The organism is Chryseobacterium turcicum (assembly GCF_021010565.1).
GTDB classification, from domain to species: Bacteria; Bacteroidota; Bacteroidia; order Flavobacteriales; family Weeksellaceae; genus Chryseobacterium; species Chryseobacterium turcicum.
In genome coordinates, this window is record NZ_JAJNAY010000001.1 from 3,101,521 (window position 1) to 3,216,863 (window position 115,343).

Annotated in this window: 82 protein-coding genes and 1 pseudogene (2 of these 83 only partly in view); 31 read left to right on the forward strand and 52 right to left on the reverse strand. The window is 33.8% G+C overall.

Annotated features, from left to right (window positions below; all coding sequences use genetic code 11):
• The 3 genes from LO744_RS14145 to priA form a co-directional block, all read right to left on the reverse strand.
• Positions 1-1,558: the 5' portion of a M1 family aminopeptidase gene (locus LO744_RS14145; RefSeq protein ID WP_230670239.1), read on the reverse strand. Its footprint begins 365 nt before the window's first position; 1,558 of the gene's 1,923 nt are visible here — the first part of the coding sequence; its start codon is at positions 1,556-1,558; the stop codon falls past the left edge of the window.
• Between the two features lie 79 nt (positions 1,559-1,637).
• On the reverse strand, positions 1,638-3,104 hold the full coding sequence (dacB, locus tag LO744_RS14150) for a D-alanyl-D-alanine carboxypeptidase/D-alanyl-D-alanine endopeptidase (protein ID WP_230670240.1): 1,467 nt from the start codon (positions 3,102-3,104) through the stop codon (positions 1,638-1,640).
• A 160-nt stretch (positions 3,105-3,264) separates the two neighbouring features.
• Positions 3,265-5,712 carry a replication restart helicase PriA gene (gene priA / locus LO744_RS14155; RefSeq protein ID WP_230670241.1) on the reverse strand — a complete coding sequence of 816 codons (2,448 nt, stop codon included), beginning with the start codon at positions 5,710-5,712 and terminating at the stop codon, positions 3,265-3,267.
• A gap of 149 nt (positions 5,713-5,861) precedes the next feature.
• Here priA and lptB point away from each other — a divergent pair.
• The 4 genes and pseudogenes from lptB to LO744_RS14175 form a co-directional block, all read left to right on the forward strand.
• Positions 5,862-6,587 (forward strand): annotated as a pseudogene (gene lptB / locus LO744_RS14160) (LPS export ABC transporter ATP-binding protein); the annotation flags it as partial.
• A gap of 638 nt (positions 6,588-7,225) precedes the next feature.
• Positions 7,226-8,950 (forward strand): ABC transporter ATP-binding protein, encoded by a 1,725-nt coding sequence (locus tag LO744_RS14165; protein WP_230670595.1) that lies wholly within the window; start codon positions 7,226-7,228, stop codon positions 8,948-8,950.
• Between the two features lie 282 nt (positions 8,951-9,232).
• On the forward strand, positions 9,233-9,661 hold the full coding sequence (locus LO744_RS14170; RefSeq protein ID WP_230670243.1) for a peptidoglycan DD-metalloendopeptidase family protein: 429 nt from the start codon (positions 9,233-9,235) through the stop codon (positions 9,659-9,661).
• Positions 9,662-10,615 (forward strand): helix-turn-helix transcriptional regulator, encoded by a 954-nt coding sequence (locus tag LO744_RS14175; RefSeq protein ID WP_230670244.1) that lies wholly within the window; start codon positions 9,662-9,664, stop codon positions 10,613-10,615.
• A 204-nt stretch (positions 10,616-10,819) separates the two neighbouring features.
• Here the strand turns inward: LO744_RS14175 and LO744_RS14180 are convergent, their stop codons facing one another.
• The 12 genes from LO744_RS14180 to LO744_RS14235 all read right to left on the reverse strand — a co-directional run bounded on the left by LO744_RS14180 (position 10,820) and on the right by LO744_RS14235 (position 23,879).
• Positions 10,820-11,311: a DinB family protein gene (locus tag LO744_RS14180; RefSeq protein ID WP_230670245.1), complete on the reverse strand. Its 492-nt coding sequence runs from the start codon at positions 11,309-11,311 to the stop codon at positions 10,820-10,822.
• Between the two features lie 216 nt (positions 11,312-11,527).
• The gene (locus LO744_RS14185; RefSeq protein WP_230670246.1) at positions 11,528-14,023 is read right to left on the reverse strand and encodes a beta-mannosidase; all 2,496 of its coding nucleotides are present in this window, start codon (positions 14,021-14,023) and stop codon (positions 11,528-11,530) included.
• 200 nt (positions 14,024-14,223) lie between these two features.
• A complete protein-coding gene (locus LO744_RS14190; RefSeq protein WP_230670247.1) occupies positions 14,224-14,886 on the reverse strand; it encodes a copper homeostasis protein CutC in 663 nt (220 codons plus the stop codon).
• A gap of 18 nt (positions 14,887-14,904) precedes the next feature.
• On the reverse strand, positions 14,905-15,447 hold the full coding sequence (locus LO744_RS14195) for a hypothetical protein (RefSeq protein WP_230670248.1): 543 nt from the start codon (positions 15,445-15,447) through the stop codon (positions 14,905-14,907).
• Between the two features lie 110 nt (positions 15,448-15,557).
• A complete protein-coding gene (locus LO744_RS14200; RefSeq protein ID WP_230670249.1) occupies positions 15,558-16,550 on the reverse strand; it encodes an isoaspartyl peptidase/L-asparaginase family protein in 993 nt (330 codons plus the stop codon).
• Positions 16,551-16,833: 283 nt separating this feature from the next.
• On the reverse strand, positions 16,834-17,316 hold the full coding sequence (locus LO744_RS14205) for a DUF6691 family protein (protein ID WP_230670250.1): 483 nt from the start codon (positions 17,314-17,316) through the stop codon (positions 16,834-16,836).
• Between the two features lie 14 nt (positions 17,317-17,330).
• Positions 17,331-17,894 (reverse strand): YeeE/YedE family protein, encoded by a 564-nt coding sequence (locus LO744_RS14210; RefSeq protein ID WP_230670251.1) that lies wholly within the window; start codon positions 17,892-17,894, stop codon positions 17,331-17,333.
• A 15-nt stretch (positions 17,895-17,909) separates the two neighbouring features.
• A complete protein-coding gene (locus LO744_RS14215) occupies positions 17,910-18,533 on the reverse strand; it encodes a class I SAM-dependent methyltransferase (RefSeq protein ID WP_230670252.1) in 624 nt (207 codons plus the stop codon).
• A 47-nt stretch (positions 18,534-18,580) separates the two neighbouring features.
• A complete protein-coding gene (locus LO744_RS14220; protein ID WP_230670253.1) occupies positions 18,581-20,002 on the reverse strand; it encodes an MBL fold metallo-hydrolase in 1,422 nt (473 codons plus the stop codon).
• A 90-nt stretch (positions 20,003-20,092) separates the two neighbouring features.
• A complete protein-coding gene (locus LO744_RS14225) occupies positions 20,093-20,887 on the reverse strand; it encodes a sulfite exporter TauE/SafE family protein (RefSeq protein ID WP_230670254.1) in 795 nt (264 codons plus the stop codon).
• 108 nt (positions 20,888-20,995) lie between these two features.
• Positions 20,996-21,619, reverse strand: coding sequence for a Crp/Fnr family transcriptional regulator (locus LO744_RS14230; RefSeq protein ID WP_230670255.1), 624 nt, complete (start codon positions 21,617-21,619; stop codon positions 20,996-20,998).
• 16 nt (positions 21,620-21,635) lie between these two features.
• Positions 21,636-23,879: a glycoside hydrolase family 20 protein gene (locus LO744_RS14235; RefSeq protein ID WP_230670256.1), complete on the reverse strand. Its 2,244-nt coding sequence runs from the start codon at positions 23,877-23,879 to the stop codon at positions 21,636-21,638.
• Positions 23,880-24,177: 298 nt separating this feature from the next.
• On the opposite strand from LO744_RS14235, the gene LO744_RS14240 reads away from it, so the two are divergent.
• Entirely contained in the window at positions 24,178-24,981 is an 804-nt protein-coding gene (locus tag LO744_RS14240; protein ID WP_230670257.1) for a DUF4197 domain-containing protein, read from the forward strand.
• 83 nt (positions 24,982-25,064) lie between these two features.
• Here LO744_RS14240 and LO744_RS14245 read toward each other — a convergent pair whose 3' ends face one another.
• Both LO744_RS14245 and LO744_RS14250 read right to left on the reverse strand, forming a co-directional pair.
• Entirely contained in the window at positions 25,065-26,198 is a 1,134-nt protein-coding gene (locus LO744_RS14245) for a hypothetical protein (RefSeq protein ID WP_230670258.1), read from the reverse strand.
• Positions 26,195-27,847, reverse strand: coding sequence for a helix-turn-helix domain-containing protein (locus LO744_RS14250; RefSeq protein ID WP_230670259.1), 1,653 nt, complete (start codon positions 27,845-27,847; stop codon positions 26,195-26,197). The genes LO744_RS14245 and LO744_RS14250 overlap by 4 nt, the downstream gene beginning before the upstream one ends.
• A gap of 266 nt (positions 27,848-28,113) precedes the next feature.
• Between LO744_RS14250 and LO744_RS14255 the strand changes: the two genes are divergently transcribed.
• The 3 genes from LO744_RS14255 (at position 28,114) to LO744_RS14265 (ending at position 35,865) form a co-directional block, all read left to right on the forward strand.
• Positions 28,114-30,759, forward strand: coding sequence for a T9SS type B sorting domain-containing protein (locus tag LO744_RS14255; protein ID WP_230670260.1), 2,646 nt, complete (start codon positions 28,114-28,116; stop codon positions 30,757-30,759).
• Positions 30,760-31,177: 418 nt separating this feature from the next.
• Positions 31,178-32,740: a T9SS type A sorting domain-containing protein gene (locus LO744_RS14260; protein WP_230670261.1), complete on the forward strand. Its 1,563-nt coding sequence runs from the start codon at positions 31,178-31,180 to the stop codon at positions 32,738-32,740.
• A 314-nt stretch (positions 32,741-33,054) separates the two neighbouring features.
• Positions 33,055-35,865, forward strand: coding sequence for a T9SS type B sorting domain-containing protein (locus tag LO744_RS14265; RefSeq protein ID WP_230670262.1), 2,811 nt, complete (start codon positions 33,055-33,057; stop codon positions 35,863-35,865).
• A 184-nt stretch (positions 35,866-36,049) separates the two neighbouring features.
• Here the strand turns inward: LO744_RS14265 and LO744_RS14270 are convergent, their stop codons facing one another.
• Positions 36,050-36,703, reverse strand: coding sequence for a CoA transferase subunit B (locus LO744_RS14270; protein WP_123885577.1), 654 nt, complete (start codon positions 36,701-36,703; stop codon positions 36,050-36,052).
• A gap of 434 nt (positions 36,704-37,137) precedes the next feature.
• On the opposite strand from LO744_RS14270, the gene LO744_RS14275 reads away from it, so the two are divergent.
• Complete coding sequence (locus LO744_RS14275) at positions 37,138-38,937, forward strand: ABC transporter ATP-binding protein (protein ID WP_230670263.1); 1,800 nt, start codon at positions 37,138-37,140, stop codon at positions 38,935-38,937.
• A gap of 151 nt (positions 38,938-39,088) precedes the next feature.
• Here LO744_RS14275 and LO744_RS14280 read toward each other — a convergent pair whose 3' ends face one another.
• Together LO744_RS14280 and LO744_RS14285 are read right to left on the reverse strand one after the other, a co-directional pair.
• Positions 39,089-39,790 carry a CoA transferase subunit A gene (locus LO744_RS14280; protein WP_230670264.1) on the reverse strand — a complete coding sequence of 234 codons (702 nt, stop codon included), beginning with the start codon at positions 39,788-39,790 and terminating at the stop codon, positions 39,089-39,091.
• Positions 39,791-39,964: 174 nt separating this feature from the next.
• Positions 39,965-42,712: a fibronectin type III domain-containing protein gene (locus tag LO744_RS14285; protein WP_230670265.1), complete on the reverse strand. Its 2,748-nt coding sequence runs from the start codon at positions 42,710-42,712 to the stop codon at positions 39,965-39,967.
• Between the two features lie 267 nt (positions 42,713-42,979).
• On the opposite strand from LO744_RS14285, the gene rplS reads away from it, so the two are divergent.
• Positions 42,980-43,336 (forward strand): 50S ribosomal protein L19, encoded by a 357-nt coding sequence (gene rplS / locus LO744_RS14290; RefSeq protein WP_034709455.1) that lies wholly within the window; start codon positions 42,980-42,982, stop codon positions 43,334-43,336.
• A gap of 356 nt (positions 43,337-43,692) precedes the next feature.
• Here rplS and LO744_RS14295 read toward each other — a convergent pair whose 3' ends face one another.
• The 15 genes from LO744_RS14295 to LO744_RS14365 form a co-directional block, all read right to left on the reverse strand.
• Entirely contained in the window at positions 43,693-44,682 is a 990-nt protein-coding gene (locus tag LO744_RS14295) for an alpha/beta fold hydrolase (RefSeq protein ID WP_230670266.1), read from the reverse strand.
• A gap of 215 nt (positions 44,683-44,897) precedes the next feature.
• Complete coding sequence (locus LO744_RS14300; RefSeq protein ID WP_230670267.1) at positions 44,898-45,881, reverse strand: EamA family transporter; 984 nt, start codon at positions 45,879-45,881, stop codon at positions 44,898-44,900.
• A 117-nt stretch (positions 45,882-45,998) separates the two neighbouring features.
• Positions 45,999-48,614 (reverse strand): T9SS-dependent M36 family metallopeptidase, encoded by a 2,616-nt coding sequence (locus LO744_RS14305; protein WP_230670268.1) that lies wholly within the window; start codon positions 48,612-48,614, stop codon positions 45,999-46,001.
• Between the two features lie 147 nt (positions 48,615-48,761).
• Positions 48,762-51,410 (reverse strand): T9SS-dependent M36 family metallopeptidase, encoded by a 2,649-nt coding sequence (locus LO744_RS14310; protein WP_230670269.1) that lies wholly within the window; start codon positions 51,408-51,410, stop codon positions 48,762-48,764.
• Between the two features lie 427 nt (positions 51,411-51,837).
• Positions 51,838-53,628, reverse strand: coding sequence for a 30S ribosomal protein S1 (gene rpsA, locus LO744_RS14315; protein WP_230670270.1), 1,791 nt, complete (start codon positions 53,626-53,628; stop codon positions 51,838-51,840).
• Positions 53,629-53,886: 258 nt separating this feature from the next.
• Entirely contained in the window at positions 53,887-54,714 is an 828-nt protein-coding gene (locus tag LO744_RS14320) for a hypothetical protein (RefSeq protein ID WP_230670271.1), read from the reverse strand.
• Between the two features lie 2 nt (positions 54,715-54,716).
• Positions 54,717-55,559 carry a hypothetical protein gene (locus LO744_RS14325; protein WP_230670272.1) on the reverse strand — a complete coding sequence of 281 codons (843 nt, stop codon included), beginning with the start codon at positions 55,557-55,559 and terminating at the stop codon, positions 54,717-54,719.
• A 10-nt stretch (positions 55,560-55,569) separates the two neighbouring features.
• Positions 55,570-56,379, reverse strand: coding sequence for a hypothetical protein (locus tag LO744_RS14330; protein WP_230670273.1), 810 nt, complete (start codon positions 56,377-56,379; stop codon positions 55,570-55,572).
• Between the two features lie 213 nt (positions 56,380-56,592).
• A complete protein-coding gene (rluF, locus tag LO744_RS14335) occupies positions 56,593-57,312 on the reverse strand; it encodes a 23S rRNA pseudouridine(2604) synthase RluF (RefSeq protein WP_230670274.1) in 720 nt (239 codons plus the stop codon).
• Positions 57,312-57,821: a hypothetical protein gene (locus LO744_RS14340; RefSeq protein ID WP_230670275.1), complete on the reverse strand. Its 510-nt coding sequence runs from the start codon at positions 57,819-57,821 to the stop codon at positions 57,312-57,314. Before LO744_RS14340 ends, rluF begins: the two co-directional genes overlap by 1 nt.
• Positions 57,822-57,897: 76 nt before the next feature.
• Positions 57,898-58,599 carry a tRNA pseudouridine(55) synthase TruB gene (truB, locus tag LO744_RS14345; protein WP_230670276.1) on the reverse strand — a complete coding sequence of 234 codons (702 nt, stop codon included), beginning with the start codon at positions 58,597-58,599 and terminating at the stop codon, positions 57,898-57,900.
• The gene (locus tag LO744_RS14350) at positions 58,599-59,054 is read right to left on the reverse strand and encodes a hypothetical protein (protein WP_230670277.1); all 456 of its coding nucleotides are present in this window, start codon (positions 59,052-59,054) and stop codon (positions 58,599-58,601) included. The genes truB and LO744_RS14350 overlap by 1 nt, the downstream gene beginning before the upstream one ends.
• Before the next feature lie 4 nt (positions 59,055-59,058).
• Positions 59,059-59,877 (reverse strand): undecaprenyl-diphosphate phosphatase, encoded by an 819-nt coding sequence (locus tag LO744_RS14355; protein ID WP_230670279.1) that lies wholly within the window; start codon positions 59,875-59,877, stop codon positions 59,059-59,061.
• Positions 59,878-59,974: 97 nt separating this feature from the next.
• Positions 59,975-60,271, reverse strand: coding sequence for a DUF3098 domain-containing protein (locus LO744_RS14360; protein WP_230670281.1), 297 nt, complete (start codon positions 60,269-60,271; stop codon positions 59,975-59,977).
• 2 nt (positions 60,272-60,273) lie between these two features.
• Positions 60,274-61,170 (reverse strand): cell division protein FtsX, encoded by an 897-nt coding sequence (locus LO744_RS14365; RefSeq protein WP_230670283.1) that lies wholly within the window; start codon positions 61,168-61,170, stop codon positions 60,274-60,276.
• 91 nt (positions 61,171-61,261) lie between these two features.
• On the opposite strand from LO744_RS14365, the gene rsmA reads away from it, so the two are divergent.
• Positions 61,262-62,032 (forward strand): 16S rRNA (adenine(1518)-N(6)/adenine(1519)-N(6))-dimethyltransferase RsmA, encoded by a 771-nt coding sequence (rsmA, locus tag LO744_RS14370; protein WP_230670285.1) that lies wholly within the window; start codon positions 61,262-61,264, stop codon positions 62,030-62,032.
• A gap of 57 nt (positions 62,033-62,089) precedes the next feature.
• On the opposite strand, the gene LO744_RS14375 is transcribed toward rsmA, so the two are convergent.
• A complete protein-coding gene (locus LO744_RS14375) occupies positions 62,090-64,441 on the reverse strand; it encodes a choice-of-anchor L domain-containing protein (protein ID WP_230670287.1) in 2,352 nt (783 codons plus the stop codon).
• 331 nt (positions 64,442-64,772) lie between these two features.
• Here LO744_RS14375 and LO744_RS14380 point away from each other — a divergent pair, with 331 nt between their 5' ends.
• A complete protein-coding gene (locus LO744_RS14380) occupies positions 64,773-66,368 on the forward strand; it encodes a peptide chain release factor 3 (protein ID WP_230670289.1) in 1,596 nt (531 codons plus the stop codon).
• Positions 66,369-66,445: 77 nt separating this feature from the next.
• Here LO744_RS14380 and LO744_RS14385 read toward each other — a convergent pair whose 3' ends face one another.
• Positions 66,446-68,785 carry a reprolysin-like metallopeptidase gene (locus tag LO744_RS14385; protein WP_230670291.1) on the reverse strand — a complete coding sequence of 780 codons (2,340 nt, stop codon included), beginning with the start codon at positions 68,783-68,785 and terminating at the stop codon, positions 66,446-66,448.
• A gap of 406 nt (positions 68,786-69,191) precedes the next feature.
• Here LO744_RS14385 and LO744_RS14390 point away from each other — a divergent pair, with 406 nt between their 5' ends.
• Complete coding sequence (locus LO744_RS14390; protein ID WP_230670293.1) at positions 69,192-70,106, forward strand: DUF4349 domain-containing protein; 915 nt, start codon at positions 69,192-69,194, stop codon at positions 70,104-70,106.
• A 142-nt stretch (positions 70,107-70,248) separates the two neighbouring features.
• Here LO744_RS14390 and LO744_RS14395 read toward each other — a convergent pair whose 3' ends face one another.
• The gene (locus LO744_RS14395; protein ID WP_230670295.1) at positions 70,249-70,614 is read right to left on the reverse strand and encodes a hypothetical protein; all 366 of its coding nucleotides are present in this window, start codon (positions 70,612-70,614) and stop codon (positions 70,249-70,251) included.
• Positions 70,615-70,639: 25 nt separating this feature from the next.
• A complete protein-coding gene (locus tag LO744_RS14400) occupies positions 70,640-71,779 on the reverse strand; it encodes an acyl-CoA dehydrogenase (protein WP_230670297.1) in 1,140 nt (379 codons plus the stop codon).
• Positions 71,780-72,018: 239 nt separating this feature from the next.
• Between LO744_RS14400 and LO744_RS14405 the strand changes: the two genes are divergently transcribed.
• A complete protein-coding gene (locus LO744_RS14405) occupies positions 72,019-73,797 on the forward strand; it encodes an AMP-dependent synthetase/ligase (RefSeq protein ID WP_230670299.1) in 1,779 nt (592 codons plus the stop codon).
• Between the two features lie 259 nt (positions 73,798-74,056).
• On the opposite strand, the gene LO744_RS14410 is transcribed toward LO744_RS14405, so the two are convergent.
• Together LO744_RS14410 and LO744_RS14415 are read right to left on the reverse strand one after the other, a co-directional pair.
• Positions 74,057-74,833: a zinc ribbon domain-containing protein gene (locus LO744_RS14410; protein ID WP_230670301.1), complete on the reverse strand. Its 777-nt coding sequence runs from the start codon at positions 74,831-74,833 to the stop codon at positions 74,057-74,059.
• A gap of 2 nt (positions 74,834-74,835) precedes the next feature.
• Entirely contained in the window at positions 74,836-75,933 is a 1,098-nt protein-coding gene (locus LO744_RS14415) for a Nif3-like dinuclear metal center hexameric protein (RefSeq protein ID WP_230670303.1), read from the reverse strand.
• Between the two features lie 58 nt (positions 75,934-75,991).
• Here LO744_RS14415 and LO744_RS14420 point away from each other — a divergent pair, with 58 nt between their 5' ends.
• Complete coding sequence (locus LO744_RS14420) at positions 75,992-76,819, forward strand: ion transporter (RefSeq protein WP_230670305.1); 828 nt, start codon at positions 75,992-75,994, stop codon at positions 76,817-76,819.
• A gap of 44 nt (positions 76,820-76,863) precedes the next feature.
• On the forward strand, positions 76,864-77,022 hold the full coding sequence (locus LO744_RS14425) for a hypothetical protein (RefSeq protein WP_230670307.1): 159 nt from the start codon (positions 76,864-76,866) through the stop codon (positions 77,020-77,022).
• Positions 77,023-77,326: 304 nt separating this feature from the next.
• On the opposite strand, the gene LO744_RS14430 is transcribed toward LO744_RS14425, so the two are convergent.
• The 3 genes from LO744_RS14430 to dnaE all read right to left on the reverse strand — a co-directional run bounded on the left by LO744_RS14430 (position 77,327) and on the right by dnaE (position 87,725).
• Positions 77,327-78,958 carry a T9SS type A sorting domain-containing protein gene (locus LO744_RS14430; protein ID WP_230670309.1) on the reverse strand — a complete coding sequence of 544 codons (1,632 nt, stop codon included), beginning with the start codon at positions 78,956-78,958 and terminating at the stop codon, positions 77,327-77,329.
• A 269-nt stretch (positions 78,959-79,227) separates the two neighbouring features.
• Positions 79,228-82,713 carry a T9SS type A sorting domain-containing protein gene (locus tag LO744_RS14435; RefSeq protein WP_230670310.1) on the reverse strand — a complete coding sequence of 1,162 codons (3,486 nt, stop codon included), beginning with the start codon at positions 82,711-82,713 and terminating at the stop codon, positions 79,228-79,230.
• A gap of 341 nt (positions 82,714-83,054) precedes the next feature.
• Positions 83,055-87,725: a DNA polymerase III subunit alpha gene (dnaE, locus tag LO744_RS14440; RefSeq protein WP_230670312.1), complete on the reverse strand. Its 4,671-nt coding sequence runs from the start codon at positions 87,723-87,725 to the stop codon at positions 83,055-83,057.
• Positions 87,726-87,964: 239 nt separating this feature from the next.
• Here dnaE and LO744_RS14445 point away from each other — a divergent pair, with 239 nt between their 5' ends.
• The 3 genes from LO744_RS14445 to LO744_RS14455 all read left to right on the forward strand — a co-directional run bounded on the left by LO744_RS14445 (position 87,965) and on the right by LO744_RS14455 (position 93,371).
• On the forward strand, positions 87,965-90,094 hold the full coding sequence (locus LO744_RS14445) for a S8 family peptidase (RefSeq protein ID WP_230670314.1): 2,130 nt from the start codon (positions 87,965-87,967) through the stop codon (positions 90,092-90,094).
• 75 nt (positions 90,095-90,169) lie between these two features.
• The gene (locus LO744_RS14450) at positions 90,170-92,242 is read left to right on the forward strand and encodes an alpha-ketoacid dehydrogenase subunit alpha/beta (RefSeq protein ID WP_230670316.1); all 2,073 of its coding nucleotides are present in this window, start codon (positions 90,170-90,172) and stop codon (positions 92,240-92,242) included.
• Between the two features lie 97 nt (positions 92,243-92,339).
• Positions 92,340-93,371: a bestrophin family protein gene (locus LO744_RS14455; RefSeq protein WP_230670318.1), complete on the forward strand. Its 1,032-nt coding sequence runs from the start codon at positions 92,340-92,342 to the stop codon at positions 93,369-93,371.
• A gap of 370 nt (positions 93,372-93,741) precedes the next feature.
• On the opposite strand, the gene LO744_RS14460 is transcribed toward LO744_RS14455, so the two are convergent.
• Positions 93,742-94,200 carry an Lrp/AsnC family transcriptional regulator gene (locus tag LO744_RS14460; RefSeq protein ID WP_230670320.1) on the reverse strand — a complete coding sequence of 153 codons (459 nt, stop codon included), beginning with the start codon at positions 94,198-94,200 and terminating at the stop codon, positions 93,742-93,744.
• 146 nt (positions 94,201-94,346) lie between these two features.
• Between LO744_RS14460 and LO744_RS14465 the strand changes: the two genes are divergently transcribed.
• Positions 94,347-95,576: an aminotransferase class I/II-fold pyridoxal phosphate-dependent enzyme gene (locus LO744_RS14465; protein WP_230670322.1), complete on the forward strand. Its 1,230-nt coding sequence runs from the start codon at positions 94,347-94,349 to the stop codon at positions 95,574-95,576.
• A 732-nt stretch (positions 95,577-96,308) separates the two neighbouring features.
• Here LO744_RS14465 and LO744_RS14470 read toward each other — a convergent pair.
• Complete coding sequence (locus tag LO744_RS14470; RefSeq protein ID WP_230670324.1) at positions 96,309-97,313, reverse strand: glycosyltransferase; 1,005 nt, start codon at positions 97,311-97,313, stop codon at positions 96,309-96,311.
• Between the two features lie 102 nt (positions 97,314-97,415).
• Between LO744_RS14470 and LO744_RS14475 the strand changes: the two genes are divergently transcribed.
• A complete protein-coding gene (locus LO744_RS14475; protein ID WP_230670326.1) occupies positions 97,416-98,306 on the forward strand; it encodes a LysR family transcriptional regulator in 891 nt (296 codons plus the stop codon).
• Between the two features lie 70 nt (positions 98,307-98,376).
• Positions 98,377-99,315: a YeiH family protein gene (locus LO744_RS14480; protein WP_230670328.1), complete on the forward strand. Its 939-nt coding sequence runs from the start codon at positions 98,377-98,379 to the stop codon at positions 99,313-99,315.
• A 14-nt stretch (positions 99,316-99,329) separates the two neighbouring features.
• On the opposite strand, the gene LO744_RS14485 is transcribed toward LO744_RS14480, so the two are convergent.
• Positions 99,330-99,728, reverse strand: a complete 399-nt coding sequence (locus LO744_RS14485; RefSeq protein WP_230670330.1) for a branched-chain amino acid ABC transporter substrate-binding protein — start codon at positions 99,726-99,728, stop codon at positions 99,330-99,332.
• 3 nt (positions 99,729-99,731) lie between these two features.
• Entirely contained in the window at positions 99,732-100,901 is a 1,170-nt protein-coding gene (locus tag LO744_RS14490; RefSeq protein ID WP_230670332.1) for a THUMP domain-containing class I SAM-dependent RNA methyltransferase, read from the reverse strand.
• Between the two features lie 120 nt (positions 100,902-101,021).
• Here LO744_RS14490 and LO744_RS14495 point away from each other — a divergent pair, with 120 nt between their 5' ends.
• Both LO744_RS14495 and LO744_RS14500 read left to right on the forward strand, forming a co-directional pair.
• A complete protein-coding gene (locus tag LO744_RS14495) occupies positions 101,022-101,747 on the forward strand; it encodes a class I SAM-dependent methyltransferase (protein ID WP_230670334.1) in 726 nt (241 codons plus the stop codon).
• Positions 101,747-102,463, forward strand: a complete 717-nt coding sequence (locus LO744_RS14500) for a ZIP family metal transporter (protein ID WP_230670336.1) — start codon at positions 101,747-101,749, stop codon at positions 102,461-102,463. The genes LO744_RS14495 and LO744_RS14500 overlap by 1 nt, the downstream gene beginning before the upstream one ends.
• 115 nt (positions 102,464-102,578) lie before the next feature.
• Here LO744_RS14500 and LO744_RS14505 read toward each other — a convergent pair whose 3' ends face one another.
• Both LO744_RS14505 and LO744_RS20420 read right to left on the reverse strand, forming a co-directional pair.
• The gene (locus LO744_RS14505) at positions 102,579-104,006 is read right to left on the reverse strand and encodes an OmpP1/FadL family transporter (RefSeq protein WP_230670338.1); all 1,428 of its coding nucleotides are present in this window, start codon (positions 104,004-104,006) and stop codon (positions 102,579-102,581) included.
• 29 nt (positions 104,007-104,035) lie between these two features.
• The gene (locus tag LO744_RS20420; protein WP_317207260.1) at positions 104,036-105,109 is read right to left on the reverse strand and encodes a prolyl-tRNA synthetase; all 1,074 of its coding nucleotides are present in this window, start codon (positions 105,107-105,109) and stop codon (positions 104,036-104,038) included.
• A 146-nt stretch (positions 105,110-105,255) separates the two neighbouring features.
• On the opposite strand from LO744_RS20420, the gene proS reads away from it, so the two are divergent.
• From proS to LO744_RS14540, 6 genes are all read left to right on the forward strand, one after another.
• Positions 105,256-106,731: a proline--tRNA ligase gene (gene proS / locus LO744_RS14515; RefSeq protein ID WP_230670340.1), complete on the forward strand. Its 1,476-nt coding sequence runs from the start codon at positions 105,256-105,258 to the stop codon at positions 106,729-106,731.
• A 125-nt stretch (positions 106,732-106,856) separates the two neighbouring features.
• The gene (locus LO744_RS14520) at positions 106,857-108,146 is read left to right on the forward strand and encodes a DUF937 domain-containing protein (protein WP_230670342.1); all 1,290 of its coding nucleotides are present in this window, start codon (positions 106,857-106,859) and stop codon (positions 108,144-108,146) included.
• Between the two features lie 125 nt (positions 108,147-108,271).
• Positions 108,272-109,594, forward strand: a complete 1,323-nt coding sequence (locus LO744_RS14525; RefSeq protein ID WP_230670344.1) for an Nramp family divalent metal transporter — start codon at positions 108,272-108,274, stop codon at positions 109,592-109,594.
• 376 nt (positions 109,595-109,970) lie between these two features.
• Positions 109,971-110,507 (forward strand): nucleotide exchange factor GrpE, encoded by a 537-nt coding sequence (locus LO744_RS14530; RefSeq protein ID WP_230670346.1) that lies wholly within the window; start codon positions 109,971-109,973, stop codon positions 110,505-110,507.
• 78 nt (positions 110,508-110,585) lie between these two features.
• On the forward strand, positions 110,586-111,713 hold the full coding sequence (gene dnaJ / locus LO744_RS14535; protein ID WP_230670348.1) for a molecular chaperone DnaJ: 1,128 nt from the start codon (positions 110,586-110,588) through the stop codon (positions 111,711-111,713).
• 105 nt (positions 111,714-111,818) lie between these two features.
• Positions 111,819-112,169: a prevent-host-death protein gene (locus LO744_RS14540; RefSeq protein WP_079464872.1), complete on the forward strand. Its 351-nt coding sequence runs from the start codon at positions 111,819-111,821 to the stop codon at positions 112,167-112,169.
• Positions 112,170-112,411: 242 nt separating this feature from the next.
• Here the strand turns inward: LO744_RS14540 and LO744_RS14545 are convergent, their stop codons facing one another.
• Entirely contained in the window at positions 112,412-113,329 is a 918-nt protein-coding gene (locus LO744_RS14545; protein WP_230670350.1) for an acyltransferase family protein, read from the reverse strand.
• Between the two features lie 323 nt (positions 113,330-113,652).
• Between LO744_RS14545 and LO744_RS14550 the strand changes: the two genes are divergently transcribed.
• Positions 113,653-114,609: an alpha/beta fold hydrolase gene (locus tag LO744_RS14550; protein WP_230670352.1), complete on the forward strand. Its 957-nt coding sequence runs from the start codon at positions 113,653-113,655 to the stop codon at positions 114,607-114,609.
• Between the two features lie 69 nt (positions 114,610-114,678).
• Here LO744_RS14550 and LO744_RS14555 read toward each other — a convergent pair whose 3' ends face one another.
• On the reverse strand, positions 114,679-115,343 hold the 3' portion of the coding sequence (locus tag LO744_RS14555) for a DUF808 family protein (RefSeq protein WP_230670354.1). The gene runs 241 nt beyond the window's last position; the window shows 665 of its 906 coding nt (coding positions 242-906); its start codon lies off the right edge, out of view; the stop codon is at positions 114,679-114,681.

Consider the following 115,343-nt stretch of genomic DNA (forward strand, 5'->3'; position numbering starts at 1 on the left):
CAGTCTGACCACCAGTTCCTGTAACTTTTATCGGTAAAGGCATTTCAAAAAAGCTAACCGATGCATGGCTTTGCGTCTGTGACGCTTTAAAAGTCACTTGATTTCCCACCTGTTTCCATCGGATATCGTATGTAGGATAACCTTGTCCGTAAATCCAATCGTTAAAAAATTCTGTAAAATCTTTGCCTGTTGACGTTAATAAAGAAGCATTTAAATCTGCAGTTCTAGCATAGCTGTACGCTAAATTTGGTCGCGCATGATAGTCTTTTAATGCCTGATAAAATACGGCATCACCCAAAATCCATTTAATCATTCTTACTGTATATCCACCTTTAGAATATGATAATCTTCCACTAAAAATAGCATTGGTATTTCCTAAATTACTGTCTGCCACATACACACTTCCACCCGCAATACTGGTAATATAATTTTTTTCACCTAAAAGATAATTAAGAAAATCGGCATTGCTCATAAGCAGTTTTTCGTAGGCAAGATGCTCTCCAAAAGTCGCAAAACCTTCATTTAGCCAGATATCATTCCATGCACCGCACGTTACTTTATCACCGAACCATTGATGCGCCAGCTCATGAGCAATTAACTGTTTACTCCAAGATCCCATTGAAGACATGGTTTGATGTTCCATACCTCCACCCGCTTCAAATTCCATATGTCCATACTTTTCATTACGGAAAGGATACGCTCCGAAATAATTTTCAAAAGTATTCATTACCGTTTTCGTCCATTCTATATTTGCCATACTTGTTGCATTTGCATTTGTAGATGGATAAATATAATTAACAAAAGGAAAAGGTGGATTTCCCATGGTATCATTTAGCATTACAAAATTTGTAATAGAAAGTGCTATTAAATAAGCAGCAGTAGGATATTGCGTTCTCCAAAAAGTACGTTTTGTGCCATTTCCTAAAACAGTTTCAGACATAAATTTACCATTGGCTGCAACATTATACTGAGTAGGAGTCGTCACTTTTATATCAAATCTATCAATTTTATCATTTAAACTTTGCTTTGTAGGAAACCAATCTTGTGCTCCATAAGGTTCGTTTAAAGTAGAAAGAATGGGCGTTCCGCCTTGAGAGCCATTAAAAAACGCGTTACTCGCCGTATCTGGAGCTCCACTGTAATTAATCGTAAGAGAATCTAAAACATTAGCAGGCAGAGAAGCTGTAAAGTTTATCTTTAGTTCTTTAGTCGATAATTGCTGAAAAGTAAGATTCTGACCATGATAATTTACCTGAGAAACGGTAAGATTATTATTAAGGTCAAAATAAATTGTATTCAACGCTTGTGAAGGCTTGAAGTGTGACGTTACCGATCCCGAAATATTATAAACGGAAGGATTGATAGATACATCCATCCTCTGATACTGTAAATCGTAGTTTAACGTATTGGGATTGGTATTTCCTGCAGCCATTTTAGCTGCATAAGATTTCATTTCTTTGTTTAATAAACCTTTTTTATCTACGTTTTCATTTTGGTTTTGAGCCGATAAAGTATGAAAAGCAAAGATGCTTACACAGAAAAGGTAAAATTTTCTCATTGTCAAATAATTAGGGATTAAAGATAAAAAAAACCTTTCAATCAATGATTAAAAGGTTTAAATATGAAATTAATATTTTTTATAAGTCTAAAGTAGGTTGCAGTATTTTTTCCATTTTACTTTTCACCTGCCCGACAGAGCCTGCATAATTGTTTACCATCAAAGAGAAAACAAGCGTTCTTCCTGAGTTGGTTTTTAAGTATCCAGCTAAAGTTTTCACTTTATTTAAAGTTCCTGTTTTTGCAAAAACCTGTCCGTTTCCTTCACCTAAAAACATACTTTTAAGCGTTCCCGACTGTCCGCCAATCGGAAGAGAGTTAAAATATGTTTTGTAAAATTTCTCGTCCATCAAAGAACTAAGATATTTTACCTGCGAAATCGGAGTCACTTTATTGCTTCTAGACAAACCGCTTCCATCCATGTAGTTTAATCCTTCTACATCAAATGCGATATCTTTTAAGTGATTATTAACTACTACTCTTCCAGATTCTGAAGTCTGATCTCCCATTTTCTGGAAACCCACAGTTTTTAGCAATGCTTCCGCTAACGAGTTATCACTTCTCTGATTGGTATAATAAATAATATCACCCAAAGTCGGAGATTTGTAAGCAGCAATCATTTTTCTAGCTTCTGGTGTAGCATCTGTCATTTTAGGAGTGACTTTTCCAGTCACTGCAACACCACTTTTTACCAAAGTTGCTCTGAATGAGTTGGCAAGGAAAGCTGGAGCATCAGGTAATTTTGTAGTTAATGTTCCGTTACCTTCGTATTTTTCAGCATATACCATTTTATTGGCATAAGGTGAAACATAGAAAAACTTCTTATCGGCTGCAGCATTCATTGATTTCTTTACGATAAGCTTCTCATTGGCAGGATTAATCTCTTTGGTGGTACCAACAGGAAGATAATAGTTATTGTTTTCTAGCCAAACAACATTTTCCGGAAGTGCCGAAATGTTACCTTTGAAAAGCGCTGTCTGAATAACAATATCACCATTTACTTTTTTAATACCTTCACGAGCCATTCCGCCTGCGAAATCTGAAACGATATCTTTGTAAGACCAAGCTCCCGCTTTATTAGTTCCCAATGAAGGGTCACCACTTCCTACAATATACAGATTACCGTTTAAAACTCCATTCTCATCGATTTCTCCCGAATATTCTAGCTGCGTCATCCAACGGTAATTTTCACCCAACATGCTTATTGCAGTTTCGGTGGTCAACAATTTGGTTGTAGAAGCAGGAACAAGCGGAGTATTTTCGTTGTACGAAGAAATTATTTTCTTCGTTTTTGGGTCGTAGACTACAAATCCCCAAGTTGCATTTTTCAATACGGGGTCTGTCATCATTGTGTTTACACTGATGTCTACAAGTTCTTTTGGCGACAAAATAGCCTTTTCAACATACGCAACTGGCGATGGAAGATTTAAGCTTGTTTTGTTGTCATAATTCTGAGAGTAAAGAACTGTAGAAACGGTTGATTGGGCAAGTAAAAAACCAGCAGTCAGAACCGTAACACCTGAGATATATTTTCTGAAATTTACCATCTAATTTTTCTTTTCGTTATATTTTGGATGATATAAAAATCGATTAGTTAAATCCATTCATTTCATTCCAAACATATAATTAACGTTCAAATGTAGAAATTATTATGGTATGGTAGTTCAGTAGACTATGATAAAAGGCTATAAAATATGTTAAAGTTTGTTAAAAATCAACAAAAACATCTTTTTTAATACTTTGATAAGCAGTGATTTCGTCAAATTCTTTCAAACTTAATAAAACTAAACTTTTAAACTTTTCATAGTTTTTGCCTCGAGGCAATTTCAGTAAAATCTGAAACTGATACAAATTATTTAATCGGGCAATTTGCGCTCTTTCAGGGCCTAAAATACAATCTTCAGGCAAATATTTTCTTAAAATAGACCCTAAAAACTGTGATGCACGATTTACTTTATCGTCTTTTATGTGCTTCAACTCAATGTTGATTAACTTTGTGAAAGGTGGATAATTAAATTTCTGACGTTCCGTGAGGAAATATTTATAAATTTTAAAAACATTATTCATTTTAATCAGCTGAAAAACAGAATGGTCAGGATTAAAAGTCTGAATTAAAATTCTGCCTTTCCCCGAAACTCTTCCCGCTCTTCCAGAGACTTGCGTAATCAATTGATACGCTCTTTCTTCTGCTCTGAAATCTTGTACATACAGCATAGAATCAGCTTTTGGAATCGCTACCAATTCGATATGGTCAAAATCAAGACCTTTAGAAATCATTTGGGTTCCTACTATAATATCGGTTTCCCGGTCTTCAATTTTTTCGTATAGTTTTTCGTAGGCAAATTTCTTCCGCATAGAATCAACATCCATTCTATCGACTTCATTGTCCGGAAAAATTTTAGAAATTTCTTCGTGAATTTGTTCTACACCAACTCCTTTTTCATTAAGATTTTCAGAAAAACATTTTGGGCAGGTTTTCGGTTTAGAAGCTCTCTGTCCGCAATAGTGGCATTTCATTTCGTTGGCAGCTTTGTGATACGTCATCACGACATCACAATTTGAACAGTAATTGACATATCCACAAGATTCACATTCTAAAACACTCGCGTAACCACGACGATTGTGAAGAATCATCGTTTGATTTTTTTCTTCTAATGTTTTTTTGATTTCATCAATCAATTTCAACGAAAAATTACCTGAAACTTTTTTAGAATCTTGCGCCTCTTTAAAATTAATCAATTCAAATTCCGGAAGTTTTACATTTCCGAATCTTTCATTCAGAAAAATATATTTCAGCTTTTCTTTTCTTGCCAGATAATAACTTTCAACAGAAGGCGTTGCCGAACCTAAAATAACATTGGCTTCATAAAGATTTCCTAAAACCAACGCCGAATCTTTAGCATTAAAATAAGGTGAAACTTCTCTCGGTTTATATCCGGAATCATGCTCTTCATCCACCACAATTAATCCTAAATTCTTAAAAGGTAAAAACAGAGAATTTCTTGTTGCAATAAGAACTTTGATGTCGTTATTTTTTATTCTTCGCCAAATTTCTACCTTTTCAAAATCGGTCAGTTTCTGATGATAAAAGCCTAATTGCCTCCCATATTTTTTTTCTAATCGCTGCGTAATTTGCTTGGTTAATGAAATTTCAGGAAGAAGAAACAGTACATTTTTGCCTTCAGAAATACATTCTTCAATTTTCTCTAAATAAATATGTGTTTTTCCAGATGAAGTTACCCCGTGAAGCAGCACATTTCTACCTTCTTCAAAAGCTTCATCTACTTCAATTTTTGCAGCTTTCTGAATTTCCGTAAGTTCTTCTACCTCTTCAATTTCACCTTCATAGCTTTCAATCCGGTCTTTCTGCATGTAATATTCTTCCACCAAATTTTTATCTGCCAAAGATTTAAAATGCGAACTCGCAAAATATCCATCTTCAAACAATTCTGATTTTTTAATATGTAAATCAGGATTTTCGGTTTGTTTTTCTAAAATATGCAGGAAAAGGTCTTTCTGCTTCTGAGCTCTCTTTAAACTTAAAAGAATTTCGGTAAGATTTTGATTTTTTAAAATCTCATCATTGATTTTAACGTAAGCAACTTCTTTAGCCTTATATTTTTCAGCAACTTTTTCGTCGATTTCAATATACTGTAAATCAATCAGCGAATTGATGGTTTTAATAATATCTTTTTTCGGAATAAACGCTTCAATATCCGTTAAATTAATCAACTGACGAACTTCTAATGCCTGAATAAGATACATTTCATTCACATCCAGATTTTCAAACTCAACGGTAATATTGGGTTTTAATTTAAGATAAGTTTCACTTTCCAGTTTTAAAGAAGACGGAAAAGCAAACCTGTAAATTTCGCCCAAATTGCACAGATAATAATCTGAAAGCCATTTCCAAAATTTAATTTGTTGTGGTGGCAAAATCGGTTGTTCATCTAAAATGCTGATTACTTCCTTCGGCACAAACTGAGTGGGAACTTCATCATGCAGTTCAAAAACAATTCCGGTATAGATTTTTTTTCCACCAAAAGGAATAAGCACTCTCATTCCGGGTTGAATAAGTGACATCAATTCTTCTGAAACTTTATAGGTAAAAGTTCCTTTCAGATTGAGGGGCAAAATAATTTGAGCGTATTGCAATAGGATAATTATAGTGTAAAATTAGATTTTTCTTTTCAAAAACAAAAGAGCAACTCCATTTTTCCTTCGTTAATAAATTAGTTTCTTCAAACAACAATTAACAATATTGAAAATACATTAGAATTCAAAAAAACTTTATCTTTGCCCTTATGATTTTACGAGGAGAAAACTTAATCAAAGAATACGGTCCCAAAAAAGTTGTAAAAGGCGTTTCTGTAGAAGTTAAGCAGGGAGAAATTGTTGGTTTACTTGGTCCGAACGGAGCCGGAAAAACCACTTCCTTTTATATGATTGTAGGCTTGGTGAAGCCTACTTCAGGAAAGATTTTCCTCGACAAACAGGAGATTACCTCTGACGCCATGTATCGTCGTGCCCAAAAAGGTATTGGTTATCTAGCTCAGGAAGCTTCAATTTTCAGAAAACTTTCTGTAGAAGATAATATTCTTGGTGTTTTACAGCTTACTAAACTTTCAAAAAAACAACAGCAAATAAAATGTGACGAACTGATTGAGGAATTTTCTCTGCAGCACGTTCGTAAAAACAGAGGTGATTTACTTTCCGGAGGTGAAAGACGAAGAACAGAGATTGCAAGATGTTTGGCAACAGACCCGAGTTTCATTCTTTTAGATGAACCTTTTGCCGGTGTTGACCCGATTGCCGTAGAAGATATTCAAAAAATTGTACGAAGTTTGACCGATAAAAACATCGGAATTTTGATTACTGACCACAATGTACAGCAGACCTTGGCGATTACCAACAAAACATACATTATGTTTGAAGGTAAGATTTTGAAAGAAGGTCTTCCTGAAGATTTGGCAAATGACCCGCAAGTAAGAGAAGCATATTTAGGCGAAAATTTTGTTTACCAAAGTATTTTCGACAAACCAAGCAAAAAAAGTTATGCTTACAATATTTGGGCAGGAAATTTTGATTCTAAAAATCAGTTTCAAAGTTTTGTAGATGAAAATTTTGCTCAGTTTGATGATTTAAGATTGATGTATGGATTTGAAGACATTAGTTTTTCATCATTAGGGAATTCAGAAATCCAGCATATTTTCAATGATGTAGTTGATAAAAATGCCAATAATTCTTTCGCTTTCCAAAAGAAAGAAATTAATTCTAATTATTCTTTGGAACAGGCAGAAGCAGATTCTAAAGCAGCAAGTAAAGCTGAGTTGCATTATCTGACAACTTATGTTTTTGAGGGATAAAAGTTTAATTAATATTAAAGTTTTTGAACCATTAAGAATATTTAAGTTGTTAAGAAATATTAAGGCTCAATAAAATTGATATAAGCAAAATACTTAAAAACTTAACTTCCCTACTCTTTAAAATATTCAGCAGTTTAATTTGAATTAAACATTTGCGCTAAAAAATAATAAAACGTACCTTTTCTCTCAGAAACGGTACGTTTTTTCTTTTAAACCAAATCATGGCAAAACCATTTAACAGAACCCTTACTTTATTTGGAATTTACAAGCAGTTGATTCCATTTATAAAGCCTTACCGACCGATGATTTACGGAACTTTGTTCCTGACATTTCTCGGTGCTTTGGCAGCTCAGGTGAATCCTTTAGTTTTAAAATATACGGTGGATGAAGTCACAAAACTAACCCACCTACCCAATCCTATGAATGAAGGAGTTCATATTTTAATTCTTATCTCAATTATTCTATTAGGAAAAGAATTACTGAATATTTTCATCAATTTCGGTCAAAAATTTTACGGGGAGAAAATAAGAATTAATGTAAGTTCGGTTTTGGCACAATCAGCAATTGACAAAATTCTTACCTACAGAGTTGCTTACTTTAATGATGAAAACCATGAATCCGGGAAATTACAAATAAGAATCGACCGTGGAATTGAAAGCTTGACGAGACTCGTTCAAAATTTCTTTATCGACATACTTCCCTTGTTTTCAAATGCATTTATCGCACTGATTATAATGTATATGCAGAATGTTTATGTGGGATTAGTTTCCACAATCATTGTTCCTATTTACTTTTATATCAGTTCGTTGCAGGCAAAAAAACTAGGTGGAGTAAGACGAACTTTAAGAAATCAGCGCGAGCAGAAAACTTCAGGGCTTTTAAATTTAATCAATTCGATAATGGTGATTAAAAGTTTTGTGCGTGAAAAATTTGAAGGTAAAAAACAGTACGATTTACAAATGCAGTTGATGGACAGCCAAATGTTTACTCGTAAAACTAATTTTATTTATGATGGTTTAAAAACTTTTATCGAGCAGTTTGGAGTTGTTTTAATCATTCTTTTAACGGTTTATCTGGTTTTAGACCAACAAATGACCATCGGTGCCATCATGCTTCACATCATGCTTTTTAATAATGTTTCTTCGCCAATCAGACAGCTTCACAGGATTTATGATGATATGAACGATGCGATGATTTATGCAGAAGGTTATTTTGATATTTTAAATGCTGAAAATGAAATTGAACCTAACGGAACTTTCGTAGAAAATAAAATCAAAGGTAATTTTGAATTACGAAATGTCAATTTCACCTATCCAAACGGAACAAAAGCGTTGCGCAATGTTTCAATGACCATCGAAAACGGAAAAACGACCGCCTTGGTGGGCTTAAGTGGTGCCGGAAAATCAACCATCATCAATCTTCTCTGTAAATTTTATCTTCCAGATTCCGGTGAAATTATTTTGGATAAAGTAGATTTAAAAAATTACAATAATACTTTTTTACGGGATGATTTGGGATTGGTTTTGCAGAAGAACCATATTTTCCAGGGAAGTATTGAAGACAACATCCGCTATGGAAATATGAATGCGAGCTTTGAAGAAATTGAAGAAGCAGCAAAAAAAGCCTATCTCCACGAACAGATTTTAGACCTTCCGGAAAAATATAAACATGATGCAACTCAACTTTCAGGCGGTCAACAGCAGAGAATCGCCATTGCAAGATTATTTTTGAAAAATCCACCTATTATTTTCTTAGATGAACCCACTGCAAGTTTGGATGCGATTGCGACAGAACAAATTAAAAACTCGTTGGATGCCATAAAAGAAAACAGAACGGTGGTTATTATTTCGCATTCCCTATCTCAGATTTTAGATTCGGATACTATTTATGTAATGAAAAAAGGTGAAGTTGTAGAAAGCGGAACTCATGATGAATTGGTACAGATGAATGGAACTTATAAAGAAATTTTTGATGCTTCTGCGAGAAGTTTGAATCTGGATAAGTTGGTGAATACGTTTAAAAATTAATGTAGCAATTAACAATTCTTTAGTGCAAATGCTTTGATGAAATAAACGCAAAGATTTAATAATTAAAGTAATATTTTTCAGCGAGCAAAGATGGCGACAAATCGCTGATTAAGCTTGAAAATATGCATACGCTTAAAATCAATTTCATTGATATTCTTTGCTCCTTAAATACAAAGATATACAGGCTAAATCTTTGCAATTATAAAATTCTACATTAAATTTGTAAAATTGATACTTTTTCGACCGATTTAAATGTGAAATGATTGGTTAAAATTTAAAAAAATGAAAGTTAAATATTTATTTATCACAGTTTTATCTTTTAACTGTTTATTGTTTTCTCAGCTACCATGTCCTTTGATATCTGGAACAATACCTACTCCTAAACGTAATTGTTTTAATGTTTCTGATGAAACTTTATATACAATAAAATCAGAAAATCACAAAGTTGTTTGCATATCTGAAGGAATGGTTTCTAGTATTCTTTCTCATTCTGATAATACCAAAACTTTAATCATTAGAAATAATGACGATTTGTATGTTTATTCAAATCTCGATGTTATTCTTTTTAAATCAAAAGATAAAATTGAAAAGAATCAATTAATAGGATACGCCACTCAAGATAAAGATGAAGAAAAGTACATTCTCCAATTCCAATTTTGGAAAAAGGCGGAGTCGAGTAAAGTTGATTTAAATTGTTCAAAATCATATTAAATGAACGACCATTACCTGAAAAAACTCGACCGAGTAACTGCAATTCTCACTCAGCTGCAATCAAAACCGATTGTGAGAGCGCAAGATTTGGCAGAAAAATTTGACGTGAGTATAAGAACGATTTACCGTGATGTAAAAACTTTGGAAAATGCAGGAATTCCGATTGTTGGTGAAGCAGGAAGTGGATATTCTTTAATGGATGGCTACAAACTTCCACCTGTAATGTTTACGAAACAGGAAGTTTTAAGTTTCATTACTGCCGAAAAACTGATGCAAAAATTTTCTCACGAAAGCTTGGGAAATCATTATCAGACTGCGATGGAAAAACTCCGTTCGGTTTTAAGAAATTCAGATAAAAATTTAATTCAGAATATTGAAAATCAGATTGATATTTACAATTACAATCCAAAAACGGAGGACACCATAAAAAATATTATTCCTACAATTTTGGAAAGTATTGCCGAAAAACATCAGATTTTAATAGGCTACAAAACAGTTAATCAAGAAATTTCGAGCAGAACGATAGAAGTTGTAGGTGTTTTTTTTGAGTTTCATTACTGGTACATCATCGCTTACTGTACGTTGAGAAATGATTACAGACAGTTTAGAGTGGACAGGATTTTAAGTATTGTAAAAACTCAAAATCCTTATTTGCAGGAATATGGGCAGATTAATGATTACAGGAAAAGTCCGAATGGAAATAAAACCATCGTCAAACTTTTAGTTGATAAAAAAATTATAGGACATCTGAATAATTCAAAAATTTATTATGGATTAATTGAGGAAAAAGAAACCAATAAAGGGATAGAAATGACTTTTGAAACCGAATGGATTAATGAAGGATTTCCGCGTTGGCTGATTACTTTCGCCGATTATGCTGAAGTTTTGGAACCTGAGTTTCTGAAAACGACCATGAAGGATTTAATTGAGAAAGTTTCTAAGAATTTTGATTGAAAATAAATGAACTTGAACCATTAAGATTCTTTAAGGAGTTAAGATTATTAAGATGAAATGAAAATCAAAGATTTTCAAAACTAATATGTCAAAAAACTTGTGTGATATTTTAATCTAAAAATCTCCCGCAGATTTCACAGATTTTCACAGATGATACTGCTTAATTTGCAAAATCTGCGAGAGACTTAAAAAACATCAATGATGCTAGAATCTTTCCCAGAAGAATGGCGGCTCAATTCCCAAAGCTCTTAGGTAAGTATAGCCTTGACCGCGGTGATGTACTTCGTTATCGATAAAATAAAGAATATTCTGATATATCGGAAATTCATATTGACCAAACAAATTGAAGGTTTCCTGAAATCTTTCTTCAGAAATCTGATTAAAATAATGATTGATTACTTCAGTTTCAGAGTCCCATTTTGCAAGAAGTTCCTCTTTCGTTTTAGGCTTGAATGCTTCTTCTGAAAATGCTTCTACCTGATGGTCTACGATTCCTTTTAAAGCGGGACCAGCGATACTTACTAACTCGACTGCTAATTTTGCAAAAGTTCTCATTCCGCCAATTGAAAATTCGAATAATTCTTTTTCAGGAAATGCATCAATCACTCTTCTCGTCAGCTTTCTGTGACCTTGCCAATGCTCTAATAATTGCTCTGAAGTGATAAACTGTTTAGTTGCGATTGCTGTAGTTGTCATAACGTTTTTGTCTTATTTGTTAATGTTAAGACAAAGGTACTGACAGACTATGACAACAGTTTGTCAGTAGTATTTTTAGAAATGAAAAAAAATAATTAATTCTTTAAAATAAATAAACATTTTTCACGTTCGATAGATAACCTACACAAATGTTTCCCATATAAATATGTAGCGATAGATAAATTTGAATTAGGCCGATTTTCTTAATCGGTCTTTTTAATTTCCTTCATTCATGGTATCCCACAAAGTCATTGCGCCTATTTTATTTAAAGGTTTTGAAAGTGTAATTCTTTTTGACGATTTTGGAAGTAAATCAAAAAAGTTATCACTAAAGTGTGTATCACCCATCAAATAAACATCTTTTGCTAAAACATCAGTAGAAATTTCAATTTCGGTTGAAGATATTTTTTTTATTTTGATATTGGGTTTTGTAAGTTTTAAATCTTTTGGCTTAACGAAGAAATGATTAGTTTCGGCAATAATATTATCATTTTTGTCTCGGATAATAACATTCAGGAAAATTTCATTTTTATTCACATCTCCAATTAAATCATTAATTTCTAAAGCATCAAATTTTAAAATATTATTTTCTAAAACTTTTCCATCAGAACTGCTTACTGCCGCCGCTAAACTTTCTCCGTTAAGCTTAGAAATATCAAATTCTATGGTAACATCTTCAAACTTTTTAAGTTCGTCATTAATTGCATAAAAATTTAAAACTCCGTCTCTTTCTTCCGTTAAAATCACTTGATTTTCAAAACTTCTTTTTACTTGATAATGCAGCGCTTTCCAATTACCTAAATAATCAATCGATGACCAAGAAATCACCGGCCAACAATCATTCAATTGCCAATACAGTGTTCCCATATTGTAAGGTTTTGCACGGCGATGCGCTTCAATCGCAATCTGCATTCCTCGAACCTGAAGGAGCTGGGAAACATAATTATATTTCACAAAATCTTTCGGAACCACATAATCACGCTTCATATATTCGTTGATAATATGAAAACCACGGGCATTTTTTTCGTGTGCTTTGATAATTGGATTTTCTAAACTTAAATCTGAATTTCCTGAAAACATAGATTTTACAGCGTCCAAACTTGGTATTCCCTGAAAACCATATTCAGAGGCAAATCTTGGAACTTTTTCGTTATAAATTTCAAACGGAAATTCACCCCACCAAACGCCCCAATAATGAGAATCGCCCTCTGTTAAACTTTCTTTGTGCCCCCAACCGATGGATGGTGAAGTTGGCCAATAAATATTTTTCTCTGATGTTAAGTTTTCTTTTAAAGCATTCGGAATAACTTCATGAAAAATCTTTTTGTAATCTTTCCAGACTTGAAGAGAGTCTTCTTTTGAATATTTAAACTGCTTTTGGTATCCCCAGTTTACAATAGCTTCATCAATTTCATTATTTCCGCACCATAAAGCAATCGATGGATGATTTTGAAGTCTATTGACTTGGTCTTTTACTTCTTCTTTTACATTATTCAAAAAATCTTCATCTGACGGATAAAAACTTCCGGCAAACATAAAATCCTGCCAAACAAGAATACCGTTTTCGTCACAGGCTTTGTAAAATTCGTCGTCCTCATAAATTCCACCGCCCCAGATACGAATCATATTCATATTCGCATCTTTGCAGTCTTTGATGAGCTTTCTATATTTTTCTTTGGTAATTCTCGGTGTAAAACTGTCAGACGGAATCCAGTTAGTTCCTTTTGAGTACATCGGATTTCCATTAACTTTAAAATAAAAAGATTTTCCTTTTTCATCTTTCTCCTGAATTAATTCTACCGTTCTGAGACCAATTCTTTCTTCTTTTTCAGCAAGCGTTTTGGAGTCTTTCTGCAATGAAATTTTAAGATTATATAAATTGGGATTACCCCAGCCATTGGGTTGCCATAGTTTTGGATTTTTAATTTGATATGGAAATGCAATTGCATTAAAGCCTTTATTCAAAGAAATATTCCGCTTTTCATTATTAATTAAAAAGCTATATTTTCCAGCTTTTTCAGCATAAATTTCAACGTGAATATTAAGTTCAGCTTTTTGTTTGGTTAAATTTTTCTGTTCTATTTTTACACTTTCAAATTTTGCATCATTCCAGAAATTTAATTTTACGTCCTTCCAAATTCCTGCAGTTACTAATCTTGGTCCCCAATCCCAACCAAACTGATATTGTGCTTTTCTCACAAAACTTCTCGGTGATTCCGGCATTGTAAACGGAACTTTACCCGCCAATTCTTTCCCGATAATTACTGAGGATTTAAATTTAACTTGTAATAAATTGTCCCCAGTTTTTAAATTTTGCTTCACAGGAATTATCCATGTTCGGAACATATTGTCGGTTTTCTTTAATAATTTTCCATTTAAATAAATTTCAGAAAATGTGTCTAATCCATGAAAAACCAAATCAGCATTTTGGTTTTCTAATTCTTTCGATGAAACTTTAAAAACGGTTTGATAATCCCAATCTTCGTTTTCAATCCATTGTACTTTTTTTTCATTCTCATCTTTGTAAGGGTCAGGAATGAGTTTATTGTTCATCAAATCCAAATGCACCGTTCCGGGCACAGAGGCCGTGAGCCATTTATTTTCTTTGGTATTTTTGAATTGCCATTTTTCTGCGGATAAATTTCGTTCAGAAAATTGTGCGTTAATGAGTATTTGAATGAAAAAGAAAGCAAAAAGTAGGGTTTTGTTCATTAGTAATTTGATTTTAAATCAGGTTTAAACTCAGAGTTTGTCATCCTGAAAGGATCTCAACAGTAAAAATGATAAATATTTTTTCAGTATTATTAGTATTTCAATAATTCATAAAATCTTATGTTCAAACTTTGTCTAGATCCTTTCAGGATGACAAAATAGACTCATATTTATTGAAAAGAGTTTAATTAAACCAATAGCTACAAATTAAGTTTCAGTTTTTTAATCTCATCAGCATTAGCAAAAGATTCATACGATAAGACCGCAGAAGAGTGGAAATACTTTCCTTGGGTTACATTTTTTAATTCTGAAATATTATTGGAACGTACACCTCCGCCAATTAAAATTTTGATATCATCAGAATAATCTTCAATCATTTTTTTCAAATTTTCTTTTCCTTCCATTGCAGAATTTTCTCCTCCCGAAGTAAGGATTTCTTTGAAGCCAAGCTCAATAAGCTTCTCTGTTGATTCAAAGATATTTTTGGTTCTGTCGATTGCTCTGTGAAAAACACAGGGTTTTCCGTTGGCTAAGTCGATTAAGATTTTATTTTTTTCGATGTCTATTTCCTGATTTTCATCTAAGATTCCGAAAACAAAACCGTCTGCTTTGGCTTTAGAAAAATCGATGATGTCTTTCTGCATTTGCTTAAATTCTGAGTCGGTGTAAAAAAAGCCTCCTCCTACAGGACGAATCATCACATGAATAGGTTTCGAATATTTCTCTTTCAAATATCTTAATTCTTCAAGGTCTGGAGTAACCCCTCCTGAATTGATGTCTGCACAAAATTCAATTCTGTCGGCTACAGAATTTAGCGCAATTTCTGCTGAAGTGATATCGAAAGTGGCGATTTCTAAGAACATATATGGTATTCTAATTTTTTAATTAATTTTTTCTAAAACATTTCCAATGAAGAACCTATTTTGGATTTTAGTGACCTTAATGATACATTTAAAAATTTCTTTAGATTCTGTATCTTCAAGCTCCACATAAAAACTGTAATCATTTTCAAGCGTTCCATTTAAATCACATTTTCTGACCTTAATTTTTGTCCAATCTTGTGCTGGAATAAGAAAACCTGTATTAATACTTACATTTTCAGTATTAAATTTATTTTTCCATTTTTTCTGAAATTCTTTTAAGGTTAAACTTCCATCAACATCTAAATCAACATTTGTTGCATCAATTTTAAACTCATAATAATCTTTGGTCGTAATATTCTGCATGATATTTCCCTGATTTGAAAGGTCTGCATCAAAATAACTTTCAATACTTTTTATCAACCAGGCTTTTGCTGCTGCAGATTCTTTGGAATTGTTTTCTACTACAGATTCTTTAGGAAGATTATTAATTTTAATTTCTTCCTTTTTAGTCTCATTGCAACTTATTATTAAAAGTAAACTAATAATAATTATGTTTTTCATATTCTTTGTTTAGGTTTTGGCTAAAGCCAAATAGATAATCTATTACATTTAAAATGGGTTAAAACCCGTTTCTATTGATTGACAAACATATTAAATTTAAAATTTAACTTTTATTTTAAAGCAAATTGCGGTTTTTCCAAACGATTTCCTTTTTGGTCATAAACAGCAAAATTAAACCCATCCTGAATACAGTATGAGCCATATTCTCCTTTTTTATTGATGGCTATAAAACCCACTTGAATATCTTTCAGGTCTTTATTTCTTTTTTTAGTAATGGTTACAATTCTTTCAACAGCTTCTTTACAGGCTTGTTGAGGATTTCTTCCCTGTCTCATCAACTCAACCACCAGGTGCGTTCCTACCGTTCTGATAACTTCCTCACCATGACCTGTTGCCGTTGCAGCGCCCACTTCATTATCCACAAATAATCCTGCGCCAATAATTGGAGAATCTCCTACTCTGCCATGCATTTTAAAAGCCATTCCGCTCGTAGTACAGGCTCCCGAAAGATTTCCTTGCGCATCTAAAGCAATCATTCCGATGGTATCATGGTTTTCGATGTTGACAATGGGTTGATATTTACTGTCTTTCAACCATTCTTTCCATTCTTTTTCAGATTCTGCAGTGAGTATATTTTCTTTTTTAAAGCCTTGAGAAACGGCAAATTGAAAAGCTCCATCACCCACCAACATGACGTGAGGTGTTTTTTCCATCACGGCTCTTGCTACCGAAATTGGATTTTTAATGTTTTCAAGACATGCTACTGAACCGATGTTGTAATTTTCATCCATAATACAGGCATCCAGTGTCACTCTACCGTCTCTATCAGGGCGTCCTCCATAACCTACACTTCTTTCGTTGGGGTCATTTTCAACCAAACGAACGCCTTTTTCAACCGCATCCAGGGCTCTTCCTCCTTTTCCCAAAATTTTCCAAGCTTCTTCGTTGGCTTTTAAACCAAAATCCCAAGTGGAAAGTACTATCGGTTTATTGATTATTTTTTTATTCTCTGAGGGTTCTTTAGCAATCAAATCTAATGGATTTAACAGTAATGCTGAAGAAATAAGTGCTGATTTTTTTAGAAATTTCCTTCTAGTTTCCATGATAGGTTTTAAGATTTTTCTAAATTACTAAAATTTTGCATCAGTAAAAAAATGATTCTAAACTTGTTTAAACTTTTTATTTAACCACAAAAGGCACAAAAGATTTAGATATTTCTATTAAAGCTTATTTTTAAAATGAAAAAAGAACACATTAATTTTCAAAAATCTTTGATTTTTATTCTTTTGACAGCTTTGAATATCTAATCATATACATTTCAAATTTCTTTTGTGGTTAAAGAAATTAGTTTAAATAGCTTTTATAAAAAGAATGACAGACGTATCATTAATGAGGTAATTTTTCTCTGAAATATCCGTAAACCCAAGTTCCAAAAATAGCGCTCAGTAAAGTAATTGTTACCACGAAAGCTCCCGTTCCTATTTGCGCAAATAAAGGACCAGGACATGCTCCGGTAATTGCCCAGCCAAATCCGAAAATCAAACCGCCATAGATTTGTCCTTTATTGAATTTTTTAGGAGCAATTATAATAGGTTCTCCGTTGATGGTTTTAATATTAAACTTTTTAATAAGCCAAATAGAAATCATTCCCGTAAAAATGGCGCTTCCAATCACACCATACATATGAAATGACTGCAAACGAAACATTTCCTGAATTCTGAACCAGCTTATAATTTCAGCTTTCACAAAAACAATTCCGAATAAAATACCTATTAAAAGATATTTGAGATTGTGATACCATTTAGTCTGAACATCATTTTCATTAGTAGCAATGATATCCTGATGATGTGTATTTTTTTCTTTTGTCATTTTTAAAATAGATTTTAAAGTGAAAGAATGATGGGCAAAATCACATTTGCCATTAAAAAACCACCTGCCATAAAGCAAATCGTCGCAACTAAAGAAGGCCATTGAAGATTAGAAATCCCCATTATGGAATGTCCACTGGTACAACCACCTGCATATCGGGTTCCAAATCCTACTAAAAACCCACCCACAACAATCAGGATAAAGCCTTTTAACGTTAATAAACTTTCAAAATTCATTAATTGTGTCGGCACAAGATTGCTGTAATCTGTAATTCCATAAGTTGCTAATTCCGCTTTAAGTTTTGGATTGACCGAAATTTCTCCCGGGTTTATCAAAAAATGGGAAGTGATGATTCCTCCTAATAAAATTCCTAAAACAAAGAGTAAATTCCAGGATTCTTTTTTCCAATCATATTTAAAAAAGCTCACATTTGCCGGAATACAAGCTGCGCAAACATGTCTTAACGAAGAGCTTATTCCAAATGATTTATTTCCTAAAATAAGCAGTGTAGGAACTGTAAGACCAATCAGTGGGCCTGCAATATACCAAGACCAGGGTTCTTTTATGATTTCTAGCATCTAATTTGTTTTAATTTATTTCTTTTTAAATTGACAGAAAATAAAATTCTGAATCGTATTAAATGGGGTAATATGATTTTCTGTAAAAGACGTTACAAGCTCAAAGTCTGTTGAGAATATATTTTTCAAACGCTCTTCATCATATTGTACAATTGGCAACCCACTGCATTTTTGCGGTCCGTTCACTGAAAATGTTCCAATAATCAAGGTATCTGAAACCGCATCTCTTACAATCTCAACATATTTTTTAATTTCCTCTTCTGTTGCCAGGAAGTGAAAAGCGGCTCTATCATGCCAAATATCATATTGATTATTGGTTTCAAATTCTGTAATGTCTGTTGTAATCCAATCTATATTTTTAGCTTGAGTTCCTAATCTTGTTTTTGCTTTTTCTAATGCTTTTGCAGAAATATCTAAAACAGAAATGTTTTTAAATTCCTTTTGGAGTAAAAAATCGACCAAATTACTATCTCCGCCTCCAATATCTATTATTTTTGAAGATTTGTCTTTTGAAGCGTCTTCTATAAGACTCAAAGATGTTTGAGGAATTTTTTGTGTCCAACTTATTTCATTCGGATTTTTTGTTTCATATACATTCTGCCAATGGTCTTTATAATTCTGCTTTTCAAAATTTATCATTATTTCATACTTTTTTAGGATTAATATATTTACAACTGCTGCATGTTTTAACCAATATAGGGGAAAACCTTAGTTGGGCAGACAAAGTTACTCTTAGAAACTTCAGTTTTTGCAATCGCTGCAAAACCGCCTTCAATTTCTGCAAAATTTCTGTACCCTCTTGCCTGCAGAATACTTGCTGCCATCATACTTCGATAACCTCCCGCACAATGAAGATAAAAATATTCTTCTGAATTTAAATCAGCAATCCATTCATTTATATACGCTAAAGGTTTATTATAAGCATCATTTACATGTTCAGCAAGATATTCTCTTTCTTTTCTCACATCTATAATTTGAGCATTTTTGTTCTTGATTTCATGCTCAAATTGTTGTGCAGAAATTCGATGAACTTTATCTATTTCCTTATGGCTTTTTTTCCAAGCTTCAAAACCTCCTTTCATAAAGCCTAAAACATTGTCAAAGCCTATTCTGCTTAATCTTGTCAGTGTTTCTTCTTCTTGATTGTCATCCGCAATTAATAAAATCGGATGGTTAACATCAACAATTAAAGCTCCTACCCAAGGTGCAAAATCACCATTTAACCCAATATTGATTGACTGAGGAACAAAGCCTTTTGCAAATACATCACTATTTCTAACATCAAGCATCAAAGCTCCTGAAAGTTCGGCTATTTCTTCAAATTCTTTAGGCGAAAGAGCATTTAAACCTTTAGATAAAACCTCATCGAAACTTTTGTAGCCCTTTTTATTCATCGCCACATTCATCCCAAAATAGGCAGGAGGCGGAAGAAGCCCATCCGTCACTGCTTTTATAAAACTGTTTTTATCTTTTTGATTCAACGCGTAATTTGTTTTCTTCTGATTTCCTAGAGTGTCAACCGTTTCTTTCTGCATATTTTTTCCACATGCCGAACCTGCACCATGAGCCGGATAAACTATAATTTCATCACTTAAAGGAAGAATTTTTTGATATAAACTTTCATACAGTAATCCTGCTAATTCTTCCTGAGTCATATTTTCAGCTTTCTGAGCCAAATCTGGGCGACCCACATCTCCTAAAAACAAGGTATCGCCACTAAACAAGGCTTTTTCTTCACCATTTTCATTAATTAATAAAAAAGAAGAGCTTTCCATCGTATGTCCCGGAGTGTGAAGAACTTTAATTTTTATTTTTCCCAGTTCAAAGATTTGATTGTCATCTGCGATAATCGCATCAAACTCTGGTTTTGCAGTCGGGCCGTAAACAATTGGAGCATTTGTTTTCTTACTCAAATCAATATGACCGCTTACAAAATCTGCATGGAAATGGGTTTCAAAAATATATTTTAGTTTTACTCCATCTTTTTCCAATCTATCAATATAAGGTTGGGTTTCTCTTAAAGGGTCTACAATAGCTGCTTCGCCTTCAGAAACTATATAATAAGCACCTTGAGCCAGGCATCCGGTATATATTTGTTCTATTTTCATCTTTTAAATATTTATTTTAATCATATTTTATGGAGTACAAATTTCTCTAAATCATTTTTCTCCCACCGCTACTTTTGTTACATAGCGATTTTAAAAGGCTATTTCTTTCAAAATAATAGACACTCCCATCACCAATATAAACCATCCAAAAGCAGGTTTCAGCTTTTCACCATTTATTTTCTTTGATAATTGTGTCCCTATAAAAATTCCTATTATTGCTAAAACTGAAATACTTCCTAAAAACATCCAATCGATTTTATGATGACCTTCTGAAGAAACAAAGCCTATCAAAGAATTAAAAGATATAATCACTAAAGAAGTTCCTACCGCAATTTTCATGGGCATTTTAAGTAAATTAACCAATGCAGGAATAATCATAAAACCTCCTCCGGCTCCTACCAATCCGGTTAAAAAACCGACAACAGAACCTTCTCCTGCCGCTAGAAAAATATTATTGCTTTGCGAATCTTCTGTTTTGATGGTTAATTTATTATTTTTTCGAATCATTTTATAGGAAGCGATAAGCATTAAACCTGCAAAAATCAACAGTAAGAAAGTATTTTTTTGCAGCACAAAGCTTCCTATTTTAAAAATATCATCGGGAATAATTGGCAGCAAAAAATGACGTGTAAGAAAAATAGAAAGTACTGATGGAATACCAAAAACTAAAGCCGTCTTACTATCTACCAAACCGCTTTTAAAATAAGAAACCGAACCAATAGCACTACTAATTCCAACTATAAAAAGTGAATATTCGGTCGCTAAAAAAGCATCGATTCCAAAAAGGTACACCAAAACAGGAACGGTAAAAATACTTCCGCCGCCACCTATTAAACCTAAAGAAACACCAATTAAAACTGATGCGATATATCCAAAAATTTCCATTTTCTCAACTTTATGCTGCAAAAATGGAAATATTATGAAAGCTACACAGCTACTTTTGTTACATAAGAAAAGCCTCATCGAGGCTTTATTTTTTTAATTTACTATAAACTATAAAAGAGTAATTTTATTTCTTCCGAGTTTTAACTTACCGGTATCTTCAAGTTGTTTTAAAAGTCTAGAGACCACCACTCTTGCGGTTCCAAGCTCGTTGGCAAGCTGTTCGTGAGTAATGATAATGGTTTTAGACTGAGAAATTTCACCTTTTTTAATAAGAAGATTCAGCAATCTTTCGTCTACTTTTTTAAAAGCAATGGCATTAATAATATCCAGCAATTCTTCAAAACGTTTATGATATAATCTGAAAATATAATCCAGCCATTCTGGATACTCTTTTATGAAAAGAGAAACTTTATCAACCGGCAAAAACAAAATTTCGGTATCTTCTTCCACTTCGGCTTTTACAATACTCTTCTCATTGTGCATGCCGCCAAGAAAAGACATGATGCAGCTTTCACCCGCCTGAATATAATACAGCAAAATCTCGCGACCATCTTCTTCTGTTCTGATTACTTTAATCATCCCTTTCATCACAATAGGAATGGAACGGATAGAAGAATTTTCATCTAAAATAATATCTCCCTCTTTAAAGGTTTTCTTATTTCCGTTGAGATATAATTTTTCTACTAAATCTGGTGATGATGTAAATTCTGATGATAAAACCGAGTTTTCCATGTGTTATAAATCTTTATTAATTAGCACCAATTTCATCTACAAATAACCATGCTTTAGAATCGGCTCCCGGATTTCCAGCTGGGATTATTCCGGCATTTTCTATTTTAATTTTAATAAATTTCGCATTCTGACTTCCTACTTTCAGATTGACCTTTCCTTTGGAATTTAGAATTTCATCTTTACCAATTTCTTTAATTGTTTTAAAATTCTTCCCATCATCAGAAACAGAAATAATAGCAGATTTTGCTAGATGAATCCAGCTTCCTTTATTGTCTAATGTATTAAAATAAACTTCTGTAAAACCCATTTTTTGCCCAAAATCAATTGTTGCAACGACGTCTTTTCCCTGAAAACCCAACCATGTTTTTCCTAATTGCTTTACATTTCCAACAATTCCGTCTACTAAAGTAAATGCTCCACCAAAAGAATAATTTTCACTTGGAAGATGCTCTAAATTAATTTTTTTGCCCGTTGTTTTTGAAGTTTTAAAATCTTGAGAAGAGATAGCAGATTTCAAAATGTTATTTTCAAAATACGCAGATTTCACCGTCATTTCTTTAGAAACAGGAATTGGATTTTGATATGTTGCAGAACTTGATTTTGGCTCACTTCCATCTACAGTATATTTTATTCCATCAGCATTTTGTGAGGTTGACAGTTCATAAGAAACTCCTTTTTCACTCGGGATTACTTTTCCGCCAATATTGTAGATGCTTTTCGCATAATTGACGTTCATTTTATCTAAAATTTTAAAATGCTCTACCACTCTGTTTTCAAACTCTTTATAATTTTCAGGTTTTGAACTTCCCCAACCCACTTCAGAAAGCGCAAACAATCTTGGGAAAATCATATATTGAACTTGTTTAAAATCAAGAATATATTCTGTCCATAAATTCGCCTGAACTCCTAAAATATATTTTGCCTGCACTGCATTTAACTCTGCAGGAATAGGGTTGTAAGAATAAACTTTTTCTAAAGGTGTAAAACCGCCAAAAGCATTCGGTTCGGTTTGTGGGTCACCCTGATAATGGTCAAAATAACAATATGAACCCGGCGTCATTACTGCAGAATGATTAGTTTTTGCCGCTTCAACTCCTCCTTTAATACCTGTCCAGCTCATTACCGCAGCATTTGGAGCTAAGCCACCTTCTAAAATCTCATCCCAACCGATGATTTTTCTGCCTTTAGAATTAACATATTTTTCAATTCTGTGGATAAAATAGCTCTGTAATCCATGCTCATCCTTCAGGTTATTTTTCTTAATTAAATCTTGGCAATGCGCACATTCTTTCCATCTTGTTTTAGGGCATTCATCGCCACCAATGTGAATATATTGCGAAGGAAAAAGCTTAATTACCTCATCCAAAACATTCTCTAAAAAAGTAAATGTTTCTTCTTTCGGGCAGAAAACATCATCAAAAACACCCCATTTTGTAGCCGATTCAAAAGGACCTTTTGTACACGCCAACTCAGGATAAGCCGAAAGTGCAGCCAAAGCATGGCCAGGCATTTCTATTTCGGGAACCACTGTGATATGTCTTTCTGTAGCATATTTTACCACTTCTTTGATTTGTTCCTGAGTATAAAAATACGGACCGTAAGGTTTTCCGTCAAAAGTATCGTCAACATACGCTCCAATCATCGATTCTTTACGTTTTGAACCAATTTGTGTAAGCTTTGGATATTTTTTAATTTCAATTCTCCAGCCTTGGTCATCGGTTAAATGCCAATGAAAAGTATTCAATTTGTACATCGCTAAATAATCGATGTACTGTTTTACTTCTTCAACCGTAAAAAAATGACGGCAAACGTCGAGGTGCATTCCGCGCCATGCAAATTTTGGCTGGTCTTCGATTCTCATTGCAGGAATTTTTCCTGCATCTTTATATTGTTCAAATAATTGGATTAAAGTTTGAAGTGCTAGAAAATAACCACTATTGGTAAAAGACTTTATTTCAATTTTTTTCGGCGAAATTTCAATGGTATAAATTTCAAAATTTTCCAATAAGCAATTCTGAACTTTGGAGTATGTTAAATGAGCATCTTTTTCTGATGTTTTTTTATAATTTAAACTTAAATGTTTTTTTAAAAATTCTGTTTCTCCTTTTGGAAGGTTTTTATCTAAATTAAAACTTTCAGGAATAATAAATTCACCATTCTGAAATTCAACTTTTTGTGGATAAGGAATTAAATTCAGCTTTGTCTGAGAAAAAAGTAAAGTTGAAATAAATAAAGAAAAGACCAGTAGAATACGTAGCATTTTTGTTGGAATTAGATTTTAGCGAATATAATTATTTTCTGATGACTTTTCTGAGGTTATTGATAAATGTTATGAAGTGTCGCTCCTACGGAGCTGAAAATTTGTTCGCATAGTTTTTTCTACAAAGGTTGAGCTCCTCCGGAGCTTTGTACACTAAGTAAATCAACTTATAAATTAATCATTTTAATAAGAGCTTTTTAAAAAATATTCTTTTTCAAAATTGAGTCTTCTCTTAAAATTATCCATCATCATTTAACTATTTCAGTTTAAAAACATCTAATTTTGCAAAAAATAAACGATGAGAAAAACTATTTTTCTAGCAGCTGGATTATTATTTTCAGTTTCTTCACAAGCACAAATTTTAGATATTATAAAATCTACCGTTAAAGACCAAACCGGTGTTGATTTAAACAATCCTAAAAAAAATACGACTTCTACGACAACCACTCCTACAAAATCATCGACAGGTTCTTCTGTTAACATCAACAATTTAACGTCAACACAAATTTCATCCGGACTAAAGGAAGCTTTAAATTTAGGCGTAACTGAAGGAGTAAAAAAACTTGGAGTAACGGATGGTTTCCTGAAAAATGAAGCGGTAAAAATTTTAATGCCCGAAAAATTAAGAGTGATTGATACTAAACTTCGTGCTTTCGGATTGGGAAGTTTGGCAGACCAAGGAGTGAAATTACTCAACAGAGCCGCCGAAGATGCCGTTACAGAATCTGCTCCGATTTTTACAAAAGCGATCACCTCAATGACGATTGCCGATGCCAAAAATATTTTGTTGGGTGGCGACAATTCTGCAACTAATTATCTACAGGGAAAAACTCAAAGTCAGTTATTTACTGCTTTCCAGCCAAAAGTAAAAGCTTCTTTAGGAAAAGTAGGTGCCGATAAAGTTTGGAATAGTTTGATTTCAAAATACAATACGTTGACTGGACAAGCAGTTTCGACAGATTTAAATGAATATGTAACCAATGAAACGATTAACGGCGTCTTTAAAATGGTTGCCGAGAAAGAAAGCGGAATAAGAAATAATTCTGTGATGAGAACGACGAGTATTTTGCAGAAGGTTTTCGGAGCGCAGGATGGTAAATAATTTTTTGTCTTGAAATAAAATGGATATGATTTTATTCGCTCACAAATGACTACATCTGTTTTAGCTTATTGTTTTTCAATACATTAACTGACTGGTTGTACTAATTTTTGAATTTCCTTTGCACTCTTTTTGTTTCGTATCATAAGTTTATATGCCCACAAAAAGATACCCAAACAAATAGTACAACCCATAGTAATTGATAAAATAAGTGAATTTTTATTTTTAGAACTAAGTTCTTCTATTTTTGTAGCTGCATTTTTATTTTGAGCATTCATACTCTCGTTGATAGAGCTTAGTTCTAACTGCTCTCTCTTAAATTGTAGTTCTTGTAGCTTTTTACTATATAACTGATAATAATTTTGATTTCCCATCACTAAATAATTATCGGCCATTTCTTTATAAATTTCTTCTAGAAGTGTAGAATCGTAAGTTTTTTCGCTTTTATTTTCAGCATTTTTTAAATATTCTAAAGCTTGTAAATTTTGATGTTTTATTTTTTTTATTTGAGATAATCCTTTTAAAGCATAAGACTGCAAGCTATTAGAGTTTGTAATAATTGCCAAGTGGTAAGCCTTTGAGAATGCGATTTCTGCCTTTTCGCTAAGCCCCAAATCTAAAAAGCAATTACCTATATAAAAAAACAAAATACTTTGATTATAGTATGTTTTTTCTACTTCTGTAATTTTTTCGAAAGATTTTACAGCATCTTGGAAGCTTTTAAGTGCAATTTCTGGATTATTTTGTTTTTTGCTAATCATCCCTCTTACCAAATTCATTCTTCCAACTTCAAAATATTTGTAGTACTCACCATCAGGTATTTTTGAGAGATACTGCTCTCCTTCATCAAGAGATTCTAAAGTTTTTGCATCCAATTCCATTTGTTCATACTGTAAAGCGGCAGTGATAAAAAAGCTAGTTTTTCTTTTCACATCATTAGATTGTAATACTAATTCACGAGCTTTCAATAAATATTGTAATGAGACCTTAAGATTTCCTTTTGTTAACTCTGCTGTTGAAATAATATGATAGAGCTGTATTATTTTATCTGCATTTTTTTCTTTTTTTAAAAGTTGTTTTACAATTTTAATTGATTCGTTGGGATTGTTGTAAAATTCTTGATTTGCTTTTTTCAACAGAATATCCTCATCGATTTGCACTGCAAAACAAGGAATATTAATTAATATCGTCATAAAAAAGGCAATACACATTTTTTTCATGAAGATTTTGATTTTATGATTTGTTGGATGTAAGTATTTGGAGACATACCCGTAACTGATTTAAAAATATTAGAAAATGCGCCATGCGAAGAAAACCCAGCATATTCTGCAAGATAGCTTACTTTATAGTTAAGATAAGAAGCGTCTTTTTTTAATAAATTCGCCATATGATTGATTCTTAATTCATTAATATAGGCATTAAAATTTTTTCCTTTATTCGTATTAATAAATTCAGATAAGTATTGTTTATTTATACTTGTTTGCTGCGAAAAAACCGTTAAAGACATGTTTTTATTTAAAAATTGATGCGTTTTTTCCCACTCTTCAATATTTTTTAAAATTTTCAAGTCTTTTTCATTTAAAACACTCGTTATTTCTTTTTCAAGATTTCTGTCTTTTAAGTTTTTGCGAACCTCAATTTTTCTTTCTTTATTAAAAATTGAATCTTGTTGTTGTATTTTTTTTAAGAATACAATCTGTTTTTTCAGATTTTTACTCGTTTTGAATTGATACAGCCAAAAAATAGATACTCCTAAAATCAGTAAAATAAATAATTGAATAATATATCTGAAAATAGTGTCATAAGAGAGGTTTTTGAATAAATAGTTTTTTCTATGCTGGCTTTCTAATAGTTTTATACTGTATTGTATCCCTTCTTTTCTATTAACATCTAATATTTTTTTTGTGGAATTGTATAAATCATTATAATACACATATTTCTCATCATTTCTTAGCGCCAGATAATTTTTTGAAAACAATTCGTAAAAATTTAACTTCATATTATTATAAGGAAGTATTTCAATTTTTTGAAACCCGCTATTTAATTTTTCTATTGAAGTGGCATATTCTTGTTTCTGAAAATAGTATTTTGATAAATTTTGATATGCAAATGCTAAAATAAAAGGACTTTTATCTTCTTTTTCAATATCCAGAATAAGCTTTTCTAAAAGTTGCCGGGCTTCATCTTGCTTATTTAAACGCAATAAAAAATTGCTCAAGAAAATTGTATTCTCCTGCTTAAGAAATGTCGCTTCTTTCGTTTTAATATCAAGGTATTGATTGCTTTGTTTTAGGTTTTCAATTGCCTTTTCAAAGTCTTTAGTGATGGCAGCATTAATTGCTTGAAGCTGATAAAGCTTTGCAATAACCGATTTGGTTTTATTATCAGAAGTTTTTAGAAGTTTTTGATTACTTAAAACATGATAGATATTTTTTTGTGACTGGTTATATAATTGTAAATCCTGATAAATATCTGCTAAATTATAACTGTTAAATAGGTGAATAAAATAAGCTAACTCTTTACTTTCATTTTCACTTTCATCTTCATCATCTTTTTGATTATATATGGAAATGGCCTGCACATAATTTCCTTCTAAAATATAGGCTTGAGAAATTATTTTTTGAAGGATAATCTGATTGCTTTTTTTCTTTTCACTTAGCAATAAACTTTGCGTGTATCGAATACAATCTTCCGGGTTTTCATATATCTTTTGAAAAGCTTTATCTCTTAATATTTCAAACTCTTTATTGGTTTGTGCTATAAAAAAAATAGGACAAAAAGAAACTAAAAATAAGAAAAGTACTTTTTTCCTTATAACGTTTAAAGAGAAATCATAAAAAAAGCTGACTATAAATTGCTGTAATCTCATTTTTCAACCAATATACCTTAAAATACTAAATTACTGTTTTTCAGCACATTAAACAAAACGACTCTTGTAAATTTATAAGATTTCATGTAAAAATGCAAGCATATTTTTAAAATCAAAGGTAATATAACATTAATATTGTTGAACACAATCGAGATAAAATAATTCAGATTATTAAGAAATTATTTATCAATAAGACATAGTAATTTAAGAATAATTACTCTTTTCAAAATCCTATCCTCAAAAACATTTATTAATAATATACTAGTATGGCAAGATTTCTATTTTTGTTTTTATTTTTTCTAACGACTCATAGTGTTTTTGCACAAAAAGATAAAGAACATTGGTTTGCACCTATGATGAGTCGAAATTCTTTGGTGGCGACCAACAACCGACAGGCTTTGTATTTTTCAACAGATTCTGCAACACCATTCCCGGTCACTATTTACAGCAACAATACAGCTATAGGAACCGTTACTATCAGCAACGGAAATCCGGGTGTTTTTACAGTTCCTGTAGATTTAATAATTGCTTACCAACAGTCTGAAGTATTCAAAGTAACCACAAGAGGTTTACATGCAAAGGCAGATATTCCCTTCATGGCTGACTTAAGAGTTTCGGATGTGGGACATGGAGAAATCATCACTTCTAAAGGAAAGTCAGGAATAGGAAATAAGTTCTATGCAGTATATGCTCCTATCACAAATACAAGTACGAGTACAAACAGCACTCATAATTTCACCTGTGGCATTTTGGCTACAGAAGATAATACTGTAGTTACTGTGTCTGGCTATAGCTCAACTGTACATTTTTCAAACGGAACGACAGGAGTAACCAACCCCACTCTTACTTTCACCCTCAATAAAGGGCAATCTTATATTATAGAGGGACGCTCGAATATCACAGCAAATAGAGCCGGATTTATCGGTGCTAAAATAGTCTCTACCAAACCCATTTCTTTAAATAACGGCAACTTCGTTGGGCAATATTCTCTACCGAACAATACAATTTTTGATGGGCCAGATATCACCATAGACCAATCAGTTCCCGTAGAACGTTTAGGCAACGAATATATTCTTGTAAAAGGAATGGGAAAGATTGCCAAAGAAACAGAAGGTGCTATTATAGTAGCAACTGAAGACAACACCCAAATTTTTATTAATAACAATACAATTGCGGTTGCTACTTTAAACGAGGGCCAATTTTATAGAGTTACCGCAACCAACTATATCAATCAGGGAAACAATCACTATAATATGTACATCAAAACCAGTAAAAAAGTGTATGTATATCATCTCGTTGCAGGGCTTGAGGCAAGTAATGCTACCGGCAGTTTTAATTTTGTACCACCTATAGGATGCATTCAATCAAAAAAAATTGATGAAATCCCTAAAGTAGATGACCTTCCTCGAGTAAGCAGTGCTTTTCCTTTACCTCTATTGAATATGAAGCTAAATATTCTCACCCAGACTGGTGCCAATTTAACAGTAAATGGGGTAACTCCAACTCTACTTGAAGGGCCTTATACAGTAGCCGGAAACCCGAATTGGGTCACTTATTCATTAACCGAAATATCTGGAAATGTGAAAATTAATTCTGATAAACCTGTAAGTGCAGAAGTAATTGGGGGAAGTTTATTTTTAGGATATAGCGGTTATTATGTAGAAGATGCCTCGTGCCAACATGAATCTACCAAAACAATGAATGTATGTGATAACAATCAGATCATTATCCCTGAATTTACGCTCTCTACCCAACTGTATGTTCCAAGTTCTGTAATCATTACAACTCCTCCTCAAAACGGAACTGCAACCGTTAATCCTACAACAGGAGTAATCAATTATATATCTACCCCAGGATATGTTGGCACAGACACCATTGTATATAGGTTCTGTGGTAACAACCCCGTGTCTACAGATTGTGAACAAGTGACACTAACACTCAATATGGTAGAAAGCCCTATTGTAACTAATGCTGTATTGAGAACATGCTTCTTAGAAAGTAATATAGCGACCGGTCAATTTAACCTTACTTTGGCTACTGTTTCTACACAATTAGGTATAATAAAAAAATATTACCCCTCCGATACAGATGCTGTAAACGGAACCAATGAAATTTTAATTCCAGATAATTATGTTGCACCAAACGGTGTGGTATACGTAAAAGTAATCAATGCAAACGGTTGTTATAAAATTTCAAAAATTACTCTTGTTGTTTTCCCACCTACTCAATCATTGATATTAGTAGATAAAATCATCTGTATAGAAGATAAAACAACATTAGATGCAGGTCCTGGTTTTGACGGTTATCAATGGAGTACAGGTGCAACCACACAAACAATATCTGATGTTACTGTAGGTACCTATTGGGTAAGACTAAAAACAGGAGAATGCTGGACAAAGCAGAATGTAAAAGTATATTCTTCAGAGCAGCCTGTCATTACAAACGTAGATATTACAACCAATACAGTAACTGTATATGCAACAGGAGGAACTCCGCCATACAAATACTCTATCGATAACACCAACTGGCAAGATGCTAATATTTTTACAAATGTGCCTAGAGGAAGCGAAATTATTTATCTAAAAGATGCATATGATTGTAATCCTATAACCGTGGAAATTACAATTCCTAATATCATCAACGCAATTACCCCAAATAATGACGGAATCAATGACTTATTAGATTACAGTGCATTAGCGCATAAAGAAAATCTTAAATTTTCTGTGTTTGATAGATATGGTTTAAAGGTTTTTGATTCCCATAAAAACACAGGTTATACATGGGATGGAAGTTATAACGGACGAAAAATAACTACCGGAACTTATTGGTATTACTTAAGCTGGACAGAATCTAAATTTAAAAAGACTGAGGTGAAATATTCAGGTTGGGTTTTGGTAAAAAACAGACCATAATCTTTAGAGCTTTTTCTAAATTTTATCGAAATATTTATTCTAGTTCACAACTTTACCCTTGACTTTTTTTAAACTCTTCTGAATCTATTTTTCACTTCCAATTTTTGATTTAACCTACTAAATCTTTAAGCACGAAGTAAAAAACCTATCTCAAAAGAGTTTAAAAAGAATGTCTATAAAATTTAAAAAATTTCTTAGAGCTTATTTAAATAAAAATAATTTATCTCGTAGATTTTGCTAATTAAGCTGATTAATTTCTCTGTTTTTAATCTGCTAAACCTGTACAATCTGCGAGAATTATATAAAAGCTGGCTAAAAAAAATCAAAAGCCAATCATACAGAATTTAAATTAATAAAACTTAAACAGGTTCTTAATAACTCAACTTTTTTTTCTTATTTAAAATAAAACTATAAAAAAATGAAAAAGACTTTACTTTCTTGCTTCGCCATCATTGCAGTCGCTGCAAACGCACAAATTTCGGTTGTAGAGGGATTCGAATCCACTACATTTCCTCCTACGGGATGGTCTTATCCTGCAGTAGGTGCCTTCTCAAGAACAACCACAGCGGGATATCCATGTACAGGTTCTGCTGCGGCATGGAAAAAATTGAGCGGAACTATCGCATCTACCATGACCTCATATTTAATGTACTCAAGCAATGGTTCTAATGGAAATGCTATAGCTGTTAACTTCAATTATTCTGCAAAAAAATCAAGCAGTGTATATGTCACCAATGGAAATATGCTTGTTGAATATTCTGTAAACGGTGGCAATACATGGAATATCTTAGGAAATCAGGTAGATTTTATATCTGAAACCAATTGTACGGCATTTACCGCAACTATTCCGTCAGGAGCCGTTCCCTTAGACTCTGATTTTCGTTTCAGGATTACCGGAACTAAAACTACTCCCCCTACAGGAACCGCCGATTGGTATTTAACGGTTGATGACATTACTCTTACTCAAGCAGCAACATGTTATATGCCAAACAATATTACAGCTTCTACAGTCACAACCAATACAGCAACTATCGATTGGGTTGCACCTTCTTTTGCACCAGCCAATGGATACGAATATTACTACTCATTAAATAGTACACCTCCTCTAAGCACTACTGCTCCCTCAGGAGTATCTGCTGTAACAACTGCTAATCTATCATCATTACAGCCAAGCTCTACGTATAATGTTTGGGTGCGTTCCGTATGTAGTGCGACCGATAAAAGCCCATGGTCTGCATTAGGAAATTTCACAACAGACTGTGCACCTATATCTTCTCTTTTTGAAAATTTTGACAGCTATATAACTGGTAATATTGTTCCTAAATGCTGGAATCGTATTATGGGAGCACAAGCAGGAGCACAAACAATAACAAACTCTAACACTTCTTCGGGCAGCAGAAGTATTTCTATGACCTCTTCTAGTGCAGTTAATTATTCAATTGTTGTATTACCCGAATTCAATAATGTGAATGCAGGAACCCATCAGCTAAGAATGAAAACCAAAGTCACAACAGGAACAGGGTCGCTGGATATTGGATATGTAACAAACCCTACCAATGCTTCGTCATTTGTAAATATACAAACCATAACTCCCGATACAAATTACACTGATTATACCGTAGTTATCCCTACATCAGTTCCTTCAACTGCAAGATTAGCAATAAGAAATAATGGAACTACAACCAGGTCTCATTTTTGGGACGATATTTATTGGGAAGCATCTTCTGCACTTTCTACCCATGATGTTTCTTCTAATCCAAAATTTAAAGTATATCCAAACCCTTTTACAAATGTTGTCAATCTATCAGATGTAGAGAATATAAAATCAATCATTATTACCACTGCTTCCGGACAAATGGTAAAAGAAATTTATAAAATCACAAAAGAAATAACGTTGTCTGATTTGAACGTTGGATTATACATTTTCACTGTAAAATATAATAATGGAGAGAAGCAACATCTTAAAATACTCAAAAAGTAGAGTTGAGTTAGAGAAACTTTAAAAATAAAGAGTTATCACATACCTGCACTACAATATCTAAAGCCTATTTATAAAATAATAACAACAAAATATTAAGAATTTGTTTAAAATTTCAGCTAAATATTTATTTTGATGCTCAACTTTATTTTGGGTTCTTTATTAAATTATTTTGAGCCTATTTTTCACTCCATATTTTTGATTGAGCCCCCGTTACATCAAAAATACATTTCAAAGTAATAATGAAACAATACTCATAAAATTTAAACAATCTCTAAACATAAATAGGCTTTATTCATAAAAAATGATTACTAATTATGAGAAAATATCTACTTATACTGCTTATCCTGGTTTCTGTGGCAAATAACTTGTCAGCACAAAAAGATTCAGAACATTGGATTGCGCCTTATTATCATTCAATATTCCACTCTCACACGCAAGCATTATATCTGTCTACAGATTCTGTAACTCCTTTTTTGGTAACAATATACAGTAATAATGCGGTATTGGGAACAGTTACAATCAGTAGAGGCAACCCAAAAACTTTTTCAGTTCCTGGTACAGCAATCTCAGCAAATTTGCCAGCACAGGCTTTTACACCTATCAATAAAGGCTTGTATATAAACGCCAGCAAACCATTTTTTTGCACCTTGAGAATGGTAAGTAGTGAAGCGCATGCTGAGATTCTTACCAGTAAAGGAAAAGCAGGAATAGGCAAAGAGTTTTATGTAGCCTCTACCCCTTCCTCTAATATAACGAATAACTTTACTGCAGGTGTGATGGCAACAGAGGACAATACGACGATAACTGCAACCTGGAATGGGGCTATCACCTTTTTTGGAACTACTACAACGGGAACAACACAAACTTTCATCTTAAATAAAGGTCAATCTTTTATCTTTGCCGGAAATGCCGGAAATAATGCACCTTTTATGGGAGCTAAGATTGTTGCAGACAAACCTATCACCCTTACAAATGGAAATGTTAATGGTAATTTTGCGAATAATACTTCCGGGGGATCAGATTCTATTTTAGATCAAGCGGTACCAACAGAAAGATTAGGAAATACTTTTGCAATGGTAAGAACCCGGTCTACCGCTGCTGATTTGGAAGGAGGAATAATCATTGCTACTGAAGATGACACAAAAATTTATCTTAATGGGGCAACATCTCCTATAGCTACGCTTAACCAAGGCAAATGGTATAGAATTTTAGGAAATCAGTATATTGCACAAGGTACTGCAGGGCATGCCAACATGCTCATTACTACATCAAAAAATGCTTATTTATATCAATTAGTTTCCGTTAATAACCAAAGTGCAACTTGTGGCTTTAATTATACCCCACCATTAAGTTGTTTTTTACCTAGAAAAATTGATGAGATTGGCAAAATCAACGAAATGCCTCTTGGCTCTAATGGTACAAGTACAATACCTAATGGCGTACTGATTAAACTTAATATTTTAACGGAGGCTGGAGCAACTGTATTTGTAAATGGAGCACCGCCTGCTTCCACAGCGGGGCCGTATCCTCTTACAGGAAATACAGCTTGGGTTACTTATGGTATTGAAGGCGTTACCGGTAATCTTACTATTGAATCAGACAAAGCAGTAACCGCCGGTATTAATGGAGGATATAATACATCAGGATACGGTGGGTATTTTGCAGGATTTTCATCGGTTCCTGTCATTTCAAAACAAACAGGAGAATGCGCACCTGGAATTATTTTAGAACTTGATCCAGGATACGATTCATACCAATGGTATTTGAACGGAGTGCTTATCACTGGTGCAACATCTAATACCTATGCTCCATTAGTAGGAGGAAATTATACCGTAAGAGTAACGATGGGAACTTGCACGCCAGTAGTAACACTAGCTTATAAAGTTTTTTCGTGTTTAAAGGAAAGTACAAAAACCGATGAAACTTGCGGTACCAAAATCATACAGCCTACATTTACATCTTCTACACAAACTTTAGTTGCCAATACGGTAAAAATCATCACTCCCCCTACTCATGGAACAGCAATTATAAATGCAAACGGAACCATTACATACACGCCAACCCCAGGATATTCAGGTTCAGATGTTATAGTTTATAAATTCTGTGGGAATGCACCTGAGTTTATAGATTGCGAGCAAGTAACCCATACCATAAACATTGTACCTCTTATTCCAAAAGAATCAACAATTACCGCTTGTCAATATGATACTGATTCCACTGCATTATTTAATCTTACAACGGCAAATGTGATTGACTACACCTCTCCTTACACTAAAAAGTACTACGCTACTTTGAATGATTTGAATACTAATAATAACGAAATTGCTGACCCTACAAAATACGCTTCAGCAGAAGGATATGTTTATGTTAAAATAACAGCAGAAGGAGGATGTATAGCAACAGCAAAAATTAAATTGGTTACAATTCCTATCAAAAAATCGTCCATACTCGTAGACAAATATATTTGTATTGATGCCACAACATCTCTTGATGCAGGCCTAGGATATGACAGTTACCAATGGAATACAGGAGCAACAACCTCATCTATTCAAGGAGTTCCGGTAGGAGAATATTCGGTGATACTTGCACAAAATGGATGTTTCCTAAAACAAACAGTACATGTAAAAAAAGTTCAAGATCCGGTAATTACTTCAATTGAAATTACAAACAATAGCGCACTTGTAATGGTAAGTGGCGGAACTCCACCTTTTCAATACGCAATAGACGGAACGACTACATGGCAAGATTCTAATGTATTCACAAACCTATCAAGAGGTCAACATACTTTCTATATAAAAGATAATTATAACTGTACCCCAATCTTAGTAGAAGTAACCATACCCAATTTAATCAACGCCATTACTCCCAACGGTGATCACGTAAATGATTTTATTGATTATAGCCAACTGGCTTATAAAGAGAATCTTTCATTTGTTATCTACGACAGATATGGTAACAAAATTTTTACAGGAGATAAGTTTAACAACTATCGATGGGATGGTAAAGGATCTGGCAAAAAAATATCTACCGATACTTACTGGTATCATATTAATTGGAATGAGCCCAATGCCGCAAAAACTCCCATAAAGTACACAGGCTGGATACTCGTTAAAAATAGAGAATAAATAAACTCATACAGTGGTTAGAATTAGGAAAAAACTAATGAGAATATTATTTATTTTGAGCTGTCTTAAAAAGACAGCTCTTTTTTTATATTTCATTCATAATCAAACCATTTCTTAGCGAAATATTATCTTTCTTGTATAAACTCTAAGACGTAGTCTAATTTGACAGAGGTTTTTGTTTTATTTAGAATTGCATTTCAGGAATTTCTCCTTCAATGATTAAATCGGCTTCTGTAGATTTAATGATGTGTTCTACCGAAACTCCCGGTGCTCTTTCAACAAGTTTGAATCCTGCTGGAGTAACATCTAAAACGGCTAGTTCAGTAACTATTTTTTTCACACAGTTAATTCCGGTTAGAGGAAGTGTGCATTTTTTTAGAATTTTACTTTCTCCAGCTTTGTTGACGTGCATCATCGCAACAATAATATTTTCAGCAGAAGCTACCAAATCCATTGCGCCTCCCATTCCTTTTACCATTTTTCCTGGGATTTTCCAGTTGGCGATGTCTCCGTTTTCTGAAACTTCCATTGCTCCAAGGATGGTTAAGTCTACTTTTTGACTTCTAATCATCCCAAAACTGAATGCTGAATCGAAAAATGAGCCACCATCAAGAATGGTAATCGTCTGTTTTCCGGCATTGATAATGTCTGCATCTTCTTCGCCTTCAAAAGGAAATGGACCCATTCCTAAAACTCCGTTTTCGCTTTGAAACTCTACTGAAAGATTATCAGGAACGTAATTGGCAACCAATGTTGGAATTCCAATTCCTAAGTTTACATAATATCCGTCTTTTACTTCTTTTGAAATTCTTTGTGCAATTTGTTCTTTAGTTAGCATAGCATAATCTTATCCAGCCAAATTAGCCATTTTTTCAGAATTACGAAAACACTTTCTTTCTTATCAGGCTAAATTAAATTTATACATTTATGGCGATTTATTTTATTCCACGCAGAATACACAGATATTCTCAATCATCTGCGAATATCTGTGTGATTAGTTGGAGTTTTACATCCATTTTTTACCACGAAAGCACAAGTTTTATTTATGAAATTGTTAAACCATTAAAGTTTTATTAAGGAGTTTAGAATAATTAAGTTGAGCTTCGCTTTAAGTATTTTTATTAAATAAAATCTTTGATTTTTCGTTTAAAAAATCTTAAAATTTTAATATTCCTAAAGGTTGAAAAATTAATCTGTTTAACTTACTTTCTTACCCTATGATAAATTTTACTTCGCAAATTGTCGTAAATTTGTGGGCTTTTAATTTTACAAATGAAAATTCTATTAAATTATTTAAAACCCTATAAATGGCTAATTATTGCATCGCTGTTGTTAGCTTCTATCAATCAGGTCTTTTCTCTATTTGCTCCTGCGATAACCGGGAATATATTAGACAAATTGGTGAACCAGCCTAATTATTTTGACAAAGAAAAATTAATCCCAAGAACTTTGAATGAATATCTCTACGGAACCGATATTTATCACGGTGTATTTTATTTTTTGGGGTTATTAATCGGAACGGCAATGATTAGCCGAATCGCTAAAGCATTTCAGGATTATGTGGTAAGTGTGATTATTCAAAAATTTGGGGCTCAGATTTTCACCGATGGTTTACAGCATTCTATGAGATTGCCTTTTCAGGAGTTTGAAGACCAGAGAAGTGGTGAGACTCTTTCTATTTTAACCAAAGTACGTGAAGATTCTGTGAAGTTTATCAATAATTTCATTAATGTATTTTTTGGAATTTTGGTCAGTATTATTTTCGTTTCAGTGTATGCCATTCGTCTGCATTGGTCGATTATGCCGGTTTATGTCGTGGGAATTATTCTTATCGCTGTTGTAACCAATTTACTGAGTAAAAGAATTAAAACGATTCAAAAAAATATCGTTACCGAAACGACAGCTTTAGCAGGAAGTACTACAGAAAGTCTTAGAAATATTGAGATTGTAAAAAGTTTGGGATTGACCAATCAGGAAGTACAACGATTGAACAACAATACCTATAAAATTCTGAATCTCGAACTGAGAAAAGTAAAAAGCATTCGTTCACTGAGTTTTGTACAGGGAACTTTAGTGAATTTTTTACAGCAGGTAATTACGTTCACTTTACTCTTATTGATTTTTAAAAATATCGTAACTCCGGGACAATATCTATCACTGATGTTTTACGGATTCTTTATTTTCGGACCGATGCAGGAAATCGGAAACATCATTATTTCTTACCGTGAAGCAGAAGCGTCTCTTCAAAATTTTGACCGAGTAATGAAAAAAGAAGTTGAGCCAAAACCTTTAAACCCTAAAAAAATCGGCGCAATTGAAGAATTAGAGTTCAAAAATGTTTCTTTTCAACATCAGAGTGCTCATTATAAAGCGCTTAGTTCTATTTCATTTGATGTGAAAAATGGTGAAACCATTGCTTTTGTAGGACCTAGTGGCTCAGGAAAAAGTACTTTGGTAAAATTACTTGTAGGATTATACAGACCACAGGAAGGTAGTATTTTTTATAATAATATTGACGGAAAAGAATTTGATTTTGATGAATTGAGAAACCAAATTGGATTTGTAACGCAAGACACCCAGCTTTTTGCTGGAACGATAAGAGAAAATCTTTTGTTTGTAAATCCTTCTGCAACAGAAGAAGATTTGCAATTGGCATTAAAAAAATCGAGTTGTACGGCTCTTTTACAACGTGCTGAAAAAGGAATAGAAACCGTTATCGGAGAAGGTGGATTAAAATTAAGCGGCGGTGAAAAACAAAGAATTGCCATCGCAAGAGCTTTATTAAGAAAACCTCATCTTCTTATTTTTGATGAAGCTACATCAGCTTTGGATAGCATTACTGAAGAGGAAATTACAACAACCATTAAAGAAATTTCTAAAGAAAAAGAGCAAATAACCGTTTTAATTGCCCACCGATTAAGTACAATTATGCATGCAGACCGAATTTATGTTTTGGAACGCGGGCAAGTCATCGAAACAGGCTCTCACCTACAATTAATTGAAGAAAAAGGTTTGTATTATGCGATGTGGAGACAGCAGATTGGAGAAAGGAAGAGTACAACTGAAGCTTAAAAGGCTGGAAGTTGGAAGATAGATGTTTGAAGTTGACATGATTGAAAACATAGATTACTTCTTCGTCAGAATGACAAATTGACTCTAAATAAATATAATAAATTACCCCGAAAATTGACTTCGGGGTAATTTATTATTAAATGAAAAAAAATTAATCTCTTTTTCTAACCGTTCTCTGCTCGATTCTTTTTTCGAAATTTTCGCCTTGGAAAATTCTTTGAATCATGATACCCGGAATATGGATTTGATTAGGATCTAATTCGCCAGGTGCTACCAATTCTTCTACTTCAGCGATGGTAATTTTCCCCGCTCCTGCCATTGGATGATTAAAGTTTCTTGCTGATCCTTTGAATATCAAGTTTCCTGCGTGATCACCTTTCCATGCTTTTACGATTGAGTAGTCTGCTTCGTAAGCGTGTTCTAAAATATGAGGCTTTCCTTTGAAATCTTTTACTTCTTTACCTTCTGCAACTTCTGTCCCGAAACCTGCAGGAGTGTAAAATGCAGGAATTCCTGCTTGAGCGGCACGACATTTTTCCGCCAATGTTCCTTGTGGAGTCAGCTCAACATCTAATTCACCCGACAACATTTGTCTTTCAAATTCTGCATTTTCTCCAACATAAGATGAAATCATCTTTTTAATTTGTCTTTTATGAAGCAATAATCCCAAGCCAAAATCATCAACTCCGGCGTTGTTTGAAATGCATGTCAAATCTTTTACATCACTATCTACCAAAGCGTTGATTGAATTTTCCGGAATTCCACACAACCCGAATCCTCCCAACATCAAAGTCATTCCATCCTGAATTCCTTCAATCGCTTCTGCGGCATTTTTTACTCTTTTATCTATCATGAAATATTTGATTTTTTTCAGTTTTAAATTTAAACATTTTTATCATATCTACCCTATTTCAAATAAATTTTGAAAGACAAAAGTATTTATCCCTATAAATTTCAGCTTATCTCATTATTAAAAATAAAATAGCGGAAACAAGTTCCGCTATCTATCAATAAGTTGTGAATATTTTTATTCTACAATCAATTTTAAAGTAAATAATTTTCTGGTATACACTTTTACAAAATAAACACCTTTAGGTAAATTCTCATTCACTAAAGAGAAACGTTGGTTTTGTACGTTTTCAGATTTGTATAGCAATTGACCTGCAGCTGATATCAATTCTATTTTCTCGATTGGATAATCACTTTTAATGAAAGTTGGCTGCCCTGGTTTTGTAGGATTAGGATATAAAATTACATTTTTCTCGGTTTTATTTTTCGTTTCTTCAGTTCCCAAAGTTCCCGCAGTCACCTGAAACTGTACTCTATTTGAAACTTCTGTGTAAGAATCGTTGGTAAACATCACCATGTAATAATTACCTGCTGTAGTTGGTACTCCATTTACATTTCCTGTAATGGCTTTTGTACCTTGAGCTAAACCGTCAAAATAAGTATATGAAATAAATTGGTCATCAGGAACCGAAACACTTTGAGGGTAAATTCCTAACCAGTCTTTGATAATTCCTGGAGAATCCGTCCATGAAGCGGTGATATTTTCACCCAATGTATAAACCGGTTTATTAATCCAAAGGTCTGTAACGATGTCTCCTACTTTAAAGAAAACTTTTTCTCCTACCGTTGTATAGCTGTCTTCAAGAAAATATTGAGCATAATAATATCCTTTTGGAAGACCTATAAAATTAAGAGTTCCTGCAGCTGTTGTTACATAACTCCATTTTGCAGCCGCAGTTGGCCCCGGAACCTGCCCCATTTTGTAAATTCCGATCCAGTCTTTTGTTAAATTCGGTCCGTTTGAGAAGTTAACGACAACCGTTCCACCCACAGGATATGCATCTGACGTTGTCTGAAGAACCACTTTTGGGCCTACATAAAATTCTTTTCTAGGTGCTATTTCGGTATATCCATTATTGGCAAAAAAACCTGCAAAATACTGCCCTTTAGTTGCTAAACCATTTGGAAATGTTGCTGTTCCCGAAGTTTGTCCGTTGGTATAAACATATCCTTGAGAAGTTACTGTCGTAGGATTCTGACCTTTTTTGTAAAGTCCTACCCAATCTTGCTGATTTCCGGGCCCGTCATTGTAAGTTGCTATAATCGCTTCATTCTGCAAATATTCTGTCTTATTCAAAATAAGGTTAGGATTTGAAACCACACTTCCTGTTACTTCAAACTGTTTTACATCACTCCAGTCACTCCACTCCATATTTCTGTCTCTGTAGCGGGTTTTCACATAATATACACCGTTTGTGATAGAGTTTGCTGCAAAGGTTGCTTTGGTGATATCTACTCCTGCATTTAGGTTTTTGGTAACATCAGGATTTCCGTTTCCTTCTTTACCAAACCAGTTTTCATAATCTCTGTAAAATTCTTTTTCGATAACCGAAAAATCAGCCGCTTTACTTACTAAAAACTGAGTCGTATTTAAAAGTTCGTTTGCCGGCGAAGAGAAAGCACTTCCGTTTAATGTTAAAGGCAAGGTTATCGGTCCCGTAAATGTATTCGTAATCGATGGTTTTGCAGGTTTAGGCTTATTTTTATACCTGTGGAATGAATCAATCAACACATTATCTTTTTGTGTATAAATACCACCAATAGAATAACTTTCGATATCTACTTTTCCGTTGGCTACATCTACTTCAATGATTTGATACGTCCAATCAGTTAATGTTTTTTGTACATCATCAAAATCCTGTTCTGTAGACATCCCCCAATACTGATCCCAAGCTGTCCCGCCAGAGATAATCTGATAGTTTGGTGTATTTTTTAATTGCCCTCTATGGTACAAGTGATGGTGAGCTCCTACATGCATCAAATATTTATTTGATCCAGCTAAAAGAGGAACTGCATTATTTCTTACCCAAGTAGAAATATCACCTACATATTGCTCTGCCTGATAAGGTCTGTGGCTTAATGAAATAATCCAGTCAACTGTAGGATCATTATTTGCTTCGGTTAAAATCTGCTGAAGCCAAGTTTGCTGTGCAGACCCTGTATGCTCTGAACTTAAACTTACAAAAAGTACGTTTCCAGCTTGTTGAGCGTAATAGTTTTCATTACCCGATGTAATGTTTTTGTATTTAATTTCATCAATATTAAAATGTGCGTAGTAAGAATTCATTCCTAAAGTACCATAGGTCTCATGATTTCCTACCGTGGTAAGAATCGGAAGATAAGGTGACAATTTTCTGTTCTTTTTAAAGTGGACATTCTCATAATGATCCAATGTTCCCACATCTACCTGATCTCCTACCATAAAAGTAAGTGCGATATTATCTGAAGGATCTGAAGTAGGCCCAAACTTCTCTTTTAGCTTTTTATAGGCTTTATAGTTTAATGAATCATATCGAGGTTCTGATTTGATTTGGTTATCTCCCATAATCAAAAACCTTATTTTCCCATCAAGAGTAACAGGTTGCCCCGGCAGAGGAAGTGTTCTGAAGTTATAGACCGCAGATTCGCTGGCTCCTGTTTTTATTTTATAGTAATACTTGGTGTTGGGTTGTAAATTTGTAATTTTTGCGGTGTGATAATAATAGTTGTTATTATAACCTGTGTCAGAAAAAATGTTGGTCGTTCCTGTTACGGTAACATTAAGGTTAGTGGGAGAATTCCCATAGAGAACGGTGGTCTCGTTATCTGAACTGGTTTTCCAGTTGACGATCATCGAGTTATGAGCAGGGTTTTGTAAGTAAGGATACAAAGTCTGAGCATAACTAAGCTGGACGACGAAAAAAAAGAAGAATAAATAATGCCTCATAATAATTTTTTTTTTTGAATTGATTGTTAAGTAATTGTGTGATTTTTTAATCCCGCAAATATATACCCCACATGTAAACTCAAAATGACCCTAATAATAAGCAATCATTAATTATTTCGTAAAAAAGAATCCCTAGAAAGGTATTTTCTTATTATAAAATTGTTTGGCATATTCAAAAAGTATTTCATATATTTGCAGCCTGTTATTCAACCTCTGACGAAGTCCGTGAAAGTTGTTTAGCTTGACAAAAAAATTTTTATTACAAAAATGGATTTATTAAAGTACGTACAAGACAAGTACATTACAAAAAAAGAATTCCCTGAATTCAAAGCTGGAGACACAATCACTGTGTATTACGAGATTAAGGAAGGTCAAAAAACTAGAACTCAGTTCTTCAAAGGAACTGTTATCCAATTAAGAGGAACAGGTTCTACAAAGACTTTTACAATCAGAAAAATGAGTGGTGATGTAGGTGTTGAGAGAGTTTTCCCTATCAACATGCCTGCTCTTCAAAAAATCGAAGTTGACAGAAGAGGTAGAGTTAGAAGATCTAGAATTTACTACTTCAGAGACCTTAGAGGTAAAAAAGCGAGAATTAAAGACGCTGCTTACAAGAAGAAATAATTCAGACAACAACACATACGAAGAGAGACTGCTAATTTTTAGCAGTCTCTTTTTATTTTTAGGAGCTATTTGAATACGTCGATTGCTTTTAGAAGCTATTTCCCGCTTTCCGTTGCAATCTTTTTTTTCAAAAAAGGATTTCCACTGCAATCGGGGCTAAAACAAGTAAGACACCAAATAAAATTATTGAAATACTTTAAAGAAACTTAAGTATTCTCCTTATAAAACCACCCGTCAAAAAATCGAAGATTTTTCGCCACCCCTCCAAAGGATGAGAATTTTTACCACTTCATCTATAAGTTTATTCTCAATCTTTTAAACTTCCAGCTTCCAGCATCAAACTTCCATCCTCCATCCTATTTTACAAAATCATACAAAACATTCCAGAATTTGTCGTAGACTTCAATGTGAGGAAGATGCCCTACATTTTCAAGCTCGACAAGTTTTGAACCTGTAATTTCTTGTTGCGTTTTCTTTCCCAATTCCTGATACTGCCCCATTGTTGGTTGAATTTCTTTGGGAGCGCGGTCCTTTCCAATCGCTGTTCGGTCTCTTGTTCCGATAATCAATAAAGTAGGTGTTTTTATATTTTTAAATTCATAAACGACTGGTTGATTAAAGATAATATCAGTTGTCAATGCTGCATTCCAAGCAACTTGAGGATAATCTTTATGCAGCGTCCAACCTGCGATGAGATCTAGCCACGGTTGATATTCAGCTTTCCATTGGTTGTCGTAATAGAATTTAAGCTGATAATTTTTATACGTTTCGGCTGTATTTTTTAATTCTGACTGATATGCTTCATCTACCGTTTGATACTTTGCCAAAACTTTGTAATCTTCTAATCCAATTGGGTTTTCGAGAATTAATTTTTCTACTGTTTCAGGATACATTAAAGTAAATCTTGTAGCAACCATTCCTCCCATCGAATGTCCCAAAACGATAATTTTATCAATTTTAAGTTCATCTAAAATAGATTTTGTATTGCTTGCTAACTGAGCAAATGAAAACTGATAGTTCTGAGGTTTCGAAGATTTTCCAAAACCAATCTGATCAGGAATAATCACCCTAAATCCTTTTTCAGACAAATCTTTAGCTGTTTTTTCCCAATAGGCTCCGTTGAAGTTTTTCCCATGAAGCAGCATAATAGTTTTCCCATTTGGTTTTTGGGGTTTCACATCCATATATGCCATTTTTAGATTTTGCTTCTGAGAATTCAACTCTTTAAAATGAACTTCAAAAGGATATTGATAGTTAGAAAGCATCGCATCTAAAGGTTTTATCTGAGAAAAGACAGACACAGATGAAAACAACATGATAACCGCAGCATTTTTTAAATATTTCATGAAAAATTTATTTTAGATATAAATTTAAAAAAACCGCTTCAAAAGAAACGGTTTTCGGTATTATTTATAATTTAATTATCATTACTGTTCTTGAATCTTTAACGCAAAGGTCACAAAGTTTTTACCTAAAATATTTGAAAATATTTTTTGTTCGCAAAAACGTTTCACTCAGCTAAGATTGGAAAGTTTTTCAAATTAAATTTTTAACATTTGCTCTACAAAATCTGCTCAGGAATCAATTTTTCTTTTTTTGAAGGTAAATTCATTAAAACAATTGCCATTAAAATAAGTACAATTCCTACCCATTGAATAAGAATAACTTTTTCACCCAAAAGAACAAACGCCATCGTTACAGATACCGGAAGTTCTAATGAAGAAATAATACTTCCTAATCCTAAACCTGTATTTGGAAAACCTAAATTGAATAAAATCGGTGGAATAACAGTTCCGAATAAAGCTAAAATAAATCCGTAAGTCCAAAAAATTGAATAATCAAATGGTCTTATATGCTCTGTATTTTCGGTAAAATTTAAATAAAAAGATTTTAGAGTTTCAGAATACAAAGGTCCTATTTGGGCAAAAAACAAAAATACCAAAATAACTAAAGAGCCTCCTGTTAACATGATGACACTTTTTCGAAGTACTGGTAAATGAGTTGCTAAAGTATTTGAGGTAAACATGGTCATCGTAAAAGATGCTGCCGCTAATAATCCCCAAAAAACACCATGCCAGTCTAATTTTACTTCCAGATTAATCAGATTTGTTGCTAAAACGGTTCCCAACAAAACAATGATAGTTGCGACCACTTTTTTAGCATTCGGAAACTTTTTAGTAATAAAACTTTCGACCACTACACTAAACCAAACCGACTGCATTAACAACACAATTGCAATAGATACCGCAATATATTGTACGGCTATATAGTAAAATAAGCTGGTGCAGCCTAAAGAAGTACCTGCTAAAACCAACATTCTAACTTCTCGGCGACTCGGTGATGATAATTTCTTTTTTGACGTAATCGTCTGAATAAAATTCAGGATTAAAAGACCTACGATTCCTAAAGCAAACTGAGCGGTTGTTACCTCAGAAGTGGTGAAGCCATCTTTGTAAGACATTTTTACGAACGTAGCAAGCATTCCGTAAATACTCGCCCCAAAACCAACAAACAATACTCCTTTTAAAATATTTTTCTTCTTCATAATTTTTTACAGCCGACAAAGTTACGACATATTATTTTAAAAATAAGACAACTGTATATTAACAAAAATCACCTCAGGAAAATCTGAAGTGATTGTATTTAATGAACTTTTTAAGTTTTATTTCTTTACAATTATTCTTGAACTCGTGTCAACTCCTATTCCTTGTAGTTTTACAACATATACTCCATTTTCGAAATTTTTTGTAGAAACAGGAATTCTGGAATCTTGTGACGATCTGTTTTCTGAAAGAATTAATTTTCCCGACATATCATAAATCTGCAGGTGAAGATTCCCGATGGTAAAATCTTTTAAATAAATAAAAAACTCATCTTTTGCAGGATTAGGATAAATCGCGATCAAGCTCTTATCAATAGGAATATTTGCATTGCCATCAACACAATCTTTAGGAATTGAAAAGTCTTCTTTTTGATCATTGATATTCATTTTATTTCCCGGTAAAGCATTTAAACCTAATCCTCTTTTAGCAAAAGTCTTCCAGATCATGCATCGGTCTTCTCCTTTAGTGGTAAACATTTCAGCAGTTAATATTGCATTTCTACCATCGATAAATGTAGGATTACACGCCTGTAATTTCAGCGCATCGGTTACAAGTTGCAAAACACGGGCACTTCCACTAGTTTTATTAGCTAAAACATCTGAAGAATAACCATATTTCGCAACATATTGCCAATGAAGATCCCAAAGCATCGATGCCCAAATAAAACCTATACGATGTACATCGGGAACAATTTCGCCATCTTCCTCAATCTCCATCCCGTTGGTATCTCCGTAAGTATAATTATTAATAGAAAAATTGGGCGAATATTTTACAGGTCTTAATCCGGCTCCAGTGGTAGACTGTCCACTTGCATACGTCCCAATACTTCTCGGAACATTGGCATTATCACCAGGTTTATTGGTCAACATTAAAGCAAAAAAATCTGACCAGCCTTCACCCATTTGCTCTTTACTTTGAGATTTTAAAAGGCAGGCATAGCCATCTCCGGTAAGCCTATTTGAAATTCCATGGCCATATTCGTGGGTAATAATACCATTATCGAAACTTCCATCTGGTGTAGTCGCAGTTGCCGGGTCACTTTTTAATGTAATATTGACAGCTAAAGAATTATTTAGTTGAGTTTTTATAAATTCTCCTTCGTCATTAGTAATAAGAACTGAGGGTATCGTTATTGTAGCATCTGCTCCGCCCATTGAAGATGGAAAATTAATAGCCGTAGGATTGTTATAAATAATTGCAGCAATAGCACCGGCATCTTGGGCATTTTTTACTTTCAAAGCAAACGTACAACCTGAAGCACCACCTCTTTCAATCAACCCTATTTTTCCAGCTAACGACCCTGAAGGCAATACAGAGCAACCATTAATTATTAAAGCTAAAGCAATATCTCCAGTCACGCCAACTCCATTGAGTTGTGGACCAAATTGAGCCGGACTCGCTTGAGGAATCCTCGGAATTGCTGATAAAGGAGCGTTATAAAAAACATATCTATTAACCGTCGACCAAAGGTACATTTGCATCAAAGGTCTGTTACCATCAGAGGGTGTTGTAAAATTGGCATTATTTAAAGCGCCTCCATCTTGAGATTCAGCCAAAACATAATCGTTTCCATTTCCTCCTTTTCCGAAATTATTCTGCTGAAAATTTCTTGCAGATTCCGTAAATCCGAACTGATAAAAAATATCATGTACTTTATTGTTAATATAAAACAAGTTGGTAATCGCTGCGTTTCGATTCAATGAAGGAGTTCCGTTAATCGAAAAAGAGAAATCAAAATTTCTATTCGCTCCTCCATCAGGAGAAAATCCTGGTTCATTTTTGTTTGCAGTATCTTCATAAGCGAAGACATTATTCCCTCTTGTTATAGTATAATTTGCTGCTCCTGTAGAGTGCCATCCTTCTGGTGATGAAGCTAAAATCCATGGATTAGAAACAATTGAACGGTTTCCAAAAGTGGGTGCTTCTATGGGTAAAGGAAAAATATTGTAACTCGCATCATCAGCCGATTTAAATAAAGTTTTTTTTTGAAAATCATTAGCTATTGCTGTATTTGAAATCACAGATTCTCCAGAATATGCATCTGAATGGAAATTACAAGATAAATTCAAATTGTCTTTTGAAATAATCTCACCTGAATGGGCATCTACCAAGATATTCCAATAGTTTGCAGAATTGGGTTCATGAAAAGAAAACTCGTAAGCAAGTCTTAAATTATCATGTACGTTAGTAAATATCAATCTTTGTTTTACAAAATCTTGATGAGTTAATTCTGACGATGAATTATCTAAAATTTGAAAATTTTCAATTTCTTTTTTCCCTAAAGTTGAAGCAATATTTTTAAGCGCTTTTTCTTTATTTAAAGTCGCCGTTTCTGAAGTAGAAATAGTATAGTTTTTCACAAAAGAATCTGAAAAATATACAATTTCACCATTTTTAATCATCGCCGTTCCTACCGCATTATAAACAGGATATCCTTTAAATTTTTGTTGAACTTTTACAATTTCTGCTTTTAAAGATTCAGATGAATCTATATTATCGATTTGAAAATCTCTTAAATCTGATTTTTTAAAATCCTGAGCATGTTTTGTAAGAATATAATTGGTAATCAACCGCTTCTGTTGCTGAGAAAATACAACGTATGGAAACAAAATAAAAAACGCAAATAGAGTTTTTACATTGATTTTTTTTATTTTATTAATAAAAATACAATTCATGATTTTAGTTATTAATATTCTATAAAAATAGTGAGATTTTATGAAATATTATTTAAGATTAACTTAAAAGAAAAATATATCTATTAATAAATCAAAAAGGCCATCTCAAAAATGAGACAGCCTTTTTATAATTTAGCTTTTAAAGTATTATTTGTTGATAATAACTTTTGAAGCGGTATCGATACCTAAACCTTTCACTTTTACAAGGTAAGTTCCGTTAATCAATTTGCTTGTAGAAATTGCTTTTTTAGATTCTGGTGAAATTTTACTTTCTGTAGAAATCAATTTTCCTGACATATCATAAATCTCAACATCTACTTTTCCTAAAGTATTGCTTGGGAAATTAATATAAAACTCATTTTTAGCAGGGTTTGGATAAATAGATATTCCAACATTTTTAACTGCACTTGTTTCTGATGTAGAAAGTAAACATTCAGACGGAAGAGTAAAATCTTCCACCTGGTCATTAATATCTGCTTTAACTCCTGCAGAAGCATTATTTCCTAAACCTCTTTTCGCAAAAGTTTTCCAAATCATACATTTGTCTGCGCCCTGTGTAGTTGCAAATTCAGCAGCCAAAATTGCATTTCTCCCATCAATAAAAGAAGGATAACATCCTTGAAGTTTTAACGCATCAGTTACCAACTGTAAAACTCTTGCACTTCCACTTGTAGCATTTGCAGTTACATCAGAAGCATAGCCATATTTAGTAACATATTCCCAATTTAAATCCCATAACATTGATGCCCAAAGAAAACCTATAGAATGTACATCTGGTACCATTCCTTGACCGTTATTATACTCTAAACCATTAGTATCTGCGTAAGTAAAGCCATTAATGGTAAAATCTGGAGAATATTTCGCAGGTCTAATTCCGCCGCCTGTAATTGCCTGTCCTCCAGCATATGTTCCAATTCCTCTTGGTACAGAAGCATTATCTCCAGGCTTATTCGTCAACATTAATGCAAAAAAGTCTGACCATCCTTCTCCCATTTGCTCTTTACTAACATTTGCATTCAAACAACCAGCTCCAGTACCTGTCATTCTATTTGATATTCCATGACCATATTCATGGATAACAATTCCATTATCAAAACTTCCGTCAGGAGTAACACTTAAAGCTGGATCCTTTTTTAAAGTAACATTTACAACAGTATTTGCAGATAAATGTGTTTTAATATACTCACCCTCAGTATTACCAACTAAAACAGCAGGAATAGTAATTGTAGCATCTGCTCCAGACATATTAATTACTGTATTTCCATTTGCTGTATTATTGTAAATAATAGTAGCAATAGCACCGGCATTCTGTAAATTTTTAGTTTTAAGTGCAAAATCACAAGTCCCTCTTTCTACTAATCCAATTTTCCCAGTAAGAGATCCTACAGGTAATGCTGTACATCCGTTTAAAACAGAAGAAAGTTGAATATCACCAGTTACTCCAGTCGGTGTAAGCGCAGGTCCGAATACTGCTGTTCCTGCCGATGGAGTACGTGTAGTAGCAACAGTTGGTGCATTGTAGAAGAATACTCTATTTACTGTTGACCATAAATACATTTGCATTCTGGGATTATAACTATCCGCAGGAGATGAGAAGTTTGCATTATTTGTACCTCCACCATCTTGAGCTTCTGCGTATACAGAGTCATCACCTAAGCCTCCTTTTCCAAAATTATTCTGTTGGAAATTTTTTGCAGACTCTGTAAATCCGAATTGATAAAATACATCATGAATTTTATTATTCAAATAAAATAAATTTGTGATAGAAGCATTTAAATTAGGTGTTGGGCTCCCCGTCATTGAAAATGGGAAATCAAAATTTCTTGAAACACCTCCATCAGCTGGAGTTCCTGGTAAATAATTAGGGGGCACCGTCAGAGCTGTTCCCGAAACATCTTCATAAGCAAAAACATTATTTCCTCTTGTTGCTGTATAATGCGTTGTTCCGTCTGAATGCCATCCTTCTGGTGATGCTATAAGATTCCAAGGATTTGAAACTATAGATCTAGATCCAAAAGTAGCAGCTTCCAGTGGAAGTGGAAAGATATTATATGAAGCATTGTCGGGTAATAATAAAGCTAAATTTTGGTTTGCTTGATCTATCTTATTTTCTGCGCCAACAAATAAATGCTCAGTTCCATCTGCGTGAGTATGTGATTGCGAATAATCATGTGAATAAGCATTTTGTTGAAATTCACAAAATGTAGTTAAATTAGCTTTATTTATAATATCACCATTATTAGCATCAACAATAACATTCCAATAGTTAGCAGATTTTGGTTCATAAAAAGAATATTCATAAGCCAATCTTAAATCACCATTCTTATTGTTTGCATATACAAGTCTTTGTTTTGCAGCATAATTCTTATTTGCAGTTTTTTCTAAAAATTTAATAATAGGCAAACTTGAAATTTCTGACTTTCCTAAATCATCAGCAATCTTATCAAGTGCTGAATTTTTAGAAATAGTAGCATTTGTTGATGTAGACTCATGATAATCCTTAATAAAATTATCTGTAAAATATACCACTTTGCTGTCTTTAACAAGTGCGGTTGCTACTGAATTATAGACGGGTAAACCATTATAAGTCTGTTGAATTTTTATTACATCACCATTTAATGATTTTGAAGAATCAATATTATCAATTATAAATTGATTAAGATCAGATTTCTTATATTCTCTCAGTTTATTTTGAGAAATATAATTTTTAATCAACACTTCATTTGACTGTGCAAATGATATTGAAGGTATTACTGCGAAAACTGCAATAACAAGAGGTAGAATTACTTTTTTCATTTACTTAATTAAAGATGCAAATGTATAATTAATTCCTAATTTATGCTACCATTATTATAAATATTCTTCAAATTTTAAAACATAAATTCATTTAAAACTTAATCTACTATTTATCAATGATTTAAAATCAAAAACAATATAAATTTAAAATATAAATAACTGATTTTCAACACCACACACTTAACACTCATCAGTCATATAAAGCCATATTGAGTTCAAATTCTCAATTATTAATGCTCAAAATAGCATTTCATAGCTCCTGTTTTTAATTTATATTGTTAATGTAATTTTATTTAATATTCATTCAAATTTTAATAATTAGTTTCCATTTAATAAAATTCAATTAATGTTGATTTAATTTATCATTTAATCAAAATAAAAAAACCACTCTTTCGAGTGGTTCTTATATTAAAAAATGATTTTCGGATTATTTACCTCCTTCCATTTTCTTTTTCAATTCTGCTAAAGCATCGATGTCTCCAAGAGTTGATCTTTCTTCGTTGTTTGAAGAAGAAGATACATTTCTGTTAGAAGATTCTTTCACATTCTTTTTCTCTTCGTCTCTGAAGATACCTGTATGAGAAACTACTACTCTCTTGAATTCTTTGTTGAATTCGATTACTTTAAACTGAGCATCTTCCCCTTTTTTGATTTTAGATCCGTCTTCCTTCTCTAATAATCTTGATGGGCAGAAAGCTTCAACTTCAGCATCTTCGAATTGTACAGAAGCACCTTTATCGTGTACTTCTACAGCTTTACCAGCGTGTACAGTTCCTTCAGCATATTTAATTTCAAATTTATCCCAAGGGTTTTCTTGCAATTGTTTGTGACCTAGAGATAATCTTCTAGCTTGGATGTCTAATTCTAGAACTACAACATCTAATTTATCACCTACTGCACAGAATTCAGATGGATGCTTGATTTTCTTAGTCCAAGAAAGATCAGAGATATAGATTAATCCATCAATACCTTCTTCCAATTCTACGAATACACCGAAGTTTGTAAAGTTTCTTACAGTCCCAACATGTTGAGAACCTACTGGATACTTAGCTTCGATATTTTCCCATGGATCTTTAGATAATTGTTTCATACCTAAAGAGATTTTTCTGTCTTCTCTATCAAGAGTAAGAACTTCTGCTTCTACTTCATCACCAACTTTTACGAAATCTCCAGCACTTCTCAAATGAGTAGACCAAGACATTTCAGAAACGTGGATCAATCCTTCAACACCTGGAGCGATTTCTACAAATGCACCATAGTCAGCAAGAACTACTACTTTTCCTTTTACTTTATCACCAACTTTCATGTCAGCAGAAAGAGCATCCCAAGGATGAGCTTCTAATTGCTTCATACCTAATTGGATTCTTGTTTTCTCGTCATCAAAATCAAGGATAACAACTTTTACAGTCTGTCCGTCCTCAAGGATTTCAGATGGGTGGTTCACTCTAGACCAAGAAAGGTCTGTAATGTGGATCAATCCATCAACACCTCCTAAGTCAATGAATACACCGTAAGAAGTAATATTCTTAACAGTACCTTCAAGAACCTGACCTTTTTCAAGCTGAGCGATGATTTCTTTTTTCTGACCTTCGATATCTGCTTCGATCAATGCTTTGTGAGATACAACTACGTTTTTGAACTCAGGGTTGATTTTCACAACTTTGAACTCCATAGTTTTACCTACGAACTGATCGTAATCTTTAATTGGCTTAACGTCGATTTGAGAACCTGGTAAGAATGCTTCAATACCGTGTACATCAACGATCATACCTCCTTTAGTTCTAGACTTAACAAAACCGTTAACGATTTCTCCAGTTTCGTGAAGTTCGTTTACTCTATCCCAAGCTTTAAGCGTTCTAGCTTTTCTGTGAGATAATTGTAATTGACCTGTTTTGTCTTCTCTTCTGTCTACCATTACTTCAACTTCGTCACCTACTTTTAGGCCTGGGTTGTAACGGAATTCGTTAAGAGAAATAACACCTTCAGATTTGAAGTCGATGTCTACGATAGCTTCTTTGTCAGTTAATCTTACAACTTTACCAGTGATAACGTCGTTATCATTTAAGCTGCTAAGAGATCCGTTATAGATTTCTTCAAGATCACTTTTTTCTTTTCTAGCGTCTGCATCAAGACCTGATTCGAAAGAATCCCAATCAAATTGTTCTGGTGCTACGTTTTGGTTTAATAAAACCTCTGCTGAATTTGTCTCTTTTGACATTTTCTAATAAAATTTGTATTCCTTCTTTTTTAATGGTCTGAATAAATGTGGTTTTAAAAAATACGGAAGTAATTAGTTTATAATAATTTACCTTCTCAGACCTGTCCACAAAAAGTGACTGCAAAATTACAAAAAAAACTGGAATACACAATTATGTTTATTTTAATTAATTATATAAAAAACTCATGAAAATAAAAAACAGATGAGCAATATTGCCCATCCGTTGAAAAACACAAATTATGATAAAATCATATATTTTTAATTAATAGACTCCACAACCGTAGTATTAAGAGATATTTTTGCCAAAAAGCTACTCATATTATCACAAGTTCCTCCATCTGATCGTGTAGCAGCACCTGCGTACACAATTTTCTGTGTTGCCAAATTAGAAGTTGAAGATATATTGCGAGCCATTACTTTAATATTGTGGTTGCCAATAGAAAGATTATTGACCACTCCATTTAAAATAAATTTATTCCACGAACAAGTAAAATCTTCTTTTTGTTTGTGATATTTTCTTACTACAACCAGCACATCATCAACAAATACTCCAATGGCATATTCATAATATTCATTAGCAGAAGCATCCAGTTGCGTCATTCCTTCTACTGTAAATGCAAAGGAATTATGAGTTCTTGTAAATGTTTTTGAGTCTGTGACCCCTAAAGAAACCCAGCCTGTAATACCTGAGCCTAGATTAATAGCTCCTGGAGTAAAACCCGTAATCGTAGTACTTGCAGTAGAAGAAACAGAGCTTATATTAACAACGTCTAGTTTTGGTTCCAGGAGATCTTTAGTATATAAAGCATTCCATCTATCAACTTCGAAATAGGTTACTGTTTGAGGTAAAGATGACGTCGCATTGGTATTAAAAACGATATTTCCATTTTGAGGACTTGGTACTGTCGTTGCATCCATATTTGAAGTTAACGGAATTCTTGGAAGCAAAAATCCTTTTTTGTCTGAATCTAATTTCAGAACAGCTGTATTATCTAAAACAGGTGTTGTCTTATCTGTGATCACAACTTGTGAAAAAAACATACAAGGGATAGACACCACAAGAATAATATTAAATATTTTTTTCATGATTAGTAAGGTAATTGTTGATTGATTAAAACGATAGCACTTATCTTAGCTTCATCATTGGAAATGTTCGTACAACTTGCTCCTTTTTGTCCGTAATTAATAGCCGCAGTTGTTGTGCTCGATCTATTCATTACAGCGAGTTTTATATTGTGAGTTGCTGCGCTGAGATTGTTTACGAGACCTGTTATTGTGAACTCTCGAAATGCACAAGTATTATCTACATTCATGGTAGCGGATTTTGATGAAATTAATTGATCGTCTACAAATATGCCCAAGCCATAGGTTACACTTTCGCTACTTGATGTGGCATTATTTAATTGCAGCATCCCTGTAAAAGTAACCACTGTACTATTTATAGGTCTGTCGATTACAAAATTGAAAGGAGAAGGATCTGTGATTTCTACCCATGGAGATGCCAACATACTTCCATTTACAAATGAATTGACCGAGGTAGCATCTGCAGGATAATTGCTGGTAGAGACGCCGGTATTGTAAATTTTAGAATAATACTTGGTAATCCCTAGAAGTAAGTTGATATTAGCTGAGCTAAAGTAAAAAACCCATTTTGTTCCGTCCCAATAATACAGACCTTTTCCTCCTGGGAAACTTGCATTGGTATTATATACCATCAAAGACTCTGTAGGTTGTGAAATCATAAAACTATAATCGGATACATTGCTTGAGTTTAATGAAACTTTTGGTAACATAAAACCCTTATTTCCAGACACGAGATCTAAAATTGCAGATTCATCAGGATTACTCGTTCCAATCCCTACCGAACCAGTCTGTGCGTACATATTAATCCCAACTATTAACAAGAGGAATATTAAATAATTTTTTTTCATGGTTAGTGTTTTAAGATTTTTCAGTGAGCTTGATAAACATATTGATCTTAGACATATCAGCATTTACAGAAGGTGAAGCTGCGCCGCCAAACTTCCAAACGGTTGCATTTGGATAATTATTAACCCTCATTGTAACATACATTTTTATGGTATGATTACCTAAGCTCAGGTTTTTGAATACAGAATTAATCGAAAAGAAGTCATACTGAAAAGTACGTCCATAATTGGAAGAGTAGTTTCTCACTCCTGCCAATTTATCATCTACAAAAACACCAATAGCATACGTGTACGTATTAATAGAGCTAAGTGTTGTATTATTGGCCTGAACCATGCCTTCAGTAAGCACAAAAATATTATTATTGGCCTGAGTAATTGTAATATTTTTAGAAAGACCTGGTATCTCTGTCCATACCACTCCTGGTGCAGAGTTTTCAGGATAGTTTAGTGCTCCAGAAAGCACACTCAAATCAACTGATGATGAGCTTGATGTACTGTAAGAAACCGTCAAACCAAGTACTGAATAAATGTTTTGAGAATCTACAAGCTCATTCCATTTAGTGGTTTCCCAAAAGTTAAATCCTTTTTTTCCTGAAGCAGTATTATAGGCTAATAATCCAAGACTAGGAGTCGCTGTAACTGGTGAAGCAAGACTGAGATTAGGAATATTAAGATTAGGAATTAAGACTCCTTTATTAGTAGAATAGGTTTTTAGAAGTAGGTCATTTTCTACAGTCTGTGTCCCTATCCCAACTTGTCCTTTTGCGTTTTGAAAAAACAGCAGATATAAAACCACTGCCTTAGCGAGAAGTATTTTTTTCATCATCGTTTAATTAAATTAAATTTGTGTTTTTGTTAGTATCCGGAAAATCTTAGTAAAGCACAGGTGCATTTTTAAGATTTCCCAAATATTAACACTACAAATTTATAATTTAATCACATCTGAATCAACAAATTATCATGTTATTTTTACTTTATCGAAAAAATCAATAATTAATATCTGATTCACCAGACAAACAAAAAAAATAAAAATTTCTTAAAGCGTCTTACTAGACTCTTCCAAAAGATCATTCAAAGTAGAAAATTCTTCACGAGTTAGATCTCTCCATTTTCCTAGAGGAATATCAAGCTTGATATTCATGATTCTTATGCGTTTCAGCTTTTTCACTTCATACCCTAAAAATTCGCACATTCTTCTAATTTGCCTATTAAGCCCTTGTGTCAAAACAATACGAAAAGTCATATCATCAATTTTTTCCACCTCACATTTCTTAGTGACGGTATCTAAAATTGGAACGCCATTTCTCATTTTTTCTAAAAATTTTGGATTGAGTGGTTTGTCAACTCTTACCAAGTATTCTTTTTCGTGGTTATTTTTTGATCGTAATATTTTGTTGACAATATCGCCATCATTCGTCAGTAAAATCAAACCTTCGCTTGGTTTATCTAATCTTCCGATTGGAAAAATTCGCTTAGGATGATTGATATACTCTATAATATTATCAATTTCACGCTTCGTATCAGTAGTACAAACAATCCCTACAGGTTTGTTGAAAGCAATATAAACCGGTTTTTCTTCAGATTCACGGATGGGTTTTCCGTCAACTTCTACTACGTCTTCATCTGAAACTTTAGTTCCCAGCTCAGGAATCTGGCCGTTTATTTTTATTCTACCTTCTTCCAAAAGCTTATCTGCTGCTCTTCTTGAGCAATAACCAACTTCTGAAAGATATTTATTAATACGTGTTTTTTCCATTATTCTATTCCTTCTACTGTATAATTTTTGTTACTAAAAACGGTAATTCCATAACTTAATCCTATAAATAAGGTATTTGATCTTGATGCTTGCAATGTTTCAAAAACAAGCCCACCTTCCTGGCTCAGTCTTTTTGAATAGGCTACCTGAAGTCCTAATTTTAAGCTCCAAAATTCAGAATTAGAAATTACAGAGTTATTAATTTGTTTCCCATACGTGACATCAATAAAAAATGCCTCATCACCGGGATTAAAAATAAATTTAGGCTGAACCAACCAATACATCAAATGAAAATTAGGATCAATATAGCTATATTTCAAACCTGTACCGACTGCAAAGTTAGGAAGAAAATTATATCCAGCTACTGCAGAAATTCCATACGTAAAATTATTGGGAAGATAAGGTGAAACATAATCCTGATAATATTGAGAATCTCTGTTTTGATTTCTTTTGCTATGATTTTTCACATTATAGCCAACATTTAAAGTCGGATTAAAATAAAAATTCATTTTCGGCTTTTTTGAATCATCAACCTGAGAAAATACCATTATTGAAAACAATAAAACAGAAATTAATAATAAATTTTTAACCATAGTTTTCAAAACTGTATTCGTTATTCAAAAAATCAGAGGTTGCGTCTTCAATTTTATAATCACCGATTTTTGTTCTTCTCAATTGGGTAAGATAAGCTCCTACACCCAATTCCTGACCAATATCGTGGGCTAAACTTCTAATGTAAGTTCCTTTTGAACAGCCCACAGTAAAGCTAATTAAAGGAAAATTGATTTCTATATCTTTAATATAATGAATGGTTGTTTTTCGAGATTTCATTTCGACCTCCTCTCCTGCTCTTGCCAAATTATAGGCTCTTTCACCATCAATTTTAATCGCTGAAAAAACCGGAGGTTTTTGGTCTATTTCTCCTAAGAATTTTTCTAAAGCATTTTTCACCTCTTCTTCCGTTACCTTTGAAATATCCTGATGAAGAATTTCTGGTTTTTCGGTATCGTATGACTCGGTTTGCACCCCAATTTTTATTTCAGTCCAGTATTCTTTGGGAGCGTCCTGAATTTCTGATATTTTTTTGGTGAATTTCCCACAGCAAACGATTAATAAACCGGTTGCTCGCGGATCTAAAGTTCCGGCATGCCCGATTTTAAACTTTTTGGGGAGATTAAACTCTCGCTTGAGTTTGTATTTCATTTTATTGACAGCCTGAAAAGAAGTCCAATCTAAAGGTTTGTCTAATAAAAATATATGTCCTGACTGTAATTCTTCTGCGGTCATTATTTTAAAATTTCAGTAATAAAAACTAATTTAGTTTGCTTATTCAGTTTTTGTTCACAATCCTTTGATTCAAGGTTGTTAATAAGGCATTTTTTCCCTTCAGCTGAATAAGATATTTTTTGAAAAGGATAAATTGAATTATTCGGAGCAATATTAACAGTATACTTTGCAGGAAGATTGATTATATAACTTTTATCATCTATCCTATTGATAGGCATCTGAAAACATTTTCCCTCTTTGTAATACTTAGGAAAAGCATTATGTTCTAAATTTTCCTCACTCACCAGCTCTTTACAAAACAAAATACTCTTTGGAAATTTATTTCCAACCAACTCAACAAAAATTTCTTTTTCTTGATCTGTATTATTTTTTACAAAAAGCACATGAGCAGGAGAACAGGAAATTGTATAAATACTAAACAATAATCCGAGTAAAAAATTTAAACAAAATTTCATGAATTTATTTAAAATAATAAAAATAAATCAACAAAGCTATTCCTACAAAAATACGGTACCAGCCCCAAGGTTTGAAGCCATATTTGTTTAAAACACCGATGAATGCTTTGATGGCAATTAATGCTACGATGAATGCTACAATATTCCCAACAATAAAAATCGTAATGTGATCCTGAGATTGCAAAATCATCTCATATCCTTTCATAGGGTTTAGCGTTCCTTTTCCCCATGTTTTTACAAAAACTGAGTAAACCGTCACTGCCAACATAGTAGGAACGGCCAAAAAGAAAGAAAATTCTGCAGCCGCCTTTCGTGATAAACCTTGCGTCATCCCTCCAATAATGGAAGCTGCACTTCTACTCGTTCCGGGCATCATCGCAAGACATTGCCAAAAACCAATGATTACTGCTTTTTTTATAGAAAGGTCTTTTTCGTCATTAATAACAGGATTTTTAAACCATTTATCAGCAAATAACAAAACAACTCCACCTAAAACCAAAACTGAGGAAATGGCAATCTGATTTCCCAAAACAGCTTCAATCATATCATCGAAAATATATCCTAAAACCAAAGCAGGAATTACGGCAAAACCTAATTTGTAATAAAACTTAAGATTTTTAAGGTCAAAAAACTTTTTCCAATACGCTACGACTACCGATAAAATAGCCCCAAACTGTATAGAAACCTGAAACATTTTTAGAAATTCTGTTTCTTCTAAGCCCATCAAATTGGCGGTAAAGCCCATGTGTGCTGTCGATGAAATAGGTAAATATTCTGTAAGACCTTCTATGATTGCAATGATTATTGCTTTGATTAAATCCATTTTTGTTTAATTCAAAAAAATTGAAAGTTTAAAAACAGTAAAAGATTCAAATTAATATTCAAATCTTTTATTGTCTTACTCTTTATTGTAAAAAATTTTATTTCCTTTTTAAAATTGCGTAGACTTCAATAACAAACCCTGTTACCACAAGCAGCGGTGCAATTCTAATTCTTCTGATAGAAAAAATATCGTCGTTCCAAACATTAGGATCAAATTTTCCGTCTACGGTATTTGCGTCTGGCCCCATCATTAGAAGAAAACCAACGACAATACACGCAAGACCAATCAGCATCCATTTGAAATTCTGCTTACCGAAGTAAAACGTATTTTCTTCGGAAACTTTTGTTTCGTTACCAAAATCTGATGCCGAAAATTTATTTGTTTTTTTGCTCATTTTTAAGAATAATATAAATCGTCAACGTTAGATTTTAAGAATCTCCATGTTGCAATAATTGTACTTAATACGGTGATGAATAAACCTACACCAAATATAGAAACCACCAACCAAATATACTGATTCGTATCTTGTACGAAAGGTGTTTTGATTGCTGTTGTAAAATAATACCAAACTCCGAAGAGGGCCAAAAGACCTATAGCCGCACCAAGAACTCCTAAAATAAGCGCTTCTTTGATGAATGGCGTCAAAATAAATCTTCGTTTGGCACCTACCAGCTGCATGGTTTTGATGATAAATCTTTTTGAGAAAACCTTCAGACGAATCGAGTTGTTAATTAATACAATTGCCAAAATTAAGAATAACAGACAGAACCCTAAAATCCATTTTAAAATCTTATTCAGGTTATCATATATTTTCTGAGAATCGGTATCGTTTTTCACCTCTTTTATTCCAGGAATAGCTTTCAGTTCCTTTAATACACTGGCCGTTTTAATAGAATCTGTATAGCCGGCTTTTAGCGAAACTTCTACAGATGCAGGATAAATATCTTCTTCAAAAAGAGCTTCCGCATCGATTCCCAAGCTTTTTTTAGCTTCAGCAGTAGCCATTTTTTTTGTAATATACTTGGTACGTTTTACGGCTTCCATATTATTGATTAATTCAACAGCCACAGCTTCTTGCTTTGCTATTTTAGCTGAATCTTTGATGTCGTAATTTTCCTCAAAATAAGCATTTACAACAAGTTGCTCTTTTAAATAGTCGGAATATTTTTGAGCATTGATTAAAATAAGCCCCATTAATCCCAACAAAAATAGCACTAAAGCGATACTTACCACGACAGTAATATTACTGGACCGAAGCCTTTTCTTATTAAACTCTTCTACAGATTTAGCCATTAATATTAAAATTTTTGGCTAAATTAGAAAAAATCTTCCGAAATTTGTACCGAATTATAGAAAATCATTGTTAACGAAATCATAAAAAACTTTGAGTGTAAAAGCAAAAAAACATCTCGGTCAACACTTTTTGACCGACGAAAATATCGCCAAAAAAATTGTAGAAGGACTTAGTTTTGAAAACTACGAAAATGTACTCGAAGTAGGTCCCGGAATGGGAGTTCTTACCAAATATCTTATTGAAAAAGAGCAAAAATTATATCTTGCCGAAATCGATACAGAATCTATAGAATACCTGAAAAAGCATTACGAAAAAATAACAGAAGACTCTTTTGTTGGCGACTTTCTAAAGCATGACTTCGCAGGATTAAATAACGAGCAGATTGCGATTATTGGAAATTTCCCGTATAATATTTCGTCACAGATTTTATTTAAAATCATTGATTATTATGGGCAGATTCCTGAAATGGTAGGAATGTTTCAAAAGGAGGTTGCAGAGAGAACTGCCGCTGTTCCCCGTACAAAAGATTACGGAATTTTATCTGTCTTAGTTCAGGCTTATTATGATGTAAAATATCTTTTTACGGTACATGAAAATGTTTTTAACCCACCTCCGAAAGTAAAATCTGGAGTTATAAGACTGACTAGAAATCCTAAAGAAGGTCTTGCTGGAAATGAAATTCTCTTTAAACAAATCGTAAAAGCAGGGTTTAATCAGAGAAGAAAAAAATTATCGAACTCTCTGAAAGTTTTAAATATTCCTGAAGCGCTAAAAACGCATGAATTTTTAGATAAAAGAGCTGAAGAACTCAGTGTAGCAGATTTTATCTCTTTCACCATTCTTTGGAAAGAAAATCAATAAACAAAAAAAATGCCTTTCAGATTTGAAAGGCATTTTTTGTTTATGTACTATTGAGAATTACTCTCTGTTTTTCAACATAATCCAACCCGATTGGTTCATCTGAGTTTTAGATTTATTGTATTCAAAATTGAATTTGTACCAATACGTTGCTGTTGGTAATCTCTTTCCACCTACAGTTCCGTTCCAAATTGGTGATTCTTTTGAGAATCTGAACATTTCTACCCCGTATCTGTCGTAGATAGAACCTGTAAAGTTTTTGAAGTTCCCCAAAGAAGTAAGGTCTAAAACATCATTAACACCGTCCTGATTTGGCGTAATTACGTTATTAATATGAAGAGTGAAAAATTCTATAGATCCATTACAGCTCGTTCCTTTAATTCTTACTCGTACTGTATAATTTGTATTATTTAAAAGACCAGGGAAAACATTAGACTCCTGCCAATTGATTCCATTATCAATAGAATATTCTAGTGTTTGCGGAAAATTATTGATGGTAGGACTATACGCCGTTACTGTCAGTGTATTATCTGAATAGTTAAGATTCGTAAAAAACGGTAAAGCTGCAGCGAACACTTTCACTTTAAATTCGTCTTTACAAACTCCATTATCGATTTCAACACTGTAAATACCCAACTCATTCGCAACAATTGTCTGAGTAGTTGCTCCTGTATTCCATAGATAAGTATAATTGTTTCCAGCTCCTGCATCTAAAACAATGTTATCTCCTACACACATTTCTACATCTAATAACGGAGTTGTAATAGCTGGGATAACTTCGATTCTTACTTTTGCAGGCTGAAGAGATTTACAACCTTTTGTTCCAATTGCATACACTGTAAATTCGGTAGACTGATGCAATGTAACGGTCTGTGTATTGCCACTTCCTCCAAAATTATCCCAAAGATAGGTTACCCCACCAGAAGCCGTAAGTGTAATTGTTTCTCCTGCACAAATTCTGAATTGGGACGAAACTAATTGTGCAACAGGCGTTACTTCTCTTTGTAAAGTAAGCTTTACCAATTTACTACAAAAAACACCATCAGAAACTACAACGTGTAAAATTTGTCCATCTGCACCGTTATAATTATAAATATTAGTTATATAGCCATTATTTTGTGCCAATGCATCTGCTTGGTTTTCATAAAAACGAAATATTGCTGTTAGAGAATTACTACTAATGGAAGCTTTTGTTGCATTTAGATTAAATGTAGTGACATCTGGTGTCGCACATAATAAATAAGTTCCATCATGCGCTTCTGGAGTGGTTCCTCCATTTATTTTTATACTTGCAGATCCGGGACAAGGATTTCCAGGAACACTCACTTCAATTTTATAATCTCCAGGTTGTGTTGCTGTAATAGTATTTGTGGTAGCCCCAGGCATTTCCACACCATTAAAAAACCACTTATAATTTAAATTTGGCCCACTGGTAGATGCAGTAATTACTTGTGGTACGTTATCGCAAACATTAATTTCTGCGGGTAATTGAGCTCCCGTAGGATCTAATAAATTTACACCGATATCAAATGAACCGGCTTCTAAAAAAACAGCAGAACCATAGCTACTGTCTCTCGCATCAGCAACAACCATCTTGATGTGGTAAGATTGTCCAGGAATTACTGTTGCCTCAGCAGTAAGAGGTGCTGTAGTACCATTATAATTTGTTGCATTTGGTGATAAAGAACCAAAATACTGAGCATTAATAGGACCACAAGCAAAGCTTCCCGGAAGAATATTAGGTACCGAAACAGCACCTGCACCTCCAGGTAAAACCGCTAAATTAGTATAAGTAGCTCCTGGTGTATTAGGCTTCAGTAATAAAGCAAATGCATCATCATACTGTGTTGGAGGACATGGAAAGTTACCTTCGTATTCTTCAGATGCAAAAATATATCTGAACTTCATCTGAGAACTTGTAGGTACAAAATCAAATTCTAAAACAGCTGCATTACTAATTTGTGTAGTCACCCCAATAGCTGCAATAAGATCAGCATCACTTCCTCCTCCATTACCATCACCTAAAGTGAAGGGCTCAAGCGCATTACCTGCCTTTCTTGCGTAACCTGTAGTTAAGATAATTCCTTCTTCAAAAGGAAATGTTGAAGTTGATTTATTAAAATACCCCCAAAATCTGTTGTTATTGGTAACGGGTTGATTGGGACTTACTGTAACGTTAGAAATATTTGGAGTTCCACAAGAACCGGAAGTTCCTACCAAAACATCTGTAACGAGTTGTGTAGGAGTATAATTACTTTCAGGATAAGGAGCAACATTCACATCTATATAGTCTCCTGCTTTTTTTGAATTTAAATTAATTTCCCTAACAGATTTTCTTGATTGAATTTGTTGTGCATAAAAAATATTAGTAGCTAATAGAAATAAAGAAAACCGTAGTATATATCTCTTCATAATAATTTTGTTTCAACAAATTTAATAGTTTTTTACATTTATCATACACATTACTCTACTTTTTATATTAATTTATAATTTATTGAATTTTATACAATTCCCTATTTGTACAGAAAAACATCTGATAAAAACTGAAAATTGATTATTAAGCAAAAACTAATGCAACAAAATTTGCAAGAGAAAAAATGAACAGTTTCTATTTTGAAAGCTTATTAAAAAACATGTATTTAAGAAAATAATACTTTTCTGTAAAACTCTTTTTTACTATTCTTAAAAATGTGATTTTCAGAATTCGATTAAATTCACGATTTTTGCAAATTCAAAATACAATATGTCAGACTTAATCAAAGAAATAGAAAAAAGAAAAACCTTCGGAATTATCTCTCACCCCGATGCCGGAAAAACCACTCTTACAGAAAAGTTATTGCTTTTTGGGGGTGCTATTCAGGAGGCAGGTGCCGTAAAATCTAACAAAATAAAAAAAGGAGCAACCTCCGATTTTATGGAAATTGAAAGACAGAGAGGAATCTCGGTGGCAACTTCCGTGTTGGCTTTTGAATACAAAGGTTATAAAATTAATATTTTAGATACGCCAGGTCACAAAGATTTTGCTGAAGACACTTACCGAACTTTAACTGCCGTAGACTCTGTAATTGTCGTAATTGACGTTGCAAAAGGGGTTGAAGAGCAAACTGAAAAACTCGTTAAGGTCTGCAGAATGAGAAACATCCCGATGTTGGTTTTCATTAATAAACTTGACCGTGAAGGAAAAGATGCTTTCGATTTGCTGGATGAAGTTGAGCAGAAATTAGGATTAACGGTTTGTCCGCTTTCTTTACCAATTGGTATGGGTAGTGATTTTCAGGGAATCTACAACATCTGGGAAAACAACATTCAGTTATTCTTAGAAGAGAAAAAGCAGAAAGTAGGTGATGCAATAAAGTTTGATGACATTAATGACCCTAAAATTGATGAAGTTATTGGCGAAAAAGCAGCAAAAAATTTAAGAGAAGAGCTAGATTTAATACAATCTGTTTATCCTAAATTTAATCGTGACGATTATATGAATGGAGATTTACAGCCGGTTTTCTTTGGTTCAGCTTTAAATAATTTTGGAGTTCGTGAATTATTGGATGCTTTTATTGACATCGCTCCAATGCCACAGCCCAAAGAAAGTGAAACCCGCCTTGTAAAACCTGAAGAAAGTAATTTCACAGGATTTGTTTTTAAAATTCATGCCAATATGGATCCTAAACACAGAGACAGACTGGCTTTCGTAAAAATTGTTTCCGGAACATTTAAAAGAAACGAAAACTATCTTTTGGTAAGAGAAGGTAAGAAGATGAAATTCTCTTCTCCTAATGCATTCTTTGCAGATAAAAAAGAAGTAGTGGATGAAAGTTTCCCAGGAGATATCGTAGGCCTTCACGATACCGGAAGTTTCAGAATTGGTGATACTTTAACTGGGGGTGAAAAACTAAGTTTCAAAGGAATTCCAAGCTTCTCACCTGAACATTTCAGATACATTAATAATACTGATCCTTTGAAAGCCAAGCAATTGGCAAAAGGTATCGATCAGCTGATGGACGAAGGGGTTGCCCAATTATTTACCCTTGAAATGAACAACCGAAAAATCATCGGAACTGTGGGGGCACTTCAGTATGAAGTTATCCAATATCGTTTGGAGCATGAATATGGTGCAAAATGTACCTACGAACCTCTTTCTATGCACAAAGCTTGTTGGGTGGAAGCTGATGAAAAGTCTGAAGAATTCAAAGAATTTTCAAGATTGAAACAGCGATTTTTAGCAAGAGACAAATACAACCAATTGGTTTTCTTGGCAGATTCTTCATTCACCATTCATATGACTCAGGAAAAATTCCCGAATGTGAAACTGCATTTTATCAGTGAATTTAAGAATGCTTAAATAAGCAAGTTAATACAATATAAAAACCCGTTAAGTTTTGCAACTTAACGGGTTTTTCTTATTGATAGAGTATAATTCTATTTATTTAGCATTAATAGTTTTTTAACGATTTTCTCACCCATTAATTCAACCTCAATCATATAAGTTCCACTTGGTACACCTGTTAAATTAATTTTCTCTAAATGATCTGAGAAGAAAAGACGGTTTCTCTTAGGAATAACAAGCTTTCCATCCATTGAATAAATAGTATATGAGAATGGATATGGAGCAAGAGGGACAAGTTTAGGGAAATCTAATTTAATATAAACATAGCCATCATTTGAAGGAACAGGATAAATCATTAAACCATCATAAATAGGAGATGGCGCCACTCCCGGAGTTCCTGGTGTAGGAGTAGGTGGTATTACAACAGCAGAAGAATTGATTGTAAAATTCTGTAAATTAACATTGAAGAATACATTATTTAATCCTTTTACCATAATTCTGGCTTTGTTAACGGTATCACCAAGACCACCTGGAACAGTATAATTATAGGTTCCGTTATTTGGTGCGCTTGCCACTAAAACTGTTGGCCATGTAAGTCCGCCATCTTTTGATAAAAGAATAGTGACATTAGGTGTACTTACAGGAGCAGCTGTGGTATTGGCAACAGTCCAAGTAATCGCATAAGATTGTCCTTCAGTCCAAACCACTCCTGCAGTATTCTGTGAAGTTACTGTAAATGGACCTGCAGCGGCATTCACTGTGATTACTGCATCATCAGAATTATTTCCAGAACCACCTGCTCTGTTATCACGAGTTGTAAATCTAAAATTATAAGTTCTTGCAACATTTGACAAAGCTTCTACGACAATAGGTGAAGACGTGCCTGCAGGACTGGAGGTTGTAGTTGCTCCTAAAAGAACTCTTTCTAATGATGGAAAATATCTGAACGGAACTGTTTGTGGTGTGAATGACCTGAAAGTTGGCCCCGATGCTTTCGTTGCACTTGCTGCAGAATTCGCTGCTGTTTGCCCGGCAACTGCATTGTCCATTTGCTCCCAAATATAAGTTAAAGCATCTCCGTTACTATCCGTTCCCGCACCTGTTAGTACAAACGGGGTTCCTTTCGGAATAATATAGTCTAATCCTGCGTCTGCAGTAGGAATAGCATTCCCTGTATTTGTGGTTACTGGGCAAGTTTTTGTTTTAATATTATTGGTAATCTGTTGAATACTTACCGCATGAAAAAAAGGATCTGAATGCATCACTACATTTTGATTTGTAATACCAGCATACCCCATAATTGTAGATCCTGAACCAGGCTCCATATTTACCCCCGTTCCTTCTAGACTCATTGAAAATGTATGGTTTCCTCCAAATTGATGCCCCATTTCATGAGCCACATAATCAATGTCAAAAGTGTCCCCAACTGGACCTGTGCCTAATGGAGGAACATCTGCTGGAGAAGTATATCCGCTTCCTTTTGTACCATTTGTACAAACACAACCGATACAACCTGCATTTCCACCACCTCCTGTAGCGCCAAATAAGTGTCCAATATCGTAGTTTGCCTCACCAATTGTTGCTGTCAAAGTATTTTGCAACTGAGCATTCCAGTTATTCATTTGAGCTGAAGGAGAATACGGATCTGTTGCTGCATTAGTATAAATTACAGCATTATTATTAGCAATAATAATCATTCTTGCAGAGAAATCTTTTTCAAAAACACCATTTACACGGGTCATTGTGTTGTTCATTCCAGCCAATGCTCCTGCTACAGTTCCTCCAAAAAAGGCAGTATACTCACCAGTACAAGACAAAGCCAGTCTAAACGTTCTTAATTTTCCATCATCAGCATTAGGTCTTGCAGTAAGATTTGAGTTATCAATACCTTTTTGCGCAACATCAAGCACTGTACACTCAAATTTATCTAAGCTTGCTTTTTTGTCTGATTTTTTATAAACAACATACGTTGAAAGATCTTTCGTATAGGGCTCAATAAAAACAGCAGATTTGTTTGCATAAATCTCCATTGAAGACAATCCCAATGGGGAAATACTGAAGTAAACCGTAGAGCTTGGATCTTCAATACCTACTCCTACATACGATTTAATATCAGGATATTGCGCTGCTAATTCGGGAGCAAAGTTTGAATTTTCTCTTACTTTAAAGTCCTCAATGTTACCATTAGAATTTGGAAAAGAAACGATAACATCAGATTTTCCTCTAACAGCAAATTTTTTCGGTGCTTTAACCAAGACGTTCTTTAAATTATCAAAATCAAGGCTATAAGTTCTTGGATTAATAATATTGGTCTTATTTTCAATTATTTCCGAATTGTTTTTTTGAGACACTTCTTTCCAAAGTCGGCCTGTTTGTGCTAAAAAAACATTGGAAATAAGAAATATTCCCATCGCAAGTAGTTGTTTTTTCATATAGTTTTTCTCTTTTTTTAATATTAATAAGGTATCTAATTTATAAATAGCTTTTCTTTTTATATAATTCACTTTCACCCTAACAGTTAATTCAATAATGTCCGCATTAAAATGTCCAACTTCTTTTTATATTAAGTTATTAAAGTGTTCAAATATAGACAAAACAATTAAGCAAGGGTATTTGATTATGAAAGTCTTAAAAAGCAAAGTTAAATATTATTATATTCTTAATAATAGTTTTCTTTTAACATTTTTAACATTTAACTAAAATCTTTGTAAAATAATTACAAAAATTTTACAAAATACTGATTTTCAACTTTATAAAAATTTACTAAAACCATACATTTCTTTTACAATCATTACAAGAATTTCACTCTTAATTTTACTCCAACAAAAAAATAATCTTATGAAAAAGTTCATTGTATTAGCCGCAGTATCTACCCTATTTGTAATGTGTAAAAAAGGGGAAACTACCCAACCTCAGTTGGAAAGCGCTATCAACAGTGCAGACAGTACCGCTGCAAATGTAGGAGAGAAAATTAATTCTATCCATCATGATGCCGAAACTGTATTTGATTCTGCAAATATTAAAATTAAAGATTTTGAAAAAACGAAAAGCGAAGCGGTAGAAAAGATGGAAGCAACCTCAAAAAGAGTTGATTCTTTATCTGAAAAAATAAGCAATATGAAGTTGGAATCAAAACCTGAAAAGAAAGATTCTCTTCAAAAAATTGTGGTAAACGTTCCGGCTCCAAAAGTGATTAGAGAAACAAAAATCTTTTACAAAGACAAGCCGAAACCAGTAGAAAAAATTTCTGAGAACAAAATGCAAAAAACCGGAGTTTTAGAACTTAGCGTAAACGATGCCGAAACTGCCAAAGAAACCGTCAAAGAACTGGTAAAAAAATATGACGGATTTGTAAAAAGTGAAAATACCTCACTTAATAACAACGATACCAAAATTGCATATCTGAAAGTAAAAGTACCGATTCAGAAATTTGATTATCTGATGGATGACCTAAGTTTTAATATCGGAAATGTAGAAAATAAAGGGATTGATGTAAGCGGGCAAGATTTTGTAAATAACACTCTGTGCGATATGGAAATTACCCTGTACGGAACTTCTGAAGCTGCCTTGGCAAAAAGTAAACCTGAAACCTTTGGTGGAAAATCTTTAGACGCAATATCTTCCGGATGGAATGTGATTACCTCAATTTTCTTATTTATCTTACCTCTTTGGCCTCTATTTTTAATCGCTGGTATCGGTTACTATTTCTATAAAAAGAAAAACAATAAACAGTCTGAAAATCAATCAAACTAAGTTATTATTAAATTTTAATCAAATTTTAAGGAAATAAAAAACAAAGTCTCAATTTTTCCTCTTAGATTTATTATATCACAATTTTGTCAGTTTTGTGATTTAGTGTAAAAAGAAAAGACTCTCAATTGAGAGTCTTTTCTGCTTATTTCATGTTCACTATTTTATCTACAACATATCTTGTGTTTCCTCTCCAAGGGAGCGCTCCATTATATTCTTTATAATGAAGATCAAAGGTTTTACCACTGTTGAGCTCCAGTTGTTTGAAAACTTCGGGATCAGATACAGAAAATTCAAACTCATAGCTTGTAATTGTGCCTGTTTTACCTTTTCCAAAACCTTCCTGAATCAATTTGCCTTCATAGGTTTTAAAAACATATCCTTTTTTGATGGCATAATTGAGATATCCAGATTTCACGCCTTCTCCGAAAACGAAGAAAAACTTATACCAAATAAAAACTCCTACAAGAAGTAAAACTACTCCTAAAGTAATCCACAAAGGTTTTTTCATAAAATAGTGTTTTGATGTTTTTTAATTATTTTGCAATACTTCTAGAAATCACAATTTTTTGGATTTCAGAAGTTCCTTCATAAATCTGAGTGATTTTTGCATCACGCATCATTCTTTCTACGTGATATTCTTTTACATATCCGTATCCACCGTGAATTTGTACTGCTTCAATCGTAGTATCCATCGCTACCTGAGAAGCATATAATTTTGCCATTGCTCCACTTTCAGAAATATCTTTTCCAGCATCTTTTTCACAAGCCGCTTTAAAGCAAAGCATTCTAGCAGCTGTAATCTGAGTTGCCATATCTGCCAATTTGAAAGCAATTGCCTGGTGGTTGATAATTTCAGTTTTGAAGGCTTTTCTTGTTTTAGCATATTTCAATGCCAATTCGTAAGCTCCAGAAGCAATCCCTAAAGCCTGAGAAGCAATCCCGATTCTTCCTCCATTCAAAACAGCCATCGCAAAATTAAATCCGAAACCATCTTCACCGATTCTGTTTTCTTTAGGTACTTTTACGTTGTTGAAAATCAAAGAATGCGTATCACTTCCTCTGATTCCTAATTTATCTTCTTTCGTTCCGATTTCGAAACCTTCCCAACCTTTTTCAACGATAAAAGCGTTGATTCCTTTATGTTTTTTCTCAGGATCAGTTTGTGCAATTACAATATAGTAAGATGCAGTACTACCATTTGTAATCCAGTTTTTGATTCCGTTTAAAAGATAGTAATCACCTTTGTCTTCTGCAGTTGTTTTCTGAGAAGTAGCATCAGAACCAGCTTCAGGCTCAGACAAAGCAAAAGCTCCGATTACCTGTCCGCTTGCAAGAGGCGTAAGATATTTTACTTTTTGCTCTTCAGAAGCAAATTTTTCAAGACCTGCGCAAACCAAAGAGTTATTTACAGACATTACCACAGCAGCAGAAGCATCTACTTTAGCAATTTCTTCCATTGCCAAAACATAAGAAACACTATCCATACCGGCACCTCCGTATTTTGGGTCAACCATCATTCCCAAAAGCCCCATCTCGCCCATTTTCTTCACCTGCTCTGTCGGAAACTTCTGATCCCTGTCTCTTTCGATGACCTCAGGGAAAAGTTCTGTTTGTGCAAAATCTCTTGCTGCCTGCTGAATCATCAGCTGTTCTTCTGATAAATTAAAGTCCATAAAATTTTTCTATTATATAGTTGCTAATTTACACTTTTTAAGCAAATCTGAAAACAGATTCATTAATTAGGAGTTAATCAAGGTTTCCATCAAATTTGTAATTTTTCAGAAGATATTATTATAATTTGAATTATTAAAAACATTATGGCATACATTTTATTAAATTCCAATTAATAAGAAGTAATTTTCATAGTTAAAAAAAATTCTTATATTTAAAATCCTAACTATTATTTGAAATTATGGCAATCAAAAGATTATTCGATATACCTCACTATGCTTTAGAACACCTCCCAAAAAGTGACATGTTTGTCACCAAATACCATGGTGAATGGAAAAAAACCTCTACTCAGGAGTTCATCAATCAAGGGAATAAAATCTCGAGAGGACTTTTAAAACTAGGCATTAAACCTGGTGATAAAATTGCATTAATCACAACCAATTCTCGTACAGAATGGGCAATAATGGATCTTGGGCTTTCACAAATTGGTGTGGTTTCTGTGCCCGTTTACCCAAGTATCTCACCAGAAGATTACGAGTTTATTTTTAATAATGCTGAAATAAAATACTGTTTTGTTTCTGATAAAGAATTGCTTGCCAAAGTGATGAAAATAAAACACAATGTACCAAGTCTGCAAGGTATTTTCACTTTTGATAATGTGAGCGGAGCAGCGAATTGGAAAGAAGTGTTAGATATGGGCGAAGATGACTCTACACAAATTGAGGTAGAAGACCTTTCAAAGGCAATTAACACTGAAGATTTGGCTACTTTAATCTATACTTCCGGAACTACAGGAAAGCCAAAAGGAGTGATGCTAACGCATGAAAATATTGTTGCCAATGTTTTAGGTTCAATTCCAAGAATTCCAAAAAAGAAAAGTCTAGATTATAAAGATACCCGAGTTTTAAGCTTTTTACCTATCTGTCATATTTTTGAGAGAATGCTCTTTTACCTTTTCCAATACAACGGTTTCTCTATTTATTTTGCCGAAAGTATCGAAAAAATGGGTGAAAATGTAAAAGAAGTAAAACCTCATTACATGAGCGTTGTTCCTCGTTTGGTAGAAAAAGTATATGATAAAATTTATAATACAGGTTCTAATGCAGGAGGTTTAAAGCAGAAAATTTTCTTCTGGGCTTTACAGCTGCTTCAAAAAAAGAAAGAAGTTTCCAGACCTTCAGGTTTACAGGAAATTATTGCCGATAAATTGGTTTTCAAAAAGTGGAGAGAAGGTTTGGGAGGTGAGATTATCACTTTAGTTTCTGGATCGGCGGCTTTGTCTACAAGATTAAATTTAATGTTCCAAAACGCAGGAATTCCTATTTTGGAAGGATATGGTTTGACAGAAACATCACCCGTAATCTCGGTAAACTCTTTCGGAAAAATGAAAGTGGGAACTGTAGGGCATCCATTGGATAATTTAACGGTAAAAATTCAGCAAGATGGAGAAATTACCGTAAAAGGACCTTCCGTTTTTAAAAGTTACTTTAAAAGTGATGAACAAACCAAGGAAGCATTTACGGAAGACGGATTTTTCAAAACCGGAGACATTGGCCATATTGATAACGACGGTTTCTTACAGATTACCGACCGTAAAAAGGAAATGTTTAAAACTTCCGGCGGAAAATACATCGCTCCACAAACGATTGAAAACTTAGCGAAAGCTTCGAAATTTATAGAGCAAATCATGGTAGTTGGTGATGGTGAAAAAATGCCTACTGCATTGGTACAACCCGATTTTGAATTTGCTAAAAGCTGGGCAATGAGAAATAACCTCAACATCGGTACTACTCCACAAGAAATTGCGAAAAGTGCTGAATTGAAAACCAGAATAGAAAAAGAGATTGATGATATCAACGAACATTTAGGAAACTGGGAAAAAATAAAGAAAATTGAATTGACACCAGAAGTTTGGGGAATTGAAGCCGGACTTTTAACTCCTACTTTAAAGCTTAAACGCAAAGCAATTAAAGAAAAATTTATTGATTTGTACAATAAAATGTACGAGCATCACGATTAAAATAAGTAGGCCGTTTCTGACTAGGAACGGCTTTTTTTGGCTTTAGTTTTAAAATCTATAGTAGATGTTTATCATTCTGAGCGAAACGAAAGCTGTTAATACATTTATTGGTGAGATTACCACCCATCAAAAATTTTAAAGAAATTTTTGCTATCCCTCCAGAAGGAGTAGAATTTTTAAAACCTTTCTATTTTGAGTTTAAAACCAACAAAAAAGACCGAAAAATTTCGGTCTTTTTATATTTAAGTAAAACAAGTAATTAGAATTTAATTACTGTTTTCATTTTTTCAGTTTCTTCAATTACCAACTCGTCATCTACAAGGATTTTCCCTGAATGCTCATCAATAATAATTTTCTTTCTCTGAGCAATTTCCATTTGCTTTTGAGGTGGAATTGTAAAGAATGATCCTTTCGGAGCACCTCTTTCTAAACCTACAACTGCTAAACCTGTAGAAGAGCTCTTTCTAATTCTATGGTAAGAAGCTAATAGTCTTTCGTCGATTTTAGCAGCAAATTCTTTAGATTTTTCAAGAAGATATTCCTCTTCTTTCTGAGTTTCAGATACAAGACCTTCCAACTCTTCTTTTTTGAATTTTAGGTGATTCTTCAAATCGTTGATTTTTGCAATCAACTCATTCAAAGTCTCTTCTTTGTGCCCGATTTTAGCTCCAAATTCTTTGATTCTTTTTTCAGAAAGTTGAATTTCAAGTTCCTGATATTCCATCTCTTTTCCTAAAGCTTCAAACTCTTTATTGTTTCTTACATTATCTTGTTGAGACTTGTATTTTTCAATAAGTGTTTTTGCATGGTTGATCACCTCATTTTTAGTATTGATTTGATCATTCTGCTCTTTAATATCTGCCTGAAACTTTTCTGCTCTTGTTTCAAGACCTTCAATTTCAATTTCAAGATCTTCAACTTCGATTGGCAATTCTCCTCTTGTATTACGGATTTCGTCTAATCTTGAATCTATGATTTGTAAATCATATAAAGCTCTTAATTTTTCTTCAACTGAAATATCTGTTAAATTTGCCATATCTAAAGGAAATAATTTACGGGGTTTGTTTTTTCACTAGAATTTAAGATTGCAAATGTACTAATTTTTTGTGATAAAATTTCAAATAATTGTTGAGCAACCCATTGTTCTGATTCATAATGCCCTACATCACAAAGCAACATTTTAGATTCTGCCTGAAAATAATCATGATATTTAAGGTCGCCCGTAATGTAGGCATCGCATTTCTTGGCAAGGGCAGATTTTATTCCGCTTGCTCCAGAGCCACCCAAAACTCCTACTCTTTTGATTTTTTTATTTGTAAAATCTGAATACTTAATCACCTCGACATTAAATTTGTCTTTAATAAATTTTAGAAAATCTTTTTCACCCATCTCTTCATCCAACTCACCATACATCCCCAAACCGGCATATTGATTTTCGTTATCTAAAGAATAAATCTGATGCGCCACTTCTTCATAAGGATGAGCTTCTTTCATAGCTGCAATAATTTGATTTTGCTTATAGGCTTCAAAAATTACTGAAATCATATTCTCATCTGCATGCTCTCTTACATTTTGTTGTCCAGAAAAAGGATTTGAACCTTCAATAGGTCTAAAAGTTCCACTTCCGGCAGTTTTAAAACTACACTCATCATAAAAACCTATATTTCCGGCGCCGGCTGAAAAAAGTGTTTCTTTTAACTGCTCAGCATAATCATTCGGAACATAAACATTTAATTGTTTTAAATTATTTTTCTTAGGCTGAAGTATTTTTAAATTTTTCAAACCTAAAGCATTACAAATCCCCGCATTTACACCAAAATAATCGTTATCAAAAGCAGTATGAATAGCATAAATGGCTACTTTATTTTCAATAGCTTTTAAAACAGCTCTTTCCACATAATTTTTACCGGTAAGCGATTTTAAACCTGAGAAAATAATGGGATGAAAGCATACCACAAGATTACAGTTTTTGGCAATTGCTTCATCCACAACATTCTCTAAAGCATCATGACAAACCAAAATTCCACTTACATTACGGCTAGGAACTCCGCACAAAAGCCCTACATTATCAAAATCTTCCGCCTGTGGCATTGCAATCTGTTTTTCTATGATAGAGATTACTTCTTGTATTGTCATTTTATTATGTATGTTTGTGACGAAATTAGTTATAATTTAGTTAAAATAAAAAACACGTATGGAAAGAGAGCATGATCTTATTCCGGGAGATAAACTTTGGAAGAGATTTTTGTACCGTATTATTTACCGAGCAGACACAAAGCTCGGAAAATTGTTTGATATTACCCTTCTATCGCTTATTTTGGTAAGTACGTTCATTATCATGATGGAAAGTGTACCTAAACTTGATAAAAGATTTCATGTTTATTTTATCGTCTCAGAATGGATTATTTCTGTGATTTTCACGGCAGAATACTGGTCGAGAATTGCCGTTCTGAAAAACAAAAAAAATTACATTTTCAGCTTTTTCGGAATTATCGATTTCCTTTCGCTGGTTCCGTTTTATTTAAGCTTCTTTTTTCCTGTTACTAAGTATTTTCTGATTTTCAGGATGCTAAGAATGCTGCGTGTTTTCAGAGTTTTTAACCTTTTAGATTTCATGAATGATGGTACTGTCATTCTTCGGGCTTTAAAGAACAGTTCAAGAAAAATATACATTTTTCTTTTATTTTTAATTATATTCTCCGTCATCGTTGGTTCTCTGATGTTTATGGTAGAAGGCGGAAGACAGGGGTTTGAAACTATTCCACAAGCAATCTATTGGGCTGTAGTCACGGTAACTACGGTAGGATATGGTGATGTATCGCCAATTACTCCTACCGGTAAGTTTTTTGCGGTTATTTTAATGCTAGCCGGTTACTCAATTATCGCTGTTCCTACAGGAATTGTAACGGCTGAAATGAGAAACAAAAGACAAAACCTTGAATTGGTTTGCGAGCGTTGTGGCAATGAAGATATTGATGATGATGCGAGGTACTGCAAACAGTGTGGCAAGAAATTGGCTTAATAGATTTTATACCAATTAATCTATCTACCAAAATCGACAAAATTATGGAACCACAAAAGAAAAACAAACCCAACAGTTTAGTACTTATTCTATTTGCTTTAATCATTTTAATGGTTATTATTTATTTTATTCTTGTCTTGTTTTTCCCGACCGTCTTTGACCTTATGAATACGGGAGAACTACAACCTGTACCCGATAAATAAAATTTCATAAAATAAAATCAGGCTTTCCGAAAAAGGAAAGCCTTTTTAATAGACCTCAACTCTCAATAAGTGATATTGATAAAAATTTTTATGAATATCTGCAATTAATTCTTAACAATTTATTTGTCTTTTCTAGAGGAATCTAAGATGCTTTATATTTAATGTATTGAGATTCCTACGGAAAGACAAAGTGACTGCTGATTTCTAATATTATGATTAAAAACTAAAAAAAATTAATGCGATTTATAGCAACAAAAAAAGAGGCTGGTTATTAACCAGCCTCTCTAAAGAAATTTAAAATAAATTATTTTTTAATTGTTTTAATAGTCTGTTTAGAACCATCTTTCATATTCAAAACAACTAAATACATTCCTGCATTTAATCCTCTTAAATGAAGAGTAGATTCTGGCTTATCAAACGTTTTCACAGTTCTACCCGCAATATCTAGTACAGAAATAGATTTCACATTACTTACATCTGAGATATTTAATACATCAGCAAATGGATTTGGATACGCTTTGACATTATTCTTCTTAATCGTTGTCTCGGTTGTTGATAATGTAAGTTGCTCAATAACAAAATTATCTATAAAAAATTCTACATCTTCAGAATCTGCTACAGCACCATTCGTTGCATAAAACCCGAATTTCGTATTGGCTCCTGTATAAGAAGTTAAATCATATGAATACTGAGTTGAGTTATTAGATACATTACTTGAATTATTCCAAGTCTGTAATACAGTCCACGTAGCTCCTCCATCCTGAGAAACAACAAATTGAACGACATCATCAGATCCAAAAGAACCAGAAGTCTCATCCCCAAATTCAGTTAAGCCATAATCGAATTTTACACGATACCCGCCTGCAGAAAGATTAAACTCTGGAGTAATTATCCAAGAATCAAATGTTTCAGGAAACCATGAACTTGTGTAAAGATTTATAGCCATTGCCCCATCAAATCCATTATTTAAAAATCCATCCTCATACCAGTCTGAATATGTTCCTGAAGGAGTTGTAGAAGGAGTTCCACTATCTGCTTCCTGCCAACAATCATTAATACCACCAGTAAAATCAAAAGTAAAATTAGGTATAATTACTCCACATAATGTCGTAAAAGAACTCACTGCAGACCAAGCACTTTTAGAAGTAGTAGAACAAACTGATCTTACCCAAACATAATATGGAGTATTATAAGAAAGCCCAGATAGCGCTTTAGAAACTCCCGTAATCCCTGTAAAGGTTGGAGGAGTCGTAGAAGTTGGAAAAGCTGAATTTGTACTATAGTAAAGTTCATATCCATTTCCTGGAACGACTGTAGGCGCTGTCCATGTAATATCTGCGGTTGCAGATGTTATATTTGATGCCGTTACAGAGCTAGGGTCAAGACATGATGGCGCAGCACCTTGAGTTATAGTAATATCATCAAAATAAACATAATTATCTGATGTATCGAGACCTGATTTCGCTTCAAATCTAATAAAAAAATCTCCAGAAGCCGGCACACCAGAGATAGTAGCTGATTTAGTAGCGCAAGATGCGGATACCACATGATTTGTATCATCTATTATATAGGCTGTTTGCCATGGTCCTGCGTCAGAAGTTGCCCAATCTAATTTAATTACGCCAAAATCTACTAGTGAGACCCCTGTATTATTGCTAGAATACTCAGTAACTTTATAAGCAAAACTTATATTTATATCTCCACCATTTGTCCCCGTTAATGCAGGAGAAACTAAGTAAGAAGAGCTATTGTAATAATTATTAGCCTTCATACTTCCAACTCCTGCACATGGTGTAGTTTCTGATCTGATAAATGACCCCGAGCCACTAGAAGTCCAAGATCCGTCTCCTGTAGGCTCCCAGCCGTAGCTGTAAGAAATTTGTGCTGATGACATTACTGCCAACGCCATGAAGCAGGTAAATAAAACTTTTTTCATAATAATTGAATTTGTTAATTATTTATGAAAGTACAATATTTTAATATTATTTTAATGTTAAAATATTGTTTTTATTACAATAATAATAAAAACAATATTTTACACGAATTTAAAGCCTAATAATCAACTGAAAAAATTGCACTTATTTTTAATATCTAAATTTAGAAATACAGCTCAATTAATATTTGATTATTTCTAGCCTCATCGCATTAGTAATAAAAAAAGAGGCTGATCAATCGACCAGCCTCTCTAAAGAAATTTAAAATAAATTATTTTTTAATTGCTTTAATAGTTTGTCTAGAACCATCTTTCATATTCAGAACAACTAAATACATTCCTGCATTTAATTCTCTTAAATGAAGAGTAGATTCTGGTTTATCAAACGTTTTCACAGTTTTACCTGTAATATCAATTACAGAAATAGATTTTACATTGCTCACATCTGAAATATTCAAGACATCAGCAAATGGATTTGGATACGCTTTGATATTATTTTTATCAGATACTGTTTCGCTTATACCAAGATTAGGATCTTTTTGTCCATAAGATAAGAACCCTGTGTAATCAGTTGTACTTAAAGCTGTAGTAGACTGTATATTGTTAGGAACAGTAGTTGTACCAGCTACATAGGCTGCGTTATCACCTAATATATTTACATAAGAACCCGATGCACTAGGAGCTTGCAAAGGAATACTTGCATTTTGGATATTACTATCTCCCAACCTAACATTAATAGCGCTTAGTGTTCCAGAAACTAAAGGCGCCTCCCATCTTCTTGTGGAAGAAAGATTAGTAATACCAAGAGCAGGAGTTCCTGTATTAGAATCAAATGCTTCTGCCTTCATAACGCTAACAGCAGTAGTAGAAGGAGATAACCAAATTGGTGCATAGGCAGCTTTACCAACAGGATAAAGAATATAAGCTGTATTTGAATTAGCTATAGTTCTTACAAAAGGACCAGTAATATAGGCTAAATTTGATCCGCCCGATAAAGTTCCTGTAGTAGTTGCAGTTCCTAATATTAATAAGTTAGCAGTTGTCGTGTTTACTTTTCCCTCTGTAAGTGTTAAAGTTCCACTTACCGATAATGGTACAGATAGAGTTACACCAGTTGCATTTGTATTATTTACTGTAAAACTACTTAAGTTAGCAGTAGGTGATGTAGCTAAATTCCTGAACACACCAGTCCCTGATATTGTTTGAGCTTGAGCTGAAGCAGAAGCTGTAGTACCTGTCATTGCTGACATTTGTAAAGTACTTGTACTTGTAAATATACCATTATTGATAAAATTACCTCCTACAGTAACCACTGAACCTCCTATAAATTCTGAGTTAGAGTATATTGTCAGATTTCCTTTAATAGGAGTTGCGTAAGGAATAGTTACATTTCTATTAACTCCAGCAATCGTATTAATTTCAAGATTACCTAAGTTTAGTCTTCCAGTGCCAGTATATGTATCCAATCTGAATTGATTAGTGCTATTTCCTCCTGCATCTATAGAAACACCATTTCCTAATTTCAAAGTATGATTACTAGCAACTTCAACACTTAAACCATTATTATAAGAAAAAGTTAATGTCGCAGTAGAGTTCGCATGAGGATCTACAACGGTAAAATTACCTCCAGTCCAGTTGATGTTATTGGTACTAAGTAAAACAATTGGCGTACCCGATGCTACTGATGTTGCTGCTATACCACCATCATTACCATCTACAACAATATCACCTCCGGATTGGTTAAATGTTGATCCAGAAGCACTAATGATATTACCATTTATATTTAAAGTACCTCCAGAAACCGTAAGGGTTCCGTTGTTTGTCAATGTATTATTCTTAGCAACACATCCCACTGAAAGATCTCCTGACGCAACAGTAAGAATCCCCCCTGTATTAATAGTAACATTTTTAGAAACACTCGCTGCAGAATTTACAGTCACATTATGTGTATTTGCAATTTGTACAAGATCATTACATGTTGGTATCAATCCTTTATTCCAAGTTGCTGCATTATTCCAATTTCCACTAGCAACAGAAGCAAATGGTATATCTGAATTAGCAATACCTATATACAACGGAGCAGCCAAAAGATCTGTTTGAGATAATGTTATACGTTGTGCTCCCGGTGTTATTGTTCCATTTTGATGAGCTCCGCCTATAGTACTATTAACAGCTACTACTCTTGAATTACCATTTCCTGCAGTATAAATTCCCGGCGCAAGCAAAGCGACAGAATAAGAACTAGCACTTACACTAGTTCCTTCATTAGATACAGCCCAATTACCATTATATCGATCTGTAACTGTATATGCACCATCTAAAATACTCAAGCCTGTAGTAAGCGTAGTTGCGTCATTGTATACTGCAGCAAGCTCTCCTGCAACAGCTCCTGTAGCATTAGTTCTTGTGATAAACATCGACCTATCTGTTCCCGTTGCATTTACAAAAGGGTATTTACTTGATGTTGATGTAGGATCACTACCAGCAGCAATAGTACTTCCCGTTCCTGTAGCCGCCCAATATCTTGAAAATTTACCCCCAGCCAAGAATCCTGTTCCAGTTGGAGCAGTAAACGTATTTCCAGCGGCGTTATTTCCAAAAGTCATTTTATTACTTCCTAAATTGACCTTTGCACCAGTGATATTTAAGTTATAAGCAATCTTGATATTATTGATTGACCAGTTAATATTAGGAATTATTGCACTAGTGTTAGAAAGAGTTAGATTTCTAATTACTCCGGTATTAAATGTACCAATTCCTGAAACAGACTGTACAGCAGTTCCATTAAGAGTAAGGTTTCCTGCAGAAGTAGTACCTACGGAAAGATCTATTACACCATCATTGACTATATTTCCAGTAACACTAATTGTTTTTCCTGTTGTTCCATTAAAAACATTAAGAGTCCCACTTGCATTAATATTTAAATTCCCATTTACAGCAAAAGAAGTAGGTGTTGTTCCATAAGCCAAATTCCCTTTTACAACAAGTGCATTTGATGCCTGACTCGCAGCATCTATGGTAACAGTATGCCCTGTATCAACTGTTACATTATCTGCAGATGTTGGTACTGCATTAGCATTCCAAGTTGAAGCCGTGCCCCAATTTCCTGTAGCAACAGAAATAAAAGTTCCTGGTAAACTAGAGGTTACCGTAATATCGTCTATTGCAGCAGGTGGTTGTGTACTTGTGGATGAATCATTCCTCCACATGAATACCAAACGCATTGTAACCGGGCTGTTTGAATTTCCAACATTAGGAAGAACAATATTTTGATCAGTCCAAGCTGCTCCCTTCATATTTAATGTCCAATTATTAGGATAGGTTGAAGTGTCTGGAATTGAGCCAGCAGTCGGAGTATAACTAACGGGTACCAAATACACTCTTAAATAATCATAAATTGTTCCTGTAGTACCTGTTTCTCCCTGAACAAGTAATTTAAAAGATAAATTACCTTTTACTTCACCAGCAGGAAAAGTGATATCCCTATACAAAAAACTTGTAGAAGAAGATGTATCTGTATAAGCATTTGCGAATGGAGCACTTGTACTATTAGAAATGTAGGCAGAATTTGTTCCTGAAAACCCTGTAGCAGCATCAGTACTTACCTGCCATTTATTTGTTTCAGTACCATTAACAATTGTCCATCCGGTAGTACCAGATTCAAATCCTCCATTGTTTATCGTAGGAGATATTAAGGTGGTTTGTGCTGCCGACCAGACACCAAAGGTCAGCAAACACGATTGTAAAAGTTTTCTCATATTCAGTTAAATTAAAATTAGATGCTAAAATTAATAAATATTCACATTACAAATCAAAAAAAATGTTAATATTTTAAAAACATACTAAAAATAAGATAAAATCAATAAAATATCTTCAAACAAGCATTTGATTACATCAAATAATAGCACCATTAAATTAAACAATAAATAATTGATAATCAAAAACTTAACAAAACAAACCAATCCCTAATTTAACAATAATAAATACTGATAAAAACCTACTGTCTTTCAATGAAAATTACAATTTCTTAAAGCAATCCAATAAAAAAGTCGCAATCTAATCAGATTGCGACTTGTAATATCATCTTATTTTAAACTTATCAGTTCAAATAAAACTCATATTTATTAAGAAGTTGAATATCCTTAATTAAATCCCCATTAAGATTTACCGAATGTTTCATTGACTGAACTTCGATATGAGAATCATCCTCAATATTTTTAATGTAAAACTTAAATTTTTGATTGCCTTGATTTTCATTCAGAACATTTCTGAAGAAACTAAGGTCTTCAGTTCGGAAATCCATCACATCCATCACCAGCGAAATACTTTTGGCAAATTTTTCAAAAGCCTCCTGCAATTCAATAACTTCATTCACGTTAACGAATACCCTACCGTCTTTTACCTGAGCAAATTTTATTTTTAAAATCACAAAACGCTGCACTTCTAGTTTTTCTTTCAGCTTCATATAATCACGGTCTCCCAACCTGAAAGAATACGACCCTGAGTAATCTTCCAAAGTAACAAAAGCTACCTTTTCACCACTTCTGAAACCATCTTTTACAACATATTCTGTAATCAACCCAGCAACAGTATACTCTTTTCCACCGCCGCCGTTTTCTCTTTCTTTCTGTACTGTTTTCCAGTCTTTTTTCTTTTCCTCAAAAAGCTCTTCCTGCTTATTGGCAAAAGCCTGGTCTTTATAAGCATTTACCTCATCCAGATTTAAAAACCCGAAAACACCTTTAGGTTCAGCTTTTTTGGTAGCTTCTTCAATAACCACTTCTTCCTCACCCGCAACGATATCATCAGAAACTATTTCTATTAAATCTGATACTTCATCTACAGAATCTTTTTCCAGAATAGGAGCTTCATCGGTGACTGCTTTTGCCTCTTCATCTTTTTCCAAAACAGATTTTTTAGACAAGCTCCCCTGCATAAACTGATATTGAAACTTAAACTCATCCAACGGATGTGCAGAAAGATAGAATCCTATGGTTTCTTTTTCCTTATTAAGTTTATACATATTCGGCCATTCTACGCAAGGCAATAATTTTGGCTGCTCAATTTGAACCTCATCTGCAAAATCTGCAAAAAGAGAATATTCCATCTCGTTTTTACTCTCCTGAAAACTTTGTCCGTATCTAATTAACCGCTCCAAATTGGTTTTTCCAGCCATATCAATATCAAAATACTGACCTCTGTGGAAAGAATCTAACTCATCAAAAGCTCCCGCTACAACCAAACTTTCTGCTACTCTTTTATTCATCTGAGAAGGCAAAATCCTTTCGAAGAAATCATAAATATTTTTAAATCTTCCATTAGCTCTTTCTTTGGTAATTCCCTCACTCGGGCCTTCACCAATTCCTTTAATAGCACCCAATCCAAAACGGATTTGCCCTTTTTCGTTTACCGAAAATTTATACTGAGATTCATTCACATCCGGCCCTAAAACATCCACACCGATACTTTTACAATCCTCCATAAACATGGTAATAGATTCAGTATTGTTAATGTTGTTACTCATTACGCTTGCCATGTATTCCGCAGGATAATTAGCCTTTAAATACGCTGTTTGATAAGCAATTAACGCATAACAAGTGGAGTGAGATTTGTTGAAAGCATATTCAGCAAAAGCCTTCCAGTCATTCCAAATTTTCTCTAATCTCTCTTCGTTAAGGTTGTTTTTTCTACCACCTTCAATGAATTTTGGGTACATTTTATTAAGAACCTCAATCTGCTTTTTACCCATCGCTTTCCTCAAGGTATCAGCTTCCCCTTTTGTAAAGTTGGCTAATTTTTGAGAAAGTAACATTACCTGCTCCTGATAAACGGTGATTCCATAGGTTTCCTGAAGATGTTCTTTGGTTTCCTCCAAATCATAAACAATCTCTTCAATCCCATGCTTTCTGTTGATAAAGTTTGGAATATATTTAATAGGACCTGGTCTGTATAATGCATTCATGGCAATTAAATCGGCAAAAACTGTCGGTTTAAGCTCTCTCATGTACTTCTGCATTCCCGGGCTTTCATATTGGAAAATCCCGACCGTTCTACCCTCTTTAAACAATTGATACGTTTTAGTATCATCCAACGGAATAGTATCTGGGTCGATGTCTACTCCATGTCTTGCTTTAATTATTTTTAAAGCATCTTTAATAATCGTTAACGTTCTAAGGCCCAAAAAGTCCATCTTCAAAAGACCAGCACTTTCCGCCACCGAGTTATCAAACTGTGAGACCAAAATATCGGCATCTTTTGCAGCAATCGTTACCGGAATAATATTACTCACATCTTCAGGCGTAATAATTACTCCACAAGCGTGAATCCCCGTATTTCGGATGCAGCCTTCCATCTTTTTAGCACTCGACAAAACGTCGTGACGTGCATCATCAGGCGTATTAAGAACATACTTCATCTCATCGACAAGCATTTGTTCTTCAGGTTTTAATTTATCATATTTGGCTAAAGCTTTCGCAATATTCATCCCGGGACTTGGGGGAATTAATTTTGTAATATTAATTGTATCCGGAATCGGTAAATCTAAAACTCTTCCTGCATCTTTAATCGCAGATTTCCCACCCAAAACTGAGTAGGTAATAATCTGTGCTACCTGATTTTTACCGTATTTTTCAACTACCCATTTAATAATCTTATCCCGACCTTCATCATCAAAATCGATATCAATATCGGGCATTGAAACCCTTTCAGGATTCAAAAATCTTTCAAAAAGCAAATCATATTTAATAGGGTCTACGTTGGTAATTCCGGTACAATATGCAACCGCAGAACCTGCTGCAGAACCACGACCAGGACCAACCCAAACGCCCATTTTTCTCGCCTCGTTACAAAAATCCTGTACAATCAAGAAATAACCCGGATAACCAGTGTTGGCTACAACTTCTAACTCAAAATCTAAACGCTCTTTAATTTCGTCTGTAATGCCGGTATCTGCATATCTTTTTCTGGCTCCTTCATAGGTAAGATGCGTTAAATAGGCCATTTCACCACGTTTTCCACCATCAATATCATCTTCCGCATGTACAAACTCTTCAGGAATATCAAATTTCGGAAGTAAAACGTCCCTTTTTAAAGTATAAGGTTTGAATTTTGCCGTAAACTCTTCGTAAGCATCAAATGCATCGGGATAATTTAGAAAAGCTTCTTTTATCTCGTGCGAATTTTTAATATAATACTCCCTGGTTCCTAAGCCTCGTCTCTTCCCAAAGCCTTTTCCAACAGGTGTTGTCTGCTTTTCACCATCTTTAATACAGCTTACAATATCCTGAATATTAGAATCATCTTTATTAGTATAATAGGTTTGATTCTGTGCTAAAATTTTAACACTATATTTATCTGCAAAATGCAATAAAACATCATTCAAATGCTCTTCTTCAGGGAGTTTATGATTTTGAATCTGAACATAAAAATCATCTTCAAAAGTATCTTTCCACCATTTGAAAAGCTCTTCTCCTTTTTGCTCACCCGTATTTAAAATAGCATCAGGAATATCTCCCATAATACCGGAAGTAAGAGCAATTAAACCTTCTTTATATTCAGCAATCACTTCACGGCTAATTCTGGGAACTCCAAAATAAAACCCTTTAAGGAAACCAATACTTGAAAGTTTAGCTAAGTTTTTATAACCATTAAAATCTTTCGCCAACAAAACAACCTGCGTTCTTCTGTCGGGATCGTCTTTTGTAAATTGTTTCTGTTCGTATCGATCTGAAATATAAAACTCACAACCTACAACTGGAATTAATGGTTCAGAAACAGGTTCAGCTTCGTCGAATTCCGTTGAATTGTCTTCTGCCTCCTGTTTTTTTGCTAAAAACTCTTTATGCTTTTTTGAACGGTCAGAATTGGCAGACTCAACCGCAGAAACAAACTTAAAAGCCCCCATCATATTTCCCAAATCGACCATTCCGACCGCAGGAAAATTTTCTTCAGAAGCTTTCTTTATTAAATCATTAATACTTGAAGTTGCCGTTAAAGTTGAAAAAACACTTTTATTATCGAAATTAAAATACTTTCCTAAATCGATATCATCAATACTTCCTACATCAGCCTGCTTTTTCTTATTGTTAAAATCTGCAACCTGTCTTCTGATAATGATTCCAAAAGGCTTGATAGGATTTGGATGCAATGTTTTAAAATACGCCAACTGATCTTCAGAAGTTTTCAGAATCTCAGCAGGAACGATGCCTATACGCATCATTTCGAAGAAAACCTGAGCCGTAGCATTTACATCGGCTGCAGCGTTGTGGGCTTCGTCAAATTTATGTCCGTACAATTTCTCATATAGCTCCTCTAGTTTAGGAGACTTATATCGACCTCCTCTTCCACCTCCTAGCTGACAATAATTTGTCCCTAGAATCATGGTATCAGCTTTTGGCTTTTCCTGAAGGTTATCTTGAATATTTTTTCTAAAAAATTCGGCACCAACGATATTATAATCAAACTCAACATTGTGCCCAGAAACAACCCTTACACGTTCTAAAACTTCAGCAAATTCATTTAAAATTTCTTCAAGATCACGACCTTCTTCGTTGGCGATTTTGGTAGTAATCCCGTGAATCCTTGCCGCGTTAAAAGGGATATCATATCCTTCCGGCTTTATAATATAATCCTGATTTTCTAATAGATTACCCTCATCATCATGCAATTGCCAAGCAATCTGTACCATTCTTGGCCAGTTGTCTGAATCTGATAATGGAGCGTTAAAATTTTTCGGTAAACCAGTGGTTTCGGTATCAAAAACTAAATACATGTAGCTTTTTTAAATTAAAAAGAGAATGTAAAGTTACTTCAATTTTTATAATTTTTCTAGATAAGTTTCGATAGCTAGAACTACTGGATTTTGAACATCACAAAAAGTATTATAAAAACTCTGCTTTTACTATATAAATTAAATATTTATTTACTAATTTAATAATTTCGTTCAAATAAAAACTATTAATTCATATATTTGCTACTCATAGTCGTGTAATTAATTTTTTATAGTTTATCATGAAAAAACATTTACTTTTAATAAGTACATTGGCAATTTCTCTAGTGAGTGCACAAAGCAATGAAGCATTGAAGAGAGGATTTGAGAGACAAAACAAAGAGAACAATGCAAAATTTGACTCTTATGTTGCAAAACGCTACGGAGCTGAAAAATCACCAAAAGTTTTAAAAGAAATAGAAGAACAAAGAGCTAATTTAGGTGGTTTTTCACCAGATGGGAAACCTTATTTCTTAAGTAATGAAGATCTTAGGCAAGTTAAGAATGCAAATGCTGATGCCTTAACTACTGCAGGAGGAGTACCTGGTCTAGCAGGAACTTACAATGGTGAAGGTATTAAGTTTACTGTCTTTGATGGAGGTAGAATCTATGCCGCTCATCCAGCATTTGACAATATTGCAGCAGGTGCACCAGTAAGAGTAACTAACCAAGAAGCAGCTACAAACAACTATAGTGCTCATTCAACCGGAGTGGCAGGATTTATTGGAAGTAAATCCATCAGTGTAAGTGGTGGTGGTCTTAATGGAAACATTCAAGGGGTAGCAATTAATTCTACATTCGATTCATATCGATTTGCTACAACAACACTTCCTGGAAACACCTCCACAAGTACAGTTTTTCAAAAAATTGTGACAGCACAACCCCTTATTTCAAATCACTCTTATGGTGTAAACTCAGGGTGGACTATTAGTACCGTAAGTGGGCAAACTGCATTAGTATGGGGTGGAGTATTTACAAGCCCAGACCAATCTGCAGATTTGCAAGGAACGTATTTTACGAATGATCAAAATTACGATCAAATAGTATATACTAATCCGTCATATATTATTGTAAAATCATCCGGAAACTATTTCGGGATGGGACCAGATTTACCAGGAGCGGATACTGCTCCTAAATATTACTCCGGTAGCAATTCTTTAGTTGCTTTTAGTCCTACAGACATATTACCCACAACCAATTGTGCATTAGGATATGATTGTATCGGACCAGGATCATTGGCTAAAAACATTATTGTAGTTGGAGCTACAGATGTAATCTCCACTAATAATTTCAAATATACTGTCTCTACTGACGTAGTACATTCTGATTACAGTAGCGCAGGACCTAGAGATGATGGTGCTATTAAACCAGATATCGCAACTACAGGTACTGATGTTTTTTCTCCAGCAACTGCTGAAGATACAACGGGAAGTGTTAGTTATAGCTATGGAAGCGGAACATCATATTCAGCACCAGTTGTAACAGGTGTCATAGGCTTATGGAGCCAAATTAATAAACAACTTTTTAATAATCAATTATTAAATGCAGCAAGTGCTAAAACATTAATGGTTCATTCTGCTCAGGAAGCTGGAAATGTTGGTCCAGATCCATGGTTTGGATGGGGTTATATAGATGCAAAAAAAGGTGCACAATTATTAGTTGGTAAATCTAACAATTCAATACTATTTAATGATGAAACTTTAAGTAGCGGCGTTGCAAATATTAAAACAGTTAAAGCTTCTGGAAATGAGCCTTTAAAAGTTACAATTTCTTGGATTGATCCTGAATATGTTATTCCTGCCAACCTCTCGTGGGCACAAGCTTACAACAACAGATCTTCAAGATTAGTTAACGATTTAGATGTGAGAATTATTGACACTACTACCAATACTTCATATCAACCTTGGAAATTAGATGCAAACAATCCAATGACTCCTGCAACAAAAGGGGATAACATTGTAGACAACGTAGAACAAGTAGTTTTAGACAATCCAGTTGCTGGCAGAACGTATAGAATAGAAGTAACTAATAAAGGAATGCTTGTTAACAATGCTACAACTCCTGCTCCTACTCCTCAAAACTATTCAATAATCGTTACAGGATTTACTGAAGTTTTAGGAACAAAAGATGTTGCAAATCCTGAAAACGGAATTATTATCGCACCAACTCTTACTAAAGATGTGGTAAACATTTTGAAAGCACCTAAAAAATCTAACTACACAGTATATGATTTATCTGGTAAAAAATTACAGAATGGTGTAATTAATAATGCCAAAGAAACAATTAATTTATCTTCTTACACTAGTGGTATTTACATCATTGAAGTAAAAACGGATAAAGACGTTATTTCTAAAAAAGTTATCAAAGAATAATTATAATTCCATATAATTTTAAGCAAAACACTAACACTTGTTAGTGTTTTGTTTTTTTATGTATATTTGCTTCCTATGGAAAATACACTTCACGAGAAAGTTTCAAAAGATATTTTGCTTAAAGCTTATAACCACATGATGCTTGCCAAAGCGATGGCAGATATTTATGAAGAGAACAGAAATGTTACCAAATATGTTCATAGTACATCAAGAGGTCATGAAGCAATTCAGCTGGCAACGGCTTATCAATTAAAAAAAGAAGACTGGGTTTCGCCTTATTACAGAGACGAAAGTATTCTTTTGGGGATAGGTTTTCAGCCTTACCAATTGATGTTACAGTTATTGGCAAAAGCTGATGATCCTTTTTCTGGAGGTAGATCTTATTATTCTCATCCTTCAAGCAGAGATGAAGACAAGCCAAAAATTATTCATCAAAGTTCAGCAACAGGAATGCAGACCATTCCTACTGCGGGAGTTGCGCAAGGAATAAAATATATTCAGGATTTTAATTTACAGCAATTTGAAAATAATCCAGTTGTTATTTGTAGTCTTGGAGACAATTCTGTAACAGAAGGTGAAGTGAGTGAGGCATTACAGTTTGCAGCTTTACACCAACTTCCCATTATTTTCTTAGTTCAAGACAACGAATGGGGGATTTCGGTTACCAAAGAAGAAGCAAGAACTTGTGATGCTTATGATTTCGTAGCTGGTTTTGAAGGTTTAGGCAGAATGCGAGTTGACGGAACCAATTTCTCAGAAAGTTTTGAGGTAATGAAAAAGGCTGTCGATTTTGTAAGAGAAGAAAGAAAACCTTTATTAGTTTGCGCAAAAACTGTTTTAATTGGTCACCATACTTCGGGAGTAAGAAGAGAATTCTATAGAGATGAGGAAGATTTAACCAAGCACAGAGCAAAAGACCCGGGAGAAATCTTGAGAAATCAATTGCTTGAATCTGGTGTTGATGAAGATTTATTAAAACAAATTACTAAAAAAGCTCGTCTTGAAGTAGAAGAAGCATTCGAAAAAGCTCAAAAAGCTGAAGATCCGAAGCCTGAAACTGTAATGCAGCATATTTTCGCACCTACTCCTATTACAGAAGAAGTAGGAACTCGTGAGCCGGAAGGCGGAGAAAAAATAGTAATGGTAGATGCTGCCATACATGCTATTCAGGAAATCATGTGGAAACATCCTGAAGCATTATTGTACGGACAAGATGTTGGAGAAAGAATTGGTGGAGTTTTCCGTGAGACAGTAACTTTAGGTAAAAAATTCGGAAGCAAAAGAGTTTTCAATACAGCAATTCAGGAGGCTTATATTATAGGTTCTACAACCGGAATGAGCGCAGTTGGTTTAAAACCAATTGTTGAAGTTCAGTTTGCAGATTATATTTATCCGGGAATCAATCAGTTGATTACGGAAATCTCAAAATCAAGTTATTTATCTCAGGGTAAATTCCCGGTGAGTAATATTATTCGTGTTCCAATCGGAGCTTACGGTGGTGGTGGGCCTTACCACAGCGGAAGTGTAGAAAGTATTTTAGCCAATATTAAAGGTATTAAAATCGCTTATCCAAGTAATGCTGCTGATTTTAAAGGTTTATTAAAAGCTGCTTATTACGACCCGAATCCTGTAGTAATGCTGGAACATAAAGGTTTATACTGGAGCAAAGTTCCGGGAACTGAAGATGCAAAAACTATTGAACCTGCTGAAGATTATATTTTACCTTTCGGAAAAGGAAAAATCGTAATCGAAGCTGATGATAAAGAAATCAAAAAAGGAAACACTGTTGTAGTAATCACTTACGGAATGGGTGTTTACTGGGCAAAAGAAGCGGTTAAAAACTTTAATGGAAAAGTTGAGGTGATTGATTTAAGAACCATTATTCCTTTGGATGAAGAATTGGTTTTTGAAAGAGTAAAAGCACACGGAAAATGTATTGTTTTAACAGAAGAACAGCTTAATAATTCTTTTGCCGAAGCCTTTGCACACCGTATTTCTAAAAACTGCTTCAAATACCTCGATGCCCCTGTTGAAACAATGGGAGCGCTTGATACTCCTGCAGTTCCGATTAATTTAATTTTGGAAAAAGAAATGCTTCCAAACGCTGAAAAACTAAGTGCTAAAATTGAAGAAATGTTGAAATATTAATTCAATCAAAAATAAATATAAGACCTCTAAAATTTTTAGAGGTTTTTTTGTGCAGTTTTATTACATTTAATGAATCATTAGTGATGATTCAAAATTTATGATTACAACAAAATACGTCAATTACAGACAGGTTCTCAACTTATCAGGATTTCATGTTATTCTGATTTCCATTTGGTGTACGTTAATTGCCGTGCTTTTTCATGTTTTCCATTGGGACTGGATGATTATTCCTTGGGTTCCCGTTGCACTGATTGGTACCGCTGAAGCTTTTTTGGTTGGTTTTAAAAATAATCAGGCATATGATAGATTGTGGGAAGCCCGAAAAATATGGGGCGGAATTGTCAATTCAAGCCGTTCGTTTGCCTCAATGATTTACGCTTTTGATACCAATAATGAAAAATTGGGAAAATTTGATTTAGAAGACCGCAAAAAAAAGATTGTCCACCGCCACATTGCCTGGCTGTATGCTTTTCGTGAGCAGCTTTTAGTTCCTGCCGAATGGGAACATATAAAAGTAGAACAAGAACATTTTAAAAACATAGACCACAAACGAAACCGATTAATCAAAGCCGGTTTTCCGGATTATGGAAGAACTCCGATTTTTCTTAATAAATATCTATCTGAAGAAGAAGCTGAGCTGCAATCGCACTATAAAAATTTCGCAACTTACCTTATTGCTCAGCAATCGAAAGATGTGAATGAACTGAAAAATAGGGAAGCCATTTCAGAATTTAATCAAATACAGCTTCAAGATTGTCTTAATGAATTTTATACGTTGCAGGGACAAGCCGAGCGAATTAAGAAATTTCCTTTACCTAGGCAGTTTGCAAGTACAGCTTTTGTTTTTAATATTATTTTTATCGCCTTACTTCCTTTAGGTTTGGTGAGCGAATTTGCCAAACTAGGTGACTGGGGAATTTGGGCATCAATCCCTTTTTGTATTATCATTGGCTGGATTTATATTATTATGGAATTGGTGGGTGATTATTCTGAAAATCCTTTCGAAGGACTGATGTTTGATATTCCTATGCTTTCTATTTGCCGAGCCATAGAAATTGACCTTCTTCAAATGACTGGCGAAACAGATTTACCCGACGCTATTACTTCTAAAAATGGAGTTTTAGTTTAGAGCTTATTTAAATGAAAATAATTTATCTCGCTGATTTAGCAGATTAATTTCTGCTGTTTTTAATCTGCTAAATCTGTATAATCTGCGAGAATTATATAAAAATTGATTGGAAAAAATCAAAAGCTAATCATGCAGAATTTAAATTAATACAACTTAAACAGGTTCTTAATTTTAAAGATACATCCTAAGATACGGACCACTTTGCAGCCCGACTTGAGCGGAAATCCTTTTTTGTTGGTTGAGCTTGTCGAAACCAACAAAAAAGATTGGGAGCGGAAGGCATAAATGAGAAAAAAGCGAAGGCTTTTATCGAAGTTTACGAACGAAGTTCTAAGCTGCCCAAAACCTAATAAGCAGATTCGATGATATACTACAAAATAATTTTGGTCGTATTTTTTACTTCCGAGATTGTAAAAGAACTGTGTGTACTTGCGATATGCTGTAAAGTCGTGAGTTTGGTTAACATAAAATTTCTGTAATCATCCATATCTTTTAGACAGATTTTTAGAATATAGTCGTAATCGCCGCTTACATGAAAACATTCGGTGACTTCCTGTAGATTCATCACTTCTTTTTCAAACTGCATCACATATTCTTTTTTGTGCTGCGTTAATTTCACATGACATAAAATCAAAAACTTTCTATCAATTTTTGTTTTGTCTACTAACGCAACATATTTAGAAATAACTCCTGAGTTTTCCAGCTTTTTGATGCGCTCATAAACTGCCGTTACCGAAAGACCAAGCTTGTAAGACAGCTCTTTGGTAGTTTGCTTGCAATCTTCTTGTAAATATTGCAACAGTTTTTTATCGGTTTCATCAAAAGTCATAGATTATATTTTATTAAAAATTATAAAAAAACAAATATAACCAACTTACATTCTATAAAAATTAAATTTTATAGTTTTATTTTCTAAATATTTAAATTATAGTTGTTATATGCATCAGAATTATTCATTTTTAAAACAAAAAAAATATGGACCAATTCAATGCAGCCAATGAGATACAGGATCTTCAGTATTTTGGAGAGTTCGGAGGCGTAAATCCTTCAATTTCTGATAGCTCAACGTATACTTTTCTTTCAGCAAAAACAATGTTTGATACTTTTGAAGGTAATGCAGAGGGTTGTTATCTATACTCAAGACATTCATCACCGATGAACCTTTACCTTTCTGAGGCTTTGGCAAAAATGGAAAACACAGAAGCTGCCAATGTAACTGCTTCAGGAATGGGTGCCATTACTTCTGTTTTGATGCAGGTTTGCAAATCGGGTGACCATATTATTTCAAGCAGAACAATCTACGGCGGAACGTATGCTTTTATGAAAAATTTTCTGCCGCCTTTTCAAATTGAAACTTCATTTGTAGATATCAATAATTTTGAATCTATCGAAAATGCTATTAACGAAAACACAAAGATTATATATTGCGAAAGTGTAAGCAATCCGCTTTTAGAAGTCGCTGATTTGAGAAGGCTTTCTGAAATCTGTAAAAAGCACAATCTAAAACTTATTGTAGATAACACTTTTTCTCCACTTACCATCTCTCCTACTCTTTTGGGTGCAGATATTGTCATCCACAGTTTAACCAAATTCATCAACGGAAGCAGCGATACTGTGGGTGGAGTGTATTGCGCAAGTCAGGAATTTATTAATGATACCAAAAATGTAAACAACGGAGCGTGTATGCTTTTGGGTCCTACAATGGATAGTTTCAGGTCTGCAAGTATTCTTAAAAACTTAAGAACGCTACACATCAGAATGAAACAACATAGTCACAATGCTTTATATCTTGCTCAAAAATTTGAGGAAGATGGGTTGAAAGTTTCGTATCCAGGTTTGAAATCTCACAAAAATCATGATTTAATGAAAAGCATGATGCATAAAGAATTCGGATTTGGGGGATTACTAACTTTAGATGCTGGAACAACCGACAAAGCCAACGAACTGATGGAAATGATGCAACAGGAAAACTTAGGCTATTTAGCGGTAAGTTTAGGCTTTTACAAAACACTATTCTCATGCTCAGGAAGTTCAACTTCATCAGAAATCCCTGAAGAGGAACGTGAAGCAATGGGAATTTCTGACGGATTAATAAGATTCTCAATCGGTCTCGACCACGATATCGAACGAACATACGAAAAGATGAAAGAATGCATGCTCAAAACAGGCGTTCTAAACCATGAAATCACTTCATCCATATTTTAATTATTGTATAAAAGCTGTCGATTATCGGCAGCTTTTATTTTTTTATTGACCTATCCTTTTAGTCAATTTTAAAGAACAACTATTAATAAATGGTTTTCTAACAGAGGCCCTTCAACAAGCTCAGGGTGACACCTCTAATATCAACCTCAATATTTGAACATTATCAGGTTCAGCTTATCGAAGCCATTCTTTACAAAAGGAATAAGTCATTTTTTTATTTAAACCGCAAAAGTCACAAAAGATATTTTGAGCAATATTTTTATACTATAAAAAAGCTTAGAAAAAGAAAATCTCAGATTTTCAAAACTTATGTGTTCTTCTATAATTTATGCTTTAAACTTAAAATAACTAATGTGTTAAAAGCTTTTGTGTTTAAATTAACTTATTTTTAAGTAATCTTTAACGCAAAGTTCAATTAATATTCTTGATTATTTAAGGAGCAAAGAGGAATCAACAAGTTGATTGACGAAGCTATGTTTTCAAGCTTCGCGTAGCAAATTCATTTGCCTTTGCCTTCTAAAAATTAACGCTTTGAAAAAAGAACCTTTGCGTTTAAAAAATCTTCATTTCACGCAAAGTTTAATTAATTGTTCTTCATAGTTTAAGGAGCACAAAGAGCAATCAACAAGTTGATTAGATGAAGCTATGTTTTCAAGCTTCGCGTAGCAAATTCATTTGCCTTTGCCTTCTAAAAATCAACGCTTTAAAAAAGAACCTTTGCGTTTAAAAGCTTTAAATCTTATGAAAATGTTTAGGAAAAGCATCTTCAGGTTTCATTTTTAAAACATTTAATAAAATCCAGGATTTTAAGAAACCATACCCGTAAGAAAACATTTGAATGTAGGTTGAAATCACCGCCATTGCGCCAATTGCAATATTTTTAGTAACTATTGTCGCATGAATCAAAACCATGAAAGTGTATAATCCGAAAAGCGATAACACAAAACCTTTTTGCAAAATAAAATATTCAATAAATCCTAAAACATAACCCAACATAAACAATGTAGGAAAAGCAAAAGAAATTTTCACATAATTAGGATGTCTTTGGTTAAGAATAGGTCTTGCGCAACCAAACTGGTAGACCTGTTTTGAAAATTTCCCAAAATCTACTCTGCGCTTGTGATACACTGCAATACTATCAAAAAAGGCTGTGGTAAAGCCGTTTTCCCAAAGTGTCATCGACAAATCTGGGTCTTCACCAATTCTCATCTCCGAAAAACCACCCACTTTTTCAAAAACCTCTTTTTTCACACCCATATTAAAACTTCTGGGCTGAAATTTTGAAACCGCTTTTTTACTTCCTCTAATTCCGCCAGTTGTAAAAACAGAAGTCATAGAATACGAAATTGCTTTTTGCATCAGATTAAAACCTTTATGCGCTTTATCTGCTCCACCAAAAGCATCACAAGGAATGGTAAGAATATCGTTTTTAATATTTTGAATATAATCTTTCTCGACAATCACGTCGCTGTCTACAAATACCAACCAATCATTTGATGCTCTTTTTGCTCCGTAATTTCTCGATAATCCAGGTCCTGAATTAGTTTTTTTGAAATATTTAATATTTAATATTTCTTCAAAATTATGGATGGTAGGTTTTAAATCAATCAAAGAACCATCATCAACAATAATCACTTCAAAGTCTTTATCAGTCTGAGAATTGAGAGAATTCAACAGTTCGAAAAGTTCGTCTTTTCGGTTAAAAATAGCAACAACGATGGAGATAGTAGGTTTCAAATTGAAAATTTTTCAAAATTAACCATTTTGTGATACAGTTTGCAAATGTAGAATTGAATTGTTTGTTAAAAACAAAAAATAGTTACTTTTATAAAAAAATTCATGTGCGATTTTCGACTAAAAGTTTTTCTGGAAGTAAAAAAACATCTGAATTTCTCTAAAGCTTCCGAAGCATTGTTTATCACTCAACCTGCAGTGAGCAAACACATCAAGACTTTGGAAGACGAATTGGGCGTTCAGCTTTTTGAACGAACCAAACAAGGCGTAAAATTAACGTTAGAAGGAGAAAAATATTCATTTTTTGCCGAGGAAATTCTAAATCTTTACGAAGAAGGAAAATTCGTCATGAATCAGGTGAACAATAAATACGAAGGAACGCTTAAAATCGGGGCAAGCACCACCATTGCACAATATATTATTCCAAAAATCCTTGCAAAATTCGCTTCTCAACATCAAGGTATTGAGATTATTTTATTCAACAACAATACTGAAGAAATTGAAAATTTACTGATTCAGAAAAAAATTGATATCGGATTTATTGAAGGAGTTTCAGGAAAGCCTCAACTAAAATATGCTGAAATTGGAAAAGATGAATTGGTTTGTACCGTGAGCGCCAATCATCCTTTAGCAGAAAAAAATAGTTGTAGCATTGAAGACGTTTTACAATTTCCATGGGTTTTTCGGGAACAAGGTTCTGGAAGTCTCGATATTTTGAATATCTATTTAAAACAAATCGGAGTCAGTAAAAAAGACATCCACACCGAAGCTTATCTTGGAAGTACAGAAAGCATAAAATCATATTTGAAAGTCTCGGATTGTATTGGTTTTGTTTCCGTTTATTCTATCACAGACGAAATCATTGCCGGAAAACTGAAAATTTTAGATATTGATAATTTAGAAATGCTACGCTCGTTCTATTCTGTAGAACTTCACGGTTCGTTAAAAAATATTCCAAAATTATTTTTACAATTCTTAAACAATAACATTAAGTAATATCAAATAACAAATTATCATAACATATTGTAATTTTATTTTCTGAATTTTGTAAAAGAAATTCATCGTTATGATAAAAAACGCTTCACTTCCGCTCAGAAAATTTATTTTTCTTTTCGCTGCATTTATTTGCCTGCTTCCTTTTATGGATGCACCTTTAGCTTTAATATTAGGATTCTTGGTATCGCTACTCATTCAACATCCATTCAAAGAATATCAAGGAAAGCTCACCAGTTTTTTGCTACAGTTCTCTGTCGTAGGTTTAGGATTCGGAATGAATATTCACGAAGCACTCAAAGTTGGGAAAGAAGGCTTAGTCTTTACAATAGCATCTATTTTTTTCACATTAACCGCAGGAATTCTTATCGGAAAGTTTTTGAAAATACGAAAAAACACCTCCACGCTTATTTCTGCAGGTACAGCAATCTGTGGTGGAAGTGCCATTGCAGCAATAGCACCAGTTATCAACGCTGACGAAAACGAAACTTCTGTTTCTCTAGCGACTATTTTCGCCCTCAATTCTATTGCCTTATTTCTGTTTCCTGTTTTAGGACATCTTTTAAGTATGGATCAGCATCAGTTTGGTCTTTGGTGTGCCATTGCGATACACGACACAAGTTCTGTTGTAGGAGCCTCTTCAAAATTTGGAAATGAAGCTTTAAAAATTGCAACCACGATAAAGCTAGAACGTGCCTTATGGATTATTCCTATCAGTTTAGTCTTTGCATTAATCAATAAAAAAAGCGGAACGGGTAAAATAAAAATCCCTTATTTCATTTTTCTATTTATACTGGCTATTGTGGCAAGTTCGTACATTCCAGCTATAGAATCAGTTTCTGAGCATATTGTTTTTCTAGCTAAAAAAGGGTTAACGCTTACCTTATTTTTGATTGGTTCAAATATGAGCATCACTGCTTTGAAAGCTGTTGGAATAAAACCTTTAATTCAAGGAGTTTTATTGTGGATACTTATTTCTGTGGGAAGCTTATTGGCTATTTTGTGGATGTAAATTAATAATATCTTTTAATAAAGTATTCCTGATTTAAAATAAACAATCACAACTATTGAAATGATAAAGACAATTATCGAAAAACTGAACAGTAAAAGTTTAAAAAGACTTTTAAAATAAAAAAGCCCAAGATGATAAAGTGAGAAAAATAAGACGAATGAAATAAGAAAACCAATGAGAATACAAATCAACATACTTTGTATGTAGTTTTCTTTTGGTAAAGAGTCTTTGAAAACAATAAAATAAAGAATGGAAGCCATCGCAAGAAAGCTTCCACTCCATAATTCTGTTGTGTATTTTGATTTTTTTGAAAATTTTTTATCAGCAGGAGACTTTGAAGATGAATTTTTAGAAAAATCCAAACTCAACAAATCTAAGAGCACATCCAAACCATCAAAAATATTAAAAGGCATCGTTTAGTCTTCTTTATTCTCTAATTTATGCAATTTTTTCGTTCCTTCATACATTTCATACTGCAAAAATCTTGTTTCTAATTTTCCGTTGAAAAGTTTTATTTTTCTTGAAGGTCGAAGTCCGATTTTCTTTGGTGCGTCTAGGTCTGAAGAAATTAACCAAGCCAAAGTATTAGGATAATTTGTTTTGAAAGTATCTCCTATTTTCTTGTAAAAATCGTCATCATTTATAGAAATCCTTTCATCATACGGTGGATTAAACACCATCAACAAAGGAAATAATTCTTTTTTAGATTCGAAGAAATCTTGTCTTCTCACTTCGATGATATCTTCCATTTCTGCAGATGCGATGTTGGCATCAGCTGCATCCAGCATTCTTCCGTCGATGTCGTAACCTACAATTTTCCCATGAAATTCTCTCACTCTTTCTATTCTGAATTCTTTTATTTTATTAAATAAAGTTTCATCATAGTTTTTCCAGTTTTGGAAACCAAATCTTTTTCTGAAAATTTGTGCAGGAAGATCCATTGCAATCATCGCCGCTTCAATTAAAAGTGTTCCAGAACCACACATCGGATCTAGGAAGTTTCCCTTTCCGTCCCAACCTGCCAGCTGAAGCATTCCGCTTGCTAAAACTTCATTAATAGGCGCTTCACCCTGCTCTCTTCTATACCCTCTTTTAAACAAAGCATCACCAGAAGAATCTAATGAAATAGTCACCAATTCTCTATCGATATGAAGGTGAAACTTAATATCCGGAGATCTAGTCTCTATACTCGGTCTTTTGCCATATCTGTTTTGAAAGAAATCTACAATAGCATCTTTCATTTTGAAAGTCATAAACTGTGAATGACTGAATCTTTCAGAATTTACCGTAGAATCGATAGCAAAAGTCTGATCGACACTCATAAAATCATCCCACTCAAATTTAAAGAGCTTTTCGTAGAATTTTGTTTCGTTGTAAGCTTTAAACTCATCAATCGGAACCAAAATTTTCAATGCCGTTCTTGCAGAATAATTAATTTTATATAAAAAACCTAAATCTCCTTCGCAGTTTACTGCACGATTTTTAAGTTCTACATTTCTACCCCCTAGTTTTCTAACTTCCTCAGCAAGAATAGGTTCTAAACCGAAGAATGTTTTTATCTGAATTTTTAGATTTTCTGTATCCATTTTGCAAAAATAGTGATTTTGATTGATAGATGATAGTTGTTGGTTGATGGTTTTCAAGTTATTAATGATTTCTATCAACTATAAGCCAAAAACCAACAAGTAAATCCTTATTTTTGCATTATGGAATGGTTTGAATCTTGGTTTGATACCCCTTATTATCACTTATTATACAGCAACAGAGATTATACAGAAGCTGAAAATTTTATTACTAAGCTTACCTCTGAGCTAGAGCTTCCTCAATCGGCAAAAATCATTGATTTGGCTTGTGGAAAGGGAAGACACTCGGTTTTTCTTAATAAATTAGGATACGATGTATTGGGATTAGATCTTTCCCGTCAAAGTATTGAGCACAATAAACAGTTTGAAAACCAAACGCTGATTTTTGATGTTCACGATATGCGAGACCCTATTGATTACACACCTGTAGACGCGGTTTTTAATCTTTTTACAAGTTTCGGATATTTTGATAATGAAGAAGATGATAAAAATGTTTTCAAATCGGTTTGCAATGCTTTAAAGAAAGACGGGTATTTTGTTTTGGATTATCTGAACGAAGAGTTTGTACGAAATACTTTGGTTCCTGAAACAACGATTACCCGAGGAGAAATTGATTTTAAAATATCTAAAGAAATCAAAGACAGGCATATTATTAAAAACATAAGATTTGAGGCAGACGGAAAATCTCATCATTTCTTTGAGAAAGTAAAACTTCACACTTTAGAAACTATTAAAAACTATGCTGAAGAAAGCAGTTTTGAAAGAGTGAAAATTTGGGGAGATTATCAGCTGAATGATTTCAACAAAGATATTTCGCCACGTTGCATCAATTTATTTAAGAAAAAATAATGATTTTCATTCTCCTTATTTTAAGTGTTGTTGCCGGAGTTTTGCTTGGTAAATTTTTTGGTCAGAAAGAAAAATTCTCCAAAAATTTATTGATTTTAAGTGCCGGATTTTTAATTACTATTTGTTTAAATGAAGTTTTCCCTCAGGTTTACACTTCAGACATTGGTAATCTTGGGATTTTCGTCATTGGCGGAGTTTTACTGCAAATGGTTCTTGAAGCTTTAACGAAAGGTTTCGAACACGGGCATTTTCACCATCACGGAGAAAGTAATATTCTTCCAATGGCATTAATGGTTGGGCTATTCATTCATGCTTTTATTGAAGGAATTCCTTTGGCGAATGAAACCAATCCGTTTTCGCCTTATCTGTTGGGAATTTTATTTCACAATCTGCCTATTTCATTTATTTTGGGCGCATTTTTATTTAATAGAACAAATTCAAAAATATCGTATCCTTCGATATTAATTGTTGCTTTATTTGCTTTAGCATCGCCCTTCGGAATGCTTTTAGGAAATTATTTCAACCCAGATTGGCAACCTTATTTTTTGGCTATCGTAGGTGGAATTTTCCTTCATATATCTTCGGTTATTATATTTGAAAGCAATAAAAACCACAACATTGACTGGTCTAAAATAGGTTTGGTTATTCTTGGAGTTTCATTAGCATTAATGATGCATTTATTCCATGACCATTCTCATGTAGGGCATCATCATTAAATTTGGTTTTTAAGATAAATAAATCTTTCTGCTACGAATGCACGAATATTTATAAGACTAATAAAAAGGCTTCGAGATAATTTCCCGAAGCCTTTTTTATGTTTAAAATTGATTTTTAGAATTTCCAACCTACTGTTAAAAAGAAATTATTTCTAATATTTTTAACGTCTGAAACTACAGAGCTTGGTGATGCTACATCAAAATCTCCTGAATAATATCCTGTTCCGAAGCTTTCATTTCCGCTTAAGAAAGGATTTTTATATTTTGAACTGATATTTTGATACGCTGCATCAATATAGAATTTACCGAAATCGTATCCTATACCTGCACCAATCGTGTTTCTCGCTCCCAAAATCAAGTTACTGTAATTAACATCTCCAGCTTGACCGTTATTAGAATAAGCACTAATCGTCATTGCATCAAACGGGCTTGAAGCGTAAGAATAACCTCCTCTCAATCTTAAAGCTTTGATTCTGTATTCTGCTCCAACTTTTATTTCTGATGTGTTTTTATATGAATCATTAAAGAATGAGTTTAGTTCTCTTTCTGCATCTCCCTGAACTTTATATTTAGGCTTTGTTACTCCTAAAGTATAGTCTACGTTGATTGCAAAATTCTTTGTAGGAACAAATGCACCACTAAAAGTAGCTTTCATAGGCGACCTGAACGACCTGTCTTCAGTAAAATGATCAAGATAGATTAATCCATCAGTTCCTGTATAATAATCTGTATAGATTCTATCCATATTCCACCAAGTAGGAGTTTCTATGGAAGCTCCCAATCTCAATTGATTGGTGATTTTACCAATAACCCCTACTGTTGCTGAAAAACCATTTGACTTTTCAGAAAACGGAGTGTATTGCTTATCAAACGTATAGATTGTTTTATCTAAATCTAACCCAAAACTGGCACTGTCGTACTGGTCTAAATCTACATAATGCATATTAATACTTGCCCCAAGATATAAAGAGTTGTTGTAATTGGCACCTACTCCCAAATTAAATTTGGTTTGTGTACCATATCTATTGTAAGCTTGCCCTAAATAAGCAAGATTACCTACTACAGCATTTCCTGAGCCATCAACAAGATTTTTTGGAATTGAAATATTAGTATTTCCTCCAGTTTCCACATAGTTTTCAATCGATTGAGTAGAAATACTTGCACCCAAATTGATAAATTTCCACGGAGTCTCTGTCATCAACTGAAAAGCTGCAACACCGCTTGCATTTCCAATATTTCCTTTAGTAATATTATAATTAATCGAAGATCCTGCTAAAGAACTTGTATTTTTATTATCGGTAATCGATAAAGTTGCCGAAACATCACCCGCAATTGCAACACCCAGACCTGCCGGGTTGGTAAGCAATGCAGTAGCATCACCGCCTAAAGCTCCGTTAGATCCCACCATTGCATTAAACTTTGATGACCCAACCATTGGTGTGTTTGAATAAACATCAATCGAATTTCTTATAACTGATATATCCTGAGCCTGCAAATAGAATGCTGCAGTCACACCCATTAATACTAGAGATTTTTTTAACATTATTTTTTTAATAGTTATTAAGTTTAACATTATCTACCACCTGATCTGAAACCGCCGCCTCCGCCGGATCTCATACCACCTCCGCCTCCGGAAGAACCACCTCTGAAGCCGCCACTGCTGCTACCAGAATTAAAACCTCCTGATCTGAAACCTCCGTTATCACTCGGTCTCGTACTTTCATTTCTATATCTTGGCTGAGATTGTTGTTGCTGATTGTTGTTGTAATTTGGTCTTGTAGGTCTTACACCGTTATTCATATTAGGTCTCATCCCACTATTAGGATTACGGTAACCTCCCTGATTACGAAAACCTCCGTTGTTATTGCTATTATTATCTCTATATCCTCCATTATTCGAAGGTCTGTAAGAAGAACCAGGTCTCATTCCTGAGGTATTGTTTCTGAAGCCAGAACCGTTATTATAAGAACCTTTTAAAATAGAATTATTCGTTCTAAAAGCTCCTGTTCCGTAAGTTCCAAATCTTCCGTTTGCTCCACTTCTTGCATAAGGAACTCTGCTGTAACTGCTCCAGCCCCAATAAGGATTGTATCCCCAGTAAGGGTTGTACCCCCAGTAATTATTCCAGCCCATTCCCCAATAAGGATTGTAGCCGCCCCAGCCCCAAGAGTTACCCCAACCGAAAGACATGCTCATGCCCCAGCCAGAACCCCAATAAGAACCGAAGCCTCCGCCCCAGCCCCAAGGTGAGCCCCAACCCATCATCCCCCACGAGTTATCGTAGTAGTTGAGTTCGCTACCTGCAAAATTACCCCAATCAGAATCGGTAGCATTGCTGCCCCAATTAGAATTATTCCAGTTGCTGTAACGATTATTTTGTTGAGCGGCATTCATTTCAGCGTTTTGAATTAGATTAGTATCATCTTGATAATAATCATAATAGTCTCCTACTCTGTTTCCTTCATTACCATTGATGATGACACCCTCCGGCAATGTATCTTTATTTGGGTCATAATACACCCCATCGGTCTCGCTATATCCACCCATCTGTGCTCCACAAGACATTAACAACAATCCACTTGCAACAGCCAAAATCCCTTTTGATTTTAGCATTGCAAGTAAATTTTTATGTATATTTCTTTTCATGATAATGTAAAAATTTTTAATTTAAATTATATTTGCATTCTGTACCAAAAATATACCAACTTATTGGTAACAAAAATCTATCAAAAATAGATTTTTATTTTTAGATTACATAATTTTAGAAAAGTTAAAATATTAAAAAAAAATTAATGGCAAAATTAACTTCAAGAAGCGAAGATTACAGCAAATGGTATAATGAATTGGTTGTGAAAGCTGATTTGGCTGAAAACTCAGGAGTAAGAGGCTCTATGGTTATAAAACCATACGGATATGCTATCTGGGAAAAAATGCGTGATGAGATGGACAGAAAGTTCAAAGAAACTGGTCACGTTAATGCTTACTTTCCGCTTTTTGTACCCAAAAGCTTGTTTGAAGCTGAAGAAAAAAACGCTGAAGGTTTTGCTAAAGAATGTGCAGTTGTAACGCATTACAGACTAAAAAACGACCCAGATAACCCAGGAAAACTAATTGTAGACCCGGAAGCTAAATTAGAAGAAGAGCTTATCGTAAGACCAACTTCTGAAGCTATTATCTGGAATACTTATAAGGGCTGGATTCAGTCATACAGAGATTTACCAATTCTTATCAATCAATGGGCAAATGTTGTACGTTGGGAAATGAGAACCCGTTTATTCTTAAGAACTTCAGAATTTTTGTGGCAAGAAGGGCACACTGCTCATGCTACAAAAGATGAAGCGGTAGAAGAAGCTGAAAAAATGAATAAAGTATATGCCGATTTTGCAGAAAACTTTATGGCAATGCCGGTGGTACAAGGTTTAAAAACACCTTCAGAAAGATTTGCAGGTGCAGATGAAACCTATTGTATTGAAGCATTAATGCAAGACGGAAAAGCACTTCAGGCTGGAACTTCTCACTTTTTGGGTCAGAACTTTGCGAAAGCATTTGACGTAAAATTCACGAATAAAGAAGGTAAGATAGAACACGCTTGGGCAACTTCTTGGGGTACTTCAACACGATTAATGGGCGCTTTAATTATGACGCATTCTGATGATTTAGGTTTGGTACTTCCTCCAACATTGGCTCCGATTCAGGTGGTTATTGTTCCTATCTTTAAAGGTGAAGAGCAATTAAATCAAATCAGTGAAGTTGCATTAGACATTCAAAACAAATTAAAGCTGAAAGGAATTTCGGTAAAATTTGACAATGATACTCAAAACAAGCCAGGTTGGAAATTTGCAGAATACGAATTGAAGGGTGTTCCTTTAAGAATTGCAATGGGACCTAGAGATTTGGAAAATGGATCTGTAGAAATCGCAAGAAGAGATAATCTTACAAAAGAAACCCGTCCTTTGGAAGGCTTAGATACTTACATCGAAGATTTATTGAAAACCATTCAGCAAGATTTATATACTAAAGCTTTAAATTTCAGAAAAGACAATTTTACGAAAGTAGATTCTTACGAAGAGTTTAAAAAAGTTTTAGAAGAAAAACAAGGATTCATCTACGCTCATTGGGATGGAACTGCTGAAGAAGAAGAGCAAATTAAACAAGAAACAAAAGCAACCATCAGATGTATTCCTTTGGATGATGACATCGAAGAGGGTGTTTCTTTAATCTCTGGGAAGCCATCAAAAAGAAGAGTTTTATTTGCGAAAGCTTACTAAAATTCAACACTATAATTATTAAATCTGCAAAAATTCTAAGAATCTTTGCAGATTTTTTTTGAAAATTACGATTTGGATAGATTTTTGTTTAAATTTAACTCACATTAATTTCAAAATAATTTAATATGTCATTAAACATCATTGATCTCATCAAGGGGCAGCTAGGTTCTGCACTTGTTTCTCAGGCTGCATCGCAACTTGGAGAAAGTGAAGCCGGAATTTCTAAAGCCATTTCTGGTTTACTTCCGGTGATTGTAGGCGGATTAGCCAACAATTCTGACAATCCTGCGGTATTGGATTCTATTTCCAACGCATCTTCGCAAGGGAATTTAGGGAGCTTATTAGACCCAGCGTCTAACAATTCTATGATTTCGGGGTTGCTAACATCAATTTTTGGTGATAAGCTCAGCGGAATTATCAACACCATTGCTACCTATGCAGGAATCAGCAACAATTCTTCATCCTCGCTACTCAATTTAGCAACTGGAGCCACATTAGGTTCTGTAGGAAAATATGCTGCAGATAATAATTTAGACAAATCAGGAATTTCATCTTTATTAAATGACCAGAAAGGAATAGTTTCTACGCTTTTACCAGCAGGACTTTCTTTAGCATCATTAAATATTGGCGATTGGGCTAAAGGGTATAAATTTGATAACGATGCTATCCCCAACCCTCCACATGACGAACCAAAAGTAGAAGTTACCCGAAGCGTTGCTGATGGCGGTACTTTCCCAAACAATCCTACTCCTTCCGAAGGGGGGTCTATCTGGAAATGGCTTCTTCCATTGTTACTTTTAATTGCAGCGGGATATTTTTTATGGAAACAGTGTGAGAAAAAAGAGACAACCACTACAACCACCGTTTCTGGTGACAGCTTAAATACTGTAAACGATACTATGTCGACACCAAAAGATACCACTACAATGACCATGACTAAAGTTGATGAAGATATCGATTTAAATGGAACAATGCTGAAAGGTTACAAAGGAGGACTAGAAGACCAGATGATTACTTTCCTGAAATCTGATGGCTATAAAAATGCCGCAAACGATGATGCCCTGAAAACCAAATGGTATGATTTTGACCATGTAAATTTTAAAATTAATAGCGCAAATGCTTTGGAAGCTGGTTCTGAAGGACAACTACAAAACCTGGTAGCGATTTTAAAAGCATATCCTGAGGCAAAAATCAAAATTGGTGGTTATACGGATAAAACTGGTGACGAGGCTAAAAATAAAAAGCTTTCATCAGACAGAGCCCATTTCATCAAAGATTGGTTAGGAAAACAAGGTGTAGGAGCACAAGTTATTGCTGCTGACGGATACGGAAGTGAGTTCGCAAAAGTTGACGCATCAGCTTCTAACGAAGAAAGAGCAGTTGACAGAAAAATGTCTGTAAGATTTGCAAAATAATCGTTTTTAAAAATATAAAATTAATCCCGGAAAATATTTTCTGGGATTTTTTCATGAGAAATACACTCCCATTTCATTTATTTAATTAAATTTGTTAGTCTTTTCTAACAATAATAGACTTCAATATGAAAAACGCTTGGCGAAAAGAAAAAACCTCACATTCATTACCTGAAGTATTTTCATCGATTTCCATTCCTAAAAAATCAGGTTTTTGGAGGAAGTATCTTGCCTTTGCCGGTCCCGGATTAATGGTCGCCGTCGGATATATGGACCCCGGAAACTGGGCAACCGATATTGCGGGTGGGTCACAATTTGGCTACACCCTACTTTCGGTAATTCTTATTTCTAATATTTTCGCAATGGTTTTACAGCATTTGTCGGTAAAATTAGGAGTGGTTGCCGAAAGAGATTTAGCTCAGGCTTGTAGAGACCATTTTAAACCAACGACCAACTTTATTCTTTGGGTATTTTGTGAAATCGCCATTGCCGCCTGTGATTTGGCGGAAGTTATCGGTTCAGCAATTGCTTTAAATTTACTTTTTGGCATTCCATTGACTTGGGGAATCGTGATTACCACGATTGATGTATTAATTATTTTAATGCTTCAGGCAAAAGGTTTCCGTTGGATAGAAAGTATTGTTGCAGGATTAATGTTTATTATTCTCGTTTGTTTTGGCTATGAAATTATCATTTCAAAACCTGAAATCAATGCAATTTTAGGAGGTTTAATCCCTCAAAAAGAAATCATCACCAATCCCGCAATGCTATATATCGGAATAGGAATTCTCGGAGCAACGGTAATGCCTCACAACCTATATCTTCACAGCAGCATTGTGCAAACCCGTGATTACACCAGAGACCGAGAAGGGAAAAAAGAGGCGATAAAATTTGCAACTTTAGACAGTACCGTCTCCCTACTCTTGGCATTTTTCATTAATGCCGCCATCTTAATTTTAGCCGCTGCAACTTTTCATACCACAGGAAACGAACATGTAGCCGATATTCATGATGCTTATAAAATGTTAACCCCTATTTTGGGAGCATCCATGGCAAGTATTGCTTTTGCGATTGCGCTTTTAGCTTCCGGGCAAAACTCTACATTAACGGGAACACTTGCCGGGCAAATTGTAATGGAAGGCTTCTTAAATATCAGATTAAAGCCATGGCTGAGAAGATTAATTACCCGATTAATTGCCGTAATTCCCGCATTAATTGTAACCATTATCTATGGAGAAAAAGGCACGACAGACCTTTTGGTTTTAAGTCAGGTTATCTTATCAATGCAGCTTAGTTTTGCGGTAGTTCCTTTGGTCATTTTCACCAACGACAAAGCAAAAATGGGTGAATTTGTGAACAAACCATTCCTGAAAATCTGCGTCTGGATTATCTCTATCGTAATTATTATTCTGAATCTGTATCTTTTGTATCAAACCTTTTTTGGAGAATAATTATAACAGTAAATTATGAATTTTACGAAAAGGCAAGAAAAATTAGCCCTAAAATTGATTTACAATTCATCACTAAAGCACTCATTTTTTTAGGAGCTATTCCCGCTTTCCGTTGCAATCTTTTTTTTTCAAAAAAGGATTTTCACTACAATCGGGGCTAGTAAATTGTGGGCATAAAAATAGATTACAGTTAATAAATTCAAAATATTTTTTTGAAATTTATACGATTTACACCCCTTCCAAAAGAGAAAAACTACTCTATTTTGACAAATAATCAAAGATTGAATAAATAATAACCCACAAAAACTGCCTAAATGTCATTCTTTTTTCTTTGGCAGAATGTTTGTGAATCAACTCTGTAAAAAGTTATTGAAATATGGAAAATCAGGATATCAACGAAGAAAACATCAATAATCAGGAAGAAAATATCACGCAGACTGAAGAAACAGTTGAAGAAAATGTGACAGAAATACCTACCGCAGAAGAACTTTTGGCAGTAGAAAAAGACCGTTACATCAGACTGTACGCTGAGTTTGAAAACTATAAAAAAAGAACATCTAAAGAAAAAATGGAATTTTTCACCTATGCAAACCAGGAAATGATGGTTTCTATGTTGGGTGTTTTAGATGATTTTGAAAGAGCATTAAAAGAAATTGCTAAAAACGGTAACGAAGCCGACCTTCAAGGTGTTGAATTAATTTACAACAAGTTTAAAAATAAACTAACAGAAAAAGGATTAAAAGTAATGGAAGTAAGAGCGGGAGACAACTTTAATGTTGATTTTCACGAAGCTATTACACAGATTCCAGCACCTTCAGAAGAATTAAAAGGTAAAATTGTAGACGTTATCGAAACAGGATATACTTTAGGTGATAAAGTAATTCGTTTTGCAAAAGTTGTAACAGGATACTAAAACATAAGCAATGAGCAATCGATAATAAACAATTTTGAATATTACTGATTACACATTACTAATTACTCATATAAAAAGATGTCAAAAAGAGATTATTACGAGGTTCTTGAGGTAAGCAAATCTGCAAGTACCGACGAAATAAAGAAAGCATATAGAAAAATGGCTATCAAATTTCACCCAGATAAAAATCCGGGTGATAAAGCTGCCGAAGAAAAATTTAAAGAAGCTGCAGAAGCTTACGAAGTTTTAAGCGACGACAACAAAAAAGCGCGCTACGACCAATACGGGCATGCCGGAGTAGGTGGTGCCGGTGGTTTTGGAGGCGGAGGCTTCGGAGGCGGTATGAACATGGAAGATATTTTCAGCCAGTTTGGCGATATCTTCGGTGGTGGCGGTTTCGGAGGATTTGGCGGCGGCGGCGGTGGCGGTGGTCGTCAGCAGGTGAAAGGTTCTAATTTAAGAATCAGAATCAAGCTGAATCTTGAAGAGATGGTAAACGGAACCCAAAAGACTCTTAAAGTAAAAAAAATGAAGATGGCAGAAGGTGCCACTTCAAAAACATGTCCTACATGTAACGGTTCCGGAGTGCAAATGAAGGTGATGAATACGATGTTTGGGCAAATGCAAACGCAAACCACTTGTGGAACCTGCCAGGGAATCGGTAAAGTTGCCGATAAAATTCCTGCTGGAGCCAATGCACAAGGTTTAATAAAAGATGAAGAAGAAATTACCATCAACATTCCTGCTGGAGCAAGAGACGGCATCCAGCTAAATGTAAGAGGAAAAGGAAACGATGCGCCATTTGGCGGTATTCCGGGAGACCTTTTGGTAATTGTAGAAGAAGAAGTAGATACTACCATCAAAAGAGAAGGTGATAACCTACATCAGGAATTATACATTTCTTTTGCGGAAGCTGCTTTGGGAGCTAAAAAAGAAATTCCTACCGTGGGTGGAAAAGTAAAAATTACTATTGATGCAGGCACACAATCTGGAAAAATCTTAAGATTAGCAGGAAAAGGATTGCCAAGTATCGATAGCTACGGCAAAGGTGATATGTTTATCCACATCAATGTATGGACTCCACAAAGACTTACAAAAGAGCAAAAAGACTTTTTCGAGAAACAAATGAGCAGCGGAGAAATGTTGGCTGAGCCTTCTGGAAAAGAAAAAACCTTCTTTGATAAAGTAAAAGATTTATTCAACTAAAAAAAAATTAAAAAGAGGCTTTTTAAAGTCTCTTTTATTTTTTAAATTTACATCAATATTTAATTTGATATATTCCTAAAAAGGGAATATGGTAAAAATCTCCTAATGAACTACAAGCTTGAACTACGCACACCAGATTCACAACCTAAACTAATCTTCCATGCCATTACTTTTGATACTTTCAAAGTAAATATAGTGGAAAGATATAGTGGTGTAAAACCTATATTGTGTGACGTTTTATTTAGAGTAAGAACTCTAGATGATCAGATTATCAAAAGAAGAGACGGGCATATAAAAATCAGAATAAAAGGTGAAGAGTTTGAAATATATCAAAGATTATTAAAAGTTTTCAAATCTTATGATTATAAAAACAAACTTATCAGCAGAAGAGATGCAGAACAAGATTTGGTGCATTTTATTTTGAGACTGGTTATTATTAATTATGAAATGAATTAATGTATTTATAGAAGGACAACGATAATATCGTTGTCCTTTTTTTATTTAATCATTTTTAAAACTATGCTTTAAGCTTCCTTTGTAAATAATGATATTAAAATTATTACAATCCCTAATTTTCATTATTTCCTTAAATTTAAACCGAAACCATTCCATTGACAAGAAAATTATTGATTCTTTCATTGCTTAATGCAATCGTTTACATATAAAATATTTCTTTGATGATTGGTTAGGATAAAAATTTAAAGTAAATACTTCAACTTCTTGTTAAGATACACCAAAGCAAAGCTTACCGGAATTAAAATCGCTAGAAAAATAAGAATTTTAAAAGACTGAATTTCTTTATAAAAATCAGATTTCATAATTAGTGGATGTACGACATAAATTGCAGTAGAAAAACTAGCCAAAATTTTCGACGTGGTTTTAATATAGATTTTCTGGCAGTATAAAAACAGCATTGGGCTTACAAAAATCAAAGAAAATAAGATGTCTGTACTTTCGCTGCTTATATATTTATAATTCAAAAAAGCTTCTGCAACTACGCACAATAGAGAAAAAATCACCAGGAGAGACGAATTTTTATATTTTGAAATATCAATTTTGTGTTTATTAATTAAAAATCCGATTGTTAAAAAAGGAAAACACACAAAAAGGAAGTTTCGGTAGTACAAATACATATTTAATACTGAATCTTTATCCCCTTCAAAATAATGAAGATTTCCTAAAACCTGAACGACATAGCCCAGCGAGAATAAAACCAGCGCTAAAACAATCAGTAATCTTGAATCTTGATTTCTGAGAAAATAAAGGAATAGTCCTGAAAAAAAAGTTCCTATCAAGTACCATAAATGATGGTAACCAAAAATAATGGTCATCCAAATCTCATCATTATCTTTCCAATAAGAAATATAAATCAGCATCCAGATTGCATACAATAAAAAGGTTCTGAAAAGCCATTTTTTTAGCTTTTTCGCATTATCGATATGAAAGAAATAAAACCCGGTAATGACTAAAAAAACGGGAACAGCTATTCTAAAAAGCCCATTCACCAGCATATAACTTACCATCGGGTATGTTTCTTTCAAAAAATTCATATGCAGAAACACGACAAAAAATGCCAGTATGATTTTTAAAACATCAATTGATAAATTTCTACCCATAATTAGTTGAAATCAAACCCTGTGACTGAGGATTCAATTTTTGCAAAAGTAAATATTTAAAATTGATTATAAAGGTAAATTATTCTTCTGTTCATTCTCAAATACACAATAAAAATTAATTCATTTTATGTATATCCGTTTTCACTACTATTTCATAATTTAACGCAAAGGCAAACAAAGAATATTAAAATTTGACTGTTTTAAAGTTATACAAGGGCGTAAACTTAGCAAAGAAATACAAAAAGTTATAAAATATGAGAAATTGTGAACAAGCATTATTCATTTTATTTAGATACATTTGAAAGGATTTTATTTTTAATAATATGAATTTTAAACATAAAGTATTACTCGCTTTCAATACACTTTATATAATTTTCACACAGGCTCAACAGCTTAAAAACGGAAATTTCACAGAAAAAATTGACGGGATCAGTATCAATTATACCATCAAAGGAAATGGTCCTGTACTATTTGTGGGACATCCTAATTCAGGAAAAATCGGATATGAATTAACATTACAGCCATTAGAAAAACAATTCACAATGGTTTACTATGATTTGCGCGGGACAGGAAAATCTACTGCACCAAAAAAAGTAGAAGATTACAGTCTTGAAAAAAGTGTTTTAGAAATTGATGAATTAAGAAAAAAACTTAATATCGATAAAATCTGGTTTTTTGCACATTCTGACCAAAGCGGAATTGCGATGCTTTATAGTTTAGAATATCCTAATCATGTGGAAGGAATGATTTTAACCGGAACTTCTTTAGTTGCCTCTCCGGAAGAGGGTTACAACCGAAAAAAAGAATCGGAAAACAAAAGAATAAAAGAATCTAAATGGTTTTCACAAGTCGTAAAAGACTGGGATTATATGTACATTCACAAAACCGAAAAAGCTCCCGATGGAAGAGATTTATCTGAAGCTCCGATGAAATGGTGGTGTTATGATGAAGAATCTTCGAAAAAAGTAATTCCGATTATGAAAGAAATTTCAAAAGCCGGAAGAAGAAAACTAGTGGATGGACAAATGCCTCAAGCTGAAAAAATGCTAGAATATTATTATCATCAGCAGAAAAAATTCTCGCAGATTAAAACAAAAACTTTGATTCTCAATGGAAAAGCAGATACCAATAACTCACCCGAATTTGCTGAACAGCTTCACAAAATATTACCCAATTCTAAATTGGTTTTCATCGAAAAATCCGGTCATTTCCCTTGGATAGAAGATGCGACACAAAGTTTTGCAGAAATCAAAAAATGGCTTGAGGAAATTAAATTTTAAAGCCATCTATTAAAAATAAAAATCCTGCTCCAGAAAACTGAAGCAGGATTTTCTATTAAGAATTATCAATTATTTCTTTGTCGCTAACGAATAGATTTTCTTTCCGCCAGTAATTAAAAACAAGGCAATTAACCCACCTGCTACACCAAACAGAACTTGTTTTACCACTTCATTCCAAGTTGGCAGTGAATGATGAAGAAAGTCGATATTATGATCAAAAATTCCACCTGCAACCAAGATTAATGCGATTGTTCCAATGATTCCAAGCGCTTTTATAACGATAGGAAGTGCTTTCACAAGCAGATGTCCTAATGTACCAAAGAAGCCTTTATCATTACTTTTTTTAATTAATTTAAATCCTGCATCATCCATTCTTACGATTAATGCTACAATACCATAAACCCCTACAGTTGCAATAATTGAAACGATGGAAACAGTAACAACTTCCACAAGGAAAGGATCAAACTGTGATTTTAAAGCATCGTAACCGTCTTTTGCAGCAGCCAATGCGATAATAACAATCTCAAGAGACAAAATAAAATCAGTCGTAACTGCAGATTTCACTTTAGCTTTTTCTAGCGCCTCACCGTCTTCTTCAACATCCTGGGCTTCTTCGATTACTTCGTGTCCTTTTTTATCTCTATGAAATAAAAATTCTACAATTTTTTCAACTCCTTCATAAGCTAAATAAAACCCACCAATAATCAAAATGATTTTAATGGCAGGCGAATACA

What these genes read in the sequence shown, in the direction of transcription:
- dacB (WP_230670240.1), bottom strand. Translation starts at nt 3,104, where the DNA reads ATGGTAAATTTCAGAAAATATATCTCAGGTGTTACGGTTCTGACTGCT.
- LO744_RS14165 (WP_230670595.1), top strand. Translation starts at nt 7,226, where the DNA reads ATGATTTACGGAACTTTGTTCCTGACATTTCTCGGTGCTTTGGCAGCT.
- LO744_RS14170 (WP_230670243.1), top strand. Translation starts at nt 9,233, where the DNA reads ATGAAAGTTAAATATTTATTTATCACAGTTTTATCTTTTAACTGTTTA.
- LO744_RS14175 (WP_230670244.1), top strand. Translation starts at nt 9,662, where the DNA reads ATGAACGACCATTACCTGAAAAAACTCGACCGAGTAACTGCAATTCTC.
- LO744_RS14180 (WP_230670245.1), bottom strand. Translation starts at nt 11,311, where the DNA reads ATGACAACTACAGCAATCGCAACTAAACAGTTTATCACTTCAGAGCAA.
- LO744_RS14185 (WP_230670246.1), bottom strand. Translation starts at nt 14,023, where the DNA reads ATGAACAAAACCCTACTTTTTGCTTTCTTTTTCATTCAAATACTCATT.
- LO744_RS14190 (WP_230670247.1), bottom strand. Translation starts at nt 14,886, where the DNA reads ATGTTCTTAGAAATCGCCACTTTCGATATCACTTCAGCAGAAATTGCG.
- LO744_RS14195 (WP_230670248.1), bottom strand. Translation starts at nt 15,447, where the DNA reads ATGAAAAACATAATTATTATTAGTTTACTTTTAATAATAAGTTGCAAT.
- LO744_RS14200 (WP_230670249.1), bottom strand. Translation starts at nt 16,550, where the DNA reads ATGGAAACTAGAAGGAAATTTCTAAAAAAATCAGCACTTATTTCTTCA.
- LO744_RS14205 (WP_230670250.1), bottom strand. Translation starts at nt 17,316, where the DNA reads ATGACAAAAGAAAAAAATACACATCATCAGGATATCATTGCTACTAAT.
- LO744_RS14210 (WP_230670251.1), bottom strand. Translation starts at nt 17,894, where the DNA reads ATGCTAGAAATCATAAAAGAACCCTGGTCTTGGTATATTGCAGGCCCA.
- LO744_RS14215 (WP_230670252.1), bottom strand. Translation starts at nt 18,533, where the DNA reads ATGATAAATTTTGAAAAGCAGAATTATAAAGACCATTGGCAGAATGTA.
- LO744_RS14220 (WP_230670253.1), bottom strand. Translation starts at nt 20,002, where the DNA reads ATGAAAATAGAACAAATATATACCGGATGCCTGGCTCAAGGTGCTTAT.
- LO744_RS14225 (WP_230670254.1), bottom strand. Translation starts at nt 20,887, where the DNA reads ATGGAAATTTTTGGATATATCGCATCAGTTTTAATTGGTGTTTCTTTA.
- LO744_RS14230 (WP_230670255.1), bottom strand. Translation starts at nt 21,619, where the DNA reads ATGGAAAACTCGGTTTTATCATCAGAATTTACATCATCACCAGATTTA.
- LO744_RS14235 (WP_230670256.1), bottom strand. Translation starts at nt 23,879, where the DNA reads ATGCTACGTATTCTACTGGTCTTTTCTTTATTTATTTCAACTTTACTT.
- LO744_RS14240 (WP_230670257.1), top strand. Translation starts at nt 24,178, where the DNA reads ATGAGAAAAACTATTTTTCTAGCAGCTGGATTATTATTTTCAGTTTCT.
- LO744_RS14245 (WP_230670258.1), bottom strand. Translation starts at nt 26,198, where the DNA reads ATGAAAAAAATGTGTATTGCCTTTTTTATGACGATATTAATTAATATT.
- LO744_RS14250 (WP_230670259.1), bottom strand. Translation starts at nt 27,847, where the DNA reads ATGAGATTACAGCAATTTATAGTCAGCTTTTTTTATGATTTCTCTTTA.
- LO744_RS14255 (WP_230670260.1), top strand. Translation starts at nt 28,114, where the DNA reads ATGGCAAGATTTCTATTTTTGTTTTTATTTTTTCTAACGACTCATAGT.
- LO744_RS14260 (WP_230670261.1), top strand. Translation starts at nt 31,178, where the DNA reads ATGAAAAAGACTTTACTTTCTTGCTTCGCCATCATTGCAGTCGCTGCA.
- LO744_RS14265 (WP_230670262.1), top strand. Translation starts at nt 33,055, where the DNA reads ATGAGAAAATATCTACTTATACTGCTTATCCTGGTTTCTGTGGCAAAT.
- LO744_RS14270 (WP_123885577.1), bottom strand. Translation starts at nt 36,703, where the DNA reads ATGCTAACTAAAGAACAAATTGCACAAAGAATTTCAAAAGAAGTAAAA.
- LO744_RS14275 (WP_230670263.1), top strand. Translation starts at nt 37,138, where the DNA reads ATGAAAATTCTATTAAATTATTTAAAACCCTATAAATGGCTAATTATT.
- LO744_RS14280 (WP_230670264.1), bottom strand. Translation starts at nt 39,790, where the DNA reads ATGATAGATAAAAGAGTAAAAAATGCCGCAGAAGCGATTGAAGGAATT.
- LO744_RS14285 (WP_230670265.1), bottom strand. Translation starts at nt 42,712, where the DNA reads ATGAGGCATTATTTATTCTTCTTTTTTTTCGTCGTCCAGCTTAGTTAT.
- rplS (WP_034709455.1), top strand. Translation starts at nt 42,980, where the DNA reads ATGGATTTATTAAAGTACGTACAAGACAAGTACATTACAAAAAAAGAA.
- LO744_RS14295 (WP_230670266.1), bottom strand. Translation starts at nt 44,682, where the DNA reads ATGAAATATTTAAAAAATGCTGCGGTTATCATGTTGTTTTCATCTGTG.
- LO744_RS14300 (WP_230670267.1), bottom strand. Translation starts at nt 45,881, where the DNA reads ATGAAGAAGAAAAATATTTTAAAAGGAGTATTGTTTGTTGGTTTTGGG.
- LO744_RS14305 (WP_230670268.1), bottom strand. Translation starts at nt 48,614, where the DNA reads ATGAATTGTATTTTTATTAATAAAATAAAAAAAATCAATGTAAAAACT.
- LO744_RS14310 (WP_230670269.1), bottom strand. Translation starts at nt 51,410, where the DNA reads ATGAAAAAAGTAATTCTACCTCTTGTTATTGCAGTTTTCGCAGTAATA.
- rpsA (WP_230670270.1), bottom strand. Translation starts at nt 53,628, where the DNA reads ATGTCAAAAGAGACAAATTCAGCAGAGGTTTTATTAAACCAAAACGTA.
- LO744_RS14320 (WP_230670271.1), bottom strand. Translation starts at nt 54,714, where the DNA reads ATGAAAAAAATATTTAATATTATTCTTGTGGTGTCTATCCCTTGTATG.
- LO744_RS14325 (WP_230670272.1), bottom strand. Translation starts at nt 55,559, where the DNA reads ATGAAAAAAAATTATTTAATATTCCTCTTGTTAATAGTTGGGATTAAT.
- LO744_RS14330 (WP_230670273.1), bottom strand. Translation starts at nt 56,379, where the DNA reads ATGAAAAAAATACTTCTCGCTAAGGCAGTGGTTTTATATCTGCTGTTT.
- rluF (WP_230670274.1), bottom strand. Translation starts at nt 57,312, where the DNA reads ATGGAAAAAACACGTATTAATAAATATCTTTCAGAAGTTGGTTATTGC.
- LO744_RS14340 (WP_230670275.1), bottom strand. Translation starts at nt 57,821, where the DNA reads ATGAATTTTTATTTTAATCCGACTTTAAATGTTGGCTATAATGTGAAA.
- truB (WP_230670276.1), bottom strand. Translation starts at nt 58,599, where the DNA reads ATGACCGCAGAAGAATTACAGTCAGGACATATATTTTTATTAGACAAA.
- LO744_RS14350 (WP_230670277.1), bottom strand. Translation starts at nt 59,054, where the DNA reads ATGAAATTTTGTTTAAATTTTTTACTCGGATTATTGTTTAGTATTTAT.
- LO744_RS14355 (WP_230670279.1), bottom strand. Translation starts at nt 59,877, where the DNA reads ATGGATTTAATCAAAGCAATAATCATTGCAATCATAGAAGGTCTTACA.
- LO744_RS14360 (WP_230670281.1), bottom strand. Translation starts at nt 60,271, where the DNA reads ATGAGCAAAAAAACAAATAAATTTTCGGCATCAGATTTTGGTAACGAA.
- LO744_RS14365 (WP_230670283.1), bottom strand. Translation starts at nt 61,170, where the DNA reads ATGGCTAAATCTGTAGAAGAGTTTAATAAGAAAAGGCTTCGGTCCAGT.
- LO744_RS14375 (WP_230670287.1), bottom strand. Translation starts at nt 64,441, where the DNA reads ATGAAGAGATATATACTACGGTTTTCTTTATTTCTATTAGCTACTAAT.
- LO744_RS14380 (WP_230670289.1), top strand. Translation starts at nt 64,773, where the DNA reads ATGTCAGACTTAATCAAAGAAATAGAAAAAAGAAAAACCTTCGGAATT.
- LO744_RS14385 (WP_230670291.1), bottom strand. Translation starts at nt 68,785, where the DNA reads ATGAAAAAACAACTACTTGCGATGGGAATATTTCTTATTTCCAATGTT.
- LO744_RS14390 (WP_230670293.1), top strand. Translation starts at nt 69,192, where the DNA reads ATGAAAAAGTTCATTGTATTAGCCGCAGTATCTACCCTATTTGTAATG.
- LO744_RS14395 (WP_230670295.1), bottom strand. Translation starts at nt 70,614, where the DNA reads ATGAAAAAACCTTTGTGGATTACTTTAGGAGTAGTTTTACTTCTTGTA.
- LO744_RS14400 (WP_230670297.1), bottom strand. Translation starts at nt 71,779, where the DNA reads ATGGACTTTAATTTATCAGAAGAACAGCTGATGATTCAGCAGGCAGCA.
- LO744_RS14405 (WP_230670299.1), top strand. Translation starts at nt 72,019, where the DNA reads ATGGCAATCAAAAGATTATTCGATATACCTCACTATGCTTTAGAACAC.
- LO744_RS14410 (WP_230670301.1), bottom strand. Translation starts at nt 74,833, where the DNA reads ATGGCAAATTTAACAGATATTTCAGTTGAAGAAAAATTAAGAGCTTTA.
- LO744_RS14415 (WP_230670303.1), bottom strand. Translation starts at nt 75,933, where the DNA reads ATGACAATACAAGAAGTAATCTCTATCATAGAAAAACAGATTGCAATG.
- LO744_RS14420 (WP_230670305.1), top strand. Translation starts at nt 75,992, where the DNA reads ATGGAAAGAGAGCATGATCTTATTCCGGGAGATAAACTTTGGAAGAGA.
- LO744_RS14425 (WP_230670307.1), top strand. Translation starts at nt 76,864, where the DNA reads ATGGAACCACAAAAGAAAAACAAACCCAACAGTTTAGTACTTATTCTA.
- LO744_RS14430 (WP_230670309.1), bottom strand. Translation starts at nt 78,958, where the DNA reads ATGAAAAAAGTTTTATTTACCTGCTTCATGGCGTTGGCAGTAATGTCA.
- LO744_RS14435 (WP_230670310.1), bottom strand. Translation starts at nt 82,713, where the DNA reads ATGAGAAAACTTTTACAATCGTGTTTGCTGACCTTTGGTGTCTGGTCG.
- dnaE (WP_230670312.1), bottom strand. Translation starts at nt 87,725, where the DNA reads ATGTATTTAGTTTTTGATACCGAAACCACTGGTTTACCGAAAAATTTT.
- LO744_RS14445 (WP_230670314.1), top strand. Translation starts at nt 87,965, where the DNA reads ATGAAAAAACATTTACTTTTAATAAGTACATTGGCAATTTCTCTAGTG.
- LO744_RS14450 (WP_230670316.1), top strand. Translation starts at nt 90,170, where the DNA reads ATGGAAAATACACTTCACGAGAAAGTTTCAAAAGATATTTTGCTTAAA.
- LO744_RS14455 (WP_230670318.1), top strand. Translation starts at nt 92,340, where the DNA reads ATGATTACAACAAAATACGTCAATTACAGACAGGTTCTCAACTTATCA.
- LO744_RS14460 (WP_230670320.1), bottom strand. Translation starts at nt 94,200, where the DNA reads ATGACTTTTGATGAAACCGATAAAAAACTGTTGCAATATTTACAAGAA.
- LO744_RS14465 (WP_230670322.1), top strand. Translation starts at nt 94,347, where the DNA reads ATGGACCAATTCAATGCAGCCAATGAGATACAGGATCTTCAGTATTTT.
- LO744_RS14475 (WP_230670326.1), top strand. Translation starts at nt 97,416, where the DNA reads ATGTGCGATTTTCGACTAAAAGTTTTTCTGGAAGTAAAAAAACATCTG.
- LO744_RS14480 (WP_230670328.1), top strand. Translation starts at nt 98,377, where the DNA reads ATGATAAAAAACGCTTCACTTCCGCTCAGAAAATTTATTTTTCTTTTC.
- LO744_RS14485 (WP_230670330.1), bottom strand. Translation starts at nt 99,728, where the DNA reads ATGCCTTTTAATATTTTTGATGGTTTGGATGTGCTCTTAGATTTGTTG.
- LO744_RS14490 (WP_230670332.1), bottom strand. Translation starts at nt 100,901, where the DNA reads ATGGATACAGAAAATCTAAAAATTCAGATAAAAACATTCTTCGGTTTA.
- LO744_RS14495 (WP_230670334.1), top strand. Translation starts at nt 101,022, where the DNA reads ATGGAATGGTTTGAATCTTGGTTTGATACCCCTTATTATCACTTATTA.
- LO744_RS14500 (WP_230670336.1), top strand. Translation starts at nt 101,747, where the DNA reads ATGATTTTCATTCTCCTTATTTTAAGTGTTGTTGCCGGAGTTTTGCTT.
- LO744_RS14505 (WP_230670338.1), bottom strand. Translation starts at nt 104,006, where the DNA reads ATGTTAAAAAAATCTCTAGTATTAATGGGTGTGACTGCAGCATTCTAT.
- LO744_RS20420 (WP_317207260.1), bottom strand. Translation starts at nt 105,109, where the DNA reads ATGAAAAGAAATATACATAAAAATTTACTTGCAATGCTAAAATCAAAA.
- proS (WP_230670340.1), top strand. Translation starts at nt 105,256, where the DNA reads ATGGCAAAATTAACTTCAAGAAGCGAAGATTACAGCAAATGGTATAAT.
- LO744_RS14520 (WP_230670342.1), top strand. Translation starts at nt 106,857, where the DNA reads ATGTCATTAAACATCATTGATCTCATCAAGGGGCAGCTAGGTTCTGCA.
- LO744_RS14525 (WP_230670344.1), top strand. Translation starts at nt 108,272, where the DNA reads ATGAAAAACGCTTGGCGAAAAGAAAAAACCTCACATTCATTACCTGAA.
- LO744_RS14530 (WP_230670346.1), top strand. Translation starts at nt 109,971, where the DNA reads ATGGAAAATCAGGATATCAACGAAGAAAACATCAATAATCAGGAAGAA.
- dnaJ (WP_230670348.1), top strand. Translation starts at nt 110,586, where the DNA reads ATGTCAAAAAGAGATTATTACGAGGTTCTTGAGGTAAGCAAATCTGCA.
- LO744_RS14540 (WP_079464872.1), top strand. Translation starts at nt 111,819, where the DNA reads ATGAACTACAAGCTTGAACTACGCACACCAGATTCACAACCTAAACTA.
- LO744_RS14545 (WP_230670350.1), bottom strand. Translation starts at nt 113,329, where the DNA reads ATGGGTAGAAATTTATCAATTGATGTTTTAAAAATCATACTGGCATTT.
- LO744_RS14550 (WP_230670352.1), top strand. Translation starts at nt 113,653, where the DNA reads ATGAATTTTAAACATAAAGTATTACTCGCTTTCAATACACTTTATATA.